This window comes from Martinezella rhizogenes (assembly GCF_007002745.1).
Lineage (GTDB): Bacteria > Pseudomonadota > Alphaproteobacteria > Rhizobiales > Rhizobiaceae > Agrobacterium > Agrobacterium cucumeris.
The window spans coordinates 1-113671 of sequence record NZ_SGNY01000002.1 but is presented as its reverse complement, the minus strand read 5'-3'; the positions used below and the strand labels follow the sequence as shown (position 1 = coordinate 113671).

109 protein-coding genes, 1 tRNA gene and 2 pseudogenes (1 of these 112 cut by a window edge) are annotated in these 113671 nt (G+C 59.5%); 55 read left to right on the top strand and 57 right to left on the bottom strand.

The features are described 5' to 3' along the window. Positions 1-101 carry the beginning of a hypothetical protein gene (locus tag EXN68_RS06075; RefSeq protein WP_142840071.1) on the bottom strand. Its footprint begins 172 nt before the window's first position, so the window shows 101 of its 273 coding nt (coding positions 1-101); it begins with the start codon at positions 99-101; the stop codon falls past the left edge of the window. A 14-nt stretch (positions 102-115) separates the two neighbouring features. After that, positions 116-2221 carry an ATP-dependent DNA helicase RecG gene (gene recG / locus EXN68_RS06070; protein WP_142840070.1) on the bottom strand — a complete coding sequence of 702 codons (2106 nt, stop codon included), beginning with the start codon at positions 2219-2221 and terminating at the stop codon, positions 116-118. Positions 2222-2410: 189 nt separating this feature from the next. Here recG and EXN68_RS06065 point away from each other — a divergent pair, with 189 nt between their 5' ends. The 3 genes from EXN68_RS06065 (at position 2411) to EXN68_RS06050 (ending at position 7025) form a co-directional block, all read left to right on the top strand. Continuing rightward, a complete protein-coding gene (locus EXN68_RS06065; RefSeq protein ID WP_142840069.1) occupies positions 2411-2722 on the top strand; it encodes an FAD assembly factor SdhE in 312 nt (103 codons plus the stop codon). Between the two features lie 3 nt (positions 2723-2725). Further along, entirely contained in the window at positions 2726-6223 is a 3498-nt protein-coding gene (gene mfd / locus EXN68_RS06060) for a transcription-repair coupling factor (RefSeq protein WP_142840068.1), read from the top strand. A gap of 463 nt (positions 6224-6686) precedes the next feature. Further along, positions 6687-7025 carry a hypothetical protein gene (locus EXN68_RS06050; protein ID WP_142840067.1) on the top strand — a complete coding sequence of 113 codons (339 nt, stop codon included), beginning with the start codon at positions 6687-6689 and terminating at the stop codon, positions 7023-7025. A 96-nt stretch (positions 7026-7121) separates the two neighbouring features. Here EXN68_RS06050 and EXN68_RS06045 read toward each other — a convergent pair whose 3' ends face one another. The 5 genes from EXN68_RS06045 to EXN68_RS06025 form a co-directional block, all read right to left on the bottom strand. Then, positions 7122-8060, bottom strand: coding sequence for an AraC family transcriptional regulator (locus tag EXN68_RS06045; RefSeq protein ID WP_142840658.1), 939 nt, complete (start codon positions 8058-8060; stop codon positions 7122-7124). An 84-nt stretch (positions 8061-8144) separates the two neighbouring features. Beyond that, positions 8145-8972: an oxidoreductase gene (locus EXN68_RS06040; protein WP_142840066.1), complete on the bottom strand. Its 828-nt coding sequence runs from the start codon at positions 8970-8972 to the stop codon at positions 8145-8147. 126 nt (positions 8973-9098) lie between these two features. Then, positions 9099-10031, bottom strand: coding sequence for a DMT family transporter (locus tag EXN68_RS06035; RefSeq protein WP_142840065.1), 933 nt, complete (start codon positions 10029-10031; stop codon positions 9099-9101). A gap of 52 nt (positions 10032-10083) precedes the next feature. Beyond that, the gene (locus tag EXN68_RS06030; RefSeq protein WP_142840064.1) at positions 10084-10752 is read right to left on the bottom strand and encodes a DsbA family oxidoreductase; all 669 of its coding nucleotides are present in this window, start codon (positions 10750-10752) and stop codon (positions 10084-10086) included. 27 nt (positions 10753-10779) lie between these two features. Further along, positions 10780-12627, bottom strand: coding sequence for an extracellular solute-binding protein (locus EXN68_RS06025; RefSeq protein WP_142840063.1), 1848 nt, complete (start codon positions 12625-12627; stop codon positions 10780-10782). A 327-nt stretch (positions 12628-12954) separates the two neighbouring features. Here EXN68_RS06025 and EXN68_RS06020 point away from each other — a divergent pair, with 327 nt between their 5' ends. Further along, positions 12955-13611, top strand: a complete 657-nt coding sequence (locus tag EXN68_RS06020; RefSeq protein ID WP_142840062.1) for an invasion associated locus B family protein — start codon at positions 12955-12957, stop codon at positions 13609-13611. Positions 13612-13701: 90 nt separating this feature from the next. Here EXN68_RS06020 and hspQ read toward each other — a convergent pair whose 3' ends face one another. The 4 genes from hspQ to EXN68_RS06000 form a co-directional block, all read right to left on the bottom strand. Continuing rightward, positions 13702-14031 (bottom strand): heat shock protein HspQ, encoded by a 330-nt coding sequence (gene hspQ / locus EXN68_RS06015; RefSeq protein ID WP_046798283.1) that lies wholly within the window; start codon positions 14029-14031, stop codon positions 13702-13704. A gap of 90 nt (positions 14032-14121) precedes the next feature. Then, entirely contained in the window at positions 14122-15042 is a 921-nt protein-coding gene (locus EXN68_RS06010; protein WP_052819741.1) for a DMT family transporter, read from the bottom strand. Between the two features lie 95 nt (positions 15043-15137). Then, the gene (gene glnA, locus EXN68_RS06005; protein ID WP_080816817.1) at positions 15138-16547 is read right to left on the bottom strand and encodes a type I glutamate--ammonia ligase; all 1410 of its coding nucleotides are present in this window, start codon (positions 16545-16547) and stop codon (positions 15138-15140) included. A gap of 71 nt (positions 16548-16618) precedes the next feature. Continuing rightward, positions 16619-16957 (bottom strand): P-II family nitrogen regulator, encoded by a 339-nt coding sequence (locus tag EXN68_RS06000; RefSeq protein WP_003508042.1) that lies wholly within the window; start codon positions 16955-16957, stop codon positions 16619-16621. An 89-nt stretch (positions 16958-17046) separates the two neighbouring features. Here EXN68_RS06000 and EXN68_RS27630 point away from each other — a divergent pair, with 89 nt between their 5' ends. Then, positions 17047-17319, top strand: coding sequence for a hypothetical protein (locus EXN68_RS27630; protein ID WP_142840061.1), 273 nt, complete (start codon positions 17047-17049; stop codon positions 17317-17319). Further along, complete coding sequence (locus EXN68_RS05990) at positions 17316-18791, top strand: NAD(P)H-hydrate dehydratase (RefSeq protein WP_142840060.1); 1476 nt, start codon at positions 17316-17318, stop codon at positions 18789-18791. The genes EXN68_RS27630 and EXN68_RS05990 overlap by 4 nt, the downstream gene beginning before the upstream one ends. A 241-nt stretch (positions 18792-19032) precedes the next feature. On the opposite strand, the gene EXN68_RS05985 is transcribed toward EXN68_RS05990, so the two are convergent. Continuing rightward, positions 19033-20073, bottom strand: coding sequence for a GlxA family transcriptional regulator (locus EXN68_RS05985; RefSeq protein ID WP_142840059.1), 1041 nt, complete (start codon positions 20071-20073; stop codon positions 19033-19035). Positions 20074-20344: 271 nt separating this feature from the next. Beyond that, positions 20345-20563, bottom strand: a complete 219-nt coding sequence (locus tag EXN68_RS27865; RefSeq protein ID WP_142840058.1) for a DUF1127 domain-containing protein — start codon at positions 20561-20563, stop codon at positions 20345-20347. Positions 20564-20802: 239 nt separating this feature from the next. Between EXN68_RS27865 and EXN68_RS05975 the strand changes: the two genes are divergently transcribed. Continuing rightward, the gene (locus tag EXN68_RS05975; RefSeq protein WP_170979853.1) at positions 20803-21741 is read left to right on the top strand and encodes a LysR family transcriptional regulator; all 939 of its coding nucleotides are present in this window, start codon (positions 20803-20805) and stop codon (positions 21739-21741) included. A 53-nt stretch (positions 21742-21794) separates the two neighbouring features. Here the strand turns inward: EXN68_RS05975 and EXN68_RS05970 are convergent, their stop codons facing one another. Next, positions 21795-22715: a methylenetetrahydrofolate reductase gene (locus tag EXN68_RS05970; protein WP_142840057.1), complete on the bottom strand. Its 921-nt coding sequence runs from the start codon at positions 22713-22715 to the stop codon at positions 21795-21797. Between the two features lie 88 nt (positions 22716-22803). Beyond that, positions 22804-23580: a formyl transferase gene (locus tag EXN68_RS05965; protein ID WP_142840657.1), complete on the bottom strand. Its 777-nt coding sequence runs from the start codon at positions 23578-23580 to the stop codon at positions 22804-22806. 190 nt (positions 23581-23770) lie between these two features. On the opposite strand from EXN68_RS05965, the gene EXN68_RS05960 reads away from it, so the two are divergent. Both EXN68_RS05960 and EXN68_RS05955 read left to right on the top strand, forming a co-directional pair. After that, the gene (locus EXN68_RS05960; protein ID WP_003495552.1) at positions 23771-23932 is read left to right on the top strand and encodes an entericidin domain-containing protein; all 162 of its coding nucleotides are present in this window, start codon (positions 23771-23773) and stop codon (positions 23930-23932) included. A 107-nt stretch (positions 23933-24039) separates the two neighbouring features. Further along, positions 24040-24804 carry a phosphodiester glycosidase family protein gene (locus EXN68_RS05955; protein ID WP_142840056.1) on the top strand — a complete coding sequence of 255 codons (765 nt, stop codon included), beginning with the start codon at positions 24040-24042 and terminating at the stop codon, positions 24802-24804. A 323-nt stretch (positions 24805-25127) separates the two neighbouring features. Here EXN68_RS05955 and EXN68_RS05945 read toward each other — a convergent pair whose 3' ends face one another. Both EXN68_RS05945 and EXN68_RS27385 read right to left on the bottom strand, forming a co-directional pair. Next, entirely contained in the window at positions 25128-25478 is a 351-nt protein-coding gene (locus EXN68_RS05945) for a hypothetical protein (RefSeq protein WP_142840055.1), read from the bottom strand. A gap of 407 nt (positions 25479-25885) precedes the next feature. Further along, the gene (locus EXN68_RS27385; RefSeq protein ID WP_161991223.1) at positions 25886-26191 is read right to left on the bottom strand and encodes a hypothetical protein; all 306 of its coding nucleotides are present in this window, start codon (positions 26189-26191) and stop codon (positions 25886-25888) included. Here EXN68_RS27385 and EXN68_RS05935 point away from each other — a divergent pair. Further along, positions 26190-27593, top strand: a complete 1404-nt coding sequence (locus EXN68_RS05935) for an L-serine ammonia-lyase (RefSeq protein WP_142840054.1) — start codon at positions 26190-26192, stop codon at positions 27591-27593. The genes EXN68_RS27385 and EXN68_RS05935 overlap by 2 nt on opposite strands. Positions 27594-27658: 65 nt before the next feature. Continuing rightward, complete coding sequence (locus tag EXN68_RS05930) at positions 27659-28096, top strand: DUF1489 family protein (RefSeq protein ID WP_142840053.1); 438 nt, start codon at positions 27659-27661, stop codon at positions 28094-28096. Positions 28097-28185: 89 nt separating this feature from the next. Here the strand turns inward: EXN68_RS05930 and EXN68_RS05925 are convergent, their stop codons facing one another. The 3 genes from EXN68_RS05925 to EXN68_RS05910 all read right to left on the bottom strand — a co-directional run bounded on the left by EXN68_RS05925 (position 28186) and on the right by EXN68_RS05910 (position 30926). Continuing rightward, entirely contained in the window at positions 28186-28791 is a 606-nt protein-coding gene (locus EXN68_RS05925; RefSeq protein ID WP_046798293.1) for a transglutaminase-like cysteine peptidase, read from the bottom strand. Positions 28792-29566: 775 nt separating this feature from the next. Next, positions 29567-30184, bottom strand: a complete 618-nt coding sequence (locus EXN68_RS05915) for a PilZ domain-containing protein (RefSeq protein WP_142840051.1) — start codon at positions 30182-30184, stop codon at positions 29567-29569. Between the two features lie 184 nt (positions 30185-30368). Next, positions 30369-30926 carry a PAS domain-containing protein gene (locus tag EXN68_RS05910; protein WP_142840050.1) on the bottom strand — a complete coding sequence of 186 codons (558 nt, stop codon included), beginning with the start codon at positions 30924-30926 and terminating at the stop codon, positions 30369-30371. 357 nt (positions 30927-31283) lie between these two features. Between EXN68_RS05910 and EXN68_RS05905 the strand changes: the two genes are divergently transcribed. Then, positions 31284-32021 (top strand): rhomboid family intramembrane serine protease, encoded by a 738-nt coding sequence (locus tag EXN68_RS05905; protein ID WP_142840049.1) that lies wholly within the window; start codon positions 31284-31286, stop codon positions 32019-32021. Between the two features lie 200 nt (positions 32022-32221). Further along, on the top strand, positions 32222-32656 hold the full coding sequence (locus EXN68_RS05900) for a CBS domain-containing protein (RefSeq protein ID WP_142840048.1): 435 nt from the start codon (positions 32222-32224) through the stop codon (positions 32654-32656). Between the two features lie 98 nt (positions 32657-32754). Here EXN68_RS05900 and EXN68_RS05895 read toward each other — a convergent pair whose 3' ends face one another. The 4 genes from EXN68_RS05895 to folE form a co-directional block, all read right to left on the bottom strand. Further along, complete coding sequence (locus EXN68_RS05895; RefSeq protein ID WP_237681369.1) at positions 32755-33114, bottom strand: hypothetical protein; 360 nt, start codon at positions 33112-33114, stop codon at positions 32755-32757. Between the two features lie 48 nt (positions 33115-33162). After that, positions 33163-34098 carry a patatin-like phospholipase family protein gene (locus tag EXN68_RS05890; RefSeq protein ID WP_142840047.1) on the bottom strand — a complete coding sequence of 312 codons (936 nt, stop codon included), beginning with the start codon at positions 34096-34098 and terminating at the stop codon, positions 33163-33165. A 94-nt stretch (positions 34099-34192) separates the two neighbouring features. After that, complete coding sequence (hisI, locus tag EXN68_RS05885) at positions 34193-34645, bottom strand: phosphoribosyl-AMP cyclohydrolase (RefSeq protein WP_142840046.1); 453 nt, start codon at positions 34643-34645, stop codon at positions 34193-34195. 127 nt (positions 34646-34772) lie between these two features. Then, positions 34773-35399 carry a GTP cyclohydrolase I FolE gene (folE, locus tag EXN68_RS05880; protein ID WP_142840045.1) on the bottom strand — a complete coding sequence of 209 codons (627 nt, stop codon included), beginning with the start codon at positions 35397-35399 and terminating at the stop codon, positions 34773-34775. 281 nt (positions 35400-35680) lie between these two features. Here folE and EXN68_RS05875 point away from each other — a divergent pair, with 281 nt between their 5' ends. From EXN68_RS05875 to thrS, 4 genes are all read left to right on the top strand, one after another. Next, the gene (locus tag EXN68_RS05875) at positions 35681-36127 is read left to right on the top strand and encodes an iron-sulfur cluster assembly scaffold protein (RefSeq protein WP_142840044.1); all 447 of its coding nucleotides are present in this window, start codon (positions 35681-35683) and stop codon (positions 36125-36127) included. Positions 36128-36130: 3 nt separating this feature from the next. Further along, positions 36131-36490, top strand: a complete 360-nt coding sequence (yidD, locus tag EXN68_RS05870) for a membrane protein insertion efficiency factor YidD (RefSeq protein WP_142840043.1) — start codon at positions 36131-36133, stop codon at positions 36488-36490. After that, entirely contained in the window at positions 36487-37011 is a 525-nt protein-coding gene (locus tag EXN68_RS05865; RefSeq protein ID WP_142840042.1) for a DUF1697 domain-containing protein, read from the top strand. Before yidD ends, EXN68_RS05865 begins: the two co-directional genes overlap by 4 nt. A gap of 126 nt (positions 37012-37137) precedes the next feature. After that, positions 37138-39141, top strand: a complete 2004-nt coding sequence (gene thrS, locus EXN68_RS05860; protein ID WP_142840041.1) for a threonine--tRNA ligase — start codon at positions 37138-37140, stop codon at positions 39139-39141. Positions 39142-39289: 148 nt separating this feature from the next. Here thrS and EXN68_RS05855 read toward each other — a convergent pair whose 3' ends face one another. After that, entirely contained in the window at positions 39290-40282 is a 993-nt protein-coding gene (locus EXN68_RS05855) for a hypothetical protein (RefSeq protein WP_142840040.1), read from the bottom strand. A gap of 110 nt (positions 40283-40392) precedes the next feature. Between EXN68_RS05855 and EXN68_RS05850 the strand changes: the two genes are divergently transcribed. The 3 genes from EXN68_RS05850 to EXN68_RS05840 all read left to right on the top strand — a co-directional run bounded on the left by EXN68_RS05850 (position 40393) and on the right by EXN68_RS05840 (position 42852). Next, positions 40393-40974, top strand: a complete 582-nt coding sequence (locus EXN68_RS05850; protein ID WP_142840039.1) for a nitroreductase family protein — start codon at positions 40393-40395, stop codon at positions 40972-40974. After that, positions 40974-41585: a flavin reductase family protein gene (locus tag EXN68_RS05845; protein WP_142840038.1), complete on the top strand. Its 612-nt coding sequence runs from the start codon at positions 40974-40976 to the stop codon at positions 41583-41585. Before EXN68_RS05850 ends, EXN68_RS05845 begins: the two co-directional genes overlap by 1 nt. 112 nt (positions 41586-41697) lie before the next feature. Further along, on the top strand, positions 41698-42852 hold the full coding sequence (locus tag EXN68_RS05840; RefSeq protein ID WP_142840037.1) for a DUF2336 domain-containing protein: 1155 nt from the start codon (positions 41698-41700) through the stop codon (positions 42850-42852). A 137-nt stretch (positions 42853-42989) separates the two neighbouring features. On the opposite strand, the gene EXN68_RS05835 is transcribed toward EXN68_RS05840, so the two are convergent. Beyond that, positions 42990-43415, bottom strand: a complete 426-nt coding sequence (locus EXN68_RS05835) for a hypothetical protein (protein ID WP_142840036.1) — start codon at positions 43413-43415, stop codon at positions 42990-42992. Positions 43416-43521: 106 nt separating this feature from the next. Here EXN68_RS05835 and EXN68_RS05830 point away from each other — a divergent pair, with 106 nt between their 5' ends. Further along, entirely contained in the window at positions 43522-43977 is a 456-nt protein-coding gene (locus tag EXN68_RS05830; RefSeq protein WP_142840035.1) for a GNAT family N-acetyltransferase, read from the top strand. 255 nt (positions 43978-44232) lie between these two features. Here EXN68_RS05830 and EXN68_RS05825 read toward each other — a convergent pair whose 3' ends face one another. Continuing rightward, positions 44233-45471, bottom strand: a complete 1239-nt coding sequence (locus tag EXN68_RS05825) for an AI-2E family transporter (RefSeq protein ID WP_142840034.1) — start codon at positions 45469-45471, stop codon at positions 44233-44235. Between the two features lie 231 nt (positions 45472-45702). Here EXN68_RS05825 and EXN68_RS05820 point away from each other — a divergent pair, with 231 nt between their 5' ends. Further along, positions 45703-47436, top strand: a complete 1734-nt coding sequence (locus EXN68_RS05820) for an ABC transporter ATP-binding protein (protein WP_142840033.1) — start codon at positions 45703-45705, stop codon at positions 47434-47436. 32 nt (positions 47437-47468) lie between these two features. Here EXN68_RS05820 and EXN68_RS05815 read toward each other — a convergent pair whose 3' ends face one another. Both EXN68_RS05815 and EXN68_RS05810 read right to left on the bottom strand, forming a co-directional pair. Continuing rightward, complete coding sequence (locus EXN68_RS05815; RefSeq protein ID WP_142840032.1) at positions 47469-47696, bottom strand: hypothetical protein; 228 nt, start codon at positions 47694-47696, stop codon at positions 47469-47471. Between the two features lie 198 nt (positions 47697-47894). Further along, positions 47895-48410 (bottom strand): VOC family protein, encoded by a 516-nt coding sequence (locus EXN68_RS05810; RefSeq protein ID WP_237681368.1) that lies wholly within the window; start codon positions 48408-48410, stop codon positions 47895-47897. A gap of 179 nt (positions 48411-48589) precedes the next feature. Here EXN68_RS05810 and EXN68_RS05805 point away from each other — a divergent pair, with 179 nt between their 5' ends. Next, positions 48590-49915 carry an Nramp family divalent metal transporter gene (locus EXN68_RS05805; RefSeq protein WP_161991222.1) on the top strand — a complete coding sequence of 442 codons (1326 nt, stop codon included), beginning with the start codon at positions 48590-48592 and terminating at the stop codon, positions 49913-49915. A gap of 6 nt (positions 49916-49921) precedes the next feature. On the opposite strand, the pseudogene EXN68_RS28110 reads toward EXN68_RS05805, so the two are convergent. The 3 genes and pseudogenes from EXN68_RS28110 to EXN68_RS05790 form a co-directional block, all read right to left on the bottom strand. Next, a pseudogene (locus EXN68_RS28110) lies at positions 49922-50024 on the bottom strand (helix-turn-helix domain-containing protein); the annotation flags it as partial. Next, on the bottom strand, positions 50025-50693 hold the full coding sequence (locus EXN68_RS05795) for a hypothetical protein (protein WP_142840030.1): 669 nt from the start codon (positions 50691-50693) through the stop codon (positions 50025-50027). Between the two features lie 614 nt (positions 50694-51307). Next, complete coding sequence (locus tag EXN68_RS05790; RefSeq protein WP_142840029.1) at positions 51308-55126, bottom strand: vitamin B12-dependent ribonucleotide reductase; 3819 nt, start codon at positions 55124-55126, stop codon at positions 51308-51310. A gap of 395 nt (positions 55127-55521) precedes the next feature. Between EXN68_RS05790 and EXN68_RS27625 the strand changes: the two genes are divergently transcribed. After that, the gene (locus tag EXN68_RS27625; protein WP_142840028.1) at positions 55522-55938 is read left to right on the top strand and encodes a hypothetical protein; all 417 of its coding nucleotides are present in this window, start codon (positions 55522-55524) and stop codon (positions 55936-55938) included. A gap of 30 nt (positions 55939-55968) precedes the next feature. Here the strand turns inward: EXN68_RS27625 and gpt are convergent, their stop codons facing one another. The 3 genes from gpt to EXN68_RS05770 form a co-directional block, all read right to left on the bottom strand. After that, a complete protein-coding gene (gpt, locus tag EXN68_RS05780; RefSeq protein WP_046798460.1) occupies positions 55969-56466 on the bottom strand; it encodes a xanthine phosphoribosyltransferase in 498 nt (165 codons plus the stop codon). Between the two features lie 307 nt (positions 56467-56773). Then, positions 56774-57619, bottom strand: coding sequence for a universal stress protein (locus EXN68_RS05775; RefSeq protein ID WP_142840027.1), 846 nt, complete (start codon positions 57617-57619; stop codon positions 56774-56776). Between the two features lie 189 nt (positions 57620-57808). After that, a complete protein-coding gene (locus tag EXN68_RS05770; protein ID WP_142840655.1) occupies positions 57809-58582 on the bottom strand; it encodes a competence/damage-inducible protein A in 774 nt (257 codons plus the stop codon). Between the two features lie 277 nt (positions 58583-58859). On the opposite strand from EXN68_RS05770, the gene wrbA reads away from it, so the two are divergent. Then, positions 58860-59459: an NAD(P)H:quinone oxidoreductase type IV gene (wrbA, locus tag EXN68_RS05765; protein WP_142840026.1), complete on the top strand. Its 600-nt coding sequence runs from the start codon at positions 58860-58862 to the stop codon at positions 59457-59459. A 514-nt stretch (positions 59460-59973) separates the two neighbouring features. Here the strand turns inward: wrbA and EXN68_RS05755 are convergent. Further along, complete coding sequence (locus EXN68_RS05755) at positions 59974-60219, bottom strand: DUF982 domain-containing protein (protein ID WP_046798319.1); 246 nt, start codon at positions 60217-60219, stop codon at positions 59974-59976. 83 nt (positions 60220-60302) lie between these two features. Beyond that, a complete protein-coding gene (locus EXN68_RS05750; protein WP_142840025.1) occupies positions 60303-60608 on the bottom strand; it encodes a hypothetical protein in 306 nt (101 codons plus the stop codon). Positions 60609-61327: 719 nt separating this feature from the next. Here EXN68_RS05750 and EXN68_RS05740 point away from each other — a divergent pair. The 8 genes from EXN68_RS05740 to exoR all read left to right on the top strand — a co-directional run bounded on the left by EXN68_RS05740 (position 61328) and on the right by exoR (position 70249). Beyond that, complete coding sequence (locus EXN68_RS05740; protein ID WP_080824959.1) at positions 61328-61480, top strand: DUF3309 family protein; 153 nt, start codon at positions 61328-61330, stop codon at positions 61478-61480. 239 nt (positions 61481-61719) lie between these two features. Continuing rightward, positions 61720-61793 (top strand) — tRNA-Cys (locus EXN68_RS05735). A gap of 244 nt (positions 61794-62037) precedes the next feature. Next, positions 62038-62709, top strand: a complete 672-nt coding sequence (locus EXN68_RS05730) for a protein-L-isoaspartate O-methyltransferase family protein (RefSeq protein WP_142840024.1) — start codon at positions 62038-62040, stop codon at positions 62707-62709. A gap of 410 nt (positions 62710-63119) precedes the next feature. Beyond that, positions 63120-64079: a cell division protein PopZ gene (popZ, locus tag EXN68_RS05725; protein WP_142840023.1), complete on the top strand. Its 960-nt coding sequence runs from the start codon at positions 63120-63122 to the stop codon at positions 64077-64079. Positions 64080-64300: 221 nt separating this feature from the next. Next, positions 64301-67144, top strand: coding sequence for a valine--tRNA ligase (locus tag EXN68_RS05720; protein ID WP_142840022.1), 2844 nt, complete (start codon positions 64301-64303; stop codon positions 67142-67144). 453 nt (positions 67145-67597) lie between these two features. Continuing rightward, the gene (locus EXN68_RS05715; RefSeq protein ID WP_142840021.1) at positions 67598-68890 is read left to right on the top strand and encodes an outer membrane protein transport protein; all 1293 of its coding nucleotides are present in this window, start codon (positions 67598-67600) and stop codon (positions 68888-68890) included. Between the two features lie 259 nt (positions 68891-69149). Further along, a complete protein-coding gene (locus EXN68_RS05710; protein WP_237681367.1) occupies positions 69150-69461 on the top strand; it encodes a hypothetical protein in 312 nt (103 codons plus the stop codon). Further along, a complete protein-coding gene (gene exoR / locus EXN68_RS05705) occupies positions 69455-70249 on the top strand; it encodes an exopolysaccharide production regulator ExoR (RefSeq protein WP_046798325.1) in 795 nt (264 codons plus the stop codon). The genes EXN68_RS05710 and exoR overlap by 7 nt, the downstream gene beginning before the upstream one ends. Positions 70250-70293: 44 nt before the next feature. Here the strand turns inward: exoR and xth are convergent, their stop codons facing one another. Together xth and erpA are read right to left on the bottom strand one after the other, a co-directional pair. After that, positions 70294-71091: an exodeoxyribonuclease III gene (xth, locus tag EXN68_RS05700; RefSeq protein ID WP_142840020.1), complete on the bottom strand. Its 798-nt coding sequence runs from the start codon at positions 71089-71091 to the stop codon at positions 70294-70296. A gap of 97 nt (positions 71092-71188) precedes the next feature. Beyond that, complete coding sequence (gene erpA, locus EXN68_RS05695) at positions 71189-71521, bottom strand: iron-sulfur cluster insertion protein ErpA (protein WP_046798327.1); 333 nt, start codon at positions 71519-71521, stop codon at positions 71189-71191. Positions 71522-71747: 226 nt separating this feature from the next. Between erpA and EXN68_RS05690 the strand changes: the two genes are divergently transcribed. The 13 genes from EXN68_RS05690 to EXN68_RS05630 all read left to right on the top strand — a co-directional run bounded on the left by EXN68_RS05690 (position 71748) and on the right by EXN68_RS05630 (position 87601). Next, positions 71748-72965 carry a deoxyguanosinetriphosphate triphosphohydrolase gene (locus tag EXN68_RS05690; protein WP_142840019.1) on the top strand — a complete coding sequence of 406 codons (1218 nt, stop codon included), beginning with the start codon at positions 71748-71750 and terminating at the stop codon, positions 72963-72965. A 75-nt stretch (positions 72966-73040) separates the two neighbouring features. Next, positions 73041-74798 carry an arginine--tRNA ligase gene (gene argS, locus EXN68_RS05685; RefSeq protein WP_142840018.1) on the top strand — a complete coding sequence of 586 codons (1758 nt, stop codon included), beginning with the start codon at positions 73041-73043 and terminating at the stop codon, positions 74796-74798. Between the two features lie 66 nt (positions 74799-74864). Then, on the top strand, positions 74865-77903 hold the full coding sequence (locus tag EXN68_RS05680) for an SPOR domain-containing protein (RefSeq protein ID WP_142840017.1): 3039 nt from the start codon (positions 74865-74867) through the stop codon (positions 77901-77903). A 243-nt stretch (positions 77904-78146) separates the two neighbouring features. Next, positions 78147-79163, top strand: a complete 1017-nt coding sequence (nagZ, locus tag EXN68_RS05675) for a beta-N-acetylhexosaminidase (protein WP_142840016.1) — start codon at positions 78147-78149, stop codon at positions 79161-79163. 58 nt (positions 79164-79221) lie between these two features. Next, entirely contained in the window at positions 79222-80070 is an 849-nt protein-coding gene (locus tag EXN68_RS05670; protein ID WP_142840015.1) for a segregation and condensation protein A, read from the top strand. A 16-nt stretch (positions 80071-80086) separates the two neighbouring features. Then, the gene (gene scpB, locus EXN68_RS05665) at positions 80087-80791 is read left to right on the top strand and encodes an SMC-Scp complex subunit ScpB (RefSeq protein WP_404944518.1); all 705 of its coding nucleotides are present in this window, start codon (positions 80087-80089) and stop codon (positions 80789-80791) included. A gap of 130 nt (positions 80792-80921) precedes the next feature. Next, positions 80922-81128 (top strand): twin-arginine translocase TatA/TatE family subunit, encoded by a 207-nt coding sequence (locus tag EXN68_RS05660; RefSeq protein ID WP_046798332.1) that lies wholly within the window; start codon positions 80922-80924, stop codon positions 81126-81128. A 53-nt stretch (positions 81129-81181) separates the two neighbouring features. After that, positions 81182-81913, top strand: a complete 732-nt coding sequence (gene tatB, locus EXN68_RS05655) for a Sec-independent protein translocase protein TatB (RefSeq protein ID WP_142840013.1) — start codon at positions 81182-81184, stop codon at positions 81911-81913. Beyond that, on the top strand, positions 81910-82713 hold the full coding sequence (gene tatC, locus EXN68_RS05650) for a twin-arginine translocase subunit TatC (RefSeq protein WP_142840012.1): 804 nt from the start codon (positions 81910-81912) through the stop codon (positions 82711-82713). Before tatB ends, tatC begins: the two co-directional genes overlap by 4 nt. 96 nt (positions 82714-82809) lie before the next feature. Continuing rightward, positions 82810-84093, top strand: a complete 1284-nt coding sequence (gene serS, locus EXN68_RS05645; protein ID WP_142840011.1) for a serine--tRNA ligase — start codon at positions 82810-82812, stop codon at positions 84091-84093. A gap of 173 nt (positions 84094-84266) precedes the next feature. Next, on the top strand, positions 84267-85037 hold the full coding sequence (gene surE / locus EXN68_RS05640) for a 5'/3'-nucleotidase SurE (protein WP_065115839.1): 771 nt from the start codon (positions 84267-84269) through the stop codon (positions 85035-85037). Next, the gene (locus EXN68_RS05635) at positions 85034-85687 is read left to right on the top strand and encodes a protein-L-isoaspartate(D-aspartate) O-methyltransferase (protein ID WP_162936635.1); all 654 of its coding nucleotides are present in this window, start codon (positions 85034-85036) and stop codon (positions 85685-85687) included. The genes surE and EXN68_RS05635 overlap by 4 nt, the downstream gene beginning before the upstream one ends. Positions 85688-86032: 345 nt before the next feature. Continuing rightward, positions 86033-87601: a peptidoglycan DD-metalloendopeptidase family protein gene (locus tag EXN68_RS05630; RefSeq protein ID WP_161991221.1), complete on the top strand. Its 1569-nt coding sequence runs from the start codon at positions 86033-86035 to the stop codon at positions 87599-87601. Between the two features lie 288 nt (positions 87602-87889). Here EXN68_RS05630 and mobB read toward each other — a convergent pair whose 3' ends face one another. The 5 genes from mobB to moaA all read right to left on the bottom strand — a co-directional run bounded on the left by mobB (position 87890) and on the right by moaA (position 92481). Next, positions 87890-88417 (bottom strand): molybdopterin-guanine dinucleotide biosynthesis protein B, encoded by a 528-nt coding sequence (mobB, locus tag EXN68_RS05625; protein WP_142840009.1) that lies wholly within the window; start codon positions 88415-88417, stop codon positions 87890-87892. Positions 88418-88453: 36 nt separating this feature from the next. Further along, complete coding sequence (mobA, locus tag EXN68_RS05620) at positions 88454-89092, bottom strand: molybdenum cofactor guanylyltransferase MobA (RefSeq protein ID WP_142840008.1); 639 nt, start codon at positions 89090-89092, stop codon at positions 88454-88456. Further along, complete coding sequence (locus EXN68_RS05615; RefSeq protein WP_142840007.1) at positions 89089-90288, bottom strand: multidrug effflux MFS transporter; 1200 nt, start codon at positions 90286-90288, stop codon at positions 89089-89091. Before EXN68_RS05615 ends, mobA begins: the two co-directional genes overlap by 4 nt. 1 nt (position 90289) lies before the next feature. Further along, complete coding sequence (locus EXN68_RS05610; protein ID WP_065115833.1) at positions 90290-91258, bottom strand: DMT family transporter; 969 nt, start codon at positions 91256-91258, stop codon at positions 90290-90292. A 173-nt stretch (positions 91259-91431) separates the two neighbouring features. Further along, complete coding sequence (moaA, locus tag EXN68_RS05605) at positions 91432-92481, bottom strand: GTP 3',8-cyclase MoaA (RefSeq protein WP_142840006.1); 1050 nt, start codon at positions 92479-92481, stop codon at positions 91432-91434. Positions 92482-92588: 107 nt separating this feature from the next. On the opposite strand from moaA, the gene EXN68_RS05600 reads away from it, so the two are divergent. From EXN68_RS05600 to EXN68_RS05590, 3 genes are all read left to right on the top strand, one after another. Continuing rightward, on the top strand, positions 92589-92957 hold the full coding sequence (locus tag EXN68_RS05600; protein WP_142840005.1) for a gamma-butyrobetaine hydroxylase family protein: 369 nt from the start codon (positions 92589-92591) through the stop codon (positions 92955-92957). Between the two features lie 308 nt (positions 92958-93265). Next, positions 93266-95077 (top strand): monovalent cation:proton antiporter-2 (CPA2) family protein, encoded by a 1812-nt coding sequence (locus EXN68_RS05595; protein WP_142840004.1) that lies wholly within the window; start codon positions 93266-93268, stop codon positions 95075-95077. Between the two features lie 44 nt (positions 95078-95121). Continuing rightward, positions 95122-95730, top strand: coding sequence for a pyridoxamine 5'-phosphate oxidase family protein (locus tag EXN68_RS05590; protein ID WP_142840003.1), 609 nt, complete (start codon positions 95122-95124; stop codon positions 95728-95730). A gap of 223 nt (positions 95731-95953) precedes the next feature. Here EXN68_RS05590 and EXN68_RS05585 read toward each other — a convergent pair whose 3' ends face one another. From EXN68_RS05585 to EXN68_RS05550, 8 genes are all read right to left on the bottom strand, one after another. Continuing rightward, positions 95954-97024 carry a GGDEF domain-containing protein gene (locus tag EXN68_RS05585; RefSeq protein WP_142840002.1) on the bottom strand — a complete coding sequence of 357 codons (1071 nt, stop codon included), beginning with the start codon at positions 97022-97024 and terminating at the stop codon, positions 95954-95956. A 491-nt stretch (positions 97025-97515) separates the two neighbouring features. Then, positions 97516-98733: a molybdopterin molybdotransferase MoeA gene (locus EXN68_RS05580; RefSeq protein WP_142840001.1), complete on the bottom strand. Its 1218-nt coding sequence runs from the start codon at positions 98731-98733 to the stop codon at positions 97516-97518. Then, entirely contained in the window at positions 98734-99225 is a 492-nt protein-coding gene (gene moaC / locus EXN68_RS05575; RefSeq protein ID WP_142840000.1) for a cyclic pyranopterin monophosphate synthase MoaC, read from the bottom strand. 7 nt (positions 99226-99232) lie between these two features. Continuing rightward, on the bottom strand, positions 99233-100048 hold the full coding sequence (trpC, locus tag EXN68_RS05570) for an indole-3-glycerol phosphate synthase TrpC (protein ID WP_142839999.1): 816 nt from the start codon (positions 100046-100048) through the stop codon (positions 99233-99235). Between the two features lie 10 nt (positions 100049-100058). Continuing rightward, positions 100059-101102 carry an anthranilate phosphoribosyltransferase gene (gene trpD, locus EXN68_RS05565; RefSeq protein ID WP_142839998.1) on the bottom strand — a complete coding sequence of 348 codons (1044 nt, stop codon included), beginning with the start codon at positions 101100-101102 and terminating at the stop codon, positions 100059-100061. A 16-nt stretch (positions 101103-101118) separates the two neighbouring features. After that, positions 101119-103011 carry a peptidyl-prolyl cis-trans isomerase gene (locus tag EXN68_RS05560; RefSeq protein ID WP_142839997.1) on the bottom strand — a complete coding sequence of 631 codons (1893 nt, stop codon included), beginning with the start codon at positions 103009-103011 and terminating at the stop codon, positions 101119-101121. Between the two features lie 270 nt (positions 103012-103281). Beyond that, entirely contained in the window at positions 103282-103416 is a 135-nt protein-coding gene (locus EXN68_RS28065) for a hypothetical protein (RefSeq protein WP_256367998.1), read from the bottom strand. Between the two features lie 40 nt (positions 103417-103456). Further along, a complete protein-coding gene (locus EXN68_RS05550; RefSeq protein WP_046798466.1) occupies positions 103457-103636 on the bottom strand; it encodes a hypothetical protein in 180 nt (59 codons plus the stop codon). A 437-nt stretch (positions 103637-104073) separates the two neighbouring features. On the opposite strand from EXN68_RS05550, the gene coaD reads away from it, so the two are divergent. From coaD to EXN68_RS05515, 6 genes are all read left to right on the top strand, one after another. Beyond that, positions 104074-104568: a pantetheine-phosphate adenylyltransferase gene (gene coaD, locus EXN68_RS05540; protein ID WP_142839995.1), complete on the top strand. Its 495-nt coding sequence runs from the start codon at positions 104074-104076 to the stop codon at positions 104566-104568. A gap of 29 nt (positions 104569-104597) precedes the next feature. Continuing rightward, positions 104598-105167 (top strand): peptidylprolyl isomerase, encoded by a 570-nt coding sequence (locus tag EXN68_RS05535; RefSeq protein WP_142839994.1) that lies wholly within the window; start codon positions 104598-104600, stop codon positions 105165-105167. A gap of 36 nt (positions 105168-105203) precedes the next feature. Beyond that, complete coding sequence (locus EXN68_RS05530) at positions 105204-105713, top strand: peptidylprolyl isomerase (protein ID WP_065115822.1); 510 nt, start codon at positions 105204-105206, stop codon at positions 105711-105713. 237 nt (positions 105714-105950) lie between these two features. After that, positions 105951-107033 (top strand): tRNA preQ1(34) S-adenosylmethionine ribosyltransferase-isomerase QueA, encoded by a 1083-nt coding sequence (gene queA / locus EXN68_RS05525; RefSeq protein ID WP_142839993.1) that lies wholly within the window; start codon positions 105951-105953, stop codon positions 107031-107033. Further along, positions 107033-108163, top strand: a complete 1131-nt coding sequence (tgt, locus tag EXN68_RS05520) for a tRNA guanosine(34) transglycosylase Tgt (RefSeq protein WP_003515541.1) — start codon at positions 107033-107035, stop codon at positions 108161-108163. The genes queA and tgt overlap by 1 nt, the downstream gene beginning before the upstream one ends. Positions 108164-108200: 37 nt before the next feature. Beyond that, positions 108201-109358, top strand: coding sequence for an aminodeoxychorismate synthase component I (locus EXN68_RS05515; protein WP_142839992.1), 1158 nt, complete (start codon positions 108201-108203; stop codon positions 109356-109358). Here EXN68_RS05515 and EXN68_RS05510 read toward each other — a convergent pair whose 3' ends face one another. From EXN68_RS05510 to EXN68_RS05490, 5 genes and pseudogenes are all read right to left on the bottom strand, one after another. Beyond that, entirely contained in the window at positions 109359-110636 is a 1278-nt protein-coding gene (locus EXN68_RS05510; RefSeq protein ID WP_161991220.1) for a type III PLP-dependent enzyme, read from the bottom strand. It lies immediately after the preceding gene. Further along, positions 110620-112152 carry an AMP-binding protein gene (locus tag EXN68_RS05505; RefSeq protein WP_142839991.1) on the bottom strand — a complete coding sequence of 511 codons (1533 nt, stop codon included), beginning with the start codon at positions 112150-112152 and terminating at the stop codon, positions 110620-110622. The genes EXN68_RS05510 and EXN68_RS05505 overlap by 17 nt, the downstream gene beginning before the upstream one ends. Continuing rightward, a complete protein-coding gene (locus tag EXN68_RS05500) occupies positions 112149-112412 on the bottom strand; it encodes an acyl carrier protein (RefSeq protein WP_142839990.1) in 264 nt (87 codons plus the stop codon). The genes EXN68_RS05505 and EXN68_RS05500 overlap by 4 nt, the downstream gene beginning before the upstream one ends. A 106-nt stretch (positions 112413-112518) precedes the next feature. Next, a complete protein-coding gene (locus EXN68_RS05495; protein WP_161991272.1) occupies positions 112519-113259 on the bottom strand; it encodes a hypothetical protein in 741 nt (246 codons plus the stop codon). A 285-nt stretch (positions 113260-113544) separates the two neighbouring features. Continuing rightward, a pseudogene (locus EXN68_RS05490) lies at positions 113545-113671 on the bottom strand (S-(hydroxymethyl)glutathione dehydrogenase); the annotation flags it as partial.

Below are 113671 nucleotides of genomic sequence, written 5' to 3'. Positions count from 1 at the left end.
CTTTTTGCAAAGGTCTCAGGCTGCAGGATATTTTGCGGCGAGCAGAGCGCGTAGCCCTTGCGGAAGGCGGGTGGTGGGCGGCGTGGGTCAATCATGTTCATGATGGTCAAAACTTTCAGCCGGCGTGCAGGAAGCGGATCGCTTCGTCGCGGCGGTGCAGATAGAGCAGGGTGCGCAGGCTTTCGCCGCGCGGACCTGTCAGTTCGGGGTCGCGCTCTATGACATAGGCCGCGTCCTTGCGGGCGATTTCCAGAAGGTCGGCATGCGCCTCGAGGCTGGCGATGCGGAAACCGGGCGTGCCGGACTGCCGGGTGCCGAGCAGCTCGCCTTCACCGCGTAGCTTCAAGTCCTCTTCCGCGATCAGGAAGCCGTCTTCGCTATCGCGCAGGATGGAGAGCCGGGCGCGGCCGTTTTCGCTGAGCGGTCCCTTGTAGAGCAGGATGCAGGTGGAGGCCTCGTCGCCGCGCCCGACGCGGCCGCGCAGCTGGTGCAGCTGGGCGAGGCCGAAACGTTCGGCATGTTCGATGACCATGATGGTCGCATCCGGCACGTCGACGCCGACTTCCACCACCGTCGTTGCCACCAGCAGCCGGGTTTCACCACTCTTGAAGGCGAGCATGGCGGCGTCTTTTTCCGGACCGCTCATGCGGCCATGGATAAGGCCGATATTGGCGCCGAGCATCTGCGACAAAACCGCGTGGCGTTCCTCCGCAGACATCAGGTCGGACTCTTCCGTCTCTTCCACCAGCGGGCAGATCCAGTAGGCCTTCTTGCCATCTTTGAGCGCGGCACGCAGCCGCTCGACAATGTCGCCGATGCGTTCGGTGGGGATTGTCACGGTCTGGATGGGTTTGCGACCGGCGGGTTTTTCGGTGAGCTTGGAAACATCCATGTCGCCGAAGGCGGCCAGAACCAGCGTGCGCGGAATGGGCGTGGCGGTCATGACCAGCATATGCGGCGTGATGCCCTTGGCGGTGAGGCGCAGGCGCTGGTGCACGCCGAAACGATGCTGTTCGTCCACTACGGCGAGCACGAGGTTTTTGTAAGCGACGCTATCCTGAAACAGCGCATGCGTGCCGATGACGATCTGCGCTTCGCCTGACGCCACGCGTTCTTCGATTTCGCGGCGCTCCTTACCCTTGGTGCGTCCGGTGAGAACCTCGACGGTGATGCCCGCCGCATTGGCGAGTTTGGAGATGGTGGCATAGTGCTGCCGGGCAAGGATTTCGGTCGGTGCCATCAGCACCGCCTGTCCGCCGGCCTCCACGGCGGTTGCCATGGCCATCAGCGCCACCAATGTCTTGCCCGCGCCGACATCGCCCTGCAGCAGCCGCAACATGCGGTCTTCGCCGGCCATGTCGGTGAGGATATCCTTCACCGCAGCACTCTGGCTTGCGGTCAGCGAGAAGGGCAGCTGCGACAGGATTTTTGCGGCGATATCACCCTTGGCACGGATTGGCTGGCCAGCCACCTTGCGCAGCCGCTGGCGCACCAGTGCCAGTGACAGCTGCCCGGCAAGGAATTCGTCATAGGCCAGCCTCCTGCGCGCCGGGGCTTGCGGATCGATATCGGCGCTGTCGCGCGGGTCGTGCAGCTCGCGGAAGCTTGAGGCCACATCGCCGAAGCCCTGCCGCGTCTTCAGTGTCTCGTCGATCCATTCGGGAAAGACCGGCAGCTTTGAAAGCACGCCTTCGATTGCCTTGCGCAGCACCTTGGCAGACAGCCCGGCGGTCATGGGATAAACGGCTTCCACCAAAGGCAGGTTTTCCGCCTCTGATAGCTTCACCATGAAATCCGGATGCACCATGGAGGCGCGGCCGTTGAACCAGTCCACCTTGCCGCTGACGAGAACCTCTTCGTCCACTGGCAGGGCCTTGGACAGCCAATCTCCCTTGGCGCGGAAGAAGGTCAGCGCCAGTTCGCCGGTCTCGTCATGCAGGAAGACACGATAGGGCGCGGAACGATTGCCTGCGGGCGGCGGCTGATGGCGGTCAACGCGTCCCTGAATGGTGACAATGGCGCCGGGGGCCACCAGCGCAATGCCAGGACGATTGCGGCGGTCGATGACGTTGGATGGCGCGTGGAACAGGAGATCGATGACGCGGGTGTCGTCGGCGCTTTCCCGGCTCAATAGCTTGGCCAGAAGATCGGCAAGCTTCGGCCCCACACCGGCAAGGGTGGAGACGGAGGCAAACAGCGGATCGAGAATGGCCGGGCGCATGGGTCAGCAAAATCGGGGAAGGGGACGCGTTATGCAAGACTTGGGGGCTGACAAAGGCGGGTTATCACCGGTAGATTTTCACCACTGCGGCATTATTTCGATAAAAACCGGTTCCCAAGCGTTCGCCTCCTGTTCTATAGGAGGTCGCAGTCAACATCCTGTTGAATAGCCAACCGAAAGGTGAATGCGATGACTGGACTGGTGCGCACGAGTGCCGACCTTGATCCGAGACGCCGGCGGATCCTTTACCGCTGCTGGCACCGGGGCATTCGCGAGATGGATCTGGTGCTCGGGCAATTCGCGGAAGACAATATTGCCGGGCTTTCGGATGATCAGCTCGACGAACTCGAGATCATCATGGCGGAAGAGGATAACGACCTCGTCCAGATGGTGACAGGCGCGCAGCCGGTGCCGGAAAAATTCCGCACACCGTTGTTTGAAAAGATCGCCTCCTACCGTCCCGATTTCGATCTCGTCACCGCCGAAACCCTGAAGGCCTGAAACATGATAGCCGGATTCGATGCAAAGCTGGTGATGTCGGCCGATACGCCGCTGACCATCGGAAATGTGCCTTCCGGCATGGAAGCCCTTTTGCTTGCCGACATGGCACGGGCAGGCACATCGGTGGCTTACGTGATGTCGGATGGCCAGCGGGTCGCCGATCTCGAACAGATTCTCGGTTTCGTCGCACCTGATATTCCGGTCATGACGCTGCCGGCCTGGGACTGTTTGCCCTATGACCGCGTGTCACCGAGCGCCGACACTTCGGCGCGCCGGCTGGCGGCGCTCTCCGGCCTCATCGCCCACGCGAAAAAGCCGCATCCGGCCATCGTGCTCGTCACCGTCAACGCCATGCTGCAGAAGATGGCGCCGCGGAATATCATTGGGAACCTCGGCTTTTCGGCGAAGCCCGGCAACCAGATACGCATGGAAGAGATTGCCGCGCGGCTGGAACGCAACGGTTTCGACCGGGTGGCGACGGTGCGTGAAGTGGGCGAATTCGCCGTGCGCGGCGGTATTCTCGATGTTTTCGTTCCCGGTACGGAAGAGCCGGTGCGGCTCGATTTCTTCGGCGATACGCTGGAGAGCATCCGCACCTTCGATCCGGCCAGCCAGCGCACCATTGCCCAGGCGCGCTCGCTCGACTTGAACCCGATGAGCGAAGTGACGCTGACACCGGATACGATCGGCCGGTTCCGCAAGAATTACCTGTCGCTGTTTGGCGCTGCGACCCGTGACGACGCGCTTTATCAGGCCGTCTCCGAAGGCCGCCGATATGCCGGCATGGAGCATTGGCTGCCGCTGTTTTACGAGAAGCTGGAAACCGCTTTCGACTACCTCGAAGGTTTTCGCATCGTCACCGATCACACAGCAAGGGAAGCCGCAAAAGAGCGCTCCAAGCTGGTGCTTGATTATTACGAGGCGCGCCGGGCTTCCGGCGAAACCAAGGGTTCGACGCAGGGCGCGCCCTACAAGCCGGTATCGCCGGGCCAACTTTATCTCGACGGCAAGAGCTTCGATGCGATGCTCGCCGGCGTCAATGCTGTGCGGCTGACGCCCTTCAATGAACACGATAGCGAAGGCCACCCCGTCGCAACGCTCGATGCCCATGTCGGGCCACGGTGGGCGCGTCCGCCAACCGAAGGCGAGAGCGAAGAGCGGGTCAATGTTTTCGATCTGGCGGTAAAGCATATTGCCGAGCGCCGCGCCAAGGGCTGGAAGGTGCTGATCACCGGCTGGTCGGAAGGTTCGCTCGACCGGTTGTTGCAGGTCCTGAACGAGCATGGGCTTGAAAACATCAAGCCGGTGACATCGCTGAAAGAGGTGGAAAAGCTCGGCAAGGGTGAGGCGGCCGCAACGGTTCTGAGCCTCGAAGCCGGGTTTGAAACCGGAACGCTGGCGGTTATCGGCGAGCAGGATATTCTCGGCGACCGCATGGTGCGGCGCTCGAAACGCCGCAAGCGCGGCGCGGATTTCATCTCCGAAGTGGCGGGTCTGGACGAGGGGTCGCTGGTTGTTCACGCCGAACACGGCATCGGTCGTTTCGTCGGCTTGCAGACCATCGAGGCGGCGGGTGCGCCGCGTGCGTGTCTGGAATTGCATTACGCCGACGATGCCAAGCTGTTCCTGCCGGTCGAAAACATCGATCTTCTTTCCCGTTACGGTTCCGATGCGGCGGAAGCGACGCTCGACAAGCTGGGCGGCGGCGCATGGCAGATGCGCAAGGCCAAGCTTAAGAAGCGCCTGCTCGACATGGCCGACGAGCTGATCCGCATTGCGGCAGCGCGCTTGGTGCGCCACGCGCCGGCCTTGGTTGCGCCGGACGGGCTTTACGACGAATTTGCCGCCCGTTTCCCCTATGATGAGACCGAAGACCAGCTGAACGCCATCGAGGCGGTGCGCGAGGATCTCGGTGCTGGCCGGCCGATGGATCGCCTCATCTGCGGTGACGTTGGTTTCGGCAAGACGGAAGTGGCGCTGCGCGCCGCCTTCCTTGCCGCGATGAACGGTGTACAGGTGGCGGTGGTTGTGCCGACTACGCTGCTTTCCCGCCAGCATTTCCGCACCTTCTCGGAACGTTTCCGTGGGTTGCCGATCCGGGTGCAGCAGGCTTCGCGGCTTGTCGGGTCCAAGGAACTGACGCTGACGAAAAAGGAAGTGGCCGATGGCAAGACGGATATCGTTGTCGGCACCCATGCGCTGCTTGGCGCGGGCATCAGCTTCGCCAATCTCGGCCTGCTGATCATCGACGAAGAGCAGCATTTCGGCGTCAAGCACAAGGAACGGCTGAAGGAACTCAAAAGCGACGTGCATGTGCTGACGCTGTCAGCCACGCCCATTCCGCGCACGCTGCAACTGGCCATGACGGGCGTGCGCGAGCTATCGCTCATCACCACGCCGCCTGTCGATCGCATGGCGGTGCGCACCTTCATTTCGCCCTTCGATCCGCTGGTGATCCGCGAAACGCTGATGCGCGAACATTATCGCGGCGGCCAGAGTTTTTATGTCTGCCCGCGCCTTGCCGATCTCGCCGATATTCATGCTTTCCTGCAATCGGATGTGCCGGAGCTGAAAGTGGCGGTGGCGCATGGCCAGATGGCGGCGGGCGAACTTGAAGACATCATGAACGCCTTTTACGACGGCAAATATGATGTGCTGCTGTCGACCACCATCGTCGAATCCGGTCTTGACGTGCCGACCGCCAATACGCTGATCGTGCACCGCGCCGATATGTTCGGTCTCGCACAGCTTTACCAGCTGCGTGGCCGTGTCGGCCGCTCCAAGGTGCGCGCCTTCGCGCTGTTTACCCTGCCGGTCAACAAGGTGCTGACGACGATGGCGGAGCGGCGGCTGAAGGTGCTGCAATCGCTCGATACGCTGGGGGCCGGTTTCCAGCTGGCGAGCCACGATCTCGATATTCGCGGCGCGGGCAATCTGCTCGGTGAGGAACAGTCCGGCCATATCAAGGAAGTCGGCTTCGAGCTTTACCAGCAGATGCTGGAAGAGGCCGTTGCCGAGGTGAAGGGCGACGAAGAGGTACGCGACAGCGGCTGGTCGCCGCAGATATCGGTCGGCACCTCCGTGATGATCCCGGAAGATTACGTTCCTGACCTGCATCTGCGCATGGGCCTTTACCGCCGTCTTGGCGAGCTTGCCGATATCAGCGAGATTGATGGTTTCGGTGCGGAAATGATCGACCGTTTCGGCCCGTTGCCTAAAGAGGTGCAGCATCTCCTCAAGATCGTCTACATCAAGTCGCTCTGCCGTGTTGCCAATGTCGAGAAGGTGGATGCCGGGCCGAAGGGCGTGGTGCTGCAATTCCGCCACAAGGAATTCCCGAACCCGGCGGCACTCGTGTCCTATATCGGCAAGCAGGGCTCCATGGCGAAAATCCGGCCCGACCACAGCCTGTTCCTGACCCGCGATCTGCCGACGCCGGAAAAGCGTCTGGCGGGTGCGGCGATGATCATGACGCAGCTGGCGGAACTGGCGCGGTCGTAGATTTGAGCTTTCCGGGGCGGGCATTGGTCATAGGGCGTGTGTCGCTTTACCCCCCTCTGCCCTGCCGGGCATCTCCCCCACAAGGGGGGAGATCGATCTGTGGCAAAGGTATCGCCCATCTCAACGTCGGCGAATGAAGCTGTGGTAGTGCCGCTTGCCGATCTCCCTCCTTGTGGGGGAGATGCCCGGCAGGGCAGAGGGGGGTAAGCCCCACGCGCGTCGCCCGCCGTCAATGAACAAGCTCCCGAAAACCAACACCTAAAGCACATCCAGACAAACCAACATCGAAACCTCCGACATCCATCTGCTTTACCGGACCTCCCAGCCCCCGGAGGCTCCGCAAACATTACCGGGATGTAATGAAACGGACATGCGCCGGTAGCGTCGGCGGGCGTAGTCTTGTTTTCATCTCCTGCATTACGCTCAATATGATGCGTGAGTGGGAAGACGAAGGAGCAAGACAATGTGGACCAGGATGAACAGGTTCGCCTCCGCAGGTCTGGTTGCTTTGACAATTGCGGGCACCACAATTGCCACCACCAACCAGGCGGAAGCACGCAACCACTTTGGACACGGGCATGGCGGCGGCGGCATTGCCGCAGGTATCGCCGGAGCGATTATCGGTGGCGCCATCGTCGCCGGGGCGCGGCATTCCTATGGCGGCCCCTATTATGGAGAGCCATTTTACGGCCCGCCGGTTTATGGCCCGCCGGTGATCTATCAGCCCGCCTATCCGCGCTGCCACGTCGTCTGGCGACAGAATGGCTGGGGCGATATGTATCGGGCCAGGGTTTGCGACTAGGTCGTGAAATCCGACAGGCGCAATGAGCCACGCGACGCGGAAAGCGAGAGGCAGCTTCCGGCCTTTGGCCGGTAGCTGACGACGCTCTGTTCAATGTCAGTGTCTCACTCGCCACTGGGCTGGCGTCACGCCTTCCCAGCTTCGAAACGCTCGATAGAACGAGCCGGTGTCCTGGAAACCGAGCAGGAAGGCTATCTCTTCAATTCCATTGCGTTTGTCTGAAAGCAGGTCGCGACCGAGTTCCTGCCGCGCTTGCTCGATGAGCGCTCGATAGTTCGATCCCTGTTCGGTAATACGACGCTGCAGGGTTCTTTCGCTCATGCCGAGTTCACGCGCCACCTCGGAAATCTCCGGTTTGCCGCTTGCGATGCGGCGTTTGATCAGAATCTTGACCTGCTCCGGCAGCGAGGATTGCGCCTCGATATCGTGAAGGGAGGCCGCAAGTGCGGGCTCCAGTATAGCCAGCAGTTCGGGATTATGCCCGGCAAAGGGAAGATCGAGATCGTCGCGTTTCAGCACCATGGCATTCTGCGGACAGCCGGTGCGGATGGGTGCATTGAAATAACTCCGATGGACGTCGGAAACAGGTCCACGGCGAATCATCTCCACCCGAACCGGGGTGACGTGTCTGCCGGTGCCCCGCCGCCCCAGTTCGAGAAGGGCGGCGAAAGTGACGTCGGCCGCAGCGTCCGGCTCGGCCTCGTCAGTGTGCAACCATCTTACGGCGATCCGGGCCTCGCCGTCGCTTTCCGTTACCGAAAGCTCTTCAGGGGTGCACAGTCGCTTGAAGCGGGCCAGCCGGTGCAGCCCGTCGCGATAGTCGCGGGCGAAGAAGGCTGACATGGTGGCGGGTGGATGCATCGCCGTGTCTGTCTCGACCGTCATCCGCAGGCCGATGGCCGAATCCTGCGACAGGGCCTCGACCGCCCGCCACAGGTCGAAATATTGCGCCGTGGTCAACCACGCGTCCGGGGCGATGTGCAGCGTTGCGGGAAGCTTCGCCTGCCGCAGCAGGGCCGGAGCTGGCAGCCCCATACGCTCCGCCGCCGGCCAGAAAGCCTGGGGCAGCCTGCACCTGTCGCTTAAATCCCTGCTCATGATCCGACCTCCGGCCTTCTTTTACATCTGGCTTCTGATCAGCCTGTCGAAGGCCCGGTCGCCGAACCATTTGCGCACGCCGATCATCAGCCGGGCGTATTTGCCGGCCGCATAACGTGTCTTCGGGCGGGCGGACCTGACCGCCTTGCTCACCACGTCGGCAATGACCTCGGGATCGGTACCCATACCCTTACCGTAGCTTCGGTCCATGGAAGCCGCAACGCTCTGCGCCATCTTCGCATAAGGGCCGTTTGCCGAGCGTTCGAGGAGACCCTGCGCTGCGGCCGCACCGAAACCGGTCTCGATCAGGCCCGGTTCGATCACCACGACGCGGATGCCGAATGGCTCGGCTTCCAGCCGCAGACTGTCCGACCAGCCTTCCAGCGCATGTTTGGTCGCGTGATACCAGGCACCCAGAACGGTGTAGATCTTGCCGCCCATCGAGGTGATGTTGACGATCGTGCCTTTGCCCCTTGCGCGCATGGCCGGCATAAGGAGCTGTGTCAGACGGGCGGTGCCGAAGACGTTGACCTCGAACTGGTAGCGCGCCTCGTCGAGCGGAATCTCCTCGACCGGGCCGTAGAGCCCGTAGCCGGCGTTGTTCACCAGCACGTCGACGCCACCGGATCGTGCGGTAATCGCGGCGACAGCGGCGACGATGTCCTCGTCGCTTGAGATGTCCATGCGCAGCGTAATCGCGCCAAGCTTTTCCAGGTCAGCCATCCTGTCGATGCTGCGCGCGGCGACATAGACGAGATAGCCATCGGCGATCAGGCGTTTGGCGATGCTTTTGCCCATGCCGGATGACGCGCCCGTAACGAGGGCGGTCGGTTGGGTTCGTATGTTCATGTCGGCACCTCTTGCTCTTGGAGAGTGCCAACATAAGTCGCGCATCGTGCCATCGCAGTGGCGGAACACGCCATATTTATGGTGCAAGCCGCCAAGTCTCGTCTTTCAAACTTATGAGGGGCAAACTTATGAGGGATTTTCCGGTGTGATGCCGACGGCAACGTTCTGGTCGGTGGCAGCGATCGAAGCGGGCAGCGGCACCTTTCTCTGCTTCTCGCGGATCAGCGTCAACAGGCCGGAGCCGACGATGAGGGCGATGCCGACGAGCATCCATCCGTCGATACGGTCGCCGAAAATCAGGTAACCGAACAGGATGGCCCAGAGCATCTGGCTATATTGTGTCGGTCCGATCATGGCGGCGGGCGCATATTGGGCGGCATACATGACCAGTACGTTGCCAAGGGCGCCGAGCAGGCCATATCCCGCCAGCAGCAGCCATTGCTCGCCGGCTGGCATGACAAAAGTCGGCACCATGGCGATGCCGCTTATGGTGAGACAGCCGAGCACACCGGCACCATAAAGCGAGACATTCTTCTCCGACGGTCCCATGGCGCGGAAGATGACGATGCTGAGTGCACCGCTGAAGCCGCCGATGATGGCGCCGAGATGGCCGATGCCGAGTTCGCGGAAGCCCGGCCGCAGGATGACCAGCACGCCGAGGAAACCGATGATGACGGCCGACCAGCGCTTGATGCCCACCTGTTCCTTCAGGAACACCACCGACATGATGGTGACGAAGGAAGGGAGCAGGAAGATCAACGCAAAGGCTTCCGCCATGGAAAGATGGGTGAAGGCGGTCACGCTGCCGACTGCGCCGGTGCCGGCGGCAAAAAAGCGGATGATCCACAAGGGGCGGTTCGTCGTTCTGACGATATCCACCCAGCGGTCGTTGCGTTTGCGGATGAAGGGCAGGGCGACGAAGCCGAACAGGGCGCCGAAGAAGGCCGATTCGATCGGCGAAATCTGGCCTTCTATGAGTTTAACGCTCGCATCGCTCCATGCGTAGGCAGCGAAGGCGGCAAAGGCAAGCAGAATGCCTTTCAGGGTCTGGTCGGACACGGGAAAACACCAACAGTTTATCGGTTAGGGTAAGCTGCCGGTGGTTCGACCGTCAGTTCATCGACTTATGCTCGTCCGCCTTGATTTTTGCAATATCCCGCAGTGCAGCAATCAGGACATCAGGCGTTTGCGCACCGCTGATGGCGTATTTCTGGTCGAGGATGAAAAACGGCACACCGGCGACGCCCATTTGCTGCGCCGCATCAATTTCGGCGACAACCGTATCCTTGTCCGCATCGGATGCCAGAAGCCGCGCCACCACCTTGGCGTCCATGCCCGCCTTTTCGGCGATATCGGTCAGCACGGCATGATCGCCGATGTTGCGGCCTTCCTCGAAATTCGCCTTGAACAGACCGGTGACGATCTTTTCCTGAACGTCGCGGCCTTCCGAATGGGCCCAGAGCGACAGGCGGTGCGCATCGAGCGTGTTCGGGCCGATCTTGATCGCATCGAAATCATAGTGGATGCCGACTTCCTTGCCGAGCTGCACCAGCGTGACATGTGCCTGCTCCAGACGCTCCTTGCCGAGCTTTTCCTCAAGGGCGGCCTTCTGATCTACGCCCTCAGGCGGATAATCCGGATTGAGGCGATAAGGACGCCAGTTCACGTCGACGCTGATCTCGTCCTGCACCTCGGCAATGGCAAGATCGAGCCTTGCCTTGCCAAGATAACACCAGGGGCAGACCATATCCGATACGACGTCGATAACGATGCGTTCCATGGTTTCATCTTCCCTTGTCTGGACCGGTTATTGCGCCCGCGCATCCCACCAGGTCTGTTTCTGATTGCCTGATATCGGGGTGATATCCGGGCGGTCGATATATTTCCAGCGGGCGATCCATTGCGCACCGATGTAATAGAGCGGAATGACGTAGTGACCGGCAACCAGCAGACGGTCGTAACCCCGCACGGCTGCCTGGAAATCTTCCGTCGAACGGGCCTGCAGCAGGGCCTCGATCATCCGGTCTATATCGGGACTGGCGGCCCCGGCATAGTTGAAGCTGCCCTGCGCGTCGCGTGACAGCGAACTCCAGCGATTGAGCTGCTCCGCCCCCGGCGAAAGCGAGGAGGGCAGGGAGCGGATGATCATGTCATAATCGAAGCTGTTCGAACGGGCCTGATATTGACCGTCATCGACCGAGCGGATGCCCATGGCGACGCCGATGAGGTTGAGCGAGCGTTGATAGGCAAGCGCTATGCGCTCCTGCGCCGGGTTCTGCGTCATGATCTCGAAGGCGAGCTGACGGCCATTGGCATCGGACATTTTTCCGTTCTTGATGCTGTATCCGGCCTCTTTCAGCTTATCGACGGCCAGTTTCAGCACCTTGCGGTCCGCACCGGTGCCATCGGTGGTGGGCATGGCGTAGGTTCCCGCCAAAAGCTGCGGCGGCATGGTTTTCGCCGCGTCGCCCAGCAGCGCAAGCTCGCGCGCATCTGCGGCATTGCCGAAGGCGCCGAGCGGCGAATTCTGCCAGTAGCTCTGCGTGCGCTTGAAGGCGCCACCGAGGATATTGCGGTTCATCCATTCGAAATCGAGGACATAGGACAGGCCCTCGCGCACCTTTTCATCGGCAAAGACGGCACGGCGGGTGTTGAACACCAGGCCGAACATGCCGGAAGGCAGCTGCGGCTGGAACACATCCTTGACGATATCGCCACGATGCACGGCCGGGAAATTGTAAGCCTGCCCCCAATGCGAGGTATCGGAGGTGCCGTTGATGGCGTCGCCTTCCGGGTAAATGTCGATATCGCCCTTCTTGAAGGCCTCGAACATGGTGGTGACCTGAAGGAAATAGGTGACGGTTATCTCGTCGTAATTCTCAAAGCCAACCTTGCTCGGAATATCCTTGCCCCAATAGTCCGGGTTCCGCTCCCAGGTGATTCGTTCTCCCGGCCGCAGGGTCTTGATTCGGTATGGACCCGAGCCGACGACCGGACCGAGACCCGCCTGTTCGAATTTTTCCGGATCGATCGCATGTTTCGGCAAAATGGGGGTGGAGGAGGCGAGAATAAGCGGCGTTTCGCGGTTTGCCTTCTCATTGAAGGTGAAACGCACGCCATGATCGCCGATTTTTTCCAGCTTCGCCACGCCGTCCAGACGGCTGTTGAAGGGCGGGCGGCCTTTCTCCTTCAGGAGATTGAATGTGAAGATCACGTCATCAGGCGTTACCGGCTCGCCATCCGACCATTTCGCCTTCGGATTGATGTTGAACTGGATGAAGCTGCGCTCCTCGTCCCACTCTGCCGTTTCAGCCAGCAGGCCGTAGAGACTGAAGGGTTCGTCGGTGGAGCGCTGCATCAGCGGTTCGTAGAGCAGGTTGCCGAATTCCGGGTCCCAGACGCCGCGCGCGGTGGTGCGCATTCCCTTGAGAACGAAGGGATTGAGGCTGTCAAAGGTGCCGACGACGCCATAGGAGATGCGGCCGCCTTTTTTGACGTCCGGATTGACGTAAGGGAAGTGCCGGAAATCAGCCGGCAGTGCCGGTGTGCCGTGCATGGAAATGCCGTGAAGCGGCTGCGCCTGGGCGCTCCCGGCGGGAAGCAGGGATGAGCCCAAAAGAAACAATGCGGGGATGAGGGCCGCAAGGTTGCGCATGTTATTATCCTGTCTCAACTGTCCGTCCGATTTGTCATGATGATCGGTTTATCGTCATGATTTGGCTTTTTCGTTATGATTCTGGCAAATATGTAGCACAGGCCCTTGGCGGGACCCATGCGAGGGTGGGAAATCTTGGCCCACCTCAAGAAAAAGTTAAAGAAGTGCTGGATATCGCCGCGATCGGCATGTAACAGGGTGGCCGGAAGAGACGGGTCACGCATTTGCCTCATTTAAACGACAGTTGAACGGGCAGAAGGATACCGCCATCGGCGAACAGGATCTTAGCGGTTCTGTTCTGGCAGACATTCAGGAGACGGAACTCTTATGATGCAAAAGGCAAACACATTCACCCGGACGGCTCTGTCCGCTCTGGTCCTTTCTCTCGGCGCAGTGTCCGCTCCGGCCATCTCGCAGGCACAGGATGCTGCTCCCGCCGCTCAGGGCGCCGGCGCTCCGCCGCTCGGCTGGTTCAAGACCTGCTCCAAGCAGGAAGACAACGATGTCTGCGTCGTGCAGAACGTGGTTCTTGCCCAGAACGGCCAGATGATCACCGCTGTCGGCCTCATCACCGTTGAAGGCAAGGTCAACCGCAAGCTGCTGCAGGTTTCCGTTCCGACCGCGCGTCTCGTTCCTCCGGGCGTGATGATGCAGATCGATGGCGGCAAGGGCCAGAAGCTCGATTACGCCGTTTGCCTTCCCGACAAGTGCACGGCTGAAGTGCCGCTGACGGATGCCATGATCGCTTCCCTGAAGAAGGGTAGCGAGGTGGTCTTCACCTCCATCAACTTCCGCCGCGCGCCAAACCCGATCAAGATCGCACTCTCCGGTTTCACCGGCGCTTACGACGGTGCTGCCATCACCCAGTCGCAGCTGGCCGAAAGCCAGCGTAGCCTGCAGGAAGGCATGCAGAAGAAGGCAGAAGAGGCCCGCAAGAAGCTGGAAGCCGCTCAGGACGCCGCCAAGACCGCGCCGAAGCCCTGATCGCTCCACCAGCGTCAAGAATGACAAAACCGGTCTGGAGACAGACCGGTTTTTTTATGCCCTGGGAGGGGTGGGTATTTCAGGCTTGCGTCAATGCGCCGTCGACATCTTCGGACGCCATTCACCGTTCGGCGCCTTGTCAAAGATGCGGCCGATATTGGGATTTCTAAGCGGCGTCTCGTTTTCGTCGTGGACGAGGTTCTGCTCGGAAACATAGGCGACATATTCCGTCTCCTCGTTTTCGGCCAGAAGATGATAGAAGGGCTGGTCGCGATCCGGCCTGATATCGGCGGGAATGGCGTTCCACCATTCTTCGGTATTGGCATATTCCGGGTCCACGTCGATGACCACGCCGCGGAACGGAAACACCTTGTGGCGGACGATCTCGCCAAGCGTGAATTTTGCGTCTCTTTGTTTCATGGCATGAACTTCCTTTCCCACTAATAGTTGGGGGCGGAATGCGAAATATCAAGGGCTAGGGGTATCCCGCCCGTATTACCGTCCCGCCGCTCACGCCCTTCGGCCGATTGGCGCGGTGGCGATGACCACACCGCCGGTGACCAGCACGATGCCGATGGCGTGATAGGTCTCGAAGCTCTCCCCAAGGAAAAACGTTGCCATGATGATCGAGACCGGCGGCATCATATAAAGCGTGATGCCGGCCGTGGCCGGGCCGAAAACGCGCACCGTATGGGTGAAACAATAAAAGGCGAGCAGCGAGGCGAAAAGAATGATGCCGCCGATCTTCGCCCAGGCCATCGGTGTCGCCGGCAGCATTCCGCCCTGCGCCAGTTCGAGAGCCGCCGGCGGCAGCAGCACCAGCGCGCCGGACAGCGCAATCAGGCCGAAAAGGCTGAAGGAGGCCATCTGCCGGGCTGCCGGATCGCGCAGCAGCAGCGAATAGATCGCAAAGGCGATGGCTGCCGTCAGTATGGCGAAATCGCCGATGTTGAAATTCATGTGCCACAGAGCGGACATATCACCCTTGAGCACGATGGCCGCCACGCCTGCAAAGGCGATGATCATGCCCGCCACTTCGAGCTTTCTGATGCGGCGACCCTGAAAGATGCGCTGGAACAGGATGATGAACAGCGACGATGTCGTGTAGATCAGCGTGCCGTTGGCAGCAGTCGTCATGGTCAGGCCCCAATAGACCACGCCGCCGCAGATGCCCATGCCGAGAATGCCGAGAACGAGCCACAGCAGCGTTTTGTGACGCAGGAACGCCAGGCAGTTGCGCCAGTCGGCGATCATGAAGGGGGCGATGATGAGGGTCGATCCGATCCAGCGAATGAAGGCGGCGATGAAGGGTGAGACCTCGCCGACGACGCCACGGCCGAAAATGACGTTGCTGGAGAAAAAGAACGGCACAGCCAGAAAGATGAGCCAGTCCGTAAGGCGGGTTTGCTGAGAGGCTGGCTTGTTCGACATCGTTCGCGATATGGCTGGGCTTCAAAAGAAAACGGCGGCCTCCGGAGAGGCCGCCAGACTGGAGTGGACACCTTGCAGAGCGTCCGGATTACGACTTAGGCCGAGTAGTACATGTCGAATTCGACCGGATGCGGGGTCATTTCGAAACGCATGACTTCCTGCATCTTCAGCTCGATGAACGAGTCGATCTGGTCGTCGTCGAATACGCCGCCGGCGGTCAGGAACTTGCGATCCTTGTCGAGGCTTTCCAGCGCTTCGCGCAGCGAACCGCAGACGGTCGGGATCTTCTTCAGTTCCTTGGCGGGAAGGTCGTAAAGGTCCTTGTCCATCGGCTTGCCGGGGTGGATCTTGTTCTTGATGCCGTCAAGGCCGGCCATCAGCATGGCCGCAAAACCGAGATAGGGGTTCTGGGTCGGATCCGGGAAGCGGACTTCGACGCGCTTTGCCTTCGGGTTGGAGCCGAAGGGGATACGGCAGGAGGCCGAACGGTTGCGGGCAGAATAGGCCAGCAGAACCGGCGCTTCATAACCCGGCACCAGACGCTTGTAGGAGTTGGTGGTGGGGTTGGTGAAGGCGTTGATGGCCTTGGCGTGCTTGATGATACCGCCGATGTAGAAGAGGCAGTTTTCAGACAGGCCGGCATATTCGTCACCAGCGAAGGTCGGCTTGCCGCCCTTCCAGATCGACTGGTGCACGTGCATGCCCGAGCCGTTATCGCCGAAGATCGGCTTCGGCATGAAGGTTGCCGTCTTGCCATAGGCATTGGCGACCTGGTGCACGACGTACTTGTAGATCTGCATCTTGTCGGCGCTGGAGACCAGCGTGTCGAACTTCACGCCCAGCTCGTGCTGCGCGGCAGCCACTTCGTGGTGGTGCTTTTCAACAACGACGCCCATTTCGGCCAGAACCGTCAGCATTTCGGAGCGCATGTCCTGCAGGCTGTCGATCGGCGGAACCGGGAAGTAGCCGCCCTTGACGCGCGGACGATGGCCGAGGTTGCCGGTTTCGTAATCCGTGTCGTCGTTGGACGGCAGTTCGGACGAGTCGAGCTTGAAACCGGTATTGTAGGGGTCTGCCTTGTACTTCACGTCGTCGAAGACAAAGAATTCAGGCTCGGGACCGACGAAAACGGTGTCGCCGATGCCGGATGCCTTGAGGTAAGCTTCGGCCTTCTTGGCGGTGCCGCGCGGGTCGCGGTTATAGGCTTCGCCCGAGACCGGGTCGAGAATGTCGCAAAGGACGACCAGGGTGGACTGGGCAAAGAACGGGTCGATGTGGGCGGTAGCCGGATCGGGCATCAGCACCATGTCGGACTCGTTGATGGCCTTCCAGCCGGCGATCGAGGAGCCGTCGAACATGACGCCATCGGCGAACATGTCTTCGTCTACGCACACCACATCCATGGTGACGTGCTGCAGCTTGCCCTTGGGGTCGGTAAAGCGCAGGTCCACGAACTTGATGTCGTTATCCTTGATCTGCTTCAAGATATCGTTTGCGGTCGTCATTTAAACGTTTTCCTTGAGTGTGATGATGACGAGGTGAAAACCCAAGCCTCCCCGGCCCGGGACCTTCTTGATTATATGGCGTCCACGCCTGTTTCACCGGTACGGATGCGGATGACTTCCTCGATATTGGAAACGAAAATCTTTCCGTCGCCGATACGTCCGGTCTGGGCCGCATTGCGGATCGCCTCAATGACGGCTTCCGCATTCTCGTCCGCCAATACGACTTCGACTTTCACTTTCGGCAGAAAGTCCACGACGTACTCCGCACCGCGGTAAAGTTCCGTGTGGCCCTTCTGACGACCAAAGCCTTTTGCTTCCGTGACCGTGATTCCCTGAAGTCCGACTTCCTGAAGGGCTTCCTTCACTTCATCGAGCTTGAAAGGCTTAATGATCGCTTCGATCTTTTTCATGAGAAAATATCTCTCCGCTTCTCCCGTTAAAGCAGGTAACTCCCGCTCTGCCACAAGAATGCACGTATTGTGCCAGATCGGAAGCGGGCTTGAAGAAAAAACTTCGCCCACTCGGCTTTCCGGCACAAAATGCATTCGCTTTTGGCGGTTTTCCGGCGAATTTCTCTCGAAAATCCGAAAAATCCATCCGCATTTCTGTTGATTTGTATTATTTTAGCGATCTCTTATATTTTGAGTTTCAGTACGCGTGTTTTGCTGGTCTGTTTATATTTTATGCATTTGACTATTATTCGGTCAGGGCAATCTGCTTATTTTTGTATCGATTGCCTTTCCGACGTTTTGAAGGGATGATCGGTCCATGACATCCCTTTCGCAGCTCTTCCTGATCGACCCGGTTGTGATGGCCCGCATCGATGCGACGGCCGGGCAGTCCGGCATTCCACTATATGACCTGATGGAGCGGGCGGGGCAGGCGGTTGCCGCCTCGGCCCTGCGCCATTATCCGCAGGCGCTGCGTTTCGTCGTGCTTTGCGGTGGCGGCAATAATGGCGGCGACGGTTATGTGGCGGCGCGGGTGCTTTTGCAGAGTGGCGCAGCCGTTGCGGTTTATCATCTTGGCGATATGGCGGCGCTCAGGGGCGATGCGCGGACGGCATTCGAGCGGAGCGGGGTGACGCCATTGCCGCTTGGCGATTATGTGCCTGTTGGCGGCGACATGGTGATTGATGCGGTTTTCGGGGCTGGCCTGTCACGTGATATTCCAGGCGAACTTGCCGATGTGATCGCGGCGGTAGCAAAGGCGGGCGTGCGTGTGCTTGCCGTTGATCTGCCCTCGGGCCTCTGCGGCCGGCGTGGCGTGCCTCTCGGTGCATCGTTCAGGGCAGATCGAACCGTGACTTTCATGGCGCGCAAGCCCGGTCACCTGCTGATGCCGGGGCGCGAGCTGTGCGGGGTGCTTGAGGTCTTCGATATCGGCATTCCCGCCCGCATCCTCGCTGCCCATGCGGGTTCAATTTCGGAAAATGATCCGCTTGTGTGGCGGCATGCCTTGCCGCGCGCCGATATGGAAACCCATAAATTCCGCCGCGGGCATTTGACGGTCTTTGCCGGACCGGCGCATGCGACCGGGGCAAGCCGCATGACGGCGCTTGCGGCGTTGAAGGCGGGGGCGGGGATCGTGACCGTCGCTGCCCCGCGTGCAGCGCTGGACGTGTTATCGATGATGCTGACGGCGGTTATGAACTCGCCTTTGGACGATGCCGATGATTTACGGCTGTGGCTGGATGACCGGCGTCACGGTACTTTCGTTCTTGGCCCGGGTTTCGGCGATTTAGAAAAGGCGCGGCAGTTCGTGTCCCTGCTTGGGGACAGGGCGGTGGTGCTGGATGCCGATGCGATCACCGCTTTCAGGGATTGCCCGGAGACCCTGTTCGAGCAGGTTACATCCGGTACGGGCAAATTCGTGCTGACACCGCATGAGGGAGAGTTTGCGCGGCTGTTTCCCGATCTCGCTGCAGATGCCGGATTGAGCAAGATCGAGAAGGCGCAGGTTGCTTCGGCGCGTAGCGGTGCGGTGCTGGTCTATAAGGGCGCGGATACGGTGATCGCCGCACCCGACGGCCGGGCGCTGGTCAACACCAATGCGCCGGCGAGCCTTGCGACGGCCGGATCAGGGGATGTGCTGGCCGGTATCATCGGCGCGCTGCTGGCGCAGGGAGCTCCCGCCTTCGAAGCCTCTGCGGCCGGGGTCTGGCTGCATGGCGAGGCCGGCCACCGGGCAGGCGACGGCTTGACGGCGGAGGACCTTGCCCATGCGGTCCGGCCGTTTGGGTGAATTTGTCTGATTGTGTTTGCTAGCCGCTGACAGATTCGGTGGTTTAGCAAAGTTCCATCATCCCCACTCCGTCACCCCGGACTTGATCCGGGGTCCAGTGCGATCAAGTCCTTGATCGCGAAAGACTCTTCTCACGGCGCAGACGCGCCGTGACTGGATGCCGGATCAAGTCCGGCATGACGGAGGAGAGGTTTTTTATCCTGAAACAAGCTCCGTCGCGTTTGCGGCATTCAGCCCGCATTCAATGCGCGGCCTTGCCACCCTGGCTCGCCATTGCCATTCGCGAGGCACTGATCAGCAGCTTGCGTTCGGCGCGTTCCTGCTGCGGTGTCCGATTGTAGATTTCGCGATAACACTTGGAGAAATGCGAGGCCGAGACGAAACCGCAGGCGACGGCGACTTCGACAACCGGCATGGCCGATTGCACGAGCAGGTGACGGGCGCGGTCGAGGCGGATTTCGAGGTAATAGCGGGCGGGCGAGCGGCCCATTTCCTGACGGAACAGGCGCTCCACCTGCCGGCGTGACAGATCGGCGGCATCGGCTATGTCAAGCAGCGACAGCGGCTCGGCGAGATTGCCTTCCATCAATTCGATAATCGACAGGACCTTGCTGTTCTGCACGCCGAGGCGGGCGCGCAGCGGCAGGCGCTGGCGGTCGTTGGGGCTGCGCACCCGGTCGGTCAATTGCTGTTCGCAGACGCGGTTGACGAGGTTTTCGCCGAAATCCTGGCCGATCAGGCTCAGCATCATGTCAAGCGAGGCCGTGCCGCCGGCGCAGGTGTAGATGTTGCTGTCGACTTCGAAGAGATCGGCATAAACTTCCACCTGCGGAAAGGCTTCGGAAAAACCCGGCAGATTTTCCCAGTGGATCGCACAGCGCTTGCCGTTCAGCAGGCCTGCCTGTGCAAGGATATGGGCGGCGGTACAGAGGCTGCCGATGGCGATGCCGCGATTATAGGCTTCGCGCAGCCAGGCATTGACGGACTTGTTGATGTGCTGGTCCACATCGATGCCCGAACAGATGATGGCCATTTCTGCGCGGTTTTCGCCGCTCACATACCGCCGCTCGTCGGCGAGACAGGTGTCGACCTCGAGACAGATGCCGCTTGAAGACATGACCTTCTGGCCATCGAGCGAAGCGATGCGCCATTCGTAGGCCTGATAGCCCAACATTCGGTTGGCGATGCGAAGCGTTTCAACCGCTGCGGCGAACGGCAGCATGGTAAATTGCGGAATGAGAAAAAAGACGATTGAGCGTTTCTTCTGGGAGTTTTTGCTCATTTGCCCGTGCTCCGTTGCGAATACGCAATTCCTCCCTTGGAATCGGTCTTCTGGATGTCCTGTTTCCGACATCTTTAACGAAAAATACGCCGTGGAATCGGGCCTGTCAAAAAATCGCTTTTGAAATATGCAAAATTTGCGACAAGCCTTTTAAAAAGGCGTCGTGTCGCATGTAAAACAGGCAGGCTTTTTTACGCCGTTGCCGGAGCGTATTGGCACGGGAAGAGATGGCTCGCAAGTCTCAAAATAGCTGCGAGCCACCGGTCAGAGATCATTTGCGAATGGCACTTGTGCGATAATTGTCTGTGGTCGGCCATCCGATATCCTTCAATGTTTCAGGCGGCAATGCCTCAAGCGCACGCAACATCCGGGCACGACGCCATGATCTGTAAAGAGCAGAAACGTGGCCTGACAGGCGATGAAGCCAGCCATTGGAAGAGGGACGATGCGGGGAGCGGTTCGCCGCCGGGAGATAGTGTATCATGGTCATGTCCTTGATCCTTTCCTGAACCACGATTGATTTGCGCCGTCGATATGCGCCTGGATGTTTCATCAAACAAGAGAATGAATTTCATATCATTCATCAATTATCTGAATGACTGACGGATTGCCTGCCGGCTGCGCGTGGATCCCATGAGGGCAGTTCGGTGCTTCGTCACAGCAAGCTTTTTTGCGCCCTGTCATTCGATATCCGGATGGTGCGCGCTTGTTGACATTCAATCAAACGAAATGATATCCATCTATAAATCAAAATATTTGAAGGTGCGTGCCATGACCGTGACTTTCCGCCAACCGCTGCCGTTGCTGGATAACGACATATTGAGAACCTTCGTCGCGATTGCGGAAACGGGAAATTTCTCCACCGCCGCGGAAGTGGTGTTCAGGACGCCCTCGGCCGTTTCCATGCAGATCAAGAAGCTTGAGGAACAGTTGAAGACGACATTGTTCCTGCGCGATGCCCGCTCGGTAACATTGACCGCGCATGGCGAGACGCTGCTGACCTATGCGCGCCGCATGATCGCGCTCTCCAATGAAGCCGTGTCGCGTTTCGTCATGCCCGAGCTCTCCGGTGTGGTGCGTCTCGGCGCGCCGGAGGATATCGGCGAGCGTGGCCTGCTGCCAGGCATTCTCAAGCGCTTTGCCGAGGCTTTCCCCGGCATCATGATCGACGTCACCATCGATTCCAGTTCCAATCTCTACAAGCGCATGGACGAGCAACGGCTTGATCTGGCCCTCGTCAACTGCGCCTCGCATCCGCTCAGGGACACGGGCGAGGTGCTTATGCGCGAACGCCTCGTCTGGGCGGGTGCGAAATGCGGCACGGCTTATCTGCGCGATCCGCTGCCGATTTCGATCTGGGAAGAAGGCTGCATCTGGCGTTCGGAGGCGATCAATTCGCTGGAGAGGCGCGGGCGCAATTTCCGGGTGGCTTATCTCAGTGGTCATACGATGGCGCAGCGCGCGGCGATTGCCGCCGATCTTGCCATCGCGCCTTTGCCGCGATCCTACGTGTTGAACGACATGGTCATTCTGGGCGACAAGGAAGGCCTGCCGGAACTTGGCTGTTTCGATATCCGCCTGATCATGGGCGACAAGGCGTCACGTCCGGTGCTTGCGGTGGCGGAGAGCATTCGCAGCGCCTTTGTCGAGGTTGCCAAGGCGGCGTGACATGGCCAGGCCTGCACGGTGGTCTTAAGGCCGGGCGCGCGGGCAGGCATGTTTCAGACCGCGACGGAATCCGGTGATGCCGAACGGTCTGCAATGCCCGTTTGCCAGCTTCCGCGATTAACCAGCCAGTCGGCCGAATTCTGCAGGCCGCCAAACGGAAAGACATGAATTTGCCGGATCGGCCCTTGCGGATTGGCCTGCCAGTGCCGCTCGATCGGTCCGACGACGCTTTCCGGCGAATGGCCCTTGGCCAGCGTCGTGAGGGAGAGCGCGTTTTTCTTCAGATAGGCAATGGAATTGCCGACACCGCATAGTGCTGCATATTTCAACAGCGTCGTGATCTTGGCCGGGCCGGAAACGCCGATATGCACCGGCAGATCGATGCCTGATGCGGCAAGCCCTTCCGCCCAGGCGATGAAACGGGCTGCATCGAAACCGAACTGGGTGACGATGCGCATCGTCGCATCGCTTCTTTGCGCAAAATCACGCTTCAGCCGCAGCGCGGCAATTGCCGTCTCCTCGCTGAAATCCGGGCTGCCTTCGGGATGGCCGGCGATGGCGATCTGGCTTATTCCATAACGGTCGAAAATGCCGGTGGACAGCATATCCATGCTGGACGCGAAGGGACCGGCCGGCCTGTCGACGCCGCCGCCGACAACCAGCACATCCGATACGCCGGCTTCGTCCGCCAGCCGCTTCACCTGTTCTTCAAACTCCGCGCGTGACGGGATGCGCCGCGCCGCAAGATGCGGCACAGGCTCATAACCGAGATCGCGCAGATGTCTTGCTGCATCGACAAGCTTCACCTGCGAGGCTGTGCCGGTGTCGGTCAGATAGACGCGCACGCCCTGCGGAAAGAGACCGGCAAGGCTTGCCGGGCCAAGCACGTGTGCGGGTGAGGCTTCGATGGAGGCGGGGATGATGGAGGAGGCGGAAATGTCGGGCAATTTGTGCATGGTCCTTTTGATTATCATGCATCTTTTTTTCGGTGCCGTCTGTGCCTGATGCGGCAATACAGCCCTGCATCTGCGACGAAGCTTGGCAACACGATGCAGCGCGGGATCACCAGATCCGTTTTGTCAGGCCGTTCCAGAGCCAGGTCCAGATCGTCGGCGGAAAGCGCAGTACCGATTTTCCGGGTGAGGGCGGCTGTGGTGCGAGGCTGCCGGATAATGCGTCTTCGACCGCGTTGACGGCGATATCCACCGAGGCTGCGGTGAGAAGCAGCGGATAGGTGGCAATCGTATCTGAAGGCGAGGGTTTCAGCCGTTTTTCGTAAAGCGTGGCGCCGGTATCCACGCCCTTGTCAACCAGATGTACGGTTGCACCGAAGTTGCCGCGGTCCTTTTCCACCAGTGCCCAATACCCGCCCATCTGGCCGCGATAGGCGGGATTGATGCCGGCGTGGAAATTGATGACCGGGCATTGCAGGGCCTGCAGCGTCGCGGGCTTCAAAAGCCGGCAGGAAATGGTGAAAATCGCCGCCGGCTTCAGCAGATTGGCGGCCCTGTGGCATTCCTCGTCGTTCAGCGAGGCAAATTGCGTGACGGGAACGGTATCGCCAAGTTCGGCGGAAAGACCGTGCTCGGCGATGATCTGATGGCTTCTTTTAACCGTGAAGCGTTTGCCGAGCCGGGAGGCGACCATCGTCGCCAGCTGGCCGGCGGCGACAAACCAGCCGAGCCGACGCGCCCGCCGCCTGAGAATGACCGATTTGCTTTCGGGTTGTTCGACAAAGACGTGAATATCCGGGAAACGGTCGGCCAGCGCGTTGATCATGATATTGGGGTTCACGCCGCCTGCCGTCATCACCAGAAGCCGATTGTTGATGTCAGTCATATCACCCACGGTATTTTCCTCAGCCATGATCCAGGTGTGGAGTTTCCCTCGTGAACTTCAACACCCTGTTAATTTTCATCGACGGGATTTTTTGAAATGCCGCTGGAACCGATTTTCGGGACTCACGTTATTGTGACGCATATCACATCGGCGCTTGCCTTGGACGGCAAGTCATAGGGGAGTTATTTCAATGATTACACGCATTCTTTCGACCGTTTTCGTGGCTCTGTTGACCGTCGTGACGCTCAGCTCTTGCGGCAACACCATTCGTGGCATGGGCCGGGATACGGCGAATGCCGTTGATGCGACGCAGGACGCCGGCCGCAATGTGGACCGCGCTGCCCGCCGCTAACGGCACTCCCCTTAAATGTTGCGGCGTCATCCTGAAACAGGGGTGACGCCTTTTCTTTGACTGAATTTCCCTGCGAATGTTCCCCTGACGAGAATCACGGGGTGGGCATGAACGGATCGATGAAAAGACTGGCGAAGCTGCTGTTGCCATTGTTGCTGCCGTTTTCGGCGCAGGCCGGCGGGCAGGCGGATTTTTGCAAAAGCATGGACCATGCGGGCGGTCGCTACACCGTGTGCAGTTTCGATCCGGCAAAGAACACCATCCGGATCTATGATCGCGATCACGTCTCCGGGCAGGGATATCGCTCCTTCGCCGACCTGTCCTCCGCGCTCTGGCGGCAGCATATGTTCAGCATCTTCGCCATGAATGGCGGCATGTATCATTCCGACTATTCGCCGGTTGGCCTGTTTGTCGAAAATGGCGTGGAACGTTCGTCGATCAGCACCCGGGGCGGCTGGGGCAATTTTCACCTTCTGCCGAATGGCGTGTTTTATCTGAAAGACACGACGGCCGCCGTGCTGGAGACTGAGGCCTATCTGGCGGCAGACCCCAGGCCGGATTTCGCCACCCAGTCGGGGCCGATGCTGGTGATCGACGGCAAACTGCATCCGCGATTTCTGCCCGACAGCGACAGCCTGAAGCGACGCAACGGCGTCGGCGTCTCCCGCGATGGCATGGTGCATTTCGCCATTTCGGAAAATTCCGTGCGCTTCTACGATTTTGCCACACTGTTTCGGGATGTGCTGGATGCGCCGAACGCACTTTATCTCGACGGCACGATTTCGAGCGTCGACATTCCCGCAATGAAGCGACGCGACACGCTGTTTCCCATGGGGCCGATCATCGCTGTTGTTGACCGGGTGCCGGATTAGATGTTCGCTTTCAGGAGGTTGTCCATTGGCACGGGTCAAGGGTGCGTGGGGCTTTACCCCCCTCTGTCCTGCCGGACATCTCCCCCTCAAGGGGGGAGATCGGCAAGCGGCATTACCATCGCTTCATTCGCCGAGGTTGAGATGGGCGAGACCTTGCCCCAGATTGATCTCCCCCCTTGAGGGGGAGATGTCCGGCAGGACAGAGGGGGGTAAAGCCCCACGCACCTCCGGTCCGTTGCCAATGGAAAACCTCTCGAACGATCACAGCTAGAGCAGGTTTTCGCCCGAAATCCCGCTCCAATCATCATGCTCCAGCCGGAAGATCAGATCGGCGCTTTAGGGTAGGCTTTTTCAAGTCCCGCCGATGCCGTCAGCCCTTTGCGGAAGGCCAGATAAACGGGGTGCTGGCTGGTTTTGGCGGCTTCCGCGAGGCGAATCTGCAGGCGGGCAGGGGCGTTGGCGCCAAGCCATTCACCGGCGGCTTCCAGTTTCAGGCTGTTGAGGAAGCGGGCATTGGCCTGCTGGTCGAGATATAGATTGAGGCCGGCCAGCAGGTTTTCATCCTGCAAGGCGTTTTCCATCAGCAACGACACCCATGCCTTGTCCTCGCTTGCAAGCGACGTCAGTTTCGAAGCGACCGTTTCGCGATCGGGAAAAGAGGATGCCTGCTGCATGGAGTGAGTCCCGTTGTCGTTATCCGCCGTCGATAAAGCAGAGGTGTTGGGCTTTCAAGGCGCGGCGACTGCGGAATAAATTCGACTTTGCCGTGCCGGCGACCAAGGTTTTCAACAGGTGTTTGTACGAAAGCTTTAAATAACGGTTACACTTTAGCCTAAATTGAGGCGAAGGCCGAAATGCCGGTTTTGAAAGTCGCGCTCTAACACCTTGTTTTTTCATGCACCTATGCGCGGGGCGAATGGCAGCCCGGCGAAAAAGCCTTCATTTAGCCGCTTTTTGCATTTGCGTTCGTCGCCGGATTTTAATAAATGCTTCTTCCAACGGGCCGGGTCTTGAAGATCCCCCGGAGAGTGAATAGCTGGAGTAATCATGGAAGAAACCGCTCAGAAATCTTGCTGGGGCGTTACCTTGCGCGCACTTGCAGGCTTTGCCGCTTTTCTCGCATTGACGTACATTTTTGGCAGCCCATAAGCACTTCTCCTGAATTGACGGGTTTTGAAAACGGCGCGGTTTCCTCTGGAAACCGTGCTGTTTTCGTTTCAGCGATCTGCATGTCGCAGCCGCAAAAGCCGGTGACGCTCTTCGTTCTTGCCGAAGCGCCGGATTTCTCCGAAAATCCCGACAGATTTTGCATCCGACGCTGTGGTGGCGATCCGTCGCGGCTTTGGATATGATGATGGTGGAATCCATCAGTCAGGAAAAACTTCATGTTTCTTTCGGTCTTTGACGTCTTCAAGATCGGTATTGGTCCTTCAAGTTCCCACACGATGGGTCCGATGACGGCGGCCAACCGCTTTCTGGCGCTGATCCTCAGCGATGAGTGGCCGCGCCCGGCCGGTGCCAGCGTTTCGCGGCTGAAGGTCAGCCTGCATGGTTCGCTCGCCTTTACCGGCATTGGCCACGGCACCGGGCGTGCCGTCATTCTCGGCCTGACCGGCGAGCGGCCGGACCTTGTTGATCCCGACGCCATGGATGCGATCATCGAGACGGTGGAAAAGGCCGGCACGGTCACGCCGCCCGGACACCCGACCTACGAGTTCCGGGCTGCCGAGGATCTGGTATTTGACAAGAAGAACCCGCTGCCCGGCCATGCCAATGGCATGACCTTCTCCGCCTTCGACAATCAGGGCAGGCTGCTGGTCAAGCGCATCTATTATTCGGTCGGTGGCGGTTTTGTCGTGACCGATACCGAGTTGGAGGCAATCAAGCAGCGCGGCAAGACCATCGATAATGGTCCGCGCGTGCCCTATCCCTTCGCCTCGGCAAAGGAAATGCTGGAAATGGCGACCCGTTCCGGCCGCACCATCGCCCAGATGAAACGGGCGAATGAGGAGACGGTGGTTTCCCGCGACGAGTTGAACGACCGGCTCGACCAGATCTGGGAAGCGATGGATGGCTGTATCGAGCGCGGGCTGAAAGTCGACGGCATCATGCCGGGCGGCCTGAAGGTGCGCCGTCGTGCCCGTTCCATTTACGAAAAGCTGAATGCGGAATGGCGCAGCAACCGGTTCAATCCTGTCATGGCGAATGACTGGCTGAGCGTCTACGCCATGGCCGTCAACGAGGAAAATGCCGCCGGTGGCCGGGTGGTTACCGCGCCGACCAACGGTGCGGCGGGCGTCGTGCCGGCCACTGTCCGATATTTCCGGCATTTCCATGAGGATGCAACGGTTGACGACGTGCGTGACTTCCTGCTGACGGCGGCGGCAATTGGCGGCATCATCAAGCACAATGCCTCGATTTCCGGCGCGGAAGTGGGCTGTCAGGGCGAAGTTGGATCGGCGGCGGCCATGGCGGCGGCAGGTCTGGCGGCGGTCATGGGCGGCTCGCCCGAACAAATCGAAAATGCCGCTGAAATTGCGCTCGAACATCATCTCGGCATGACCTGTGACCCGATTGCCGGGCTGGTGCAGGTGCCCTGCATCGAGCGTAATGCGCTGGGGGCCGTGAAAGCTGTAACGGCGGCGTCGCTGGCGCTGAAGGGTGACGGCCAGCATTTCGTGCCGCTCGACGCCTGCATCGAAACCATGCGTCAGACCGGCAACGACATGAGCGAGAAATACAAGGAAACCTCCACCGGTGGCCTTGCCGTCAACGTTGTGGAGTGCTGAGCGGGCAGGGCGGCCGGCATCCTCCAGATGCTTGACGCCTGCCGCAAAAAGGCATTGATAGGAATATGCCTTTACATCTCATCAAACTTTGCGTTGGCGCGGATTCACTCCAGGATTTGAGAGACTGGGTCGCGCAGCGCTCGCTGACCGCGATGGCCGCAGGTCTGGAACCGCACAGCGTGCACACCACCCGCATGATCCCCAAAAGGGCCGAGGAATTGCTGGAAGGCGGCTCGCTCTACTGGGTCATCAAGGGGCAGGTGCAGGCGCGGCAGAAGCTTCTCGATCTCCGTTCCTTCAAGGGGGAAGACGGGATTACCCGCTGCGATCTCATTCTTGGCCCCGAAGTGATTGAGACGTCACCCGCGCCGAAGCGGCCGTTTCAGGGCTGGCGTTATCTCAAGGACGATGAAGCGCCCCGTGATCTCGGTGGCGGTGGTTTCGGCGGTGAGGACATGCCATCCGATCTGAGGCGCGAACTTGCCGAGCTTGGACTGCTCTGACACTTGTAGCTCTTTACGACAATGAAAAAGCCGGCCTCCTTGCGGAGCCGGCTTTTTCATTTGGGGAGACTTTAGTGGGGTAGCTGGTGTTAGCGGATGCCGCCAACCGCATTGGTGGCGCGGCCATCCTGAATTTTCACCCAGCGACCCGGATTGGCGGTGTCCTGACGCTTCAGGTAGGTATATTCGGTTTCCGACCAGTTCATGACCTTGTTGCGCATGTTGTCGAGTACGAAATCGCCGCGATCGGTACGAACGGTCAGAACGGCATGGCCTTCGCCATTCGGCTGCAGAACGACGGTGATAAGCAGGTTGGAAGCCGAGAAGCCCTTGTTCATCAGCATCTTGCGCTTCAGAAGCACGAAATCTTCGCAATCGCCAACCGTGGTGGGGTATGCCCAGCGCTCTTCAACGCCGTAGATTTCCATGTCGGTCATCGGCGTGATCGTGGTGTTGGCGGTGTAGTTGACGTCGAGCATCGCCTTCCAGCGCTCTTCGGTCAGCTTCATCGGGCCGGTGTCAACCGAGGTCGCCTGGCACTCGCTCTGATAGGTCTGGCAGAATTCATAGTGGCCGATCGGCGGATTGGCCTTGCCGATGACGCGCATGACGGCAGCCGGCGATGCGCTGGCCTGCTGGGCGAAGGCGCTGACGATGAATGCGATCAGGACGAAAACGATACGGTTGTTGTTCATTGCTTGTCTCCCCGTGTTGAGGAGACATTCGCAGGTATATTTTGATCCGGCGGAAATTTGCGAGAGGCAATTTGAGCTTAAGTTTCAGCAAATTAGCCGTTGTTTTGAATTGTATTTGAGTCAAATTTTACGGGTATTCGAAGCAAATTTTACTACAATTTTATGGATCGCGGCCTTAGGTTTTTGGTAGCCATTTATGCCGCTGTATTGACAGCGATTTTCTGGGCGGGGCGATTTTCACAGCCGCGTGAAGTCTTCAGGAGAAGCCGGGCGGGGGAGCGGATTTCCCGTTTTGGGATGGATGTTTCAGGTTGGGACGCCATGGAAAAGCGGCTAAAAAAACTTCAAAAAAACTGCTTTTTTTGCGGAAAAATGTTTTGAGCGAGCGCTTTGCGTTTCGATCTGCGCCATTGCCGAGCCGGAATTGAAGAGTTTGGTGTGCCACCACCGCGCATCCAAAGGGATGGGAAGTGGGGGCTGGGACGGCATCCCGCGCTGAAGTGTTTCAATTTCGCGGCGTCGTCCTTGCATCGGAAGCCCGTCGAAGCGGGTTGACGCGACGGGGGGGACTTCTCCGAGATCAAGGGTTTGGCTGGCTGGATTCTGGCGTAAGGTCGGACGGCGGAAAAGAAAAGCCGCACAGATGCCCATCAACACCGGGCGCACAGCCGTCACACATTCAGCGTGACGGAAGTGGGCTTGCCAGGAATGTTGGGCATTCCTGACGTCATGGATTTTCGGCTGTTAATGGCTGCGCAGGTGTCGCAGCGGCGACTTAGAGAAATTCGATCAGCGCGTCGGGAGACTGGACGCGGTCGAATTCGACTGCGACGCCTTCCATGAAGTGGCGCACAATCTTGCCGCTCATGTTCTTGCCGAGCTGGACCCGGCTGCCGAGCGGCGGACGGTTTTCGACTTCGATGGCCGCACCGGACAGGGAAAGGTCGATCAGCCGGCAGGAGACGAGCACGCCATCTTCCAGAACCAGATGCGCCTTGGCATTGCGCGGCGTCAGTCGGTCGTGGCGGCGGTCTTCCGGAAGGCCGAGAAGTTGACGCTTGGCGATCCATGCCAGCTGGGCGGCGAGCTTTTCCCGCTTGCGCTCCGGCGCATTGATGCTGATGACGAAGCCGGAGGCGGTGAGTGACGTTACCGAGCCTTCGATCCGGCCGATATGCTGGAGATAAGCGATGACGCGGTCACCATTGCGGGCCATGCCCGAGCAGGTGAACTGCGCTCTTTCGGCGGTCATCTCGGTTGCGGTGCAGTCATATTCTTCATGGTCGGGCAACATGAGGCGGCCGGAAAAGGACACGACGACGGCGTCGTCAAGCGGAACCTCTTCAACCGGACGCAGGATTTGGGCAGTGTTGACCGAACGAGATGAAAACATGGACAGCGCAATTGTAACGGATGATGATGACAAATCTCTACTCTGCGCGGGTTAACAGACTGTATTACTTGATATCTACAATTCTTACGATCGGCGATATCGTTACAGCTTTGACCTATTTTCAGCAAAGATTCCTGGTTGCAGGGCGCCATCCGTCCTCACATTGAAGGAGGGATGGGCCCCGTCAACAGCTCCCCGCGAATGGTGTGAAAGCCGTATGCGTGTTTTCCGAATGTTGCGTCTGCGCGATATCCATCTGCAGCAGGCGGCTGCTCTTCATCCAAAGGCAATTGATGGGGGTGGCGAATTCGTGACGCGGATGTGCCGGAAGCAAGGCGCCGAGCAGCCGCGGGGCGGTACCTTCGTCCGGACGCAGCGGCAGCAGCAGCATTTCGAATGCCAGCGGTGCTGCGCCATAGTCATCCTCCGCCTCGACATCGAAGACGACGGGCAATTGATGTTGCAGGATACCGCGCGCGACGCGGCAGGGGAAAACGGCTTTTGCCGCCGGCCATAGTTCCGAAAACGGGCGGTCGCGCAATTCCCGGCCAAACAGGTCACAGATGCGCGTGCCGGCGAGGCGGAAGAAAGGCGCTTCCTCTCCCTTTTCCGTCAGGATGAAGAGATCACCGAGATGATGTTTCAACTTTGCGGGATCGATGTCTTCGCGACGGGGTGCGGGCCTGTTGCCGCGCAACTCGTCCCAATAGTTATATATGTCCAGTCCGGCCATGCTTTTCATAGCGCCGTTCTCCATGTTCGCTTTTGGGACATCATGTCCATTCGAACGCCTGTATGGGGAGGTGTAGCGATTTTCATGCCAGCCGGTTTTGTTAAGGTTAACAAAGGGTTGATATTGCGCGGCGATGAAGCCCGTGGCATCGGTGCGGCCATGTCGGGGACAAACTCCGGTCAGCACAATTGATGGCAGCGCCCGTGATTTTACGGCGTGGCCGCAAGCCGGACTGCCTTTGGCGGCGGCGCTTGAACCGACCCCGGTTTTGGCGTCAGCTGCGGGAAAGGCAGGACGGCTTTTTTTTCGTCCGGGCTTCCTATATTGCTCGGAAGATAGAAATTTCGACAAGACAGGGATGCGATCATGTCCTACGGGGACGGCGAACAGCCGCCGGTTTCGGAAACGCCGGAGCCGAAAGACGACACGAACAATCCCGTCTTCAACCTGCCGCCGCTTCTCGTCGGCATATTGGCGGCGCTCCTGGTTGCCTATGTGGTTCCTGCCTATCTCCTGTCGGAGGATGGCAACGGCTGGTTCATCTTCACCTTCGGCTTCATTCCGCTGCGTTATGCCGTGCCTTTCTCCCAGCAGGGTCTGGAATGGCTCTGGACGCCGGTCAGTTATTCTTTCCTGCATGGCGGCATCGAACATATTCTGTTTAACGGATTGTGGCTGATGGCCTTTGGCGCACCGGTTCTGCGCCGGATCGGAACATTACGCTTCGTGCTGTTATGGTGCATTTCCGCCGCCGTTTCGGCCTTCGGCCATGCGGCGTTGAACTGGGGCGATGTCACGGTGCTGATTGGCGCGTCCGGCGTTGTTTCGGCACTGATGGGAGCAGCCTGCCGGTTCGTTTTCCCCGCCCGTGGTGGCTACAATGCCTCTTTCGGCCATCTGATGCCGCGGCAGGGCATTCTGGAGGCGCTGTCCAACCGCACCGTACTGATCTTCACGCTCATGTGGCTGTTCGGCAATGTGCTTATCGCGGTCGGCATACCGCTGTTCGGCGATGTCGGTGGTGAAATCGCCTGGGACGCGCATGTTTTCGGCTTTCTGCTGGGCTTCCTGTTCTTCGGCCTGTTTGATCGCCCGCTGCGCTAAAACGGGCCCGGCAGAGGCGCGCCACGGTTTGTGGCGGCGCGTCGAAGCGATCACGCTCCTTGTCGGCCATGGCGCAAATTTGCTTGGGCGCGTCCCATCCGGGATTGCATTCACACGGGCCTCAGCGCACCATGCTTCATGATTTGCAACCGCCGGGGGAGACTGCGGCGTGCTGTGATCGCTGAAAAGAGGAGGAAGGCATGCCAACATTCGTAAAGGATCTTCTCGACCGCAAGGGCCGGGATGTCGTGACCGTGGGGCCGGAGGTCAGCATCGGCGAGGCAGCGGGAACGCTGCATGCGCACAAGATCGGTTCGGTCGTCGTGACGGATGCCGATGGTGTCGTTCTCGGCATTTTCACGGAACGTGATCTGGTGAAGGCCGTGGCTGGCCAGGGCGCCGCTTCCCTGCTGCAATCCGTCTCCGTGGCCATGACCAAAAACGTCATCCGCTGTCATCACAATTCTACCACCGACGAGCTGATGGAAATCATGACCGGTGGGCGTTTCCGCCATATTCCAGTCGAGGAGAATGGCCGCCTTGCCGGTATTATCTCCATCGGTGACGTGGTGAAGGCGCGGATCGGCGAGATCGAGGCCGAGGCGGAACACATCAAGGCCTATATCGCAGGATGACTTTGCGTCCCGGTTGGAGGCGGCCGGGAAATGCGTAAAAACAAAAAGGTAGAGCGTTTTCGCCTTTCGTAGAAAAGCGGAAATGCTCTAGCCGGAACTCATGCGTCGTCTCGCGTCACAAGTCGCCATTGAAGGAAGTCGGCTATTTTAGTGGATATTTCCACGTAGAACTCTCGCCGCTCATCATCGGAGCAGACGATTTCAACCCGATTGAACTGCGAAATGAATGTGCCATTGCTGGACCAGTTGCCCTCGGCCGTTTCTTTCACAATGGTGATGTCGATCCATGGCTGACCGTCTGCCGATCCAAAACTGACGGCGTTTCTGCGTCTGAGCTGAGGCTGCCCTTCCAGAAATCCGATTAGCAGAGCCGTATCGCATAATGTGTTTTGCGCGGCTGGAGGCAGGATTGAGATATACCAATACATGGGCTCATGAAAGCTCGGCGTTTCATCCATCCGTTTCACATGATTTATGAAGCTGGAGACGTGTCACAGTGGCCGGCGCTAACGCCGGAACGCCTGCTGCATGCGCTCCAGTTCGGGAATACGGGCGCGCGTTTCCTGATATCCCCTGTCGATGGCTTCGCTGGCGCGATGGAATTCCGACAGGCCGATATCGTTGATGCGCGGATGCAACATGAGGTCGGGCGGATCGCCGGCGAGGCGCGAGCGTGAAATCCGGTCCTGAATGATGTTAAAGGCCTGTACCATGACGCCCGGCAGGCCGGGGCGCGGGGTGTTTTCCACGGCCGGAGCGGAACCTGAATGTGGCGAAGCTGCATGCTTGACCACGGCGGAGCGGCCAAACAGATCGTAATTGAGGTTGACGGCAACGACCAGCGCCTGCTCATAGGCCCGGCAGACCGAAACCGGCACGGGATTGACCAGCGCGCCGTCGATCAAAGTGCGGCCGTTGCATTGCACCGGTTCGAAAATTCCCGGCAGCGCATAGGATGAGCGAAGTGCGGTGACGAGGTCGCCCTGATGGATCCAGACCTCATGGCCGGTGCGCAGTTCCGTGGCGACGGCGATGAAGGGATGTTCGAGGTTCTCGACGCGCAGGCCTTCCAGATGTTCCTGCATGCGTTTGGTCAGCCGCATGCCGCCAAACAGGCCGCCGCCGCCGATCGTCAGGTCAAGCAGGCCGGCAATACGGCGCATGGTCAGCGAACGGGCGAATTCTTCAAGCTCATCAAGCTTGCCGGCCAGATAACACCCGCCGACCAGAGCGCCGATCGAGGTGCCGGCAATCATGCCGATTTTCACGCCTGCCTCGTCCAGCGCCCGCAGGACGCCGATATGGGCCCAGCCGCGTGCGGCCCCGCCACCGAGCGCCAGCGCGATGCGGCGCGTATCAACGCGCTCGCTGACGATGGGCGGCTCCATGTCTTCGGGGTTTCCAGCCGCGAGCTGATTGCGACGATTTCCCCATCCCAACATGATCGCACTCCCTGCCAGTTCCGTGAGGCTCCGTCCTATCCCCGGAACCTGTTATATTGGTAGCAAATTGGTGCGGCCGATGGAAGCCGGCCGTTTAGGTGCCGGAATAGGTGGTTGCTGGATCAAAATGGCGGGTATCGTCGGTGATTTTGGTCACGGCTTTGCCATCAGACATTTCCACGGTGCGATAAAAGCAGGAGCGGCGGCCGGTATGGCAGGTGGCATCATGGCCAGCGACGGAGACTTTCAGCCATACGGCGTCTTGATCACAATCGGTGCGGAATTCCTTCACCGTCTGCAGGTTGCCGGATGTTTCGCCCTTCTTCCAGATCTTGTCGCGCGAGCGGCTGTAATAGTGGGCGATGCCCGTTTGCAGCGTCAGCGACAGGGCTTCGGCATTCATATGGGCGACCATCAGCAATTCACCGTCGCGAGCGTCGGTGACCACGGCGGTAACGAGGCCGTTGGCATCGAATTTTGGCGAAAAAAGGCCTGCGTTTTCGAGCACTTCCTTATCCGCTGGCGCGGATGGAAAGGGAATGGACATGGTAACCCCGGAAACTGAACTGGCGGAACGATCAGAGCGGCGAAAGAACGGAATCGATTCCGCCACTCCAGGTCTTATCTGATCACCGGATTTCCCGAAAACCGCGCTGTGCGATTCGGTCCGATGCCTAGCGGTTCCGCACCATGGTCATGAAGCGGACCTGCTCGGCCGGGTCGTTCTTGAACGAGCCGGTGAAGCTGGTGGTCAGCGTTGTCGACCCCTGCTTGTTGACGCCGCGCATCGACATGCACATATGTTCGGCATCGATCATGACGGCCACGCCACGCGGTTTCAGCGTTTCCTCAATGGATCTGGCGATCTGCGCGGTCATGTTTTCCTGCGTCTGCAGGCGGCGGCCGAAAATCTCGACAACGCGGGCAATCTTCGACAGGCCAAGCACGCGGCCAGCCGGAAGATAGGCGACATGCGCCTTGCCGACGATCGGCACCATATGGTGTTCGCAATGGGAGAAGAACGGGATGTCGCGCACCAGCACCACATCGTCATAACCGCCGACTTCCTCGAAGGTCGTGCCGAGCACGTCCTGAACATTCAGCTCATAACCGGCGAAGAGTTCGCGATAGGCCTTGGCGACACGCTTCGGCGTATCCAGAAGTCCTTCACGGGCAGGATTTTCTCCCGCCCAGCGCAGAAGAACGCGTACTGCTTCTTCAGCTTCCGCCTGGCTTGGGCGAGCCTCGGCCACGTCGGGTTTTGTGCCAGCGCCGGGGAAATTCTTCACGATCGCATCCATTTCGTCTCTCCCGATGCGGGTAAAGGCCGCACCTGAACTCGTTTTTCATCGCGAACTCATGTTCGCAGTTGCTGCTATCTGGTTGTTTTACAGCATTTTGGCAAGGCCGCTGCTGATAATTCGGTATCGAAGCCGTTAATTTCATCATGGCTTGATGTCCAGAAAGCTCGTTAGCATATAATGAGAATGAAGGGCAGGAAAGCTTCACTGCGACAAACGCTGTGTTTGAAAAATCTGACCTGTCCCGTTTTGGGCATTTTGAGCGCGCCGGACACCTGACGATGGATGACATCTACAATAACCGCATTCTGGACTTTGCCGGGAATATTCCGCTGATCGGTGTTCTTGAGGATGCCGATGCCAGCGCCGAAAAACACTCCCGGCTATGCGGCTCGAAGCTCAAGGTCTATCTGAAGGTGAAAGACGGCATCGTGACCGGATTTTCGCACGAGGTTCGTGCCTGCGCGCTCGGTCAGGCGTCTTCTTCCATCATGGCGCATCATGTCATCGGCGCTTCCAGCGGTGAAATCCGCCAGGCGCGGGAAGATATGCTGGCGATGCTGAAACAGGGCGGCGAGGGGCCGACGGGCCGTTTTGAGGATATGCGGGTGCTTTCCCCCGTCCGGGATTTCAAGGCCCGCCACGCCTCCACCATGCTGACTTTCGAAGCGGTGGTCGATGCGCTCGACCAGATCGAAGGCCGGCCGGTTCTGAACGCTGCGGGTTAGACGATGTGCGGCGAACCGGGCTGCCGGCACCAGCAGACAGCGGTGAAAGCCGGACGATCCCGCAACTGGGCTGGCGCTTTCGCCAAAACACCGGGACGGCTTTTCGGCGTCGGTTTTATCAGGCTTTATCAGCTCACACTTTCCGGTTTCATCGGCAATTCCTGCCGCCATATCCCCACCTGTTCCGAATATGGTTATGAGGCGATTGCCCGCCACGGGCTTTGGGCAGGCGGCTGGATGACGCTGTTTCGCGTGGCGCGCTGCGGCCCGGGCGGCACCAGCGGGCTCGACCCGGTGCCGGAAACGCTCGGTGAAAAGCGACGCTGGTGGGCACCCTGGCGTTACTGGAGCCTGCGCAGATGAGTGAGTATGTGGCGCTGCTGCACAGCATCGTTCTGGGCGCCGGCAAGCGGCTGGTGATGGCCGATCTGCGGGCGATGGCCGGGGAACTGGGATTTCAGGACTGCAGAACGCTGGTTGCCACCGGAAATCTGGTCTTTCGTGGTGAGGCAGCCCCCGTTTACGAGATCGAGGACAGGCTTGAGCGCGCTTTTGAGGCGCGGTTCGGCAAACATGTCGATATACTCGTTCGGGCGGGTGGCGACTGGCTGAGGCTGGCGTCAGACAATCCGTTTCCGCATGGCAATTCTCCTGACGTCTGCATTCGGGTGATGCGGGAGCCGCTTGGTGAGGACGTTCTTGGATCACTCGAGAAATATCGTCAGCAGGAAAAGATTGCCGTCGTCGGCGGCGACCTTTGGATCGATTTTCAAGGCAAGCCGAGCGAGAGTCGGTTGCTGTCAGTCCTGACCACGAAAAGGCTTGGCGTAGGCACGACCCGTAACGCCAATACCGTCAACGGGCTGGCGAAAATGCTCGGCTGAAATGCCCTTCACCTTTGACTGGAATGGCAAAAGCCTTTATCAGCCTGCCTGTTCGCTTATCGCGGGCAAATCATTATTCCAACACCACCCGCATTCGTTGGCGGGACTGGACAGGAGCACTAGACGATGTCTGAAGCCATTTCCCTTACATTTCCCGATGGATCCGTGCGCAGCTACCCCGCCGGTACGACCGGCCGTGAGGTCGCCGAATCCATTTCCAAATCGCTTGCCAAGAAGGCTGTCGCCATTGCGCTTGATGGCACCGTGCGCGATTTGTCCGAGACCATCACCGATGGCAAAATCGAGATCGTCACGCGTGAAGACGGGCGTGCGCTGGAGCTCATCCGCCACGATGCCGCGCACGTGATGGCTGAGGCCGTGCAGGAGCTGTGGCCCGGCACGCAGGTGACGATCGGTCCAGTGATCGAAAACGGCTTTTATTACGACTTCGCCAAGAACGAACCTTTCACGCCGGAAGATCTGCCGAAGATCGAAAAGCGGATGAAGGAAATCATCCAGCGCAACAAGTCGTTTACCCGCGAAATCTGGTCGCGCGAAAAGGCCAAGGAAGTTTTTGCCGCCAAGGGCGAGAACTACAAGGTCGAGCTGGTTGATGCCATTCCAGAAGGCCAGGACCTGAAGATCTATTATCAGGGTGACTGGTTCGATCTTTGCCGTGGCCCGCATATGGCCTCCACGGGGCAGATCGGTACGGCCTTCAAACTGATGAAGGTGGCCGGCGCCTATTGGCGCGGTGACAGCAACAATGCGATGCTGTCGCGTATCTATGGCACCGCCTGGGCGACGCAGGAAGAGCTGGACAATTATCTCCACATTCTGGCCGAAGCTGAAAAGCGTGATCACCGCCGCCTCGGCCGCGAAATGGACCTGTTCCATTTCCAGGAAGAAGGCCCGGGCGTCGTGTTCTGGCACGGCAAGGGCTGGCGCATGTTCCAGACGCTGACGGCCTATATGCGCCGCCGGCTCGCCAATACCTATCAGGAGGTCAACGCACCGCAGGTGCTGGACAAATCGCTGTGGGAGACCTCCGGTCACTGGGGCTGGTATCAGGAAAACATGTTCGCGGTGAAATCCGCCCATGCCTTTACCCATCCCGATGACGAGGAAGCCGATCAGCGCGTCTTCGCATTGAAGCCGATGAACTGCCCCGGTCACGTTCAGATCTTCAAGCATGGCTTGAAGTCTTACCGCGAAATGCCGGTTCGCCTTGCGGAATTCGGCAATGTCCATCGCTACGAGGCATCGGGCGCGCTGCATGGCCTGATGCGCGTGCGTGGCTTCACACAGGACGATGCGCATGTCTTCTGCACGGAAGAGCAGATGGCGGCGGAATGCCTGCGCATCAACGACCTGATCCTCTCGGTTTACGAGGATTTCGGTTTCAGCGAGATTGTCGTCAAGCTTTCGACCCGTCCGGAAAAGCGCGTCGGTTCCGACGATCTGTGGGACCGTGCCGAAAGCGTGATGACGGATGTTCTGCATACCATCGAGGAACAGTCCGGCGGGCGCATCAAGACCGGCATCCTGCCGGGCGAGGGCGCTTTCTACGGGCCGAAGTTCGAATATACGCTGAAGGACGCCATCGGCCGTGAATGGCAGTGCGGCACGACGCAGGTGGACTTCAACCTGCCGGAGCGCTTCGGCGCCTTCTATATCGACCAGAATTCCGAAAAGACGCAGCCGGTGATGATCCATCGCGCCATCTGCGGTTCGATGGAGCGCTTCCTCGGTATCCTGATCGAGAACTTCGCCGGTCATATGCCGCTGTGGTTCGCGCCGCTTCAGGTTGTTGTTGCCACCATCACCTCGGATGCCGACGATTACGGTCGCGAGGTTGCTGAGGCGCTGCGCGAGGCGGGCATGGTGGTGGAGACCGATTTCCGCAACGAGAAGATCAACTACAAGGTCCGCGAGCATTCGGTGACCAAGGTTCCGGTCATCATCGTCTGCGGCCGCAAGGAAGCGGAAGAGCGCACCGTCAACATCCGCCGCCTCGGTTCGCAGAACCAGACGCCGATGTCGCTGGAAGACGCGATTACCAGCCTCGTGGACGAGGCAACGCCGCCGGACGTCAAGCGCAAGCTTGCGGCGAAAAAGCAGGTTGCCTGATGAAGATGACGGCCCCTTCGGGGGCCGTTTTCGTTTTTGGGTGAGGGGCGCTAAAAGCTCTCTGCACGTCATCCTCGGGCTTGACCCGAGGATGACGCGGAGTGTGATGGGATTTCAAGGCACTTCGTCTCTGAACAGGCAGCGAAACCTACTCAAAATCCCCGGTCATATCTTCCGGCGCCTGATCCTTCATCAGCACTTCCACATCGGAATCCCGACCGGACGTAACCTTGAAGTTGCGCTGGAAGACCTTGTCCTTGTTGCGGGCGATGGCGGTATATTCGCCTTCCGCCAGCACCATGGTTGAGAAAGCGCTCACACTTTCATTCACCACGTCGCCGCCGCCGTTCAGCACCGACCAGGCCGTATCGGCGATCGCTTCGCCGCCTTCTTCAGAGACGAGCTTGAGGGTAATCTGCGCTGCCTGATGCTGCAGGGTCGCTTCGGTGAGCTTGCCGGCTTCCACCTGGATATCGGCGCGCACCACTGCATTGACGTTGCCGTATTCGGAAACGACGTGATAGGTGCCGGCGTTGAGGCGAACGACGGTATTGGGCTTGATGTCGGCCATCACCAGGCCGCGCTCGCCATCCGGGCGGGCATCGGAGGAGTAGACCGAGAATTTCAGCTGGTTGCCGGAGATCTGCTTGTCGGACCCCGCAACTGCATTCAGCACGAAACCGCCGGCATCGAGAATCAGCACCTGCTTCTGGACGTTGCCTGATGTCGGAATATTGAGTTTCTTGGTGACGCCGGCGCGGCCGAAGGCGACGTTGACGAAATATTCGCCGGGTACCAGATGGAATTCCGCCGAGCCGCCCTCCGAGCTTGCCAGCATCGGCAATTTGCCATCGGCACCCGGAATGGGGCTGAAGACGCGCCAGGACAGACCTTCCTTCACGGCTTCGCCGCCGCTCGTCAGCTTGGCTTCCATGGCGATATCGCGGGCGGTGCTTTCCGGGGCGTTGGGTGCTGTCGGTGCGGTGAAAGCGTTGAGCTTCGGCATTTTCGGCGTGCCGCCGAGCTGCTTGAAGTCTTTAAAGGCGTCCTGCGAAAAAGCGGCTTGTGATAAAACGCCGAGCGCGGCGCACGCAATGGCCAGACGTGTCGCGAATTTCGCCGCGAATTTGATTGCCGACATTTTCGATACCGATTGACTTCTTGATTTTCCCGGATCACTTCAAAACCAATGCCATGGCTATTTCAAGGCCCATAATTTCGCGATGACAGCAGAATGGAAGATTTTTGATCATGACCAGCGATATCAAGCTCCTCGACTACCTCAAGGTCCGCCGCTCCACGCCCGCTATGCAGCTTGCCGAGCCGGGGCCTTCCAAGGGGCAAATCGAGGAAATCCTGCGCCTTGCCGTGCGCGTGCCCGACCATGGCAAACTCGCCCCCTGGCGTTTCGTGGTTTATCGCGGTGAAGATCGTGTGCGTCTCGGTGAGACCGCGCTCAGGATCGCGCTTGAGAAAAACCCGGAACTGGACCTGCAGCAGCAGGATGCCGAGCGCACCCGCTTTACCCGCGCGCCCGTCGTCATTGCCGTCATCAGCACCGCCAAGCCGCATTTCAAGATCCCGGAATGGGAACAGGTCATGTCGGCCGGCGCTGTCTGCCTCAATGTCATCTTCGCCGCCAATGCCAATGGTTTTGCCGCGAACTGGCTGACGGAATGGCTTGCCTTCGACACGGCTTTTCTGACTGAAATCGCTGTCAGCGCCGAAGAGAAGGTGGCGGGTTATATCCATATCGGCTCGACGACATTCCCGCCGGTGGAGCGGCCGCGTCCGGAGCTTGCCGATATCGTCACCTGGGTTGGGGACGTCTGATGTTCTACACCACCGACACCAACCGGCATGGCCTGCCGCATGACCCGTTCAAGGCCATCGTTGCGCCGCGGCCAATCGGCTGGATCGGCTCGAAGGGCAGGGAGGGCGTGCTGAATCTCTCGCCCTATTCCTTCTTCAACGCGATTTCGGACCGGCCGAAGCTTGTGATGTTTTCCTCCAGCGGCCGGAAGGACAGCCTGCGAAATGTCGAGGAGACCGGTGTTTTCACCGCCAACCTCGTCAGCCGCCATTTGATCGACCGGATGAATGCATCTTCTGCAGCGGTTGCCTACGATGTGGATGAATTCGCCCTTGCCGGATTGACTGCCGTTGATGGGCAGGTGGTGGATGCGCCCTTTGTGGGCGAGGCGCTGGCGGCACTGGAATGCCGTGTGACCCAGATACAGCAGCTGAACGATATCGATGGAAAGCCGTCGGAGTCGTGGATGGTGATCGGTCAGGTCATGGCGATCCATATTGATGATGCGATCATTGTTGATGGCCGCATCGACATGGGGCTTGCACGCCCCGTGGCGCGCATGGGGTATATGGACTACTGCGATGGCGGCAGCGATGTATTCCAGCTGCAGCGTCCCTCTACTGCGCCGTAAATATATTCCTTCGCCGGCAAGGGTTAAATTTTATGGTGAACCAAACGTAAACCATTTGCGCCTAGAGTTTTATACATGGTGGCGGCGATGATGCCGTCATCCATTGTTGCGAATGTGTTTCGAGGCTCAGGTGATCGTACAGGCATTTCTTCGCTGGTCTGAAAAGGCTGGATCGACCGAGCGGGCGAAAGCCGCCAATGCTCTTGGCCGTGCCTATCTGCATTCCGACATGGCGCGGGAAAACCGCGACGCTGCCTATATGGCGATGACCTATCTGCTCGACGACCCGTCGCCGCGTGTGCGGCTGGCGCTTGCCGAGGCGCTGGCGGATGCCGATGACGCGCCGCGCGCCATTCTCGTTTCACTTGCCGAAGACCAGCCGGAGATCGCCTGCACGGTGATTGCCCGTTCGCCGGTCCTTACCGAAGCCGATCTGGTCGACCTTGCCGGGCGCGGCGAGAGCCTGACGCGGGCCCTCATCGCCGCAAGGCCGGGCCTGCAACGCGGGGTCTGCGCGGCGCTTGCCGAAGTCGGCGATCTCCCGGAAACCATCATTCTTCTCGAGAATGACGACGCCTTCATCACGCCGTTCTCGCTGCGACGCATTGCCGAGCGCCATGGCTGCGACGCCGATATTCGCGATCTCTTGCTTTGCCGTGAGGCGCTGCCCGCTGATGCGCGGCACCTGTTGATGGCGCGTGTCAGCGAAGCTCTGGCGGGCTCGGCGCTGGTTCATGCGCTCATCGCACGCAACCGCGCCGACAGTATCTTCCGCGAGGCGGAGGATTCCGCCACCATCCTCATTGCGGCAGCCGTTTCGTCGCCCGAACTGCCGGCGCTGGTGGAGCATCTGCGCCAGAGGCTGGAATTGACCCCGGCGCTGCTCATCCACGCCGTCTGCTCGGGCCGGCTGGAATTCTTCACGGCGGCTATAGTCAACCTCTCCGGTCTCGAAGACCGCAAGGTACGCGCCATCCTGGCAACCGGGCGGCCGCATGCGTTGAAGGCCCTGTTCCAGTCGATCGGTCTTTTCGGTGACGCCGTCGATGTCTTCATCGAGGCGACGCTGATGTGGCGGCGCGCCGCCCGCTCGCAGCTTTCAGAGGCGGCCGCTTCCGTCTCTGCCGAGTTGCTGGCGCATTTCCGCAATGTGAACGGTTCCGAAACGTTGTTCGAACTGCTGCATGCCGTGCGCAAGCTGGCGATTGCCGAAGAACGGCAGAAGGCCCGGTATTATGCCGAGGCACTGACGGTTGAGGCTGCGTAACGTCCGGTTTTCCGCGGTTGCATCCTCTCATCCTCATTCCTGTGACAAGCACAGGAATGAGGGCAGTGGCCGCTTTCCTCTCACAGGAAACCTCTACATTGCAGCTGGAAAGAAAGCGGACGTGACATTTCCCGCAATCATTTATCGAACCGCTTTGCGATCCATGAATAGCTGTTTTCAACCATCCTCACCGGCGTTCCCAGGAAATGCTTTATGCCTTCGGTGGAGGGCAGGATACGGCCGACGCGGCTGATTGCCTGTTTGGTGAGGCTTTCCTCTTCCTTCGGCGTAACCGCTGCCGATGCCTGCGGTGCCGTATCAGCCGGTGCCGTCGCGGCAGGGGGCTGCGTGCCGGCCGTCTGCGGCGTCTGTTCGCCCGGTGTCTGGCAAACGGCCACCACGACCGGGTAGGAGGCATTGGCGTAGCGCTCCAGCTCCTTTTCCGAGACGGCGTCGCAAAGCTCGATGCTTGTCCAGCGCTGCTGCGAGGTGGCAAGGTAGTGGCAGTCGGTGGCGCTGTCGTCGCAGCCAAGGAAGGTCATGAGAACGAGGGCTGTTTTCATGGGATGTGTTGCCTCTGTCGGGAATAATGCTCTAGAAACTCATCTATCCGGATTGCAGTGACATTACGACGAAATACGCATTTTTTGAGAGAAAGCAGGCATCGCATTGGCCACCGAAATCAAGCTTGAAACACCCCGGCAGGAAGCGGTTCTGCGCCTCATCGACCTTTCCAATGCCTATATGGCGTCACTTTATCCCGCCGAGAGCAATCACCTGGTCGATATCGGCCTGCTGGAGAAGGACAACGCCTCGTTTTTTGTGGCGCGCCATGATGGGCGTGTTGTCGGATGTGGTGCGCTGGTGGAGGCGGGCGATGGCACGGCGGAAGTGAAGCGCATGTTCGTTGATCCCGACGCGCGGGGATTGCGGATTGGCAAGCTGATCATGGATACGCTTGTTGCGCGCGGCGTCGAACTTGGCCTTACCGCCATCCGGCTCGAAACCGGCATCAGCCAGCCGGAAGCGATCGGTCTTTACCGCAAGGCGGGGTTTGTGGAAATCGAGGCCTTTGCGCCCTACAGGCCGGATCCGCTCAGTATGTTCATGGAAAAGGCGCTTTAGGGCGAAGGCATGGATTTGCCGGATGGACCGGCGATGGTGACGTTTAAGACGTCGCCATAGCATCCGCCCACGTCACCCCGGATTAGATCCGCGGTTCAGCGCGATCAGGTCCTTGATCGCGAGATACTCTTTTCACGGCGCAGACGCGCCGTGACTGGATGCCGGATCAGGTCCGGCATGGCGGAGGAGATGTGAACGATCTTCGTCTGCCATCTGGCGTTTCAGGCAATCGCCCTTCGCCGCAGCGTTCTGCAATCAAAACGCCGCTTTTCGAAACGCCGTCGTTTCGTCGCTTTCGTCTTCACGCGAGATGGCATCGGCGACCGGATCGTCCTGCGTGGGCGGTGGGGGCGGGGTCTCGGTGCTTACGGCGGCGGAGATTTCCACTTCACGCACCCATTCGCGCCAGATTGCCACCAGCAGCGCCATCAGCACCGGGCCGATGAACAGGCCGAGGAAACCCATGGTCTTGACGCCGCCGACGAGGCCGAAAAAGGTCGGCAGGAAAGGCAGCTTGATCGGCCCGCCGACGAGTTTCGGGCGGATGGTCTTGTCGACGATGAAAAGCTCGACCGAACCCCAGACGAACAGCGCCAGACCGTAAGCCGGAGAGCCGCTGGCAACCAGGTAGATCGACACCAGCGTAAATGAGAGCGGCGCGCCGCCCGGAATGAGGGCCATGACGCCTGTCAGTACGCCAAGCGTGACGGGCGAGGGCACGCCGGCGATCCAGTAGGCGATGCCGAGGATGATGCCTTCGCCGATGGCGATCAGCGTCATGCCCGTGACGGTGGAGCTGATCGTGGCGGGCACGACGCGGGAAATGCGCTCCCAGCGTGTCGGCAGGATGCGTTCACCGACGAGATCGACCTGGCGGGAGAAGCCGGCGCCGTTGCGATAAACGAAGAACAGCGCGATCAGCATGAAAAGCAGGGTAAGGACAAGGTGGAAGGCACCGTTGCCGGCGGCAAGGATCGCCCTATAGATATTGCCGATATTGGCGCCGCTGACGAGCTGTATGACTTCACCGATGGCGCCCGGCGTGCCGATATATTTCACCCATTGTTCGCTTAGCCACGGGCCTATGCCGGGCAGCGCGGCGATCCAGTCCGGTACAGGAGCGCCCGCCTTGTTGACGTGCACCGCCCAGCCGAACCATTCGCGGATTTCGCTTGCCGTATAGGAGGCGGCGATAAAGATCGGCACCACGAGAAAGGTAAGGATGAGAACGATGGCGATGGATGCGCCGAGCGTGGTGTTGCCGCCCACCTGTCGCAGAAGCCGCGTATAGACCGGCCAGCTGGCAAAACCGATGACGAGGGCGGCGAGAACCGGAACCAGAAAGCCGTGGAAGAAATAGGTGCCCGCAAGGGCAACGAGAACGAGCAGCCAGCGCGCAGCCGAGATGGGCGGGATCAGGGCGATCCGCGTCGGACTGGCGGGACCAAGCCATCTCGGTTCGCCACTCTGCTTACGACTGTCATTGTTACTCACGGCAGGCTCTTTCTCGCATTCTCCCCCGAAGGGATGCATTCACTCTGTCACACCGATACATATAAGTGCAATATAACCCGATCACATTACCGTTGTGTGTTTATTGCCGAAGCTATTGAACGATTTTGGTAAAAATAGAACATCGGTCTTGGCGCGCGCATTGAAATATGACAATTGAACTCCCGTTTTCTGCGGCGCGAATTTTGCCGCACCCGCTCTCCAGGTCATGCCATGCTTCGCCGTTTCTTCGCCTATTATCGTCCCTATCGCGGTCTCTTCATCCTCGATTTTTCCTGCGCGGTCCTGTCCGGCGTGCTCGAACTCGGTTTTCCCATGGCGGTGAAGGCCTTTGTTGACGTGCTTTTGCCGGGCGGGGAATGGGCGATCATTCTTGCAGCCTCGGTGGGCCTGCTGGTCATCTACGTGCTGAATACCGGGCTGATGGCGACAGTCACCTATTGGGGACATATGCTCGGCATCAATATCGAGACCGACATGCGGCGTCTGGCCTTCGATCACCTGCAAAAACTCTCCTTCCGTTATTTCGACAACCAGAAGACCGGCCATCTGGTCGGGCGGCTGACCAAGGATCTGGAAGAGATCGGCGAGGTGGCCCATCACGGGCCTGAGGATCTGTTCATCGCCATCATGACCTTCATCGGCGCGTTCCTGCTGATGATGTCGGTCAATGTGCAGCTGGCGCTCATCACCGCCGCCGTCGTGCCCGTCACCGCCTGGGTGACCAGCCGTTACGGTGGCCGCATGACGCAGAATTTTCGCGCGCTTTACGGCCGGGTGGGGGATTTCAACGCCCGCATCGAGGAAAATGTCGGCGGCATGCGGGTGGTGCAGGCCTTTGCCAATGAGGACCACGAGCGCGCGCTGTTCGAGAAGGACAACCAGAAATACCGCCGCACCAAGCTCGACGCTTACAAGATCATGGCCGCCAGCACCTCCCTGAGCTATATGAGCATGCGCCTGACGCAGATGATCGTGATGATCTGCGGTGCCTGGTTCGTGCTGACGGGCAGCCTGACGGAAGGCGGCTTTGTAGGCTTCCTGCTGCTGGTCGGCGTGTTTTTCCGCCCGGTGGAAAAGATCAATTCGGTCATCGAGACCTATCCGAAGGGCATTGCCGGTTTCCGCCGGTTCACCGAGCTTCTCGACACGGCGCCGGATATTGTCGATGCGCCCGACGCAATCGAGGCGCCGGCACTTTCCGGCAGCATCGAATATCGCCATGTCGGTTTCGCCTATGCCGAGGGCAAACAGGTGCTCGCCAATATCGACCTGAAGATCAGCGCCGGCGAGACGGTTGCCTTCGTCGGGCCTTCGGGGGCGGGAAAGACGACGCTCTGCTCGCTTCTGCCGCGCTTTTACGACGTCTCCAGCGGTGCGATCACCATTGACGGCATTGATATCCGCAAGATGAAACTTGCCTCGCTGCGCAACCAGATCGGCATCGTGCAGCAGGATGTCTTCCTGTTCGGTGGCACGATCCGTGAGAATATCGAATATGGCAGGCTTGGCGCCTCTGACGAGGAGATCATGGATGCGGCGCGGCGTGCGCGGCTGGATGGCGTGATCGAGGCCATGCCGCTCGGGCTCGACACCGTCATCGGTGAACGCGGCGTCAAATTGTCCGGTGGGCAGAAGCAGCGCCTCGCCATTGCCCGCATGTTCCTCAAGAACCCGCCGATCCTCATTCTGGACGAAGCGACCTCGGCGCTCGATACGGAAACGGAGCGGGCCATCCAGCAATCGCTGACGGAGCTTGCCAAGGGGCGCACGACACTCGTCATCGCCCACCGGCTGGCAACGATCCGCGATGCCTCGCGCATCGTGGTGGTGGACCAGACTGGCATCGCCGAAACCGGCGCCCATGCGGAACTTCTGGCTGCCAAGGGCCATTACAGCCGGCTGCATGAGGCGCAGTTCAGCGGGCACCTTGCGGGCCTGAGCTGAGCTGATGGAGAGCAGCGCTTCCTGCGCTGCCGCTATCCGCCGTTTTCCGCTGCCTGTTCCTCGACGATGCCGGGATTGGGTTCCGGCTTGCCGGGGTGGCTGGTGACGAGATAACCCATGGCGACCGCGGCGGCGACCACAAACAGCAGCACGATGCCGCTGATCGTCATCAGCCAGTCACGCGGCCTTCTATGTGCCATGATATATCTGGGCCATCGCCTCGGATGGTTCACCAGGCTGAATTTGCTGCCGTCTCGCATGAACTTCCCCGGAATTGGATTGCTTCTCTGGAGATCAACGCAGGCGCGCGTGCCGCTGTTCCGTAACGGCAGGGGCAGGGGTGATGACAAGGCCGTGAGGGCCGTTACCTGAACGGCATACCTTCGTCATCGAAGGCCGGGCATCGAAGACGGAGTGATGCGCCGGCCATTCTTCAATTTACAATGCATGCTGCCGGGTCAGGCGGATTGCACCGCGATGCGGTTTCCTTCGCTATCGGAAATTTCGGCGACGAAGAGATTGTCATCGACCGGCGTTTTGGGAAACAGGATTTCGCTGCCCTGCTGCACGGCTCTCTCAAGCACATCGTCAATGTTTTTCACGCCGAGATAGATGATCGCCCCGTCTTTCGTCGGAACATAGGTCTCACCCTCGGCAAGCGCGCCGCTTGCGCCATCCTTGCCTTCCTCGAAGGGGAAATAGGCCATCCTGTTGTCGTGGATCGTGACGATTTCCGCAAAGCTCACATCAAAAACGGCGCTGTAGAAACGCATCGCCCTTTCAATATCAAGCACGGGAATTTCGACATGGGCAATCAGGTTCACGCGGTTGCTCCTTCTGGAATATCTCTGACCGGTATCGGCGATCTGTGTACACGCTACGACATCGATGCTGTCAATGGCCCGGTGCAATCCGGCCACCTGGCCGCCTGACGGCCGGCCCCTTACGGCGCGGCTGATGCTGTCGGCTTTCATGCCGCGGCTTCCCGTCGATAGGAGGCCATCCGGTCCGGCGATCCCGACGACGCAATACGCAATACCCGGCAATCTTTCGCGATGGTGCAGGCGCTAAAAAGCCCGCTTGCCAGCCCATTACGTTTATGCGAATGATTTGCAATTGCATAAACAGAATCTCCCAATTGAAAGTTCTTGGAATGGACAAGCCAGTCTTTGGATGGCGGCGGAATGGCGACGATCTGTCGTTGTCCGACGTACACGGTTCGATCAAGGTCAAGCCGAATGCCGGCACGTTTCGCCGGGCGATGGCCTTTTTCGGGCCGGGATATCTCGTTGCCGTCGGTTATATGGATCCAGGAAACTGGGCGACATCGCTCGCCGGCGGCTCCAAATTCGGCTATACGCTGCTCACCGTTGCACTGGTTTCCAACATCATGGCGATTGTCCTGCAATCGCTCTGCGCCCGTCTGGCGATTGCTTCCGGCCGCGATCTCGCCCAGGCCTGCCGTGATGCCTATCCGAAGCCGGTGGCGATGCTGCTGTGGGTGCTGGCCGAAATCGCCATTATCGCCACCGATATTGCCGAGGTCATCGGCACGGCCATCGGCCTCAACCTGATTTTCGGCATTCCGCTTGAACTCGGCGTTCTCATCACCGCGCTTGATGTGTTCCTGATCCTTTATCTGCAGAAGCTCGGTTTCCGCTGGGTGGAGGCGATGGTCATCACGCTGCTTGGCGTCATCGCCGTGTGTTTCGCCATTCAGGTGGCGCTTGCCGACCCCGACTGGGGGCAGGTGATCCTCGGTTTTGCACCGACGACCGAGATCGTCACCAATCCGGACATGCTGTATCTGGCGCTCGGCATTCTCGGCGCCACCGTCATGCCGCATAATCTCTATCTGCATTCGGGCATCGTGCAGACCCGCGAAATCGGCGAGACGATTGCCGAAAAACGCGAGGCGCTGAAATTCGCCACGCTCGATTCCACCATCGCGCTGATGTTCGCCCTCACCATCAACGCCTCGATCCTCATTCTGGCGGCGGCGACCTTTCACAAGACGGGGCAGACCAATGTCGCCGAACTTGGCGAAGCGCATAATCTGCTCGCGCCGCTTTTGGGTCTTGCCATTGCGCCGACGCTGTTCGGCGTGGCGCTTTTATGCTGCGGCATCAATTCCACCGTCACGGCAACACTTGCCGGCCAGATCGTGATGGAGGGGTTCCTCAAGATGCAGCTCGCCCCCTGGCTGCGCCGCCTCATCACCCGCGGCATCGCCATCATCCCGGCTGCCGGCGTCACCATCTTTTACGGCGACAGCGGTACGGCGGAACTCCTGATCCTGACGCAGGTGGTGCTTAGCCTGCAACTCTCCTTCGCCGTTTTCCCGCTGGTGATGTTCACCTCCGACAAGGCCAAGATGGGCGCACTGAAAGCGCCGCTCTGGCTTTCGGCTTTTGCGTGGCTGATTGCGGTGGTGATCGCGGCGCTGAATGTGAAGCTGCTGCTGGATTTTATGGGGTGAGGCGGGTCAGGCCGCGCTTTTTTGAAGCGCGGCTGCTGTGCCTTCCGGATCGACGGCAATGAACTTTCAGATAGGCGCGGGCCGGTTGATCCGGCTCGCTGCGGCCCTGTTAGAGGTGCGCATCATCGGTCGGTTGATCGCCTATCGAGGGCATTCCAAGTTCAGAGCGGACAAGATCGAAAAGCCGATCTAGGTGGACCATAAAATCAGTCGCCAATTGTTTGTGCGCTCTAGTTGCGCTTGACCACTTGTATAAGCTCCCGTCCTGAAGCGATAAAACAGCAAAGTCATCGGGCCGATCATTGGTGGGTGGGAAGTTTGAAGCCACCAAAGTTAGAGCGGCAAGCGCATGAGCCTCATTGATTTTCTTTTTACTGTTCCAGAGATGAATTGCAGTACGCCGGCCGTCTAAATCCACTACGCAATCTGCTTGAAATTTCACACGAAATAGGCTTTTTGGGCTATTTATTTTCAGCGGCGCTATTAAAGTGGCTTTGCTTTTTAGAGCTAAATACCACCTTAAAAATCGCACGATACCAAATTTCGTATAACGTCTTTCTGGTAGCTTTTTTATATTTCGAGTCGCTCTGAAGACTTCGACAAAGGTCGCTTCTCCAGCCAGAATTTTGCGTACACTTACGTGAAAGCTTCTATGAAAATTGTGTCCGCCTTTTGAAGGCCTGTAACGCTTTTGTATCGCTGCTCGTTGCGGATTTTCCTTGGCGTCAAGTAAGCGCAGAAATGCCGAAAATCCAAATTCGGGTGTTCTCTTTGTCATTGGTTGTGTCTCGTGTTCGTGGAAATCTTCCGAAGATCACTCGACTCCAAAAGCGAAAGCCCTATAATTTAATTGCTAAGGGGCATAGGGCTTTCTTCTTCTGTGCCAAGTGACGGCTTAGGCTGATCGCAGCGTGTCGTGGCTAAGTTGGCGCTTAGTCACGACATTGCCGAGCATCAGCGTTCCTTTCGTACACCTTTGAAAGGTGCCCCGTCTTTCTTCCCGTCCATAAACTTTCCATCCGGGCCGCGTTTGGTCCAGATTTCTGTTTGGGGGTTATATACCTGCGATCTGTCTTTGACCGCACCGATGCGGTGCCCGTCGCCTTTGGGGGGATTTGTTGCCATTTCAACCTCGTTACGGTTATCGAGTGCGCACAACGCGAATCACTCAACAAACAAAATAATGAGGCTATCCAGCAAAGTAAATGGATATATTTATGACTGTGGAAATGTATCGGACTTATAGTCTGCGTCATATGCAGTGTCAAGGTGTATTGACTGTGAATATATTGTTGGTTCTTATTTTTTATACGTTGACTTAAAACAAAAAATCGGCCGCCAAATCTTGACGGCCGATTTTACAATTAATTTCTGTTGCTTTCTTGACTACTCTCAAGAGCAACCGCTCGTCGCACCGCACGTATCGCACTTCTCACAAGTGCCGTTGCGCACCATCGTGAAGTTCTGGCATTCCGAGCACATGTTGCCCGTATAGCCCTGAGCGATCGAGCGCATGCGGCGTTCGTTTTCCACCTTCTTGGCTTCCGCCTTGGCCGATGCCGCGTCTGCGGCGGCCTTGTCGGAGAAGAGGGCGGTGGCGGTCTGCTGGGATTCCTGAACCACCTCGTCGATCACTTCTTCGGCGATCTCTTCGGCCAGTTCCTTGGCGCGCTCTTCATAGTCCCGCTTGAAGGAGACGATTTCGGAGGTTGCGATGGCGACCGTCGGTTCCAGCTTGCGGGCGGCGGAGCCGGCAAAGGAGGTGACGTTGGCGGAGCCACGGGCAGGGGTGGCCGTTGCCGAGCCCTTCGGCTCGGAAGACGAACGTTCGCCGCCATTGCTGGAAACCAGCGTCGGCTTGTAACCGCGGGTCCAGCCGGTGGAAACGAGGTTGGTCTTGCCTTCCTGGATGCCCTTGCCGAGTGCCGTGTTGGAGAAGTCCGACGTATCGACATGGGCCAGATCGTGGCGGCCGAGATAGGAGACGGCGAGTTCGCGGAACACGTAGTCGAGGATCGACGTGGCGTTCTTGATCGCGTCGTTGCCCTGCACCATGCCGGCCGGTTCGAACTTGGTGAAGGTGAAGGCCTCCACATATTCTTCCAGCGGCACGCCATATTGCAGGCCGAGCGAAATGGCGATGGCGAAGTTGTTCATCATCGCACGGAAGGCGGCACCTTCCTTGTGCATGTCGATGAAGATTTCGCCGATGCGGCCGTCACCGAATTCGCCGGTGCGCAGATAGACCTTGTGACCACCAACGGTTGCCTTCTGGGTGTAACCCTGACGGCGGTTCGGCAGCTTTTCACGCTCGCGCGAGACACGCTCGATGACGCGTTCGACGATCTTTTCGGTGATCGTCACGGCCTGCTGGGCGAGCGGCTGCTGGATCAACTCCTCGACGAAATCTTCTTCGTCGTCATCTTCCACCAGCGAAGCGTTGAGCGGCTGGGAAAGCTTGGAACCATCGCGGTAAAGGGCGTTTGCCTTCAGCGCCAGCTTCCAGGACAGCATGTAGGCTGCGCCGCAATCTTCCACCGTCGCATCATTCGGCATGTTGATCGTCTTGGAGATCGCACCCGAGATGAAGGGCTGTGCCGCCGCCATCATGCGGATATGCGATTCGACCGAGAGATAACGCTTGCCGATCTTGCCGCAGGGGTTGGCGCAATCGAAGACAGGCAGGTGCTCGGACTTCAGGAACGGTGCGCCTTCCAGCGTCATCGCGCCGCAGACGTGCACGTTCGCTGCTTCGATGTCCTTCTTGCCGAAGCCGAGATGCTCGAGCAGGTTGAAGCTCATGTCGGAGAGCTGCTCGTCGGAAACCTTCAGCGTGCCCTTCAGGAAGTCGGCGCCCAGCGTCCACTGGTTGAAGACGAACTTGATGTCGAAGGCGCTCTTCAGCGCGGCGTTGACGGCTTCGATCTTCTCATCGGTGAAGCCCTTGGCCTTCAGCGTCGAGGGGTTGATGGCCGGCGCCTGGTTGAGATTGCCGTGGCCGACGGCATAGGCCTCGATCTCGGCGATCTGGCTTTCGGAATACCCAAGCGAACGCAGTGCATCCGGAACCGCGCGGTTGATGATCTTGAAATAACCGCCACCGGCAAGCTTCTTGAACTTCACCAGCGCGAAGTCAGGCTCGATGCCGGTCGTGTCGCAATCCATCACGAGGCCAATCGTGCCTGTCGGCGCGATAACGGTGGTCTGGGCGTTGCGGTAGCCGTGCTGTTCGCCAAGCGCCAGCGCCTTGTCCCAGGCGGCTGTTGCGTGGGCGATGAGATCCTGATCCGTGCAATCGGCATGGATGAGTGCGACCGGGTTGACCGACAGGCCCTCATAACCATCCGACAGGCCATGGGCGGCGCGGCGGTGGTTGCGGATGACGCGCAGCATGTTGTCGCGGTTCGGTGCAAAGCTCGGGAAGGGGCCAAGCTCGCCGGCCATTTCAGCCGAAGTGGCATAGGAAACACCGGTCATGATGGCGGTCAGCGCGCCGGCAATGGCGCGGCCTTCGTCGCTGTCATAGGGAATGCCAGACGACATCAGGAGGCCGCCGATATTGGCGTAACCGAGGCCGAGCGTGCGGTATTCATAGGAGCGCTCGGCGATCTGGCGCGAGGGGAACTGCGCCATCATCACGGAAACTTCGAGCACGACGGTCCACAGGCGCACGGCATGTTCGTAATCGGCGATATCGATGCGCTTCGTCTTGGCATCCTTGAACTGAAGCAGGTTCAGCGAGGCAAGGTTGCAGGCCGTGTCGTCAAGGAACATATATTCCGAGCACGGGTTGGAGGCGCGGATCGGGCCTTCGTCCGGCGAGGTGTGCCAGTCGTTCATGGTGGTGTTGAAGTGCAGGCCCGGGTCAGCAGATGCCCAGGCGGCATGGGAAATCTTTTCCCAGAGATCGCGGGCCTTCAGCGTCTTCATGACCTTGCCGTCCTTGCGGGCGGTGAGGTTCCAGTCGCCGTCATTTTCGACAGCGCGCAGGAAGTCATCCTTCAGCGAGACGGAGTTGTTGGAGTTCTGGCCCGAAACCGTGAGGTAGGCTTCCGAATCCCAATCCGTATCGTAGGTCTTGAACTGGATGTCCTTGTAACCCTGTTCGGCGAACTGGATGACGCGCTTGACGTAGTTTTCCGGCACCATGTCCTTCTTGGCGGCGCGGATTTCGCGCTTCAGGGCAGGGTTCTTGGCCGGGTCGAAGCAGTCACCATTGTCAGCTTCGCAGTTGACGCAGGCCTTCATGATGGCCTTCAGGTGCTTGGCGACGATCTTGGAGCCGGTCACGAGGGCGGCAACCTTCTGCTCCTCGTTCACCTTCCAGTCGATATAGGCTTCGATGTCGGGGTGATCGGCATCAACGACGACCATCTTCGCTGCGCGACGGGTCGTGCCGCCGGACTTGATGGCGCCGGCTGCGCGGTCGCCGATCTTGAGGAAACTCATCAGGCCGGAGGACTTGCCGCCGCCGGAAAGCTTTTCGCCTTCGCCACGCAGATAGGAGAAGTTGGAACCGGTGCCGGAGCCATATTTGAACAGGCGCGCTTCACGCACCCACAGGTCCATGATGCCGCCTTCATTGACCAGATCGTCTTCAACGGACTGGATGAAGCAGGCATGTGGTTGCGGATGTTCGTAAGCGGATTTGGACTTGGTCAGCTTACCGGTGAAGGGGTCGACATAGAAGTGGCCCTGGCCCGGACCATCAATGCCATAGGCCCAGTGCAGGCCGGTGTTGAACCATTGCGGGGAATTCGGGGCGACGCGCTGGGTGGCGAGCATGTAGGCAAGCTCGTCGCGGAAGGCGAGCGCATCTTCTTCGGTGGAGAAATATTTGCCCTTCCAGCCCCAATAGGCCCAGGTGCCGGCCAGACGGTCGAAAACCTGGCGCGCATCGGTCTCGGAGCCGTAACGTTCGGCTTCGGGCACGTCTTTGAGTGCTTTCTCATCGGCAACCGAGCGCCAGAGGAAGGAAGGAACGTCGTTCTCCTCGACCTTCTTCAGCACCTTCGGCACACCGGCCTTGCGGAAATACTTCTGCGCCAGAACGTCGGTCGCCACCTGGCTGAACTGCGCGGGAACGTCGATATCCGCCAGACGGAACACGATGGAACCGTCGGGGTTCTTGATTTCACTGACGGCCTTGCGGAAGTCGATTTCCGCATAAGGCGATTGGCCGGGCTTCGTGAAGCGACGTTCAATGCGCATGGTTTCCTGTCCTCGTCCATTGGGCGCCCGGCAAAGGGCGCAAAAATCCGGTCCAGCCGTGCGATGTCTTCGCGCAGCCGGTTGTTGCCGATCTGAAAGGGATGTTCATCCTTGGATGTGATCCCTGTATATCGTGGCTTATTCGGCTGCAAGCATAGTGTGGAATACTAAATATAGTATCAACAGCTTCCTGCCGCCAGTCCCCGCGTCATGTTTTTGGCGGTTCCCGAAGGCGCGCAGAAACCCACCGGCAAACCGCCCCCTGATGGCCGGGACGCCGCGTCTGGATTAGCGAGCTGAGATTGAAAGGAACCGGCCTCGTTACTTTCCGGTCCGTTGCCGCCGCAACATAACTGTCACTTTCCTCTTGCGGCATAGATTCGTCAAGCCATAGATTGAAACGCATTTTTAACCACAAGATATTGTGTGAAGTGCCTGTGGAAAACGGGGAAAGCAAAAGCTTTCAAAAGAATCAGTCACTTGGCGGGGAAATCTCAAGCCTGTGCGGGGCTGGTTTCCGCAGCGGAAAGCCAAAAACCAGCATTTCCGGGGTGAGGCATAAAGGCGACACTGCGGTTTTTCCGTGTTTTTCCGCTGCCGTGGAAAAGGCCTTTTCGCACAAAAAAAGCCGCCCCGGGTCTGACGGCGAAAGAGTGGATATTGCTGGGGGGAAGTCTTGCGCGGTTGGTGCATCCGCACTCCGTCACCCCGGACCTGATCCGGGGTCCAGCGCGATCAAGTCCTTGATCGCGAGAGAGTCTTCTCACGACGCAGACGCGCCGTGGCTGGATTCCGGCTCAAGGCCGGAATGACGGATGAGAAATGGGTTCCTCTGTGGGCAATCAGCCGCGCGATCCCTTGGCGATCGGCTCCTGATAGGTGAAGCCCATGTCCCAGGGAAAATAGATCCAGGTGTCCTGGCTGACTTCGGTGACGAAGGTGTCAATGGTCGGCACGCCCTTTGGCTTGGCATAAACGCAGGCAAAATGGGCTCTCGGCAGCATTTCCCGCACTTCCAGCGCTGTCTTGCCGGTATCGGTCAGATCGTCAAGCACAAGCACGCCTTCGCCGCCATCCGCGGCCAGTTTCGGGTCGACGCCCTTCAGCAGCACCGTATCGCCCTGATTGACATAGTCATGACGGGTGGCGATGCAGACCGTGTCGATCAGGCGGATGTTCAGTTCGCGGGAAATGATCGCCGCCGGTACAAGGCCGCCGCGGGTGATACAGACGATTGCCCGGAACTCTTTATCGAGGCCGGCAAGACGCCAGGCAAGCGCACGGGCATCGCGGTGGAACTGGTCCCAGGAGACGGGAAAGGCTTTATCGGGAAGGGACATGTCGTCTACCATCTGGTCAAAATTGTCGATGGCTTTGGCTAATAGCCGCAAGACCGGCAAAAAGGCAAGCTTTCCGCGTGAGGCGTGTTGTTTGAGCCGGGAGATTGCCGCCTGTTTCTTCTCCCCGCCGGGGAGAAGGTGGCCCGAAGGGTCGGATGAGGGGGCAACGTTGCCGAATATCTCTACCCTTGCCCCCTCATCCCGCTGCCGCGGACTTCTCCCCGGCGGGGAGAAGAAATATGCGGCACTCGCTTGATCCATGTGGAATGCCGAGCGGGCGGTGGCGCTGTTTGCGCCGCTTCCATATTTAGCGCGAGAGCAGCGTCATCGCCGTCATGGAATCGAGCAGGGTGCGCGTGACGCCGCCGAACAGCAGTTCCCACCAGCGGGAATGGCCATAGGCGCCCATGACCAGAAGGTCGATGCTGTTATCCGACAGACGGTTTTCGATGGCTGCCTGCGGTGAAACGCCGGCGATCTTTTCCTGCGAGGTCACTGTGACGTTGACACCGTGGCGGGCAAGCGTTGCGGCCAGTTCCGTGCCGGCGAGACCGGCGGACTGTGTTTCACTCTCTGCCTGGTCGACGGAGAAAATCTCGACGCTTTCGGCGGCTTTCAGGAAGGGCAGGGCGTCGAAGGTGGCGCGTGTGGCCTCCCGCGAGCCGTTCCAGGCGATGAGGACGCGCTTGATCGGCTTGGCGACGGTCAGCACATGCGGCACGAGGAGAACGGGGCGGCCGCTTTCATAAAGGAAACCGTCAATATCCGAGCGGCTGTCTGACAGTGCCGAGGAGCTGCTCTGGCGGGCGACGATCAAATCGGCGCAACGGGCGCTGTCGATGGCGGATGCGGAGGCGTAACCGACCGACGTGACGAAGCTGCGCCATTCATGCGAGACGCCGTTGGCAGACAACGTGCGTTCGAAAAGGGTTCCGACATCGGTGGTTTCCTTGTGCGCCACATCCTGCAAAGCCTGCACGGTGGCGGGATCGGGAATTTCCATCGGTGCGACGAGCGGAACGGCGGCCAGCGTTTCCATGTGCAGGCCGATCACATGTGAGGAAAACTGGTCGGCAAGGCTTACCACGAATTCGCCGAGCTTCTGCGTGTTCGAAACATTGTCGACCACTGCCAGTATCGTTTTGTAACCCATTTTTCTCTCCTCGGTGACATGTCGTTTTCAGATCGTTCTGGCTTTTCTTCGAATCGCCAGAGCGATCTCAGTCTCTGTTTTACGTATTGTCCGGACGGAAAAGCTGTTCCGCTTTTCCTGGAAATGCTCAGGGGGGAGAGTGGCCGCCTTTACAGACCGCCACCTTGATTTTGGTCAAACCTTTTCGTTTCAGGCCTTTGCCAGTTGCTTCTCCTGGCCGATGGTTTCGATCATGGCCGCAACCGCCTCGGTTGCCGCCTTCAGCACGCCGGCGTCGCGGGCGCGCACGACGATCTCCGTCGAAAAACGCTGTCCGTCATATTTCGGGTAGGAGCCGATGCTGGTTTCGGGATGAGCCTTCTGGATGGCCGTCAGCGGCGTGCCGATATCACCTTCGCCATAGGGGGAGCGCACCGCCTGCGACATGACCTTTGCACCGGTGCGCAAGGTCGGCATGACATTGTCGAGCATGGCCTGGAACACCTGCGGTACGCCGGCCATGACATAAACATTGCCGATGACGAAGCCGGGGGCGACGGAAACCGGATTGGCGATGTGCGCGGCACCTTTTGGCATGCGCGCCATGCGCTTGCGCGCCTCGGTGAACTCCATCTCGCGGACGCGGTACATGTCGCCCAGCAGGCGCAGCGCCTCGGCATCGTGCTCGCAGGGCAGGCCGAATGCCACTGACACCGCATCCGCGGTTATATCATCATGGGTCGGGCCGATGCCGCCTGACGTAAAGACATAATCATAACGGCCGCGCAGCGCATTCAGCGCCTCGACGATCTGCTCCTCCTCGTCGGCGACGATGCGCACTTCCTTGAGGTCAATGCCGGACATGGTGAGAACATCTGCAAGATGGCCGATATTCTTGTCCTTGGTGCGGCCCGACAGCAATTCGTCGCCGATGGCGAGCATGGCGGCGGTGACAACGGAGGAGGTGGAGGAGGGATTGGACATGGTTGCACTCGTCATCTGTTTCCCCTGACGTTAGCCCTGCTCCCGATGAATGCAAAGCAGTTTTGAAAAAATGTCCTTTTGTAAATGGTTGACATTCCGGTTTTCCGTTCACTCATGGTGAACAGTGCGTATGCCAATCCCCGGCTGGCGGGAGGAGGGGCCGTGGGCTAGGTTTTCGTCACATACATTTGACGGGTCAACGCCGATGATCATCCAGTTTTTGAAAAAGCTTCTGGCCGGTACGCCGGAAAAAATTCCAGCAAAGGAAACAAAGAGAATGACGAAGGTTTTGGTACTTTATTACTCCGCTTACGGCCATATCGAGACGATGGCCTATGCGGTCGCCGAAGGCGTCAAGTCCACCGGCGCGGAAGCCGTGGTGAAGCGCGTTCCCGAACTGGTGCCGGAAGAGGTCGCCAAGGCCTCCCATTTCAAGATGGATCAGTCGGCCCCGGTGGCGACGGTGGAAGAACTGGCCGAATACGACGCCATCATCGTCGGCGCCGGCACGCGCTTCGGCACGGTTGCCTCGCAGATGCGCAATTTCTGGGATCAGACCGGCGGTCTGTGGTTCAACGGCAAGCTGGTCGGCAAGGTTGGCTCGGCCTTTACCTCTTCCGCGACCCAGCATGGCGGTCAGGAATCGACCATTCTCGGTTTCATTCCCACCTTCCTGCATCACGGCATGGCCGTTGTCGGTCTGCCCTATGCTTTCCAGGGCCAGATGGGCGTCGATGAAATCAAGGGCGGTTCGCCCTATGGTGCTTCCACCATCACCGATGGCGACGGCTCGCGCCAGCCTTCCGAAATCGAACTCGAAGGCGCACGCTTCCAGGGCGCGCATGTGGCAAAAATCGCTGCCAAGCTCTCTGCCTGATTTTCACGGTTCTTTGAAAAAGAATGCGGCCCAAAAGGCCGCATTTTCTGTTCCTGCATTTTTAATCGCCGGCCCCCTGGGAAAGGATTTTTTGAGGCGGGTCAGATCGGCAGGTTGACCATGAAAAGGCAGCTTGCGACCACGAAGCCGAGCATCGAGATTTCTAGAAAACCGTTCAATCCGTCACGCATTTCAATCCTCCTTGTGTCGGGCGAAAAGAGAACGGACAGAGCCTATTGCGGTTCCATAACAGAAGAATGAAATTTAGAGATTTTTAATGCCTTGCCATTCCGCGTGTGGATAAGGCGATCTGGACACTTCAGCCCGTGACGACGAAGGCGACGACGAGATGGCCGATGAGGCCGATTGCGAGGCAGGAGAGAAGAAAGATGAACAGGGCTTTTTTCATGTTTCCGGAAGCTTCCATCGGTTTTTATCCATCCAACCTGTTGTCTTGAAATTTCAGCGCCGCAGGGCACATCGCATTGTCCTGCGGCAGGCGAGCCAGTTCCCGTCAGGCCTTGAAATCAAGGCCCGCTTCGATGGCGGCGGCGAGGAAAGCCTTGCGCGCATCTTCCGGCTTTTTCCGCCCGGCATCAACGGCGGCGCAGATGAGCAGCGCCTTGTCCAGCGCATCGCCATCTTCGATCGGCCAATCTTCGATCAGCGCCCAGGAGGCTGCCTGCGTGGTTTCGATGCTCGTATATTCGCCCGGCGTTTCAAACGCGATCAGGACGGGTTTTTGCCAGCGCGTGTTCATCGCCTATCCGTATTGTTTGTCGTGCCGGGCTCTAACCGAAGCGGCCTGAATGCGCAATCCGTTTCGGCCCGGCTGTGGTGCGGTCAGTCGTCGCGTCCGAACAGCCAGTCGCGAATGATGCGCCGGTCGATGAGTTCCAGCGAGCGGTCGGGCGCGATCCGGTAGGTTTCCACCGCCCTTGTGCTGCCATCGATACGGAATTCGTGGCTGAAGGTGCTGCCGATCGGCGATTTCGTCAGCTTGGTGCGCGGCTGGCCTCTATAGGTAATGCTGCCGGGGATCGGTGCGACATTGGGTGCCGGTCCAGTATAGGGGGGCGGTCCGACCGTGGTGCATCCCGCCAGCACCAGTGGCAGCGCGATAGTGGCCGATGATAGGAGCGTTTTCATCCTGTCCTCCGAAGTGCGTCTGCGAAAACGATATGGAGGCGCAGCGGTTCCCGGCGGGCAAGAAGATCAAGGATTATTCGTCCTGTCTATTTGCTTTTCGGATTCTGAATGTCGCGCGCGACCCAGCGGAAGAAAGCGTAGACGAGGAGGCCAAAGATGAAAAGCGGGATGAGGTTCGCAAAACCGGACATATGATTCTCGTTTCTCCCTCCCGGTCCGGGGTCTAGCCGGAGTGAAACCGGCAAGGCAAGAGAAGCGCCTGTCACCACCAGTAAAATATCCGTGTGCCTCAAGGGGGAGATTTGTGGCTTGCCGGGGAGGGCGGGAGAGATCTGGCGCACTGCCAGTGATGCCAGATCTCTCTGTCTCCCGCCAGTTTCAGGGTACGGGGGACTTGTTATAGTATAACGAATAACCACCAATGGACATAGGCCGAAAAATTACCACGAATAAATCGCTGCCATCGCCGGTCATCGAAGCCCCCGACGTTTGGCCTCGAGACCCGCGCCCTTTCAATGCCTGCGGGCGAAGACGTTTATCCGGCAAATTATTTCAGCCAACGGAAGCAGACACGGGCTCATCGCAGATAGCGCTTTAACCCGTTGAAACGGCTACGATGCTTTTTGGGAAGCAGGCCACAGCGCGGAAACTGAAGGGAACCTTTTTCATGCTGCGTCATTGAATCAGGCACAACACATGCCAATAGCGGAGGGTTAAACATGCTCGGCACCATCCTCGTCATCCTGCTTATTCTGTTCCTGATCGGCGCGCTGCCCAGCTGGGGTTACCATAATTACGGTTATGGCCCGTCGGGCGGTCTCGGACTGGTTCTGGTTATCGTCCTGATCCTGGTTCTGATTGGGCGGATTTGATCGACCACCCTTGGGACTGAGCCACCGCCCGCACTGCCGCAATTGCGGCGGATGCGGGCGTTGTTTCTTCTGGAATATGAGGAAGATACGAAAAAGCACGCAATCTTAACCCCTTAGACCGTGGGCGGCTGCATGGCGCCTATGAGGTCTGAAAAAACACCACATTCGGAACGAACCCTCTTGCGCCCAAAATGGATTCGTTCTAAATGCCCGCCATCGCTCGAATGAAGAGCGTGTGAGGCCTCGTGGCGGAGTGGTGACGCAGAGGACTGCAAATCCTTGTACCCCGGTTCAATTCCGGGCGAGGCCTCCAAAATTTCCACAAATAGCAAATGTTGTCTTGAGCATATCTCCCGCTTTGCGGTGATTGACCGCCTTTGCTGTTTTAAAAAATCCCCGTCATTTCGCTTTTTCCCGCACATCCCACTCACCACGCTTGAAAGCGCGCGCCTTGGCAATTATGAGATTATCCAAAGGTGAGGGGAAACCCGCGCCGTTTTGAGCTTTTGGAGCCGAGGCTTCCCGACCGGCATCCGTGAAATTGAGGCGATAAGGACATGATGGATTTCGAAACCGCGCGCGCCAATATGGTCGACAGCCAGCTGCGCACGACTGACGTGACTTCGCATTCGGTGCTGAAGGCGTTTTTGAGCGTGCCGCGCGAGGCTTTCGTGCCGGCGGGCGTGCGGCAGATTGCCTATGCGGATGAGGATATGCAGATCTGTCCGGCCCGCGACGGCCGCCCTGCGCGCTATGTCATGAAGGCTTCGCCGCTGGCGAAACTGCTGCAGCTTGCCGCCGTCTCCAAGGACGATGTGGTGCTGGAAGTCGGTGGTGGTTCCGGTTATGCGGCAGCCATCCTTTCCCAGCTGGCCGGTTCGGTGGTGTCACTTGAATGTGACGAAGCGCTGGCGGCACAGGCAACCGAGACGCTGGCATCGCTCGGATATGACAATGTCGCTGTCGTGACCGGCGATCTTGAAAAGGGTTATGCAAGCGAAGCGCCCTATGATCTGGTTTTCGTCAACGGTTCCGTCGAGGAAGTGCCGGCGGCGCTGACCGACCAGCTGCGCGACGGCGGACGTCTGGTCGTTGTTGTCGGATATGGCAACGCCGCAAAGGCCACCGTCTATCGCCGTGATGGCAACAGCACATCGGCTGCAAGCTCCTTCAACGCCTCCATCAAGCCTCTGCCCGGTTTTGCCAAGGCGGCAGAATTCGTTTTCTGATCCATCGATATATTCGTTGCCGGTTACGCCGGGGTGGACCTTCCGCCCCGGCGTTTGTTTTTGCGGGGCCTGTATGCTGCGCCCCGCTTGTCCGCGGCGGTGCCTTGACAGCCTGTTCTCACAAAGCTGTGCATCACCGTGAAACTTGTCGAATCAGTGATTTAGTTCCTGATCATGCTGCCCTAGACTAAGGGTGATTCGGGGTGTGCGTATTTCTGCCCCGCATGACCCTGCGACAGGGACGGCAAAAACGCCCGGCGGTTTTGTCCGAACATGTTTCAGAACATCGGCGCGGCAGCCAGCTTCGGCTGTCACGGACGCGATGTAAGAATTGAACAGGTGCGAAGCGCCATGTCCGGTATCCAGAGGGATACGGCCTGCGCGCTCAAGAGTGGAAACCGGGGATTGATATGGCTCAGCCAAGCGTAGCGCGTGAACCGTCCATGGAAGAGATTCTGGCGTCGATACGCCGGATCATCGAGAGCAACGAGCCGGGACCTGCCGGTGCGTTTTCCAGACAGTTGCCGCCGGTCTATGACGATGAAGACGATGCCGCCGGTGAAGCGGCCTTCGTGACGGAGCCCGTCAGCCCGCCGGCCCGCGTTCCTCCCGCCGCAAACCAGGCCTATGGTGCGCGGCCTGCGCAGGATTATTCGCCGGCTTCCGAAAGGCCGATGCCGGAACAGCCGGAAATCTCTGCCGAGAAGACCATGTCGCTGGCCGACGTTGCAGCCCGTGTTCGCGCCGCCGCCGACCGTAACGCCGCGATGGGGCCACAGGCATTTGCAGCGCAGGCGCAGCGTGGCGCTACAGAGCCCGCACCGGCTGCGCCCGCCGCATCTTCCCCGAGCGTAATACCGGCTGAACGTCCGGCGCCGCAGCGTCCGACGGATGTGCGGCCGCTGATGGCGGCAACCGCTGCTGCTGCCAGCGAACAGCCCGTGCCTTTCGCTACCGAGGATCGCGCCGCCGCCGCTGCCATCGAAAATGCGCCTTTTGCCGAGAACCCTTTTGAGCAGCTTGCGTTGCGTGGCGCGATCGAGACGCCGCTCCCCAAGGAGCATTTTGAAATCGAAGTGCACCAGCCGGCCGTCGAGATGCCGAAATTCGATCTGGCCGAGCCCGAGGTGGAAGCTGAGAGCGCTTTGTCGCTCAATCTCATTTCCGCTGCCGCCGGTGCCCAGATCGCCCGTTCCTTCAGCGAACTTGCTGATGTGTTCGATGGCGTCGAGCGCCGCTCGATCGAGGATCTGGCTGCCGAGATGCTGCGCCCGATGTTGCAGGACTGGCTGGAAGACAATCTGCCGACTTTGGTGGAGCGTCTCGTGCGCGAGGAAATCGAGCGCGTCGCACGCGGTTCGCGCCGTTAAGTTCTCTGCGGTCGCCTGTCGCAAATGCGCCGGGCCATGACGAAACAGGGGCCGCTCCGGCATCGGGGCGGCTTTTTTGTTGAAGATGAAGGCGTTATCGGGGCATAGTCATATGCAGGGTCGCCCAATCGGCGGCTTAAGCGGGTCGGTTTCTGTTGACTCTCGACCATCCATCCTTATTTAAAAAATCCACACAAGAACTCTAAAATTCAGGTCAGGAAATGCTCGAGAAGACCTACGATTCCGCAGCCGTCGAACCGAAGATCGCCAAAGCATGGGACGAGGCGAATGCTTTTCGTGCCGGCGCCAACGCCAAGCCGGGCGCGGAAACCTTCACCATCGTCATCCCGCCGCCGAATGTGACGGGCTCCCTGCATATGGGCCATGCGCTCAACAACACGCTGCAGGACATATTGGTCCGCTTCGAGCGCATGCGCGGCAAGGATGTGCTGTGGCAGCCGGGCATGGACCATGCCGGCATCGCCACCCAGATGGTTGTGGAGCGCAAGCTGATGGAACAGCAGCTTCCGGGCCGCCGCGACATGGGCCGTGAGGCCTTCGTGGAGAAGGTCTGGGAATGGAAGGCCGAATCCGGTGGCTTGATCTTCAACCAGCTGAAACGCCTCGGCGCATCCTGTGACTGGTCGCGCGAGCGCTTCACCATGGACGAGGGTCTCTCCGAGGCTGTCCTCGAAGTCTTCGTCACGCTCTACAAGCAGAACCTGATCTACAAGGACAAGCGTCTCGTCAACTGGGACCCCAAGCTGCAGACCGCGATTTCCGACATGGAAGTCGAGCAGATCGAGATGAAGGGCAATCTCTGGCACTTCCGTTATCCGCTGGAAAAGGGCGTGACCTACCAACATCCGGTCGCCTTCGACGAGGAGGGCAAGCCCACCGAGTTCGAAACCCGCGACTACATCGTCGTCGCCACGACCCGTCCCGAAACGATGCTCGGCGATACCGGTGTTGCGGTTAACCCGGAAGACGAGCGTTACAAGGGCATTGTCGGCAAGCATGTCATCCTGCCGATCGTCGGCCGCAAGATTCCGATCGTTGCCGACGACTATGCCGATCCGACGGCCGGCACCGGCGCAGTCAAGATCACGCCCGCGCATGATTTCAACGACTTCGAGGTCGGCAAGCGCTGTGGCCTGCGCGCCATCAACGTCATGAATATCGATGGCACCATCTCCATCAAGGAGAATGAGGATTTCCTCGAGGGCCTTAGTCATCCGGCCGCCCTGCATGGCGCATGGGATCGCCTGGAAGGACAGGACCGCTTCTTTGCGCGCAAGGTCATCGTCGAAATCTTCGAGGAAGCCGGTCTGCTCGACAAGATCGAGCCGCACAAGCACGTCGTGCCGCATGGCGACCGTGGCGGCGTGCCGATTGAGCCGCGTCTGACCGATCAATGGTGGGTGGACAACAAGACGCTGGCCCAGCCGGCGATTGCCTCGGTTCGTGAAGGCCGCACCAATTTCGTGCCGAAGAACTGGGAAAACACCTATTTCCAGTGGATGGAGAACATCCAGCCCTGGTGTATCTCGCGGCAATTGTGGTGGGGACACCAGATTCCCGCATGGTACGGCCCGGATGGGCAGGTCTTCGTCGAAAAGACCGAGGAAGAGGCGCTGCAGGCGGCCATCCAGCATTACATCGCCCATGAAGGCCCATGGAAGGCCTGGGTCGAGGAGAAGCTTGAGAACTTCAAGCCGGGCGAAATCCTGACCCGCGACGAAGACGTGCTCGACACCTGGTTCTCGTCGGCGCTCTGGCCGTTCTCGACGCTGGGCTGGCCGGAAGAGACGCCGGAACTGGCGCGTTATTACCCGACCAATGTGCTCGTCACCGGCTTTGACATCATCCCGTTCTGGGTGGTGCGCATGATGCAGATGGGCCTGCATTTCATGAAGGACGACGCCGGCAACCCGGTTGAGCCGTTCAGCACGGTCTATATTCACGCGCTGGTTCGCGACAAGAACGGCCAGAAGATGTCGAAGTCCAAGGGCAACGTCATCGATCCCTTGGAACTGATCGACGAATATGGCGCCGATGCGCTGCGTTTCACGCTCGCCATCATGGCGGCGCAGGGCCGCGACGTTAAGCTCGATCCCGCGCGTATCGCCGGTTACCGCAACTTCGGCACCAAGCTGTGGAACGCCACGCGTTTTGCCGAGATGAACGGCGTGAAGCGCGATCCGCACTTCCTGCCAGAAACCGCCTCGCTGACGATCAACCGCTGGATACTGACCGAGCTTGCCAATACGGCACGCGACGTGACGGCTTCGCTTGAGAATTTCCGTTTCAATGATGCCTCCGGCATTCTCTACCGTTTCGTCTGGAACCAGTTCTGCGACTGGTATCTGGAACTGCTGAAGCCGGTCTTCGGTGGCGAAGATGAAAAGGCGAAGACAGAATCGCAGGCCTGTGCGGCCTATGTTCTGGATGAGATCTACAAGCTGCTGCATCCCTTCATGCCGTTCATGACGGAAGAGCTGTGGGCGCATACGGCCGGCGAGGGCGAGGAGCGTGATGATCTGCTCTGCCTCACCGACTGGCCGGTGCCGGAATTCCGCGACGACGCTTCGGCTGCGGAAATCAACTGGCTGATCGATCTCGTATCGGGCATCCGCTCCACACGCGCCGAGATGAATGTGCCGCCAGGTGCGACAGCGTCGCTGGTGGTCGTCGGCGCCAACACTTCCACTGAAGCGCGGCTTGATCGCCACGCCGCCGCCATCCGGCGCTTAGCGCGGGCCGATGAAATCCGCGGTGGTGATGTCGCGCCGAAGGGTTCGGCCCAGATCATCATCGGTGAAGCCACGGTCTGCCTGCCGCTCGGCAACCTTGTCGATCTCTCAGCTGAGAAGGCCCGCCTTGAAAAGGCGATCGGCAAGGTGGATGCGGAAATGGAACGTATCGACAAGAAGCTCTCGAACGAAAAATTCGTGGCCAATGCCGATCCGGAGGTTGTGGCCACTGAACGCGAACGCAAGGCGGAACTCGAGGTGCAGCTGACAAGCCTGAAGACCGCCATGCAGCGGGTGAACGAGGCGGGATAACCTGCCAGTGCCTTTCCAACGCAAAACGCCCCGTTAATGCGGGGCGTTTTTTTGCCTTTTGTCAGGTTTCATTTCTTTTCATTGCTGCGTTGCAGCGGCGAATCATTTCCGGGAAACAGTGCGATTATTTCATCGCGAAATTCGTCCGGATCATCCGGAAAAGCGGAAAAAAACCAATAAAAACGGTCTGATAAGCGGGTTTCTTCGGGAAAATGCGACTGTGGTTATTTAGCGACATTTCCTGTTGGCTTTGGCAATTTGTTTCGTTTCGCGTCAGTTTTTCCGAACGGATTAGAAAAATAGCCTAAAATGATTATATAAGAGGGCAGACATAAAATTCTTACGTAAAAAAATCGCCGCATTTGTGCTACAGCCGGAAACTGCGGCAGATTGTCATTTGCCCTTTGGCGTTTCACTCTATCCTCGATCACATTGCCTTGATTGGGGAGAGAGATGGCAAAAACTGCAATTTTTCGCGGCGCGGTATGTTTCGTAGCCAGCATCGCGGCGGTCACGCCTTCACTGGCCGGCGGCCTGGAGCGCGGCGGTTATAATATCGACCTGCTGTTCGATCCGTCCGATTACGTTCTCGATAGTTCGGCCACATTCGTTGCGCCGCAGCGCAAGGTCGAGAATGCACGGGACAATCCGTTCAAGAGCCCGACCAGCGCAACACCCATTCCGTTGCCGTCAAGCTGGAGTACGTCTGCCGACGATTCTGAAAATTACTGGTCGCCGCGTATCGGCGCCAAGGCGGCCATCGGCGATTTCGGCGACTGCATGTTCGATTATTCGCAGCCGTGGGGTGCGGATCTCAATCCCGGCACATGGCAGGGTTCGAGCTACAACATTGAAACCAAGGTCAAGTCGCATAATTACGCCACCACATGCCGTGTGAAGTTCGATCTCGGCAAGGGCGACTTCTCGATTATCGGCGGTGGTTTCTATCAGGAAATCAGCGGATACAAATATCGTCAGGTCGTATCGCCGATCGCGCTTGCTGCCGGCGGCATCCCGACCTCGATTTATAACGGTATCGGCAAGCTGGACATGGAAGGCGACGGCTGGGGCTGGCGCGCCGGTGTGGCTTACGAAATTCCTGAAATCGCGTTCCGCACGAGTCTTGTTTATAACAGTGCCGTTGATGTCGATCTGACCGGTAACGTCAATCTCACCAACCTGCCGGTTGGCCTGAATGCCATTTCCGGCAAGATCACCCCGGTTTACGGCAGCGTTTCCATGCCGGATAGCATCGAGTGGAAGGTTCAGTCCGGTATTGCGCCCGGCTGGCTCGCCTTCGGTTCGGTGAAATGGACTGACTGGAGCCAGATCCAGACGATTCCTTTCTGCGCCGTCGGTTCGCCGAGCTGCGTTGCTGGAACGGCCAGCGCCATCAACACCCTTGATCTTTTCTATCGTGACGGCTGGACGATCTCAGGCGGTATCGGTCACAAGTTCAACGAACAGTGGAGCGGTGCTGTCAGCCTCACCTGGGACCGCGGCACATCGACCGTCATCGGCACACAGACCGATACCTGGATGGTCGGCACCCAGCTGATTTATTCGCCCAACAAGAATATCGAGTTCAAGATTGCCGGCGCGCTCGGCCTCCTGACCTCTGGCACGTCGTCCATCGGCGGCGCACCCTGCGGTCCTCTGGGCGCACGATGCGGCGATGAAGCGGGCTACACCTTCGGCAACGATCTCGTGGCCGCCATTTCGACGGGTGTGAAGGTCAAGTTCTGACGCCACACTTCCATTGATGCTAAAATAAAGGTCCGGTTTACCAACCGGGCCTTTTTTTATGCCCGACTATGATTCCTTCTCGATAAAATCTTCCAGGCCGAAAGTTTTGTGACGATTTGGCAACACTTTTCTGCAAGCGTGGAGCCGCGTTGGAATGTGAGCATATCTGTCCATTTCCCGCCACAAACAGAGTGCTTGGCTTATGTTTATGGACGCGGGAATGAAAGAACATGCGGGCGTTTGATGTGGATCTCTGGAATTGCAGAAAGTGAAAACGGGTTTGGATTCAGGGTTTAAGCAAGTAATACGGGAATTTGGTCCGGCTTTCTTGTTTGGCGCTGACTGGCAGATGGTGAAACGCCGTTATATTGCCGGAAATTATGCCTATATCTGTTTCACTGAAAATTTGGAGCAATTACCGCAAGAGACCACCGGTGGTGCGCTGGGAAGTGCTGCCGGAAAGACGCAGTGTGTTCGAAAAATCGCGACCCGGCGGGGTTCGGCTTTGCAGTATTCCGCAAGTATTGGCTATATGCCGGGAAGAGTTATGAGAAGTTCGCCGAAATGCTGAAATGTGAAGCCAACGTTTTAAAGCCGCTTCTTATGGGCATGTTGCTTGCGTCGCTCGCAATGCCTGCCGCGGCTTTTGACATCAATGCGGGCGTGACCAAGGAATCCGGCCCCTTCGACCTGTTCAAGTTCGGCTTCAAGGCCTACAAGAACGGCAACAAGGGCGAAGCCGTTGAGGCCTATCGCTACGCGGCTGAAAAGGGCCACACCGGTTCGCGCTGGGCGCTTGCCAATATGTATGCCTTTGGCGATGGCGTCGCCAAGAACGACTTCGAAGCTTTCAAGATTTACAGCGAAATCGCCAGCCAGGGCGTTGAGCCGGGTTCCGAAGATACCGGCTTTTTCGTCAACGCGCTGCTGTCTCTGGCTGACTATTACCGGCACGGTATTCCCGGCAGCCCGGTGAAAATGGACCTTTCACAGGCCCGCCAGCTTTATTTCCAGGTGGCTTCCACCTTTGGTGTGGCTGAAGCGCAGTTCCGGCTGGCGGAGATGATCCTGGCCGGCGAGGGCGGCCGGGCGGATGTGCAGCAGGCCAAGAAGTGGCTCAATCAGGCGCGCAAGCACGGCCATGCCGGCGCCATGTCGATCTTCGGCAATCTGATCTTCCAGGAAGGCCAGACGGCGCAGGGGCTGGCTTTCATGACGGCGGCGCTGGACAAATGCACGGCGATAGACTGTACGTGGATCCAGAACCTGCAGGAGCAGGCTTTTTCGCTGGCTGGCGAAAATGATCGACGCGCGGCCATCGCGATGGCGCAGAACATGCAGATCGACGATTCCAATTGAGATGATGCCGGTCGAAGCGATTTCGCCCGTCTGACACGAGCCGGTCAGCCGACCGGCTGGAAATCGAAATAACCGCAGACCGGAACGTGGTCGGACGGTTTTTCCCAAGCCCGCACATGTTTTTCGATGTTGACGGATTGCAGCCTGTCGGCCGCCTCCGCCGAGAGCATCAGGTGATCGATGCGGATGCCGTTATTTTTCGGCCATGCACCGGCCTGATAATCCCAGAAGGAATATAGTCCTGCCTCATCGGTGGTTGCGCGGGCGGCATCGGTAAAGCCGAGATGCTCCAGCTTGCGGAATGCAACGCGTGTTTGCGGCAGGAACAAAGCATCGCCTTCCCACACGCGTGGGTCGTGGCAATCAAAGGGTTCGGGAATGACGTTGTAGTCACCCGCGAGAATGAGCGGTTCCTCGAGCGCAAGGCGATCTTCGGCAAAGCGCCGCAGCCGTTCCATCCAGGCGAGCTTGTAGGGATATTTGACCGGATCGTCAGGCGGATTGCCGTTTGGCAGGTAAAGCGAGCAGACGCGGATCGCGCCGCCATCGACAGAAAACACACCTTCGATGAAACGCGCCTGTTCATCGGCGTCATCGCCCGGCAGGCCGCGATTGATCTCGTCCGGTTTCATCTTCGACAGCAGGGCGACGCCGTTGAAACCCTTCTGGCCGTGGGTCTCGACGTGATAACCGAGCGCTTCCAGCTCAAGGCGGGGAAAGCCCTCGTCAACCGACTTTATTTCCTGAAGGCAGACGATATCAGGCGATGAATCCTTCAGCCACTGGCAGAGGTTTTCGATACGCGCCTTGACGCCATTGATGTTCCAGGTGGCAATCTTCATCGGAGTTTCCCTTTTGTGGGGGTACTTTTACCCGATGCAAAGGCGATTGCCACCGTTTTTGGAACGCGGTGGTGAGGATGTGGTGGATAGAATGGTGTCAGATCGAGAAGCTCGTCCCACAGCCGCAGCTTGCGACCGCATTGGGGTTCTTGATCTGGAAGGACTGGCCAAGCAGATTATCGACGAAGTCGATTTCGGAGCCGGCCATGTAGATGACCGACATGCTGTCGATCAGCACCTTGGCGTCGCCGCGGGCAATCACGATGTCGTCATCGGCGGGGTCTTCCGCGAGATCGAACTTGTAGGAGAAGCCCGAGCAGCCGCCGCCTTCCACCGAAACGCGCAATGCGTGCTTGCCCGCATCGGCTGCGACGATCTGGGCGATTCGCTTTGCTGCGGCTTCCGAAAGGGTAATGTCGCTGTTTTCCATGTCGTTCCTCCTGCCGGGGTCAAGAACCGGAGAGCAAAAATCTCGTTGTCACTATTATAAACCGGTCAAATTAACGGTCTATAGCCTGTGTGAAGGCGGTCTGCGCGGCGATGATGCTTTGCGCCGACCTCTGCGATAGGTATGAAGGGTGAATGAAAAGGTCAATGGCCGAGGCGAAAAGGACGTCATAGCCTAGGTCATGGCGGCGAAGACAACAGGTGGATGCATGATCATAGACCAGCGCGCATTGGGTTTCGGAAGCGGCGAGAGGGCGGTTTTCGCCTCGGATCCATGGACCACGCGCGGGCGTCTTTTCCCCGAAGAAGGCAGTCTGACGCGTTCCGAATTCCAGCGTGACCGGGACCGCATCGTCCACACCACAGCCTTTCGCCGCCTGAAGCACAAGACGCAGGTGTTCATCAGCCCGGACGGAGACCATTACCGCACCCGTCTTACCCATACGATCGAGGTGGCACAGATCGCCCGGGCGCTCGCCCGCGCGCTGAAGCTCGACGAGGATCTGGCGGAAGGCGTGGCGCTGGTGCATGATTTCGGCCACACGCCCTTCGGCCATACCGGCGAGGATGCGCTGGATGCGGTGCTGTTGCCCTATGGCGGTTTCGACCACAATGCCCAGTCGCTGCGCATCGTCACCAAGCTGGAGCGCCGTTACGCCGAATATGACGGCATCAACCTGACATGGGAAACGCTCGAAGGGCTGGTCAAGCACAATGGCCCGCTGGTGAATGCCAGCGGCGAGGGGGTCAAGGCGCCGGTTCCGCTGCCCATCCTCGAATATTGCGAGCTGCAGGATCTGGAGATTGGCAGCTATGCCAGCCTTGAGGCGCAGATGGCGGCGATTGCCGACGACATCGCCTATAATACCCATGATATAGATGACGGCCTGCGCGCCGGCTATCTCACTTTCGAGATGCTGGAGGAGGTGCCGTTCCTGAGCGACCTGATGGCCGAGGTACGCGGCAAATATCCCGTGCTCGACAAGGAGCGTTTTGCCAACGAGATCATGCGCCGGCAGATCACCCATATGGTGGAAGATGTGATCGGCGTGGCGCAGCAGAATCTTGCCCGCCTGAAACCGCAGAGTGCGGCCGATATCCGCGCCGCCGATTTCACCGTCGCGACATTTTCGCCCGAGATGGCCGAGACCGACCGGCAGATCAAGAAGCTGCTGTTCGGCCATATCTACCGTCATCCGGAAATCATGCGCATCCGGGCTGGCGCTACGCAGATCGTCACCGACCTTTTCCACCGTTATATGCAAACGCCGGCGGAGATGCAGAGCCACTACTGGGTGGACAGCATTTCCGGCATGAGCGAGGCGGCGAAAGCCCGGCATGTGGGCGATTATCTGGCCGGCATGACCGACAGTTATGCACTGCGCGCTCACCAGCGGCTGTTTGACCGCACCCCCGATTTGCGATAGGGCAGCGGGCGATCGCGAAGCCGACCCGGTTATGATGGCCGGACTAAACAGAAGCCCTTCGCGCAGGTTGGAACGATGAACATTTTTGCCGATTTCGATACCAGGATCAAAAACGCGCTCGAGACTCTCGATCTCGTCAAAGAGAACCGCGAAAAGGTCGATTTCAGTCGAATTACCGTCGAATCCCCGCGTGATCTGAGCCATGGCGACGTTGCAACCAATGCGGCGATGGTGCTGGCGAAGCCGCTCGGCACCAATCCGCGCGCGCTCGCCGAACTCATCGTGCCCGCCCTTCAGGCGGATGGCGATGTCGACAGCGTCAATGTTGCCGGTCCCGGCTTCATCAATCTCAAGGTCTCCGTCGGTTACTGGCAGCGTCTGCTTGCCGACATGATCGGCCAGGGCATTGATTTTGGCCGTTCTACGATGGGCGCCGGCCAGAAGATCAATGTCGAATATGTCTCCGCCAATCCTACCGGCCCGATGCATGTCGGTCATTGCCGTGGTGCTGTTGTCGGCGACACGCTGGCGAACCTGCTCGCATTTGCAGGTTATGGCGTCACCAAGGAATATTACATCAACGATGCCGGCTCGCAGATCGATGTGCTGGCGCGTTCGGTCTTCCTGCGTTACCGCGAAGCTCTGGGTGAGGATATCGGCGCCATTCCATCGGGCTTCTACCCCGGCGATTACCTCGTTCCTGTCGGCCAGGCGCTGGCGGATGAATATGGCATCAAGCTGCGGGCCATGCCCGAGGAAAAGTGGATGCCGATCGTCAAGGACAAGGCAATCGCTGCGATGATGGCGATGATCCGCGAAGATCTGGAGACGCTGAACGTCAAGCACGACGTGTTCTTCTCGGAGCGCACGCTGCATGAGGGCAATGGCGGACCGATCCTCTCGGCCATCAACGACCTGACGTTCAAGGGCCACGTCTACAAGGGCACGCTGCCGCCGCCGAAGGGCGAATTGCCTGACGACTGGGAAGATCGTGAGCAGACGCTGTTCCGTTCCACCGAAGTGGGCGATGACATGGACCGTGCGCTGATGAAATCGGACGGCTCCTACACCTATTTCGCCGCCGACGTTGCCTATTTCAAGAACAAGTTCGATCGCGGTTTCTCCGAGATGATCTATGTGCTCGGTGCTGACCATGGCGGTTACGTGAAGCGGCTGGAAGCGGTTGCGCGCGCCGTCTCCGAGGGCAAGTCGAAGCTGACGGTGCTTCTGTGCCAGCTCGTGAAACTGTTCCGTGATGGTGAGCCGGTGAAGATGTCGAAACGCTCCGGCGACTTCGTCACGCTGCGCGATGTTGTCGACGAAGTGGGTCGCGATCCCGTGCGATTCATGATGCTCTATCGGAAGAATTCCGAGCCGCTGGACTTCGATTTTGCGAAAGTGACCGAACAATCGAAGGATAATCCGGTCTTTTACGTGCAATATGCGCATGCCCGCTCACAGTCGATCTTCCGGCAGGCGCAGGAAGCGTTTCCGGGGCTTGCTCCCTCTGCGGAAGAGATGGCGGCATCTGTTGCTTTGATCAGCGATATCAATGAGTTGCAGCTGGTTGCAAAGCTCGCCGAATATCCGCGCCTGATCGAATCCGCGGCCCTTTCGCATGAGCCGCACCGGCTTGCTTTTTACCTCTATGATCTCGCCAGTTCCTTCCATGGACACTGGAACAAGGGCAAAGACCAACCGGAATTACGTTTTATTAACGATAAAAACCGAGAATTGAGCATTGCCAGACTTGGGCTGGTGAATGCTGTCGCGAATGTTTTGAAGTCTGGCCTTACGCTTTTGGGAGCGGACGCACCTGACGAAATGCGATAACATATCACCATTATTTGCTCACAATACGCTGGCAAGAGCTGCAATGCGTAGATGGTGGAACACGTAATGGTCGAAAAAAATGTCGCGTATAACCGGGACGCCCGGTCCGAAGGGTTCGCTGACAACGATCCTCTGGCAGAACTGGCGCGTATCGTCGGCTTCGAAGATCGTCCTTCGCATGCGGGTTCCGAGGCTCAGCCATCGGTGACCCGTCGCGAACCCGAATTTAACCTCGAAGATGAGCTTCTGAGGGAATTCGAGGTTTACGATGCGCCGCACGCCGATCCGGTCGTTCTTGATCCGGCGAACGATGTTCGTGCGGGGATCCACCCCAACGACTTTATGCAGCGTGTCGAATCGGTTTTCGCCCGCCGCGAACCAGAGCTTGCACCCGCACCTGCACCCGAGGTGAGGGAAGAGCCGCTTCCCGAGGTCGATCAGGCCTATATCCATAATTACGTGGAAACATCCGCTCGGCAGGATATCCGTTCGGATTTCCGTGACGATGCCGGCGCTGTCGCTGAAGTTTTCGATGTGCATTCCCGCCAGCCGCGCGCCGCCGAGCCGGTGGTTTACCAGCCGCCCGCCCAGCAGGTCGCATGGGAAGAGCCGCAGTCTGTTGAAACGGCCGAGCCCGAATGGCACGCCATGCCGGAGCTTCCGGCCGATGTTTCGAGCAATGTTGCTTTTGCCGGTCAGGCCTATGCGCCGGAACCGCAGGCTTTCGATCTTGCCGATGAGGTAGAGATCGCGGTTGCCGAGGAAGCGCCTGCGCCGGTTTCCGTGCGTCCGCCCTCGCATGGCGGTCGTTCTTCACTGGAATTCTCCAGCCTGCGCCTGCCGCTTGCCAATTTTGGTGCGCGCCGTGACGTTTCTGCTGTCGATCCGAGAAGGGTCGAGCCGCGCTCCGAGCAGCCGCCTGTCGTGGCCCGGATGGAGCCACAGATCGAGCCACAGATCGAGCCTACGCCGGCACCTGTCGTCATTCAGGCGGAAGAGGCAGCACCTGCCTTTGCGCCTTCGGTTGCGGAAAGCTTCACGCCTGCTGAACAGCCTGTGACGCCTCCGGTTGCTCAGAGGCCGGTCGCGACCAATCTGTCGCCGATGGACGAGCTGATCTACGACGTTGCGAAATACTCCATTCCGGGTCGTGGCGAAGAACCCGTCGTACAGTCCGCGCCTGTCGTTCAGGCTGCAAAAATCGAGCCGCCGGTGGTTGCCGCAACGCCAGTTGCTGCGGTGCCTGAGCGGGTGACGCCGGTTGCCCCTGCCGTATCGCAGGCTCCTCTTCAGGAGCCGGATTTCACGGATTTTGCCGGTTTCAACGATGATGATTTCGAGCTGGCGCTCGACGATCTCGATCTTGATCTCGACCTTTCGGAAATTGCCGAAGCGGAGGTTGCTCCTGCGCCCGCGCCGCAACCCGTTCGCCAGCAGCCGGTTGCTCCGGTGGTGGCGGCCGCGCCGCAGCCGGTGAGGGAACAGCCTGTTCCGCAACCACGCGCCGCAACCGTTGCCGCCCCCATCGCGGCAGCAGCTGCACCCGTTCAGCCGCGTCCGGCCGTCGCCGCGCCGCAGCCGGCAGCACCGCAGACGCTGGAAAGCCTGCCTTTCGATCCTTCGCAGATCGGTGAAACGGAAGAACACCCGGAAACCATCATCGAGATGGATGTTCCGGAACTGCCGGTCGGGGTTTTCGAACCCAAGCCCGCGCCGCGCCGTCACGAAGAAGATCTCGATATCGACACCGAGCTTGCGACGCTGTTTGCGCCTGCCGTTGCCGGCGGTCTCGACCGCCATAAACATGCGGAAAACCGCGCTGCGGCCCCGCAGGCGCGTGCCGCGCAGGCTCCCGATGACGCCGATGAATTCGAGCGGGCCCTGGAAGAGGACTTCCGCCGCTCCATGCAGGAGGCTGCTGCTTCCCGTGGCAATGCGTCGCGCGATGCCGAGAATACCTATGTCGATCATCAGGCGGCCTATCGTGAGGAAGATGAACGTGGCGGTCGCCGCTGGATCATGCCGGTGGCAGCTGCCATCGGTCTGGTGCTTGTCGGTGGCGGCGTCTACGCGCTGATATCGGGCGGTTCTTCCAGCACCGGCTCCAATGGCGCGCCGGTCATCATCTCCGCCGATAACGACCCGATGAAGGTCGTGCCGGAAAATCCGGGCGGCCGCGTTGTGCCCAATCAGGACAAGGCGGTTTATGATCGCGTTGCCGGTGGCAGCGCTGCCGATCCGAAGCAGCCGGCGCTGATTTCCAGCAACGAACAGCCGGTGGATGTGGTTCAGCGCACGCTGATCCCGGAACAATTGCCGCTGGAAGGCGAAAACGACGGGGACATGGAAGCGACCGGCACGCCGGTTGGCGAGACCGAAGATCCGCGCCTGCTTTCGCCGGAAGAAAAGGCCGCTCAGAACGAAGGTTCTGGCGCTACCGGTGTTTCGCCGCGCAAGGTCCGCACCATGATCGTCAAGCCCGACGGTACGCTGGTCGCCCAGGAAGTGGACGCACCGGCAGCCCAGCCGCCGAAGGCCGACAAGGTTGCCGAGCTTGCCGCACCGCAGACCGCCAAGCCGGGTGAGGGCGCTCCTGCCGTCATCGCCGCTTCGCGGGTTCCGGTGGCGCCCGAGCAGGCTGCAAAGCCGCAGGCCAACACGCCTGCTGCCGCTTCCACGCCGGCCGCGCAGTCTGCAGCACCGCTTCCTTCGGCGCGCCCGTCTGCCCAGCCCGCCAATGTGGTGGCAACCGTGACCAATCAGGGTAATGTCCGCCCGACGACGGCCGCTCCGGCCCAGCCGCAGGCCGCGCAGCAGCAGACGGCTGCCGCAACACCTGCTGCAACCAGCACGCCTTCTGCCGGTGGTTATTACATCCAGATCGCCTCGCTGCCGAGCCAGGCTGAGGCCCAGAAGTCCTACCAGAACATGTCGGCCAAGTTCGGCTCGGTCATCGGTGGACGCGGCGTCGACATCAAGGCGGCTGAAATTGCCGGCAAGGGCACCTTCTACCGCGTCCGCATCCCGGCTGGTGACAAGAACGAAGCCGTGGCGCTGTGCGAAAAGTTCCGCTCGGCCGGCGGCAGCTGCCTGGTGGCACGGTGATAGCGGCCGATCTGGCTTCGTAATGATTGGGGCTGCCGAGTTGGGGCAGCCCTTGGCATATTCGGACCTTCCGGCAAACTCTACGTCATCCTCGGGCTTGACCCGAGGATCCACGGCCGCCGAAATGGATCCTCGGGTCAAGCCCGAGGATGACGCGGAGAAATTAACTGGACCTCTCCGCAGTCTCGATGGCTAAAGGCCATTCTTCCCTTACCCCTTTTGTTCTCAGACAGGCGTGACACCATGACCGATTGCAAAGCTATGATCCTCGGATGCAGCGGGCTTGCGCTGACCGCCGACGAGGTCGCCCTTTACCGCGACCAGCAGCCGTGGGGCTTCATCCTGTTCGGGCGCAATATCGGCGAGCCGCAGCAGATCACCGATCTCGTCGCATCCATGCGCGATGCTGTCGGGCGGCCGGACGCGCCGGTGCTGATCGATCAGGAAGGCGGGCGGGTTCAGCGTATCAAGCCGCCGATCCTGCAAGCCTATCCGAATGCCCGCATCCTCGGCGAAATCTACGAGCGTGACCGAAAGGAAGGCCTGCGCGCCGCCTGGCTGATGTCGCGCCTGCATGCTTTTGACCTGATGAAATTCGGTATCAATGTCGATTGCCTGCCGGTGCTCGATGTGCCGGTGGAAGGCGCCAGCAATGTCATTGGCAACCGCGCTTATGGCTATTCGCCGACCATGGTGGCGCAGATGGGCCAGGCGGCTGCCGATGGCCTGAAGGCCGGTGGCATGTTGCCCGTCATGAAACATATGCCGGGTCACGGTCGCGGCATGGTCGATTCGCACCATGAGCTGCCTGTTGTCGATGTGCCGCTTGATGAGCTGGACGCCCATGATTTCGTGCCGTTCCGCGCGCTTAACCGCGAATTGATGGCGATGAGCGCACATCTGGTGTTCAACGCCGTTGACCGCGAACGACCAGCGACCACCTCGGCAAAGGTGATCGAGGAGATCATTCGCGGCCGCATCGGCTTTGACGGGCTGCTGATGTCCGACGACAGTTCCATGAATGCGCTGAAGGGCACACTTGGCGAGCGGGCTGCGAATATTGTTGCGGGTGGTTGCGATATAGTCTTGCATTGCAACGGCGTGATGGGTGAAATGCTTGAGGTTGTGAAGGAAGTTCCCGTTCTTTCCGGCCGTTCGCTGGAGCGGGTGCGGGCCGTGGAGGTGGGTTTCCCCGCTGCTGACGCCTCCGACGAAGCCGAACTGAGAGCTGAATTCAACGCCATGTGGGCCGTTTCCTGACGATCGGGCGGCGGTCGCCCACTCGGGATCACAGGCCGGATGCCCGGCGGATGGAACAATGGCCGCAGACAAGTCTCGCAATTCAACGCCGATGGACAAGCTCTGGCAGGATGTGACGCCGGAGCGGCTGACCGGCGAGGCCGGGCTGGTCATCGACGTCGCGGGTTTCGAAGGCCCGCTCGATCTTCTCCTGCATCTTGCCCGCACGCAGAAGGTGGATCTGTCGCGCATTTCGGTGCTGGCGCTTGCCGAGCAATATCTGCAATTCGTGGAAAGCGCGCGCCGCGTGCGCATTGAGCTGGCCGCCGATTATCTTGTGATGGCGGCCTGGCTTGCCTTCCTGAAATCCAAGCTGCTGATCCCGCAGCAATCGAAGGATGACGGGCCTTCGGGTGAGGAAATGGCCGCGACGCTGGCCTTCCGGCTGAAACGCCTGGAAGCGATGCGCGAGGCGGCCGAAAGGCTCGTCAACCGCGCCCAGCTTGGTCGCGATGTTTTTGCCCGGGGTGCACCGGAGCATATTCCGCATATCAACCGTTCGGCTTACGAGGCGAACCTCTACGATCTCCTGAGCGCCTACGCCAATCTGCGGCAGAGGCAGGCCATAACCCAGGTCACTATCGAAAAGCGGCAGGTGTGGTCGCTGGTGGAGGCGCGTGAGCTTCTCAACAGTCTCCTCGGTGATGTCGGTGAATGGACGGTGCTCGATCAATATCTGCTGCAATATGTGCCGGATCCCGCCATGCGGGTGACGGCCATCGCCAGCGCCTTTGCCGCCTCGCTGGAGCTGGTGCGCGAGGGATCGCTGCAAATCCGGCAGGAGGGGGCTTTTCAGCCCATCTATATGCGCCGTGGCACAAGGGACGAGCGTGCAGCCCAAGCCGGGGAGACCGATAATGACAAATGATGAGACCGGCGAGGCGATGATCGTGACAGACGAGATGGCCCCCGAATCCACTGTTTTTTCCGAACGTCAGCTGAAGGAGGCCGAGCGGATCACCGAAGCGCTGGTTTTCGCCTCTGCCGAGCCGGTTTCCATCGGTTTCATCGCCGAGCGTCTGCCGCGCGGCATGGATGTCGTCGCCATCCTGCACCGGCTGAAGGCCGCCTATGGCGACCGTGGTGTCAATCTCGTGCAGGTGGGCGGGCAATGGGCGTTCCGCACGGCCAGCGACCTTTCCTTCGTCATCCGCACGGAGGAGAAGGAGCCAAAGAAGCTGTCGCGCGCAGCGCTGGAGGTTTTGGCGATTATCGCGTATCATCAGCCGGTGACACGCGCCGAAATCGAGGAAATCCGCGGCGTGCAGACCTCACGCGGTACGCTCGACGTGCTGATGGAGGCGGGCTGGGTGCGTTTCCGCGGTCGCAGGCGCACGCCGGGCAGGCCAGTGACGATCGGCACGACTGTGGAGTTTCTCGATCATTTCGGCCTTGAGGAATTACGGGATCTACCGGGCCTTGAGGAACTGAAGGGGGCGGGGCTGCTTTCGGGCCGCATTCCCTCCAATTTCGGCGTGCCTCTGCCGATGATGAGCGACGAGTTGCGCGAGGATGAAGACCCGATCACGCAGCTTGATCTGGAGGAACTGGGCCTGCTTGCGCCGGGTGGGGGCGATGGTGACGATTGATATCGTCATGAGCCTGCGTGATACACGCGAAAAGTTTATGGGCACGGCCCGTCCCAGCGACGATTTGTCGTTTGAAAAAGCCTTTCAAACGTCTTACATCGTCTGAAAGCGAAATTCAGGAGTTGCAGTTATGGGTTCTTTTAGTGTGTGGCATTGGCTCATCGTGCTGGTGATCGTTCTCGTCCTGTTCGGACGCGGCAAGATCCCGGAATTGATGGGTGATGTCGCGAAGGGCATCAAGAGCTTCAAGAAGGGCATGGCTGACGAAGACCAGACGCCGCCGCCGGCAGATGCCAATGCGAAGACTGTCGACCACAAGGCTGACGAGATCAAGTAAGCGGCTCGTGTCGTTTGGTTTGAGGCCGGCGCTAGGGTCTCGGGAGCGTATTGATGTTTGATATCGGCTGGAGCGAGCTTCTGGTGATTGCGGTCGTGCTGATCGTGGTCGTCGGACCGAAAGACTTGCCGCCCATGATCCGCGCCTTCGGCAAGACGATGGCCGGCCTTCGCAAGATGGCCGGGGATTTCCGCACGCAGTTCGATGAGGCCCTGAAAGAGGCCGATATGGACGATGTGCGCCAGACGATTTCCGATGTCCGCAATCTCAACCCGACAAATTCGCTGCGCGATGCGATGAACCCGCTGCGCCAGCTCGGCAATGAGATCAAATCCGACCTGCAGAAGGCAACGGCAGCACCCGATGGGCTGTCCTCCACTGCCGCACCCGCGACGAGCGAGCCGGTTGCCCCGCTCGTGAGCACGCCGGAGCCGGAAATGAAGCTGCCGGATACGCCGCCCGTCGTCGCCGCAGCAGCACCGGTTGCTGCCACTGCGGCAGAAAAGCCGAAGCGCGCCCGTGCGAAATCCGTTGCGACCGTCGAAGCCGAAGCGGTTGCCGCCAAGCCGAAGCGCGCCGCCCGCACCAAGGTGGCTGCAACGCCGGACGCTGTCGCTTCCGCGACAACGGGCGAGCCCGCCGTTTCGAAGATACCCGTGAAGGCGGTTGTCAAAAAGGCGGCCGTCAAGAAGACCGCGGCTGACACGACGACGGCCGTGGCTGACGCCAAACCGGCCAGAGCGGCAAAAACAAAGGCTGTGAAGCCGAAAAAGGATGAAGCATGAGCGGGGATACCGAAGATAAGCCACAGCCGCTTATCGAGCACCTCATGGAGTTGCGCACCCGGCTGATCTGGTCGCTCGGTGCATTCTTCATTGCCTTCATTGCCTGTTTTGCGGTTGCCAAGCACCTCTTCAACCTGCTTGTCATTCCCTATAAGTGGGCAGTGCTCTGGGCGGGTCTCGATGTGACGAAATCGTCGCTGATCTATACCGCGCCGCAGGAATTCTTCTTCACGCAGATCAAGGTCGCGATGTTCGGCGCGATGGTCATCTCCTTTCCGGTGATCGCCTCGCAGCTATACAAGTTCGTCGCACCCGGTCTCTACAAGAACGAGCGCGCCGCCTTTCTGCCGTTCCTCATCGCGTCGCCGATCCTTTTCCTCATCGGTGCGGCGCTCGTCTATTTCTTCTTCACGCCCATGGTCATGTGGTTCTTCCTTGCCATGCAGCAATTGCCCGAGGATGGCGAGGTGGCGATTTCGCTGATGCCGAAGGTGTCGGAATATCTCAGCCTCATCATGACGCTGGTGCTGTCCTTCGGTCTGGTATTCCAGCTGCCGGTCGTCACCACGCTTTTGGCGCGCGTCGGCATTCTGACCAGCGACTGGCTGCGCGAGAAGCGCAAGTTCGCCATCGTCATGGCCTTCGTGGTCGCCGCCGTCCTGACGCCGCCCGATCCCATGTCCCAGATCGGTCTTGCGCTGCCTGCGATCATTCTCTACGAGATTTCCATCTACATGGCTCGACTCGTGGAGAGGAAACGTGCGGCGGAATCCAAAAGCACGGAGCTGGAAGAGACCTGAGCCTTTGCCAAGGTTTCCCCCGCTCACAAATCTCTTCGCGCCGGGCCTTTGCCCGGCGTTTTGCTGAGGGCAATGCAACAACGGTCTGGAACGACGATGCACGACATTAAATGGATACGCGAAAACCCCGAAGCCTTCGATGCGGCTCTCGCCCGCCGAGGCGCTGAGCCTGCCGCCAGCGGCCTGATCGCCCTTGATGAAAAGCGCCGTTCCGTCATCCAGTCCCTGCAGGACATGCAGTCCCGTCGCAATGCCGCCTCCAAGGAAATCGGCGCCGCCATGGCGCAGAAGAACATGGAGCTTGCGGAAAAACTTAAAGCCGAAGTCGCCGACATCAAGGAAAACATGCCGCGCGCCGAGGAGGAAGACCGTCAGGTCACCGCCGAGCTGAACGACGCTTTGTCGCGCCTGCCGAACATTCCCTTTGACGATGTGCCCGACGGCAAGGACGAGCACGACAATGTGGTCACCCGCGTGGTCGGCCAGAAGCCCGGCTGGAACCATGCAGCCAAGGAACACTTCGAGATCGGCGAAGCGCTCGGCTACATGGATTTCGAGCGTGCCGCCAAGCTGTCGGGTTCGCGTTTTACCGTTCTGACCAGCCAGCTGGCGCGGCTGGAGCGGGCGCTTGGCCAGTTCATGATCGACCTGCACACGACGGAACACGGTTACACTGAAGTGTCTTCGCCGCTGATGGTGCGTGACGAGGCGATGTTCGGCACCGGGCAATTGCCGAAATTCTCCGAAGACCTGTTCAAGACCACCGATGGCCGCTGGCTGATCCCGACGGCGGAAGTGACGCTGACCAACCTCGTGTCCGGCGAAATTCTCGAGCAGGAAAAACTGCCGCTGCGTTTCACCGCGCTCACACCGTCCTTCCGTTCGGAAGCGGGTTCGGCCGGCCGCGACACGCGTGGCATGCTGCGCCAGCACCAGTTCTGGAAATGCGAACTCGTCTCCATCACCGATGCGGAAAGCGCTGTTGCCGAGCATGAGCGCATGACAGCCTGCGCCGAAGAAGTGCTGAAGCGTCTCGGCCTGCATTTCCGCACCATGACGCTCTGCACCGGCGACATGGGTTTTGGCGCACGCAAGACCTACGATCTGGAAGTGTGGCTGCCCGGCCAGGACACCTATCGCGAAATTTCGTCCTGCTCGGTCTGCGGCGATTTCCAGGGCCGACGCATGAATGCGCGTTATCGCGGCAAGGACGACAAGGCGACGAAGTTCGTTCACACGCTGAACGGTTCCGGCACGGCCGTCGGCCGCTGCCTGATCGCGGTTCTCGAAAATTATCTGAACGAGGACGGTTCCGTCACAATTCCAGACGTGCTGCTGCCCTATATGGGCGGTCTGAAGCGCATCGAGAAGGCGGCTTGAGAATTACACTACCGTCGTGCCGGACTTGATCCGGCATCCAGTCAGCCCAAGTCCTTGGGCTGAAAAGAGTGCTTCCCGCCGCGCAGACGCGCGTCGGCTGGATGCCGGATCAGGTCCGGCATGACGGAGGAGAGGATGCTTCGTCCCCTGCGACATGAAAGCGGAGAGAAAACATGCGGATTTTGCTGACGAATGATGACGGTATCCACGCCGAGGGTCTGGCCGTGCTGGAGCGTATCGCCCGCACGCTGTCCGACGATGTCTGGATCGTCGCGCCCGAGACCGATCAGAGCGGCCTTGCTCATTCGCTGACGCTTTCCGAACCACTGCGCCTGCGAAAAGTTTCCGACAAACATTATGCGCTGCGCGGCACACCAACCGATTGCGTCATCATGGGCATTCGCGAAGTTCTGCCTGAGAAGCCCGACCTCGTGCTGTCAGGCGTTAATGCCGGCGCCAACATGGCCGATGACGTGACCTATTCCGGCACCATTGCCGGCGCCATCGAAGGCACGCTGCAGGGCGTGCGTTCCTTCGCGCTCAGCCAGGCCTTCAGCCATGCCGACGGCCGTGTCGTGCCGTGGGAAGTCGCCGAAACCTATGCGCCGGATCTTCTGCGCAAGCTGATGAATGTCGATCTGCCTGATGGCACGTTCCTCAATCTCAATTTCCCCAATTGCGCGCCCAAGGATGTGCAGGGCGTTTCCGTGACCGGGCAGGGCAAGCTCGATTTCGGCCTGACCGTGGAAGAACGACAGGACGGCCGCGGTTTCCCCTATTACTGGCTGCGCTTCGGCGAGCGTCTCGGCACCTTCCGCGAAGGCACCGATATCCACGCCCTGAAGCATGGCAAGATTTCGGTCACGCCGCTTAAGCTTGACCTGACGGACTACACGGTGAAGGATCGGGTTGCGCAAGCACTTGGATTCGGAGTCGCCGATTGAAATCCGCAATGGTCGAAAAGGAAGGTTTTGCCGCTCTCGTTCTCCGCTTAAGGGGCGAGGGGATTTCCGACCTTGATCTTTTGACGGCGGTCGAGCAGACGCCCCGTTCCAAATTCGTGCCGCCGCAATTTGCGGCCGATGCCTATTCCAGCCGCACGATCCCGATCGACTGTGGTGCCTTCATGGAAGGCGCCGACATGGCGGTGAAGATACTTGCCCGCCTGCAGCTGAAACCCGGCCAGCGCGTGCTGGAAATCGGCACGGGCAGCGGTTTCATGACGGCGATCATCGCCCGCCGGGTCGAGCGGGTGTTTTCGCTGGAGCGTTACAAGACGCTGGTGCAGCAGGCGCAGAACTGTCTCGATGATCTTTCCATCCGCAATGTCGTCATCCGCCAGGCGGATGGCAGCAATGGTCTGGTGGGCGAAGGCACCTTCGACCGGATTGTTTCCACCGCCGCCTTCACCACCATGCCGCGCTTCTTTGCCGAGCAGATCGTTTCGGGTGGAATGATGATCGCGCCGATCATCATCGAGGGTGATCGCTGCGTGATGACCCGCTTCTCCAAGACCGGCAGCCGCTTCGAAAAGGAAGAGCTGTTTGAGGCACCTTATCTGCCGCTCAGCACCCATATTGCCCGGCATTTGTGACGAAATGAAAATTTTGAAGGCAATTCATTTTTGTCTTCTAATGTTCTGAATTGTCGCAACTATCTGATTTTCAATATCATTATTGTCCCAACATGACGCATACGGTTTTCGTCATGGTTATCGAAGTGTCAAAAAAGCGCCAAACGGCTTAACGTTTTAACGGCGTGGTAACACTAACGCGCTTTAATCATAAACATCGACGCATGGTTTTCCCCACCTCGGGAAATGGGCCTTGCAAGAAGTGAAATTTGTGCCGGATCGGTCTCGATGCGGCGGGTTGGCGTCAGTGTAGATCGAGTCATGCGTATGAGACATTCGTCTAAAATCGGAAAATCAGTCGCAAAAATGTTCGCAGCGGCATTGCTGGCAAGCGTCGCAACGGGCTGTAGCTCGGATGCAACGCGGTTCGGCGGCCTCTTTTCCAGTGGACCGGATCAGATGACCACGGCGTCAATTCCAGCCCGGCAGGGTGGCGGTGCTTATGCACAGGCCCCGGTTCCGCAGGGCGACATGAATGGCGGTTACGCCTCTGCCGCGCCGCAGGGCGGTTACGCCAACCAGAACATGGCGGGTAATTCCTATCCGCAGTCCGGCGGTTACGGCGGCGGCATTCAGCCTTCCACGGCCCGCTCGGCTTCGGCCTCTCCGGTGCAGCGCTCCGAACTGTCGGCGCCTTCGGCAGTGGCAAGCCGCGATCCGTCGACCCGCAACGAAGCCATGGCTCAGCCTTTCCCGTCGGCGCAGCGACAGGCTGCTCCGTCTCTGGCCGCACCGGCCCGCCAGGCCGCAGCACCCGTTACCGACAATCTGACGACCGCAACCGTCCGTTCCGACAAGAATGGCTGGCATACGGATGGTGCTTCTTCCGTGACGCTGCGTCCGGGCGAAAGCATCACCACCATTTCCAACCGCTACGGCGTTCCGGAAAAGGAGCTGCTGCGCGTCAACGGCCTGAAGTCCGCGTCTTCGGCGCAGGCCGGCCAGTCGATCCTCATTCCGAAATTCGGCCAGGTGCGCAACGCCGCCAAGGATGCGGCCGGCAATATCGCGCTGAACCGCAATGGCGACCAGCCGACGCCGCTGCGCAGCCCCGAAGGCAATGTGGCCGTTCTGCCGTCGCAGGCCGCCGCTCGCGACAAGGTTTCCTCCGAGGCCGGCAAGCTGACACCTCCCGGTGGCAAGCCGCTGCCGCCGACTGGTGGCTACAAGGTTCAGCCAGGCGACAGCCTTGCGAAGATCGCCCGCGAAAACGGCGTCTCGGTTGCCGCGCTGAAGGCCGCCAACGGTCTTTCCAACGAAAGCATCCGTGTCGGCCAGACACTTTCCATGCCGGGTGCCGGCACTGACAACGTCAAGACGGCCTCCGTTCCCGCCAAGGAAGCGGCCAAGGCAGTCGAGACCGCCTCCGCCAAGCCGGAGCCCTACAAGGCCCCTGCCGCTGCTGCCGCGACTATCCCTGCCGCGCCGGCCGCTACGGCAAGCGTCAGCGATATCGAAAAGAAGTCCGACATGGCTTCCCTTGCTCCGGAATCCACGGGCATCGGCAAATATCGCTGGCCGGTTCGCGGCGCGGTCATCAACAATTTCGGTGACAATGTCGAAGGCAGTCGCAATGACGGCATCAACATCTCGGTTCCCGAGGGTACGCCGATCAAGGCCGCTGAAAACGGTGTGGTCATCTATGCCGGCAACGGTCTGAAGCAGCTCGGCAACACGGTGCTGGTGCGCCATGACGACGGCAAGGTCACCGTTTACGGCAACGCCGCCAATCTCGACGTGCAGCGCGGCCAGAAGGTCCAGCGTGGCCAGACCATCGCCACCTCGGGCATGACGGGCAGCGCCAAGCGTCCGCAGGTTCACTTTGAAGTTCGCAAGGATGCGACGCCGGTGAACCCATCAGGTTTCCTTGAATAGGTATTGCGTCTCAAGGAATGATGAAGCCGGGTGAAGAGCCCGGCTTTTTCATTTTTGGGGGTGAGGGATCATGGGAGCTTGCGTCGTCGTTGCGACAGGCGTTGTGGGTTTTGGCTTCATGGCACTTCTCTTCCGTCATGCCGGACCTGATCCGGCATCCAGCCGACGCGCGTCGGCGCGGCGAGAAGGACTCCTTTCAGCCCAAGGACTTGGGCTGGCTGGATACCGGCTTAGGGCCGGTATGACGGATCTGGGGATGTGGCCTTAAACGGCTAAGCTGCCCCTGTGTCACTCTGTCTGTTGCCGTCTCACCAACCCCACCGTCTTCTCGATGAAATCCGCAATACTCGCGGTATCATCGAGATCGAAAACGGGGAGCGCCGTGTCCGTCACCTCATGATCGGCGGCAATTGCAATGATATGCGGATCGAGCGGCGCAAGCGGCTCGGTTTTCATCGCTTCCAGCCGGCGCGCCTCGATCTTCGGCACCGGCTCATATTTGTAACCTTCGATCAGCACGAGATCGCAGGGGGCGAGGCGGGAGAGGATGTGCTCGAAGGACGGCTCCGGTTCGCCGCGCAGTTCATGCATGATGGCGAAACGCGTGCCGGAGACGATGGTGACCTCATGCGCGCCGGCCTGCCGGTGACGCCAGCTATCCGCACCGACCTTGTCGATATCGAAATCATGATGGGCGTGCTTGATGGTGGAGACGCGGTAGCCGCGTTCTGTCAACTCGGTGACGACGCGGACCGCAAGGCCGGTCTTGCCCGAATTTTTCCAGCCGGCAATGCCAAAGACCTTTTGTGTCGTCATGGTTGCAGCTCCATCTCTTTGTTTCAACGCATTATCCTACTGGAAATGCTCCAGATAGCTACGCGCCAGCGCCAGCTCGTCCGGGGTGTTGATGTTGAAGAATGGATCGAGGCTGCCCTTTGCCGTTTCCACCGGCGGGAAGGCCACGCCGATGGTGACATGCCGGGCAAGATAAGCCCGGATACGGCGGTTGGCATCGTTCTTCAGCCAGTCCTCCAGATCGTCGGCAAGCGCCACCGGCCACAGTGCGAAGACGGGGTGAAGCTGGCCGCTGGAGGCGGCGATGACGATCGTATTGTCCGATACGTGTTCGCAAAGCCGGGCGACGAGATCGTCTGGAAAGAACGGGCTGTCGGCAGGCGCCGTCAGGAAATGGCTGCCGGTGGCCTCGCGATTGCGGAAATGCCGCATGCCGGCGAGAACCCCTGCAAGTGGCCCGGCATGGCCGTTCAGTGTATCGGGCAGCAGCGGCAGACCGAAACTGTCCGCCCAGTCGCCCTTTTCTTTGGTGGCGGCATTGATGGTGACATCCGAGACCTGTGGTGCGATGCGGCGCACGACGTGAGAAAGCAGCGGTGCATCGCCCAGCGTTACCATTGCCTTGTTGGTGCCCATGCGCCGCGACAGGCCGCCGGCGAGCACGAGACCGGGTATATGATGGGGAAGGGTGCTCATTGCCGCTGTTCCTGCAGCCTTACGACATAGGTGGTGAGAAGGGCGACAAGGCCGGTCGCCAGCATCACCATGAGGAGCGGCCAGGTTCCGTCTTCTTTTGAGAGGACCGATGAGGCAAGCACGGAAAGGGCGGCGCCGCCGCCGATGGTCATCGCGCCGCCAAGACCGGAGGCCGACCCGGCCAGATGCGGCTGGACACTGACCATGCCGGCATTGGCGCTGGGCAAGGTCACGCCGTTGCCGACGCCGATCAGGGCAAGCGGCACGAAGAACGCATAGGCGCTTTCCGCCCCGCCGGTGATCAGCACAATGGTCGTGACGATGCCGGCAATGGCGATGACATTGCCCGAGAGCATCATGCGGGTGATGCCGATCTGGCTGGCATAACGGCCGGAGACGAAATTGCCGAGCATGTAACCGCTGGCCATGAAGAAGAATTGCAGGCCGAGCATGGCCGGGGCAAGCCCATAAAGCACGCTGCCGACGAAGGGCGCGCCACCGAGGAAGGAAAAGAACATGCCTGACGAGAAGGTCGAGGTCAGCGCATAACCCCAGAACAGCGGCGAGCGAAGAAGTTCGGGCCAGGCGTGGAACTGCTGTGAAAAACTCGCCGACTTATTGTGGTTGGTTTCGCCGAGATCGAACCAGGCGAGCACCAAAATGCCGACGCCGAGCAGGGCAAGGAGCGCAAAGCTCGACTGCCAGCCGGAAATGTCGTTGAGCAACCCGCCAACCGTCGGGCCAACCATCGGCACCACGGACATGCCCATGGTTACATAGCCGATCATCGAGGCGGCCTGTTCCATCGGTACCATGTCGCGCACGATGGCGCGGGCCAATACGAAGCCGGAAACGACGGCCGCCTGTGCGACGCGCCCGATCATGAAGACGGTGATGTTGGGCGCCAGCATGCAGACCAGCGTGGCGGCAATCATGATCGCGATGCTGGCAAGCATGACCGGGCGGCGGCCGAAGAGATCGGAAAGCGGGCCGATAAGCAGTTGCAGGCAGGCGGTGGCGGCGAGGTAGCCTGAAACGGCAAATTGCATTACCGCGTAATCGGTCTCGAAATAGAGCGCCATGGCCGCAAGCGAGGGCAGGAACACATTCATGCACAGCGCCGCGACGCCGGCGATGACGACCAGCGTGATGATGTGGGGCGGAGTGGTCCGATCGAGAAAACGGCCGCTTTTCATCTCACTCTCCCGCCTCTTCCGTAACGGCAGTTTTCGTTACGGAAGCTGGCCGCACCGTGGTCGCAGCCGTTGGTGTCGCGGCTGCGCGCTTGGCCATCTGCGAGCGCTTGCGCAGGCTTTCGCGGTAGAAGGTATAAAGGCCTGAACCGATGACGATCATGGCGCCGATGATGGTGAAACTGTCGATCTTTTCGTTGAAGAAGAACACACCGATCATGAAACCCCAGAGCAGGCCGGTATAACGGAACGGTGCGACGAAGGAGATTTCGCCTGATCTCATTGCGAGAATGATCGCCTGATAACCGACCAGCACCAGAATGGCGGAAGCGGCGAGATGCGAGACGATCGTGACGTTCATCGGCTGCCAGCCGCCGAAAGGCACGATCAGCAGGCCGCCCACCGCCATGTTGACGAAGGCGGTGATGACGGTGATGGCGAGCGAAGGTACGTCGGCATACATTTTCCGGGTCAGGAGATCGCGTGCGGCGGTGACGGCGAGTGATGCGACGACCAGCAATGCACCGGGCGTGAAACCTTCCGGGCCGGGCCTGATGATGACGAGCACGCCGATAAAACCGACGATGATGGCCACCCAGCGCCGCCAGCCGACCGGCTCGCGCAGGAACAGCGCCGCACCCAGCGTCACCACCAGCGGCAGGGACTGCAATATGGCCGAAGCATTGGAAAATTCGATGAGGCCCAGCGCCGTCAGATAAAGCACGGCCGCAGTCACTTCACAGAGACAGCGCAGGATGATGATGGGGCGCAGCAGGGTTTTCAACGGCCGGAGCGCGCCGAAATGCCGGGCGGCGATATAGATCAGCACCACGGTCATGATGCCGCGCACGAACATGATCTGGCCGGTGTTGATGTAGGGTGTGACGGATTTCGTCAGGGCGTCGTTGGCCGTGAAGCTTGCCATGGCGAGCGCCATGAAAAGCGCGCCGCGCGTATTGTCCGTCAATGCCATTCCATACGATCCCAGACCATGCGCAGTTTGACCCTGATCGCCCTTTCAGACGGTTTCGGGCGGCCTCGCGGGCGCGACGGCGCATTCCTCCATGTAAAGAGACGTGACACGGCCAAGCCGGCAATTCAACCGTTTATATGGGTGGGTGGACGAGAAAGAAGTTCAGCCGCCAATCAGCCGCCCGTCACGCTCATATGGCGGGCGACGGCGGGGCGTTTATGGGTGCGGTCGATGATGAAATCATGACCTTTCGGCTTGCGCAGAAGGGCTTCATCGATGGCGCTGGACAGATAGGCGTCGCTGTCGGAAGCGCGCAGCGCCGTGCGCAGGTCGGCGGCATCGTCCTGGCCCAGACACATGTAGAGCGTGCCGGTGCAGGTGAGGCGGACACGGTTGCAGCTTTCGCAGAAATTATGGGTCATCGGCGTGATGAAGCCGAGCCGGCCGCCGGTTTCCTTCACCGTCACGTAACGGGCCGGGCCGCCGGTCTGGTAATCGCTGTCGATAAGCGTGAAGCGCTTTTCCAGATCGGCGCGCAGCTGCGACAGCGGCAGGTAGCGGTCGGTACGGTCTTCCTCGATCTCGCCCATCGGCATGGTTTCGATGACCGTCAGGTCCATGCCGCGACCATGGGCAAACCGCATGATTTCAGGCATTTCGGTGTCGTTGAAATCCTTCAGCGCCACGGCGTTGAGCTTGACCTTGATGCCGGCTGCCTGTGCGGCATCCAGCCCTTCCATGACACGGTCGATATCGCCCCAGCGGGTGATCTGGCGAAATTTATCACGGTCGAGCGTGTCCAGCGAGACGTTGATGCGCTTGACGCCGCAATCGGCGAGTTCGGCGGCGAATTTGGCCAGCTGCGAGCCATTGGTGGTCAGCGTCAGTTCTTCCAGCGCGCCGGTGCGAATATGGCGGCCGAGATTCCTCACCAGCGACATGATGTTCTTGCGCACCAGCGGCTCGCCGCCGGTGAGCCTGAGCTTGCGCACGCCGCGCGTTATGAAGACGGAACAGAGCCGGTCGAGCTCTTCCAGCGTCAGAAGGTCTTTCTTCGGCAGGAAGGTCATGTGCTCGGACATGCAATAGGTGCAGCGGAAATCGCAGCGGTCGGTGACTGAAACGCGCAGATAGGTGATGGCGCGGCCGAAGGGGTCAATCATCGGTGCGTTGTTTTCCGTCAGGAATTGCGCTTTTTCAAGCGATCCGGGGAAACTGTTCACGTCTCCATCCTCATTGCGCGATGCGCCTTTCAAATGATGTAGTGGCTTGCCTATCGTGAGGCAAGTCCGTAATTTTGACGCATATTATGAGCGTACGGAAGTGAAAAATGAGTGATGCCTGGCCGACCGAGCTGCTTGTGTCGAAAGACCGGCGCGAATTGACTGTTTCCTTCGACGATGGAAGCGTTTACCGCCTTCAGGCCGAGATGCTGCGGGTGCTTTCGCCCTCGGCGGAAGTACAGGGCCACGGTCCGGGACAAAAGGTCACGGTACCCGGCAAACGCAATGTCGCCATCCGTTCGATGATCGCCACCGGCAATTATGCGGTTCGCATCGTTTTCGACGACGGCCATGACAGCGGTATCTACACCTGGAAATATCTGAGGGAACTGGGCGAAACCGGCGACGCACTGTTTGACGATTATCAACGGCAGCTTGCTGAAAAGGGCTTGAGCAGGGAGCCGCTATCCCGGTAGGCGGACGCAAGGCCTGCGACACTCCCACCCTCATTCCTGTGCTTGTCACAGGAATCCAGCCAGCCCAAGCCCTTGGGCTGAAAAAGACTCCTCCCGCCGCGCCGACGCGCGTCGACTGGATTTCTGTGACAAGCACAGGAATGAGGGGAGGAGGACAGCGGCATCTGAAGCCCGCATGCCTGATGGACAAATAACCCGTTGAATCTGCGCATCGTCCTTCAGTAAAATCGTTTTCGCTTTTCACCTCGATGCGCTAGGAAGTGAGGGAGGGAACACCCTCGTCTTATCGATTTTCAGCGGGGTGGCGTGTGGCTGTCGAAGCGAACGGAAATGATCTGGCCCAGGTGGTCGTGTTGTTGGCGGCAGGCGTTGTCGCTGCGCCGATTTTCAAACGTATCGGCCTTGGCTCGGTGCTGGGTTATCTGGCCGCCGGCCTGGTGATCGGGCCTTACGGGCTCGGCTTCTTTTCCGATCCGCAGGCCATCCTGCATATTGCCGAACTGGGCGTGGTGATGTTCCTGTTCATCATCGGCCTTGAAATGCAGCCGTCGCGACTGTGGTCGATGCGGCAGGATATTTTCGGGCTGGGGGCGCTGCAGGTGCTGGTCTGTATGGCCGGCCTGACGTTGATCGGTGTCGGTCTTGGCTTTCCGGTCATCATGTCCTTCGTCGCCGGCACGGGTTTCGTGCTGACCTCGACGGCGATCGTCATGCAGATGCTGCAGGAACGCAACAGCATGTCCAGCCTCAAGGGCCAGCGCATCATCGCCATCCTGCTGTTTGAGGATCTGGCCATCGTGCCGCTTCTGGCGCTTGTCGCCTTTCTCGGCTCGGGCGGCGAACATGTGACGCCCTCGGAGCGCTGGATTTCCCTGGGCATCGCGCTTGCCGCCGTCGGAGCGCTCATTCTTGCCGGGCGTTATCTGCTCAACCCGTTCTTCCGGCTGCTCGCCGCCTCCGGGGCGCGTGAGGTGATGACGGCGGCCGCCCTGCTGGTGGTGCTGGGGTCTGCGCTGCTGATGCAGGTCAGCGGGCTTTCCATGGCCATGGGCGCCTTCCTTGCCGGCGTGCTTTTGTCGGAATCGTCCTTCCGTCATCAGCTGGAAGCGGATATCGAGCCGTTTCGCGGCATTCTGCTCGGCCTGTTTTTCCTTGGCGTCGGGATGGCGATCGATCTTGCCGTCATTGCGTCCAACTGGCAGCTGGTGGTAGTCAGTGTCGCAGGCTACATGCTGCTCAAGGGTTTTCTCATCTATGGCGTGGCGCGGGCGCTCGGCACCACCAGGCGTGAGAGCCTGGAACGGGCGGTGCTGATGGCGCAGGGCGGCGAATTCGCCTTCGTGCTTTATTCCGCCGCCGTCAGCGCCGGCATTCTCGACCGGGAAGCCAACGCCATCCTGACGGCGACCATCATCATTTCGATGGTGCTGACGCCGCTGATGGTCATCCTGCATGACCGGCTGGTGCCGGCGGCGGTTCCCAATACCGACGATCTCGATGTGCCCGAGAATGTCGAAGGCAGCATTCTGCTGATCGGCTTCGGGCGTTTCGGCCAGATCGTCAGCCAGCCGCTGCTGGCGCGGGGTTACACGCTGTCGCTCATCGACAAGGATGCCGAATTCGTGCGTGATGCGGCGGAGTTCGGTTTCAAGGTCTATTATGGCGACGGATCGCGGGCGGAAATCCTGCATGCGGCAGGTGCGAGTACGGCGCGCGCCGTTCTCATCTGTGTCGACGACAAGGACGCGGCGGTGCGGATCGCGGAGATCGTCAAGCACGAATTCCCGCTGGTTCCGGTTCTTGCCCGCGCCTATGACCGTGGCCACGCCATCGATCTTCTCAAGGCAGGCGTGGATTACCAGATCCGCGAGACGCTGGAATCGGCGCTGAATTTCAGCGAGGAAGTGCTGGGCGCCATGGGCGAGGAGCGTGAAGACGCTGCCCGTCTGGTGGAGGAGTTCCGCGATCGTGACGAGGAACGTTTCGCCATGGAAGTCGTCGGCGGCATCTATGCCGGCCGTTCGCTGATCCGCGGCAATGCCCAGCCGGCCGACCTCGTCGCCGCACGCACCGCACGCGAGCGGGCGGAACGGGAAAAGGCGGAACTGGCGGAAGAATAGGGCCCGCTTAGCAGTGAAGCAGATTTCGAGGGATTGAGGCGAATATGACGATCATTCGTACTGTGGAAGAACTGAAGGCCATCTATGACGGCACGAGCGAAGCCTCGGTCGCGAAGGTGACGGCGAAGCTGACGGCGGAATACCGGCTGATGATCGAGGCATCACCCTTTCTGGCGCTGGCGACGGTGGGGCCGGAGGGAATGGACTGTTCGCCGCGTGGTGACAGGGGCGGTGTGGTGCGGGTGGCGGATGAAAAGACCGTGCTGCTGCCGGACTGGCGCGGCAATAACCGCGTCGACTCGCTTTTGAACATCGTGCGCGATCCGCGGGTGGCGCTGATGTTCCTGATCCCCGGCTCGAATACGACGATGCGCATCAACGGCCGGGCCGTTGTTTCGGTTGATGCGGAACTGCTGCAAAGCTTCGAGATGGATGGCAAACATCCGCGCACCGTCATCGTGGTGACGATCGATGAGGTTTATTTCCAGTGTGCCCGGGCACTGATGCGCTCGGAACTATGGAACCCGGAACACTTCGTCGCACCGGCGTCGCTACCCACGCCGGGCGTGCTGCTGAAAGCCGCGAAAGCGGAGTTCGATCAGGAAACCTATGACCGCGAATGGGCGGCGCGGGCGGCGGCCACGATGTGGTGAGGGGTTGTCGCCAAGATTGCTCATATCAATGTAACGACAGGCTGACGTCTTTCCTCTTCCCTCATTGCTGTGCCCGTCACAGCACACCAGTCGACGCGCGTCTGCGTGGCGGAGGGAGTTTTTCAGCCCAGGACCTTGGCCGGCTACATTCCTGTGACAAGCACAGGAATGAGGGTAGGGGAAGCAGGGTGGTTTTAGTGCACCCGAACTGGCGCATTACGCGTCACGTCCGGTAGATAAGCCAGTTCTTGCCGGTATAGTTCTTCTGCATGCCGTCCTCGTAAAAGACGGAGCGGTTTCTGCCGGTTTCCTTGGCGTGGTAGAGCGCCGTATCGGCATGGCCATAAAGCTCGCCCGGATTGTTGGCCTGTGAAGCGGATGCGAAGCCGATGGAGATCGTCACCGTGCCATAATCGGCGCCCGATCGTGAATTGCGGAAGGGCGTGCTTTCCAGCGACAGGCGGATGCGCTCGCACATCACCATGACTTCCTCCGGCGTATTGCCGTCGAGAATGATCGCGAATTCCTCACCGCCGCTTCTTGCGACGAAGCCATCCTTGCGGACATTGGCGCGGATGACCGAGGCGACGGTTGCCAAAATCTTGTCACCGACGGGATGGCCGAACGTATCGTTTATCCGCTTGAAATGATCGATATCGAGCAGCACCAGCGATGTATATTGCAGGCCGATCGAGCTGTCATAGACGGAAGCCAGCCGGTCATCGAAAGCCCGGCGGTTGGAAAGGCGCGTCAGCGAGTCTGTATTGGCGATGCGCTTATATTCATCCAGTTCCAGACGGACCTGATGCATTTCTTCGGCATGGCGATTGACGTCGTTAAACGCCTTCTCGCCGTCGATGATCTTCGTGCCCGTGGCTTCGGCCAGCAACAGGATCGCATTCTTCAGAATATTGGTGCTGGAGGCGTTCTTGTCATCGATGCGCTGGCGCGTTTCGCCAAGTATCCTGTTGTAGTTCTCGATGGAGGATTGCTCCCGCCGCAACGTACCCAGCAACGCTTCCAGTTCGCGCCTGAGCTTTTCATGCGCGTCGTCGATTGCCCTGACCGGATTGCTTTCGCCGTAGCGCGTGGACAGTTCGTCCAGATCCTCCTGCGTGGCCCGGCTCCCAAGTGCCGCCAGATCCTTGGTCAGCGCCGGGTTCGAGCCGATATAGGCTTCGTAGAAAAGGCTGTAATTACGCGGGATCGGCGAAACACCCATGCTCCGCATGGCGTAGGCAATCTGCCCGGCAATGTCGGGTCCCGTTGTTTTGGGCGTGGATGCCGTGTTCATCAAGAAACTCCAGTGAGTCTGCTTATAGACTATGATTATTATTATGCGGGCTGTTTTGGAAAGCTTAATTTATAGAAAACTAATTTTTGTTCCCGGAAATTCCATTTTCGCTGATTTTTATCTTATTTAATTGATAATTATAAGTAATTTTCATTTTTAGAGATTTCCGGTGTTTTTTCCCTCTACTGTGCGCCTTGGTGACAGCATCGTATTTATTCTGTCAATCCCGATAACGCTTTTCGAGTGATTTATTTTGGCACAGCAATGCAGGGTACAACGAAGGGAAACGTCAGGTCAGTGCCTTTTTTCAATTCGGTAAGACATGACCTATAGGCGGCAAACTTCGCCGATTATGTCTATACACAAGAATCTTACAGTTTTTATTTGGTCGTCTCAACGCCAAACGGCGCGGTTTGCGCCGGTATAGACATGATATTTGTCACGCTTTTGAAACGGTGCGCCGTTCTCAGGACCACTTCGATCCGGCGGCGTCAGGTCCTGAGCTTTATAACCGGGCATTCCGTGCCTGCCGGTGCTTCCGGCGCATGCGGCGGACGGATGATCAGGACATCGGAATGGGCAAGGATGTTCATCATCGATGAATCCTGTTTGGCATAGGCTTCCGCCACGCGTTCACCGCTGTCGTCGGTGCGGAGACGGGCGCGAAGATAATCCTGCCGATGGTCATTGGCCTTCAGCGGCGTTGCGATTCTGACTGTCGCTGTGCGTTGCAGAGGCACGCGGCGGCCGATCCGGCGGATCAGCGGTTCGAGAAACAACAGGCTGCAGACGAGGCTGGCGACCGGGTTTCCGGGCAGGCCGAGAACCTGCATGGTGCCGATCGCGCCGACCATCAGCGGCTTTCCGGGACGCATGGCGATGCGCCAGAAATCCAGCTGCATGCCTTCCGCCTTCAATGCCGCCTGCACGAGATCGTGGTCGCCGACGGAGGCGCCGCCCAACGTCACCAGCACATCCACCTTGGCTGCGACAGCCTTGCCGATGGCGGCGCGGATCAGCGTATCGTCATCGGCGATGATGCCGAGGTCGAGAATATCGGCCCCCGCCTGACGGGCGAGGGCAGCGACGCCAAAAGTGTTGGAGGCGATGATCTGGGCCGGGTTCGGCGTGCTGCCTGGCGGCAGCAGTTCGTCGCCAGTGGCGAGGATGGCGATGCGCGGCCTGCGATAGACAGCCAGCGTGGCGTGGTTCATGGCCGCCGCAAGTGTCAGGTCGGTGAAGCCAAGTTCGCGCCCGGCTTGCAGAACCGTTTCGCCCTGCGCAAAATCCTGCCCGCGCGGGCGAATGTGTCTCCCTGCGGTGACTTCGAAGGTGGTGCGGATCTTGCCGCCTTCCAGCACCTCCGCATCTTCCTGAATGAGGATGGTATCGGCTCCCTCCGGCACGGGCGCGCCGGTGAAGATGCGCACTGCTTCGCCTTCACCCAGAGTGCCGGTAAAGGCATGGCCGGCAGCCGCCTGGCCGATGACGGTCAGGACTGAGCCGATTTCAGATGCATCGACGCTGCGCAGCGCGTAGCCATCCATGGCGGAGGCGTCAAAAGGCGGCTGGGTGAGGCGCGCCGCCAGATCGGCCGAGAGGACGCGGCCATCACATTCGGCAAGCGGCAGGGTTTCGCTGTCGGTTACAGGAACCGCCGCTTCCAGAAGGCGCCGTGTGGCATCATCTACGGGCAGCAGCGGTTTCATTCAGCTCTCCTGCCGGCGAAAATCACCGGATTTGCCACCGCTTTTTTCGAGCAGGCGGATATTGACGATTTCCATCGCCTTGTCGGCAGCCTTGGCCATGTCATAGATCGTCAGGCAGGCGATGGAGACGGCGGTCAGCGCTTCCATCTCCACACCGGTCTTGCCCGACAGTTTCACCATGGCTTCGACGCGCAGGCCGGGCAGGGTGGTATCTTCGGTAATGTCCACCGCGACCTTGGTCAGCATCAAGGGATGGCAGAGCGGGATGAGATTGGCCGTCTGCTTGGCGGCCATGATGCCGGCAAGGCGCGCGGTGCCGATGACATCGCCCTTCTTGGCGTTGCCGTCGCGGATGAGCGCCAGCGTTTCCGGTTTCATCTTCACGAAGCCTTCGGCGACGGCGACACGGATGGTTTCCACCTTGTCGCCGACATCGACCATATGCGCCTCGCCGCTGGCATCGAGATGGGTGAGCTTTGAGGCCTCGCTCATCGGGGATTTACTCCGCTGCCAGAATGCCGGATTGGCCCGTCAGCAGCGCCTTGGTGGCCGCCGTCACATCATCCTTGCGCATCAGGCTTTCGCCGACGAGGAAGGTGCTGATGCCGCTTTTTTCGAGGCGCTGGCAATCCTCATAGGTGAAGATACCGCTTTCGCCGACCAGCAGCTTGTCGGCCGGTACGAGGCCCGCCAGCTTCTCGCTGGTTTCGAGACCGACTTCGAAGGTGCGCAGGTTGCGGTTGTTGATGCCGAGAAGCGGCGAGGCGAGCTTCAGGGCCCGTTCGGTTTCCTCTGCATCATGCACCTCGACCAGCACATCCATGCCGAGTGCGAAAGCCTCGTCTTCGAGGCGCTTGGCCTCGTCGTCAGAGAGCGATGCCATGATGAGGAGAATGCAGTCCGCGCCCCAGGCACGGGCCTCATGCACCTGATAGGTCTCGAACATGAAATCCTTGCGCAGAGCCGGCAGAGCGCAGGCATTGCGGGCGGCGGTCAGGAATTCCGGTGCGCCCTGAAAGCTCGGGCTGTCCGTCAGCACCGAAAGACAGGCGGCACCGCCCGCCTCATAGGCAGCAGCCAGCGCCGGCGGATCGAAATCCGGGCGGATGAGGCCTTTCGACGGGCTGGCCTTTTTGATCTCGGCGATCAGGCCGAACTTGCCTTCGGCCTGCTTTGCCCGGAGCGCCTTGTAGAAACCACGCGGCGCACTCTGGTCAGCGGCCATGGCCTTGAGATCGGCCAGCGAGGTCTTCGCCTTGGCAGCGGCGATTTCCTCGCGCTTGTAGATCTCGATCTTTTTCAGAATGTCGCTCATGGTCTCGCTTTCATTCCTGCTTGTGGTCGGCCTGCGCGGCATCGGCTTCATTGGAAACGGCGACCAGACGGTCGAGTGCTGCTGCCGCCGCACCGCTGTCGAGCGCTTCGCTGACGATCGTCATCGCCTGACCCAATGTTTCGGCCTTGCCGGCGATGACAAGGGCAGCCGCCGCGTTGCAGAGCGACACGTCACGATAGGCATTGCGCTTGCCCGACAGGACGTCGCGCAGGGCTGCCGCATTGGCAATACCGTCGCCGCCTTTCAGATCAGCCATCGCCGCAACGTCGACGCCGAAATCTTTCGGGGTCAGATCGAAAGTGCGGATCTTGCCATCTTCCAGCGCGGCGACATGGGTGACGCCTGTCGTGGTGACTTCATCCATACCATCGCCATGGACGACCCAGATGCTTTCCGAACCGAGATCGCGCAGCACTTCGGCAAGCGGCACCAGCCAGCGCGGCGAAAACACGCCGAGCAATTGGCGCTTTGCACCCGCCGGGTTGGAGAGCGGGCCGAGCAGGTTGAAAATCGTCCTTGTGCCGAGTTCGACCCGGCTCGGGCCGACATGGCGCATGGCGGAGTGGTGCATCTGCGCGAACATGAAGCCAAGTCCCGCCTCTGCGATGCAGCGGGCGATGAGATCGGGACCGATATCGAGCTTGACGCCAAGAGCGGACAAGGCATCCGCCGTGCCGGATTTGGAGCTCAGCGCCCGGTTGCCATGCTTGGCGACCGGCAGGCCCGTGCCGGCAACGATGATCGAAGCCAGTGTCGAGATATTATAGGTGCCGATGCCATCACCGCCGGTTCCGACGATATCGATGGCATTGGCGGGGGCCGAGACCGGCAGCATGCGGGCGCGCATGGAGGAAACGGCGCCGACGATTTCGTCGACCGTTTCGCCGCGCACGCGCAGCGCCATCAGGAAACCGCCGATCTGCGACGGGGTGGCTTCGCCCGACATCAGAATGTCGAAGGCCGTCCGCGCATCCTCGCGGTTCAGGCTTTCTCCGTTCGCGACCTTGGCGATCAGCGGCTTCAGTTCGGCCATGGTTTCCGCCCCCCGGTCAGAAGCCGACCATCGCCTGATCGGCGAGGGCCTGATTGATGGTCACACCATAGTCGTTCTGCAGACGGTTGACCATCTGGTCCAGCATATCGTCGCCGGCTGCACGGGCAATGGCGGTAAACTGCTGGTCGTCATTGGCAAGCGCGTCGGCAGGGGCGTTGGTGTCAACCGATGTGACCTTGAAGAGGATGCGGCTGGAACCATCGGCATCTGCCGCCGTGCCAACCACGCCTTCAGCGCCGGAGAAAACGGCGGCAATCGTCTGGCGGCCGAAAATCGCATCCTCGCTGGTGCGGCGCAGGCCGGATTTCTGCTCGACGGCAAGGCTGAGCTCGCCGGCAACAGCCTCGAGCGTTTCGCCCTTTTCAACGCGGGCCTTCAGTTCGTCGGCCTTGGCGGCCAGTGCTGTACGCTGCTGCTCGGACGTCCAGTCGGCCACGACATCGTCGCGGACTTCGGCAAGCGTGCGGTCACGGGCGGGGATGATCTGCTCGACATCGAACCAGATGTAACCTTCGCGGCCGAGATTGATCGGCAGGGCTTCGGTGCCGGGTTCGGTCTTGAAGACTTCCTGTGCCAGCTGCGGCGAGGGCAGGCCTTCGACCGTGTCACCCTTTTCATCGAGGCCAGCGGCATCGATGGCGGCAATGGTGACGGGCTTGAGGTTCAGCTGCTTTGCGGCATCGGCAAGCGACGAACCACCGGCGCGCAGATCCTCGTAACGGTCGTGCACATTGGTGACTTCTTCCGCCGCAGCGGCGGTGGCGAGATCCCTGCGGATATCTTCCCTGGCCTCATCCAGCGTGCGGGTGGTTTCCGGCTTGATGCCGGTGACGCGCAGGATGACCGGGCCGAAGGAGCCTTCAACGACGGCAGATACGCCGCCATCCTTCTGGATGCCGAAGGCCGCGTCGGCAATCGACGGATCAGGGATGGTATCCTTGGTGAATTCGCCAAGCGTCACGTCGGAAGCGGTCTTGCCCTGATCCTTCACCACCTGATCATAGGTGGTGTTGCCGAGGCGGATCTGTTCGGCGGCCGCGGCAGCCATTTCCTTGTCCGTAAAGGTCAGCTGTTCAACCGTACGGCGGCCGGCGGTGCGGAAGCTGTCCTTGTGGCTGTTGTAATAGGCGGCGATCTGCGCCTCGGTCACCGAGGACTGATCGGCAATGTCTGACGGTTCCAGCTTAACATAGGTGAACTTGCGGAATTCCGGGGCGCGATATTTCGTCTTGTTGGTTTCAAACCACGGGGTGAGCACGTCGTCGCCCGGTGCCTTGACCGGCGGGATGACGGCGTTGGAAAGAATGACGTAATCGACGGCGCGCTGCTCGTTGCGATACTGCTTCAGCGCATCCACCAGCACCTGCGGTGCGGTAAAGCCATCCGAGACGGCTTCGACAATCTGGCTTCTGACGGCAACCTTGCTGCGTTCCTTGATATAGTCGTCCTCGCGGAAGCCGGAATTGCGCAGGCGTTCGCTGAACAGGTTGCGGTCGAACTGGCCGTTGACCGACTTGAAGGCCGGGTCTTCGGCAATGAGCTTGGCAAGGCGATCTTCCGAAAGGCCGAGATTCATCTTGGATGCAAGCTCGTCAAGCGATGCCCCTGCCGCAAGCTGGCTGAAGACCTGCCGGTCGATGCCGAAGGCCTTGGCCTGTTCGGTCGTCAGCCTTGTGCCGAACTGGCGGCTGAGATCGGAAATCTGGCGCTGATAGGCGAGGCGGAATTCCTCCGGGCTGACCGTCTGGTCACCCACCGTCATGACGGCGTGGGAATTGGCGGTGACAAGCGATGCGGAGACGCCCCAGACGCCAAACGAAACAACAAGCAGGAGAAGCAGCAGCTTGGCTGCCAGGGTTCGAGAAGCATTTCTCAGGGAATCGAGCATCGTTATGCAAACCTCACAGGAACGTCATCGCGGTCGCCAGCCTTCCGGCCCGCAACGTATCGGCGTTCCTTAAATCAATCCAAACGGAAATTGAAGGGAATTTCCCTTGGAAAAACGGGGTTTTGAAAACGCTTATGTGATTGGAGCGACGTTTTTCCGCCTTCATCTTCGCCGCATCGCCTTAATGAGGCGCAAAATAAAACCGCCCGGAGCGCCCAGGCGGTTGCGAAGAATCGTTTTTGAACCGGCGGTTAAGGCCGTTCGCCGCACTCAGAAAGCGCGGTCGCGCCGGATCGTCGCCTTGAATTCCTCGTCTTCACGCCGCATCTCGGCGATGACGGAGATCATCGATGTCACGAACATTACGCTGATCAGGGCCAGAAGCATCGTCAGAAATGTGAACATGATATCGTCTCCGGTCGTTTCGAGGAAATTGGCCCCGTTATCAGTAATAATTCATATACTGGTAACGGGCGGTCAGCTGCGGATAGTCCGGTCCCTGGGCTTCAGGCTTCTGCTCATAAAGGCTAAACGTCGTTGCTACCATTGCGATAACCAGTACTGTCCAGGCGGTGCTGATGACGCTGATTTTCGCCGAAGTAGACTGTTTTTCTCTTACAAACATCTGTCCGTTCCTTTGGTTCTTTCTTAACGCGCCATGCCTCAACATGTTCCGCGTCAATCGTAAAAATCGATTAGCATCGCGCCTGTGAAACTTCCTTGAATGGCTTGTTCATCTGGCGTTCAGGAAACTGGCTAAGGGCGTCATTCGAGAAAAAGATACTCGGCAGCGAATGATGCGATGACCGAAAGGACGATCATGAAGGCCAGCATTTTCAATTCTCCGGATGCTTAACGGGTGAGGGGCGTTTCGGTTTCCCGATGTTGTGCATTTAAACAAAATAGCTCTGAAACCGCACTGAACGGCCCATTCATCGCGGGTTCACGGCACAGCTCCGGTTGTGCTGCGCGGTTATAATGTCTTGCGCCGCGTGGCTCTCCATGACAAAAGGCGGGCACATGATACCCAGCATCGAAGCGCGCCCACCATCTGAGAGCGATATGACGATTGCCTTTTATCCAGGATCATTCGATCCGATGACCAACGGACATCTGGATGTGCTTATCCAGGCGCTGAACGTGGCGTCGAAAGTCATCGTTGCCGTCGGCATTCATCCCGGAAAAGCGCCGCTGTTCAGCTTTGATGAGCGGGCGGCGCTGATAAAGCAGGCGCTTGCCGAACAGCTGCCCACCGAGGCGGCGCGTATGGAGGTCGTTTCCTTCGACAATCTGGTGGTGGATGCCGCCCGCCAGCACGGAGCGCGCCTTTTGCTGCGCGGCCTGCGCGATGGCACCGATCTCGACTATGAAATGCAGATGGCCGGCATGAACCGCCAGATGGCGCCTGATATCCAGACCGTGTTCCTGCCCGCTGGAACATCTTCGCGACCCATTACAGCCACATTGGTCCGGCAGATCGCCGCCATGGGCGGCAATGTCGATGCCTTCGTGCCGAAAGCCGTGCTTGAAGCCCTCAACGCCAAGCTGAAGCGCTGACTTCAGCCCCACATTCTGGAGCCAATCCGATGAAACTCGTTCGATTTGCCTTTGCCGGCGCCATGTTTGCAGGCGCGCTTGCCGCCAGCACCATTGCTTCCGCCGCCGAACTTCTCACTGTCCAGCTGAAGGACGGTCCCGTCGTCATCGAACTGATGCCGGAAGTCGCGCCCAAGCACGTGGCGCAGATCGAGGCACTGGCCAAGAAGGGCGCTTATGACAACGTCGCCTTCCACCGCGTCATCGACGGTTTCATGGCGCAGACCGGCGACGTGCAGTATGGCAACATGGAAAAAAGCTTCAACGCCCAGCGCGCCGGCACCGGCGGTTCTGACCTGCCGGATATTCCGGCTGAGTTCTCCAAGACGCCGTTCACGCGCGGTGTGGTCGGCATGGCCCGCTCGCAGGATCCGAATTCCGCCAACTCGCAGTTCTTCATCATGTTTGCCGATGGCCCGTTCCTGAACGGCCAGTACACCGTGGTCGGCAAGGTCGTATCCGGCATGGAAGCCGTGGACAAGATCAAGCGCGGCGCCGGCAGCAACGGCGAAGTTTCCAACCCCGACCGGATGATCAAGGTCACCGTCGGCAAGAAGTAAGGTAGGGCAATAGAGCCCGAACAGAGGAGAATAATCATGGCCGAGATCAAGGATCCGGAAAACACCATCATCATGGAAACGACGACCGGCAAGGTCGTGATCCAGCTGCTTCCGGAAGTTGCTCCGGGTCACGTCGCCCGTATCAAGGAACTGGTATCGGAAGGCGCTTATGATGGCGTCGTGTTCCACCGCGTCATCGAAGACTTCATGGCCCAGACGGGCGACGTGAAGTTCGGCAAGAAGGGTTCGGAAAGCTTCAACCCGGCACGCGCCGGCATGGGCGGCTCTGAAAAGGAAGACCTGAAGGCTGAATTTTCCGCCATTCCGCACGTTCGCGGCACCTGCTCGATGGCCCGTTCGCAGAGCCCGAACTCCGCCAACTCGCAGTTCTTCATCTGCTTCACCGATTCGCCCTGGCTGAACAAGCAGTACACCGTCTGGGGCCAGGTCATCGAAGGCATGGAAGCCATCGACAAGGTCAAGCGCGGCGAGCCGGTGAAGGATCCCGATTCGATCGTTTCCATGAAGCTTGCTTCGGCGGCTTGAGGTTAAAGAGTTTCTCCCGCCTTGCTGAACTGCAGGGCGGGCGGATGTTTTGCTGATGGAGTGTTCCTCGCACTCGACGTCATCCTCGGGCTTGACCCGAGGATCCATTCCCGCCAGCGTCATGGGTCCTCGGGTCAAGCCCGAGGATGACGTGGAGGGGAGGAAGCCCCTTCACCAACAACGACCCGCCGGCAGTTTGCTGCGAGGCGGGTTTTGATATTTTCGAGAGCCCTTGCAATGCGTGTAGACCTGTTCGATTTCGATCTGCCCGAGGAGAATATCGCCCTTCGCCCGGCGAACCCGCGCGATAGTGCGCGTCTGCTGGTGGTCGATCCGAATGAAAACCGCATGGAGGACCATCACGTCTTTAACCTGCCGTCTTTCCTGCGGCCCGGCGATGCGCTTGTCTTCAACGATACCCGCGTCATTCCCGCTCAGCTGGAAGGTGTCAGGCTGCGTGAAGGTGCGCCGGAGACGGCGGTTTCGGCCACGCTGCACATGCGTACCGATCAATCCCGCTGGAAGGCTTTTGCCCGCCCCGGCAAGCGCATCAAGGAAGGCGACCGCATCCGGTTTGGTTATGAGCGCGACAATGCCTGCGGCCTTGCCCATCTGGAGGCCACCGTCGAGGAAAAGGGCGAGGATGGCGAAATCACGCTGCTGTTCGATGTGTCCGGCCCTGTTCTGGACGAGGCGATTGCCTCGGTCGGCCATATTCCTTTGCCGCCTTATATCGCTGCCAAACGGCCGGAGGACCAGCAGGACCAGACCGACTACCAGACCATTTATGCCCGTGAAAAGGGCGCTGTCGCTGCCCCCACCGCCGGGCTGCATTTCACGCCTGACCTGTTCGAAGCACTGGACAAGGCCGGCATCGAGCGGCATTTCGTGACGCTTCACGTTGGGGCAGGCACTTTCCTTCCGGTAAAGTCCGACGATACCGACGATCACAAGATGCATTTCGAGATCGGCCATGTGTCGCAGGAAACCGCTGACCGGCTGAATGCGGTGAAGGCGCGGGGCGGGCGCATTATCTGCGTCGGCACCACTTCGCTGCGGCTCATCGAAAGTGCGGCCGACGAGAATGGTGTTATCCACCCATGGTCCGATGCCACCGGCATCTTCATCACGCCTGGTTACCGTTTCCGGGCCGTCGATATGCTCATGACCAATTTCCACCTGCCGAAATCGACGCTGTTCATGCTGGTTTCGGCTTTCTGCGGTCTCGAAACGATGCGTGACGCTTACAGGCGCGCCATCGAAACCGGATACCGTTTCTATTCCTATGGCGATTCCAGCCTGTTGTTCCGGAAAAACTGATGCACGACAAATTCACCTTCACCCTGAAAGCCACGAGCGGCGGCGCGCGCCTCGGCGAAGTCGCCATGCCACGCGGCGTCATCCGCACGCCCGCCTTCATGCCGGTCGGCACTGTTGGCACCGTCAAGGCCATGTATCTCGATCAGGTGCGCGAGCTGGGGGCCGATATCATTCTCGGCAATACCTATCACCTGATGCTGCGTCCCGGCCCGGAGCGTGTTGCGCGTCTTGGCGGTCTGCATGAGCTGATCCGCTGGCCGCATCCGATCCTCACCGACAGCGGCGGTTTTCAGGTCATGTCGCTTTCCGGTCTGCGCAAGCTCGACGAGAAGGGCGTGACCTTCAAGAGCCATGTGGACGGTTCGCTGCACCACATGTCGCCGGAGCGCTCGATCGAAATTCAGGGCATGCTCGATTCGGACATCCAGATGCAGCTCGATGAATGCATTGCGCTGCCGGCCGAGCGCAAGGAAATCGAGCGCGCCATGGAAATGTCGCTGCGCTGGGCGGAACGTTGCCGCGTCGCCTTCGGCGAGCAGCCCGGCAAGGCCATGTTCGGCATCGTGCAGGGCGGCGACCAGCCGGATCTGCGCATTCGTTCCGCCGAAGGGCTGAAGCAGCTTGATCTCAAGGGTTATGCCGTCGGCGGTCTTGCCGTCGGCGAACCGCAGGATGTGATGCTCGGCATGCTCGATATCACCCTGCCGGTGCTGCCCACCGAAAAGCCGCGTTACCTGATGGGCGTTGGTACGCCTGACGATATCCTGAAATCGGTGGCGCGTGGTATCGACATGTTCGACTGCGTGATGCCTACCCGCTCCGGCCGTCACGGGCTTGCCTTTACCCGTCGTGGCAGGGTCAATATCCGCAACGCCCGGCATGCCGAAGACATGCGTCCGCTCGACGAGCAGTCCAACTGCCCGGCCTCGCGCGATTATTCCCGCGCCTATCTGCATCATCTTACCCGCTCCAACGAGGCGCTGGGCGGCATGCTGCTCTCCTGGCACAATCTTGCCTATTATCAGGAGCTGATGCAGGGTATCCGCAAGTCGATCGAGGAAGGCCGTTTCGCCGATTTTTATGCGGAAACCATCGAAATGTGGGCGCGGGGCGATATAGACCCCATCTGACTCTTCCCGAGTTTTTCTCCTGTTTCGGACGCTTTCCTTGGCACATGCGCCTTACGTTCTTTTCCGGGATGACACGACCGGCACGGTGACAGCCTTCGCCGAGCCGGAAGAGATCATCGTCGCGGATGAGCCTGAGGCGTTTTTCGCCGCGCTCAAGCGCATGGAGGAACTGCGCCGGGCCGGTAAATATCTTGCCGGCTATATGTCCTACGAGGCGGGTTTCCTGTTCGAACCAAAGCTTGCGCCTTTTGCCGCCGAGCCTCGTAATGTACCGTTTCTGACCTTCGGCGTCTTTTCCGGCCCACAGCCGGATGCGGGGCGGTTTGCGCGCCCCGACGCGCTGTCGGATGCGGATGCGTTTCTTTCCGATCCCGTGCCGGCCTGGACGCTCCAAGAATACCAAAAGCGCTTTGCGCGCTTGCACGACCATCTGCGTCGTGGTGACTGTTACCAGGGCAATCTGACCATGCCCGTCACTGCCCGCTGGAGCGGCGATCCGCTCACTGCCTTCTGGTCGCTGATCGAGCGCCAGCCGGTGAAATACGGCGCGCTGGTCGATCTCGGCGGCCCGGTCATCCTGTCGCGCTCGCCGGAACTGTTTTTTTCGGTCGATGGCGAAGGTTTCATCGAAACCCATCCGATGAAGGGAACGACACCGCGCGGGGCGGACGCGGAGGAGGACCGGGCAATCATCGCGGCGATGCTGGCGGATGAAAAGACGCTGGCCGAAAACCGAATGATCGTCGATCTGCTGCGCAACGATATTTCCCGTATCACCGAGGTCGGCAGCCTTCATGTGCCGCGGCTGTTCGATATCGAGACTTATCCCACGGTGCACCAGATGGTCAGCCATGTCAGGGCGAAGCTTCTGCCTGATGTGACGGTGGAAGACATCTTCGCCGCGCTGTTTCCCTGCGGTTCCGTCACTGGTGCACCAAAAATGTGGGCGATGAAAATCCTGCGGGAGCTGGAAGCCGGCCCTCGCGACGCCTATTGCGGCGCGATCGGCTTCATGTCCCCTAACGGTGATATGCGGTTCTCAGTGACGATCCGCACCCTTAGCCTGTTCGATAACGGCCGCGCCGTCTTTAATGTCGGTGGCGGCATCGTCTTTGATTCCGATGCGGAAGCTGAATATGACGAGTGTCTGCTGAAATCGAAATTCGCGGTGGGGAACAGGTTGCTGCGGCGGTGATCAGCGTCCGATCACTTCAAATACACCATCTTCCACCAGCACTTCCTTCGCCACCGCGTGGCTGAGAAAACCCGCAGGGCTGGCGCTGGCGCCATAGGCGCCCGATTGCAGGATAGCGAGTAAGTCACCGGCCTTCAGTTTCGGCAGTGCTGTATTGCGGGCCAGTGTGTCGAGCGGTGTGCAAAGTGGACCGACGATGGTTGCGGTCTCGTCGTAATCTGCCTGCATCTTGGCGGGCGCGACGATGGGATAGTTGCGCTTGACGATCTGGCCAAGATTGCCCGAGGCCGCCAGATGGTGGTGCATGCCACCATCCGTCACCACGAAGGTGGTGCCGCGCGAGGTTTTCACCGAATTTACCTCCGCCACATAGATGCCGCCGGGGCCGGCGAGGAAGCGGCCGGGTTCGACGATGATATGGGCGTCGGTTATCAGCGGATGCGCTTTCACAAGCGCCTTGAGTTCGGGAATGGCGGCGCTGACCGTTGCAAGATCAAGCGGCATTTCCCCGGCGAAATAGGGGATGCCGAGGCCACCGCCGAGATCGATGGTTTCAAGCGGTCTGCCCAGCATTTGCGCCATGCGTGCGGCAAGGGAAATGGCGTGTCGCCATTGGGAGACAAGCATGTCGGCGTCGAGAATCTGCGTGCCGCCATAGATGTGCACGCCGACGAGATCAATATGTCTGGCATCCCTGAAAAGCCGCAGGACGTTTTCCAGCTCTTCCTCGTCGAAACCAAAAGCGGTGGCCTTGCCGCCCATACGCATGGCGCCGGCCTGCGCATCCGGCACGGGGTTGATGCGGATCGAGGCTTTGACCGGTTTACCGATCTCTTCGATGCGGGCGATTTCCTCGGCGCTTTCAATATGGATTTCGCCGATGCCGCCCTCGATCACCTCGCGCAATTCGGCCATGCCCTTGCCGGGGCCGGCGAAGATGATGTTCTCAGGTGCGATGCCGGCCTTGATGGCGGCGCGATATTCGCCGACGGAGGCGATTTCTGCACCCGCGCCCTGTTGCCGGAAGAGCGCGATAATGGCGGGCAGGGGATTGGCCTTTACCGAATAATAGATATCGGCAAAGCCCGAGAGCGCCGTTTCAAGGTTCCGATAGGCACGGCGCATGGCGCTGGCATCATAGAGGAAGCATGGCGTTCCGGTTTGGGCGACGATATCGCGCACCGCAAGCCCGCCGATGACAAGGTCATTGTCAGTGACCGCAAATTGCGCAGCCGCAAGGGCCGGGCCGTGGCTCTGGGTTTTATCCGTGGGCGACATTGTCCGTCCGTTCGCGCACCAGCGCGCGGTAATCCACCTTGCCATTGGCGGTGACCGGCAGCCGGTCGACCAGTTCGATGGCGCGCGGGATCATGAAGGGAGCGAGCATTTCGGCGGCTTTCTTAAGGGCTGCCGAAACGTCGATATTTTCATTGGCGGCGGTTGCCACGGCATGCACCCTTTCACCGGCAAAGGGGTCCGGCAGACCAATGACGGCGACCTGCTGGAACAGCCCTGTCGACATCAGGCTTTCCTCCACCTCTGTCGGGCTGATGCGATAGCCTGACGATTTGATCATCGCATCGTTGCGGGCAACGAAGCTGAAGAAACCGTCCTCATCTTCCACCGCCAGATCACCGGAATAACAGACGGTTTCGCCGCCCAGCGCCGCTGGAGTGAAAGGATGAGGGCGCAGCACTTTTGCCGTGTCTTCCGGCCGGTTCCAGTAGCCCAGCGATACGGTCGGGCCGCGGTGGACGAGAATGCCTGGCTCGCCCGGTTTTGCCCGTTGTCCCTTGTCGGTGACGATGAAGATTTCGCATTCCGGAATGGCCTTGCCGATGGAGGTCGGGCGGCTGTCGATTTCTTCCGGTGGCAGGAAGGTGGAGCGGAAAGCCTCGGTCAGACCATACATCAGGTAGATTTTCGTATCCGGCAGCTTTTCGCGCAGCGCTTTTACGGTTTCCTGCGGCACACGCCCGCCGGAATTGGTGATGTAGCGCAGATGCGGCAGTGGCGTCTTTGCGAGCGACGGGGCCGCTCTGGTCAGGATCGCCCAGACGGTCGGCACGCCGGCGAGACCCGTCACGGCATGGTCGCGCAGATCGCGGACGATATCGTCGCCCAGCCGGAAGGTGGAGATGATCGTGGTCGCGCCCTGTTCCACAGCCGTCAGCAGCTGGTTCAGGCCGTAGTCAAAGCTGAAGGGCAGGAGGGAAAGAATGCGGTCGCTTGCGGTAATTTCGAGATAGGTCCGCACGATGCGCGCGCCGGCCAGAAGATTGCGGTGCGACAGCATCACGCCCTTCGGCGAGCCGGTGGAGCCGGAGGTATAGAGGATCGCCGCGAGGTCCTCGCCGATTGCCGCCGAAGGGCGGGCAGGTGCGTTTGTGCTGCTCTCGATATCTTCCGCCAGCAATAGGCTCACATCCGGCAGGCCTTCCAGCGCTGCGCCGAGTTCTTCCTGCATTGCCCTGCTGCTGATGACTATTTTCGCGCCGCAATCCGTGATGATATGGCGGATCTGCTGTGATTTCAGCAGCGCGTTGACCGGCACAAAAACACAGGATGCCATGCTGACGCCGAAGATCGACCAGCATTCCTCGATGCCGCGCGGCAGGAAAATGACGACGCGGTCACCGCGCTCTGCGCCGGCCTGCTGCAGGGCTGCCGCGCAGCGGTTCGCCGCCTGCGCGAATTCCCGATAGGTCAGGGCTATATCTTTATGGACAAGGGCCTGATCGTCGCTTGCCGCCTGGGCGGTGAGCAGGTGATGCAGCAGGAAATGGGGTGTCATTTCCTTCGTTCCCTGAGGACGAAGGCGATGAGATCGGCGGGTGTGCCGAGATTGTCAGGCGTGAAATGCTCGTCATCGAGAACGATGCCAAAAGTCTCGCCGAGGAAGATCATCAATTCCAGAAAACCGAGCGAATCGATCACGCCGCCTTCGAGAAGCAATGTATCGTCGGTAAAAGGTGCATAGGCGGGAAAACGGTTCGAGAGATAGGAGTAGATGGTATCAGCAACGTTGGTTTCGCTTTTCTTTGCGGCAAGCATGCTTGTTCTCCGATGTCCCGTTTGTTCCCCATAAAACCTGCCCGGAATGACGCTTTATCTATAAAGGTCGAGAACCTGTCAGGTCAGCTATGGTTCAGTAAAATACCTAGGGTGGCAATAACACCAACTCTGAGTATGTTTCGTTAATAAAATGTGGGTTCCATGCGCCTTTTACTTGTATAGGTGCGAATTTATGTGCGGCAAACCCGCCGGCATTGCGCTCACCATCAAGTGCCGACATGGTCAGGGCAAGCCTGCCTCGGCCAAGAAGATGACGGGCGATTGCGGAAATATGCCTTTGCGCTACCTCTCGGTCCTCGCAATAAATCAGCCGGGCGGAGGGCAGCTTCTTGGTCGTGGTTTTCAAGAATACCAGCGGATGGTGATGGCCATCCGCCTGCATTATGGCGACGATGCAGCCGAGCCGCAGGTGATCTTCGAGCATCTCGCGCATTGCGGCCGGCAGGGTATCGGCCGACACGGCGGCAAGTGGGCTGAGCCGCGCGCCCGAGGGACGCAGAGCCTTGAGCGGCAGTGGATAAAAAAGCGTGTGTTCCGTCACCGTATGAAAACCGAGCCGCTCGTTCAGCTTGCAGGCTTCGGGAGACGGGGTGAGGTCGGTAAACAGCTCTTCCTCGGACGAGGAGGCCATTTGCAGCATGCGCGGTGCGAACCACCGGCATGAAGGCTCGACATACCAGCTGGACAGGTTGGCGACGATCCTGCCGGTTTCGGGCAGGCGGCTTTTGATCGTCAACAGAACGCCCTCCGCGTTCTCACCCTTCATCAGCAATTGCCCGATCGGACCAAGTTCCCGACGCGCATGGTGGTCGCTGATAAGCGCCAGCCCGCGGGACCAGAAGACCTCGCTTTTTTCGGGGAAACCTTTCGCCAAAAGGGCAACGGCGGCGGCGCGGTTTCCGTTGTCAATCGGTACGATTTTCAGGGGTCGCTCTCCGCAATCTGGCGTTAACTGGCCGGGGAAAGAGATTTTTCAACTTCGCCGCGTAGTACTGGCTTACGACGATAGATTTACTGTCCCGTTAATCGCCTGGGCTGCAAGGCGGCGGAGCCGATCACGTTTGCATGAAAGCAGGCGCGCCAAACGCGCCCGCCTCCTGTCATTGGCGGATCAATAGACCACGACGCCGCGTATGCTCTCACCCTTGTGCATCAGCTCGAAGCCCTTGTTGATGTCTTCGAGCGGCATCACGTGTGTGATCATCGGATCGATCTGGATCTTGCCTTCCATGTACCAG

Excerpts from the sequence above, each read along its gene's own strand:
- EXN68_RS05955 (WP_142840056.1), top strand. The coding sequence starts at position 24,040 with ATGAACGGATCGATGAAAAGACTGGCGAAGCTGCTGTTGCCATTGTTG.
- tgt (WP_003515541.1), top strand. The coding sequence starts at position 107,033 with ATGCACGACAAATTCACCTTCACCCTGAAAGCCACGAGCGGCGGCGCG.
- exoR (WP_046798325.1), top strand. The coding sequence starts at position 69,455 with ATGCTGAAATGTGAAGCCAACGTTTTAAAGCCGCTTCTTATGGGCATG.
- hspQ (WP_046798283.1), bottom strand. The coding sequence starts at position 14,031 with ATGAAACAAAGAGACGCAAAATTCACGCTTGGCGAGATCGTCCGCCAC.
- EXN68_RS05550 (WP_046798466.1), bottom strand. The coding sequence starts at position 103,636 with ATGTTTGTAAGAGAAAAACAGTCTACTTCGGCGAAAATCAGCGTCATC.
- EXN68_RS05500 (WP_142839990.1), bottom strand. The coding sequence starts at position 112,412 with ATGCTTGCCGCAAAGAAAAGCGAAACCAACGTTGCTGATACCATCTAC.
- wrbA (WP_142840026.1), top strand. The coding sequence starts at position 58,860 with ATGACGAAGGTTTTGGTACTTTATTACTCCGCTTACGGCCATATCGAG.
- EXN68_RS05775 (WP_142840027.1), bottom strand. The coding sequence starts at position 57,619 with ATGGGTTACAAAACGATACTGGCAGTGGTCGACAATGTTTCGAACACG.
- EXN68_RS05670 (WP_142840015.1), top strand. The coding sequence starts at position 79,222 with ATGGCCGCAGACAAGTCTCGCAATTCAACGCCGATGGACAAGCTCTGG.
- EXN68_RS05630 (WP_161991221.1), top strand. The coding sequence starts at position 86,033 with ATGTTCGCAGCGGCATTGCTGGCAAGCGTCGCAACGGGCTGTAGCTCG.
- serS (WP_142840011.1), top strand. The coding sequence starts at position 82,810 with ATGCACGACATTAAATGGATACGCGAAAACCCCGAAGCCTTCGATGCG.
- mfd (WP_142840068.1), top strand. The coding sequence starts at position 2,726 with ATGATAGCCGGATTCGATGCAAAGCTGGTGATGTCGGCCGATACGCCG.
- folE (WP_142840045.1), bottom strand. The coding sequence starts at position 35,399 with ATGGATGCGATCGTGAAGAATTTCCCCGGCGCTGGCACAAAACCCGAC.
- EXN68_RS05560 (WP_142839997.1), bottom strand. The coding sequence starts at position 103,011 with ATGCTCGATTCCCTGAGAAATGCTTCTCGAACCCTGGCAGCCAAGCTG.
- EXN68_RS27865 (WP_142840058.1), bottom strand. The coding sequence starts at position 20,563 with ATGACCATGATACACTATCTCCCGGCGGCGAACCGCTCCCCGCATCGT.
- EXN68_RS05740 (WP_080824959.1), top strand. The coding sequence starts at position 61,328 with ATGCTCGGCACCATCCTCGTCATCCTGCTTATTCTGTTCCTGATCGGC.
- EXN68_RS05835 (WP_142840036.1), bottom strand. The coding sequence starts at position 43,415 with ATGAAAACAGCCCTCGTTCTCATGACCTTCCTTGGCTGCGACGACAGC.
- EXN68_RS05610 (WP_065115833.1), bottom strand. The coding sequence starts at position 91,258 with ATGGCATTGACGGACAATACGCGCGGCGCGCTTTTCATGGCGCTCGCC.
- tatB (WP_142840013.1), top strand. The coding sequence starts at position 81,182 with ATGTTTGATATCGGCTGGAGCGAGCTTCTGGTGATTGCGGTCGTGCTG.
- trpD (WP_142839998.1), bottom strand. The coding sequence starts at position 101,102 with ATGGCCGAACTGAAGCCGCTGATCGCCAAGGTCGCGAACGGAGAAAGC.
- erpA (WP_046798327.1), bottom strand. The coding sequence starts at position 71,521 with ATGGAAAACAGCGACATTACCCTTTCGGAAGCCGCAGCAAAGCGAATC.
- EXN68_RS06010 (WP_052819741.1), bottom strand. The coding sequence starts at position 15,042 with ATGTCGAACAAGCCAGCCTCTCAGCAAACCCGCCTTACGGACTGGCTC.
- surE (WP_065115839.1), top strand. The coding sequence starts at position 84,267 with ATGCGGATTTTGCTGACGAATGATGACGGTATCCACGCCGAGGGTCTG.
- EXN68_RS05855 (WP_142840040.1), bottom strand. The coding sequence starts at position 40,282 with ATGTCGGCAATCAAATTCGCGGCGAAATTCGCGACACGTCTGGCCATT.
- mobB (WP_142840009.1), bottom strand. The coding sequence starts at position 88,417 with ATGACGACACAAAAGGTCTTTGGCATTGCCGGCTGGAAAAATTCGGGC.
- EXN68_RS05715 (WP_142840021.1), top strand. The coding sequence starts at position 67,598 with ATGGCAAAAACTGCAATTTTTCGCGGCGCGGTATGTTTCGTAGCCAGC.
- EXN68_RS06025 (WP_142840063.1), bottom strand. The coding sequence starts at position 12,627 with ATGCGCAACCTTGCGGCCCTCATCCCCGCATTGTTTCTTTTGGGCTCA.
- recG (WP_142840070.1), bottom strand. The coding sequence starts at position 2,221 with ATGCGCCCGGCCATTCTCGATCCGCTGTTTGCCTCCGTCTCCACCCTT.
- EXN68_RS05925 (WP_046798293.1), bottom strand. The coding sequence starts at position 28,791 with ATGAACAACAACCGTATCGTTTTCGTCCTGATCGCATTCATCGTCAGC.
- EXN68_RS05970 (WP_142840057.1), bottom strand. The coding sequence starts at position 22,715 with ATGATAATCAAAAGGACCATGCACAAATTGCCCGACATTTCCGCCTCC.
- EXN68_RS05960 (WP_003495552.1), top strand. The coding sequence starts at position 23,771 with ATGATTACACGCATTCTTTCGACCGTTTTCGTGGCTCTGTTGACCGTC.
- EXN68_RS05910 (WP_142840050.1), bottom strand. The coding sequence starts at position 30,926 with ATGAAAAGCATGGCCGGACTGGACATATATAACTATTGGGACGAGTTG.
- EXN68_RS06045 (WP_142840658.1), bottom strand. The coding sequence starts at position 8,060 with ATGGGGCTGCCAGCTCCGGCCCTGCTGCGGCAGGCGAAGCTTCCCGCA.
- EXN68_RS05965 (WP_142840657.1), bottom strand. The coding sequence starts at position 23,580 with ATGACTGACATCAACAATCGGCTTCTGGTGATGACGGCAGGCGGCGTG.
- EXN68_RS05850 (WP_142840039.1), top strand. The coding sequence starts at position 40,393 with ATGACCAGCGATATCAAGCTCCTCGACTACCTCAAGGTCCGCCGCTCC.
- EXN68_RS05975 (WP_170979853.1), top strand. The coding sequence starts at position 20,803 with ATGATATCCATCTATAAATCAAAATATTTGAAGGTGCGTGCCATGACC.
- EXN68_RS05810 (WP_237681368.1), bottom strand. The coding sequence starts at position 48,410 with ATGAAAGCCGACAGCATCAGCCGCGCCGTAAGGGGCCGGCCGTCAGGC.
- mobA (WP_142840008.1), bottom strand. The coding sequence starts at position 89,092 with ATGAGCACCCTTCCCCATCATATACCCGGTCTCGTGCTCGCCGGCGGC.
- EXN68_RS05905 (WP_142840049.1), top strand. The coding sequence starts at position 31,284 with ATGTCCTACGGGGACGGCGAACAGCCGCCGGTTTCGGAAACGCCGGAG.
- trpC (WP_142839999.1), bottom strand. The coding sequence starts at position 100,048 with ATGAGCGACATTCTGAAAAAGATCGAGATCTACAAGCGCGAGGAAATC.
- EXN68_RS05755 (WP_046798319.1), bottom strand. The coding sequence starts at position 60,219 with ATGAACACGCGCTGGCAAAAACCCGTCCTGATCGCGTTTGAAACGCCG.
- EXN68_RS05865 (WP_142840042.1), top strand. The coding sequence starts at position 36,487 with ATGAGTGAGTATGTGGCGCTGCTGCACAGCATCGTTCTGGGCGCCGGC.
- EXN68_RS05935 (WP_142840054.1), top strand. The coding sequence starts at position 26,190 with ATGTTTCTTTCGGTCTTTGACGTCTTCAAGATCGGTATTGGTCCTTCA.
- queA (WP_142839993.1), top strand. The coding sequence starts at position 105,951 with ATGCGTGTAGACCTGTTCGATTTCGATCTGCCCGAGGAGAATATCGCC.
- EXN68_RS05690 (WP_142840019.1), top strand. The coding sequence starts at position 71,748 with ATGATCATAGACCAGCGCGCATTGGGTTTCGGAAGCGGCGAGAGGGCG.
- EXN68_RS05505 (WP_142839991.1), bottom strand. The coding sequence starts at position 112,152 with ATGACACCCCATTTCCTGCTGCATCACCTGCTCACCGCCCAGGCGGCA.
- EXN68_RS05585 (WP_142840002.1), bottom strand. The coding sequence starts at position 97,024 with ATGAACACGGCATCCACGCCCAAAACAACGGGACCCGACATTGCCGGG.
- EXN68_RS05730 (WP_142840024.1), top strand. The coding sequence starts at position 62,038 with ATGATGGATTTCGAAACCGCGCGCGCCAATATGGTCGACAGCCAGCTG.
- EXN68_RS05805 (WP_161991222.1), top strand. The coding sequence starts at position 48,590 with ATGGACAAGCCAGTCTTTGGATGGCGGCGGAATGGCGACGATCTGTCG.
- glnA (WP_080816817.1), bottom strand. The coding sequence starts at position 16,547 with ATGACGACCGCAAACGATATCTTGAAGCAGATCAAGGATAACGACATC.
- EXN68_RS05930 (WP_142840053.1), top strand. The coding sequence starts at position 27,659 with ATGCCTTTACATCTCATCAAACTTTGCGTTGGCGCGGATTCACTCCAG.
- EXN68_RS05680 (WP_142840017.1), top strand. The coding sequence starts at position 74,865 with ATGGTCGAAAAAAATGTCGCGTATAACCGGGACGCCCGGTCCGAAGGG.
- coaD (WP_142839995.1), top strand. The coding sequence starts at position 104,074 with ATGACGATTGCCTTTTATCCAGGATCATTCGATCCGATGACCAACGGA.
- thrS (WP_142840041.1), top strand. The coding sequence starts at position 37,138 with ATGTCTGAAGCCATTTCCCTTACATTTCCCGATGGATCCGTGCGCAGC.
- EXN68_RS06030 (WP_142840064.1), bottom strand. The coding sequence starts at position 10,752 with ATGGAACGCATCGTTATCGACGTCGTATCGGATATGGTCTGCCCCTGG.
- EXN68_RS05945 (WP_142840055.1), bottom strand. The coding sequence starts at position 25,478 with ATGCAGCAGGCATCCTCTTTTCCCGATCGCGAAACGGTCGCTTCGAAA.
- EXN68_RS05535 (WP_142839994.1), top strand. The coding sequence starts at position 104,598 with ATGAAACTCGTTCGATTTGCCTTTGCCGGCGCCATGTTTGCAGGCGCG.
- EXN68_RS05795 (WP_142840030.1), bottom strand. The coding sequence starts at position 50,693 with ATGACAAAGAGAACACCCGAATTTGGATTTTCGGCATTTCTGCGCTTA.
- EXN68_RS27385 (WP_161991223.1), bottom strand. The coding sequence starts at position 26,191 with ATGAAGTTTTTCCTGACTGATGGATTCCACCATCATCATATCCAAAGC.
- moaC (WP_142840000.1), bottom strand. The coding sequence starts at position 99,225 with ATGAGCGAGGCCTCAAAGCTCACCCATCTCGATGCCAGCGGCGAGGCG.
- EXN68_RS05615 (WP_142840007.1), bottom strand. The coding sequence starts at position 90,288 with ATGAAAAGCGGCCGTTTTCTCGATCGGACCACTCCGCCCCACATCATC.
- EXN68_RS05590 (WP_142840003.1), top strand. The coding sequence starts at position 95,122 with ATGACGATCATTCGTACTGTGGAAGAACTGAAGGCCATCTATGACGGC.
- EXN68_RS05815 (WP_142840032.1), bottom strand. The coding sequence starts at position 47,696 with ATGCGAGACGGCAGCAAATTCAGCCTGGTGAACCATCCGAGGCGATGG.
- EXN68_RS05510 (WP_161991220.1), bottom strand. The coding sequence starts at position 110,636 with ATGTCGCCCACGGATAAAACCCAGAGCCACGGCCCGGCCCTTGCGGCT.
- xth (WP_142840020.1), bottom strand. The coding sequence starts at position 71,091 with ATGAAGATTGCCACCTGGAACATCAATGGCGTCAAGGCGCGTATCGAA.
- EXN68_RS05900 (WP_142840048.1), top strand. The coding sequence starts at position 32,222 with ATGCCAACATTCGTAAAGGATCTTCTCGACCGCAAGGGCCGGGATGTC.
- EXN68_RS05720 (WP_142840022.1), top strand. The coding sequence starts at position 64,301 with ATGCTCGAGAAGACCTACGATTCCGCAGCCGTCGAACCGAAGATCGCC.
- EXN68_RS05845 (WP_142840038.1), top strand. The coding sequence starts at position 40,974 with ATGTTCTACACCACCGACACCAACCGGCATGGCCTGCCGCATGACCCG.
- EXN68_RS05840 (WP_142840037.1), top strand. The coding sequence starts at position 41,698 with ATGTGTTTCGAGGCTCAGGTGATCGTACAGGCATTTCTTCGCTGGTCT.
- EXN68_RS05580 (WP_142840001.1), bottom strand. The coding sequence starts at position 98,733 with ATGAAACCGCTGCTGCCCGTAGATGATGCCACACGGCGCCTTCTGGAA.
- EXN68_RS05875 (WP_142840044.1), top strand. The coding sequence starts at position 35,681 with ATGGATGACATCTACAATAACCGCATTCTGGACTTTGCCGGGAATATT.
- nagZ (WP_142840016.1), top strand. The coding sequence starts at position 78,147 with ATGACCGATTGCAAAGCTATGATCCTCGGATGCAGCGGGCTTGCGCTG.
- EXN68_RS05790 (WP_142840029.1), bottom strand. The coding sequence starts at position 55,126 with ATGCGCATTGAACGTCGCTTCACGAAGCCCGGCCAATCGCCTTATGCG.
- EXN68_RS05890 (WP_142840047.1), bottom strand. The coding sequence starts at position 34,098 with ATGTTGGGATGGGGAAATCGTCGCAATCAGCTCGCGGCTGGAAACCCC.
- EXN68_RS05750 (WP_142840025.1), bottom strand. The coding sequence starts at position 60,608 with ATGAAAACGCTCCTATCATCGGCCACTATCGCGCTGCCACTGGTGCTG.
- EXN68_RS05990 (WP_142840060.1), top strand. The coding sequence starts at position 17,316 with ATGACATCCCTTTCGCAGCTCTTCCTGATCGACCCGGTTGTGATGGCC.
- EXN68_RS05915 (WP_142840051.1), bottom strand. The coding sequence starts at position 30,184 with ATGTTTTCATCTCGTTCGGTCAACACTGCCCAAATCCTGCGTCCGGTT.
- EXN68_RS06020 (WP_142840062.1), top strand. The coding sequence starts at position 12,955 with ATGATGCAAAAGGCAAACACATTCACCCGGACGGCTCTGTCCGCTCTG.
- tatC (WP_142840012.1), top strand. The coding sequence starts at position 81,910 with ATGAGCGGGGATACCGAAGATAAGCCACAGCCGCTTATCGAGCACCTC.
- EXN68_RS28065 (WP_256367998.1), bottom strand. The coding sequence starts at position 103,416 with ATGTTCACATTTCTGACGATGCTTCTGGCCCTGATCAGCGTAATGTTC.
- EXN68_RS05530 (WP_065115822.1), top strand. The coding sequence starts at position 105,204 with ATGGCCGAGATCAAGGATCCGGAAAACACCATCATCATGGAAACGACG.
- EXN68_RS05985 (WP_142840059.1), bottom strand. The coding sequence starts at position 20,073 with ATGAGCAAAAACTCCCAGAAGAAACGCTCAATCGTCTTTTTTCTCATT.
- EXN68_RS06065 (WP_142840069.1), top strand. The coding sequence starts at position 2,411 with ATGACTGGACTGGTGCGCACGAGTGCCGACCTTGATCCGAGACGCCGG.
- popZ (WP_142840023.1), top strand. The coding sequence starts at position 63,120 with ATGGCTCAGCCAAGCGTAGCGCGTGAACCGTCCATGGAAGAGATTCTG.
- EXN68_RS06000 (WP_003508042.1), bottom strand. The coding sequence starts at position 16,957 with ATGAAAAAGATCGAAGCGATCATTAAGCCTTTCAAGCTCGATGAAGTG.
- EXN68_RS05600 (WP_142840005.1), top strand. The coding sequence starts at position 92,589 with ATGAGTGATGCCTGGCCGACCGAGCTGCTTGTGTCGAAAGACCGGCGC.
- yidD (WP_142840043.1), top strand. The coding sequence starts at position 36,131 with ATGTGCGGCGAACCGGGCTGCCGGCACCAGCAGACAGCGGTGAAAGCC.
- EXN68_RS06040 (WP_142840066.1), bottom strand. The coding sequence starts at position 8,972 with ATGAACATACGAACCCAACCGACCGCCCTCGTTACGGGCGCGTCATCC.
- EXN68_RS06050 (WP_142840067.1), top strand. The coding sequence starts at position 6,687 with ATGTGGACCAGGATGAACAGGTTCGCCTCCGCAGGTCTGGTTGCTTTG.
- gpt (WP_046798460.1), bottom strand. The coding sequence starts at position 56,466 with ATGTCCCTTCCCGATAAAGCCTTTCCCGTCTCCTGGGACCAGTTCCAC.
- EXN68_RS05895 (WP_237681369.1), bottom strand. The coding sequence starts at position 33,114 with ATGGATGAAACGCCGAGCTTTCATGAGCCCATGTATTGGTATATCTCA.
- EXN68_RS05660 (WP_046798332.1), top strand. The coding sequence starts at position 80,922 with ATGGGTTCTTTTAGTGTGTGGCATTGGCTCATCGTGCTGGTGATCGTT.
- hisI (WP_142840046.1), bottom strand. The coding sequence starts at position 34,645 with ATGTCCATTCCCTTTCCATCCGCGCCAGCGGATAAGGAAGTGCTCGAA.
- argS (WP_142840018.1), top strand. The coding sequence starts at position 73,041 with ATGAACATTTTTGCCGATTTCGATACCAGGATCAAAAACGCGCTCGAG.
- EXN68_RS05820 (WP_142840033.1), top strand. The coding sequence starts at position 45,703 with ATGCTTCGCCGTTTCTTCGCCTATTATCGTCCCTATCGCGGTCTCTTC.
- EXN68_RS05770 (WP_142840655.1), bottom strand. The coding sequence starts at position 58,582 with ATGTCCAATCCCTCCTCCACCTCCTCCGTTGTCACCGCCGCCATGCTC.
- scpB (WP_404944518.1), top strand. The coding sequence starts at position 80,087 with ATGATCGTGACAGACGAGATGGCCCCCGAATCCACTGTTTTTTCCGAA.